The organism is Pseudoxanthomonas sp. OG2, assembly GCF_014192765.1.
Taxonomy (GTDB): domain Bacteria; phylum Pseudomonadota; class Gammaproteobacteria; order Xanthomonadales; family Xanthomonadaceae; genus Pseudoxanthomonas_A; species Pseudoxanthomonas_A beigongshangi.
The window spans coordinates 114,000-229,342 of record NZ_JACHYM010000001.1 but is presented as its reverse complement, the minus strand read 5'-3'; the positions used below and the strand labels follow the sequence as shown (position 1 = coordinate 229,342).

Here is a 115,343-nt window from a genome sequence, read left to right as displayed (position 1 = left end):
GATTACGACGTGCAGAACATCGACCGAGGTGGTGGCGAACGCACCCGCTATTCGACCGGCGTCGAGTTCAGCATCCCGCTGGTCAACACGTTGACCGCGACGCTGGCGGCACGCTACGACCGCTACGGCGACTACAAGTCGTATGCCGATTCGTCGACCAACATCGGTACCCAGAGCGAAACCACCTGGAACGCCGGCCTGCAATGGCGTCCGCTGAGCAACCTGCTGATCCGCGGCAGCTATGCCACCAGCTTCCGCGCTCCGGACATGCACTACCTGCTGGCCGAGCACAGCTCAGCACAGGTGCGCACACTGGACCCCTTCCGCTGCATCGACAGCGGCGCCTACCAAACCAACAATTGCACCTCCGAAAACACCGACGTCACCTATCCGTTCAATATCAACCGCGAGGGAGCCTCGGACCTGAAGTCGGAATTGGGCAAGTCGTGGACGGCGGGTTTCGTGTGGGACATTCTCGACAACCTGTCATTGACCGCCGATTACTGGGCGATCAAGCTGGAAGACGAAATCCGCGATATCGGTGAGGACATCGTCCTGCGTGACGAGGCGGGCTGTCGCACCGGTCTTACCACCACACCGGGACAGAGCTGGTCGAATCCCGGCGGCGCCGACTACTGCGCCTCTATCCTCGACCGCGTCACCCGCGACGCCGACGGTTTCATCACCGACGTTCGTCGCGGCCCGATCAACATCGCTCAGCGTGAAGTGGAAGGCATCGACGTGTCCGCCCGCTACCGTATGACGACCGATCGCTGGGGTGATTTCCAGTTCGGTGTGAACTACACCAACCTGCAGTCGATGAAGGAACAGACCTACCGCACCGATCCGAATCCGGAACGCCGCGATCGCGACGTCCGCAGCAAGATCCGTGGCAGCGTGAGCTGGGCCTACGGCAACTGGAACGCCACTGTCTACGGCGATCGCATCGGCGCGGTGCCGAGCGTGCGCTACCACTGGGATCCCAACGATCTGGCCAACTCGGGTGGCTGCATTCCGTTCGCCGACGGCGGCGTGCCCAGTGACAAGGCCGGGTGCGTCGATACCGATCCGAACAGCCCGACCTTCGGCCAGGCTACGCGCAAGTTCTACGGCCGCGTCGGTCCGGCGATCACCTGGAACTTCAACGTGGGTTATCGCATCACTCCGCGAGCGAAGATCAACCTCTACGTGACCAACGTGTTCAACAGCACCGGCTGGAACCACAAGGACCCGTACAAGCTGGACTACGAGTTCTACAACAGCCGCCTGTTCAGCCCGGTGGGTCGCGAAGTGGCGATGGAGTACGTGTTCAACTTCGAGTGATCCCGAGGTTCTCTCCCCGTCCGCGTGGACGGGCTCGGGACTGTCGGCCCGGCTTCGGCCGGGCCATTTTCCCCGCTCCACCAGTTGCATACGCGTCATACAATCCGGCGGCATCCTCCCCGAGGGATGCCGTCCGGACTCCAGGAAGCTTCAACCCGCGGTCGCGAGACCGCACGCATACAAGGTAATCAGACCGCATGACACCGACGTCCCGAGTACCGGTTTCCACGCGCGCCCGTCCCGTCGCACTGGCCTTGGCCGGCCTGCTGGCGCTGGCCACGCCGATGATCCACGCCGCACCGGCGGTGGATCCGGTGAGCGAAGTGAACACCTTCATCGGCAGCAAGGACGACGGCAATACCTTCCCGGGCGCTTCGGCGCCATTCGGCCTGATCCAGGTCAGCCCCATCGGTGAGCACTACACGGGCTGGCGTTACGACGATCCCAAGATCCGCGGCTTCGGCCATTCGTTCCTGTCCGGCGCCGGTTGCTGGGAGCAGGGCGGCCAGATCTCGGTCCTGCCGGTCACCGGCACGATCGGGCCGGGCGGCGATTTCGACACCAAGGATCCCAAGCGTTTCAACCACAAGACCTATGCCTCCCGCTACAGCCACGACGGCGAGGTGGGGCAGGCCGGTTACTACAAGGTGCGCCTGCTCGATTACGGCGGCATCGACGCCGAGGCGACCGCGCTGACCCGCGCGGCGGCCGAGCGCTATACCTTCTCCGCCGGCGCCAGCGAAGGCCACGTGCTGGTCAACGTGGCGCAGGCCAACGAGCGCCATTCGGTGATCGGCAGCACCATCGACGTGGTCGGCGATCGCGTGGTGGAAGGCAAGCTGGTCACCCGCAGCTTCTGCGGTGGCCACCAGTACACCACCTGGTTCCGCATCGAGTTCGATCGCCCGTTCAAGGCGTTCGGTACCTGGGGCGAGACTGGCGGCCTGCCGGGCGCGCGCCACAGCATGGAAGGCGAAGCCAAGCTCAACGGTGCCTGGCTGAGCTTCGACACGAGCAAGGGCAAGGCGGTCACCGCGATCAGCGCGATCTCCCACGTCGATGCCGAAGGCGCGCGCAACAACCTGCGCAGCGACGGCATGCGCGGCGGCAAGCTGCTCGGCTTCGAGCAGATGCGCAAGCAGGCCCAGGACACCTGGCGCAAGGAACTGGCCAGCATCCGCGTGCAGGGCGGCAACCAGGACGACCGCACGGTGTTCTACACCGCGCTGTACCACGCGCTGCTGCAGCCGCTGACCGGTAGCGACGCCGACGGCCGCTATCGCGGCTACGACGAGCAGATCCACCGCGCCGACGGCTGGACCTACTACGAGTACTTCTCGCTGTGGGACACCTACCGTTCGCAGAACCAGTTGCTGGCGATGCTGCGCCCCGAGCGCACCCGCGACATCGGCCGCTCGCTGCTGGCGATCCACGAGCAGGGCGGCTGGTTGCCGCGCTGGGGCTATGCCAACTTCGAGACCAACGTGATGACCGGTGACCCGGTCACCCCGTTCATGGTCGACCTGTGGCGTTTCGGCGCGCTCAAGGGCGTGGAGAAGCAGGCCTATGCGGCGCTGCGCCAGAACGCCTTCGAGATGCCGCCGACCAATTCGCGCCATGCCGGCCGTTCCGGCAACGCCAGCTATCTGGCCAACGGCTTCGTGCAGTACGACCGCGCCTGGCCGTCCAAGAGCATGGACGTGGATCCGCACCACGGCGGTTCGGCCACGCTGGAGTACGCGCTGGCCGACTGCTCGCTGGCGCAGATGGCCGACGGCCTGGGCCTGGGCGAGGACGTGGCGGTGTTGCGCGAGCGCGGCCGCAACTGGCGCAAGGTGTGGGACGCCGACGTGCGCGACGAGGAAACCGGCTTCACCGGCTTCCCGCGCGCGCGCATGGAGGACGGCGGCTGGTACGTGCCGGCCGACGGCCACTACAGCCCGCGTTCGCACCACGGCTTCCACGAAGGCACCGCCTGGCAGTACCAGTGGCTGGTCCAGCAGGACGTGCCCGGACTGGTCGAGGCGATGCACGGCGCAGAACAGGCGGGCAAGCGCCTGGACACCTTCTTCGCCTACGACGCGCTGGTGAAGGATCCGTTGCACGCGGCCCGCAAGGAGTGGGTGGTCGGCCCGTACAGCTACTACAACCAGTACCGCTACAACCCCAACAACGAGCCGGACCTGCACGCGCCGTGGATGTACACGCTGATCGGCCAGCCGTGGAAGACCACCACCGTGCTGCGCGCGGCCCAGCAGCTGTTCACCAACGCGCCCAACGGCGTCACCGGCAACGATGACCTCGGCACGATGTCGGCCTGGTACCTGTTCAGCGCGATGGGCCTGTATCCGGCCGTGCCCGGCACCGGCCAGTTCCTGCTGCATGCGCCGCGCTTCAGCCGGGTCGAGATGGACCTGGGCCAGGGCCGCACCCTGCGCATCGACGCGCCGGGCGCCAACGGCCGCACGCTGCAGTATGTCGATGGCGTGCGCGTGGACGGGCAGGCGCATGCGCCGGTCTGGCTGGACTGGAATCGCCTGCAGCAGGGCGGCCGGATCGAGTACGCGCTGACCGCCACGCCGCCGACCACCGGCTGGGGCACCCGCGCGGCCGATCTGCCGGCGTCGTTCTGCGCCGCTCCGTCCGCGGGCGGCCAGTGAGTTACCGCCATGTCCGCCGCCGCTCCGGCTCTCTCTCCCACCGGTCCGGCGGCCGGCATGGCATTTTCCCCCGCGCGATCGTTTAGGCTTGCGGCTTCCCGGGACGTTACGAACAGATGAAAGACAAAGCCACCGCGACAGGGAAGGGTGCCCGCGCAGGCGCGGGCCGGAAGGCCGGCAAGCGGGCGGTCACGGTCACCGACATCGCCAATGCCATCGGGGTTTCGCGCGCGACCGTTTCACTGGTGCTGCGCGGCAGTCCGCTGGTGCACGCCGACACCCGCGCGCGGGTGGAAGCCGAACTGCGCCGCCAGCGGTATGTCTACAACCGCGGCGCGGCCAACCTGCGCCGGCAGACGTCCTCCAGCGTCGCGCTGGTGATCAACGATCTGTCCAACCCGTTCTTCGCCGAATTCGCGGCGGGTGTGGACGAGGCGCTGGGCGCGCGTGGTTACGTGACCCTGCTCGGCAGCACCGCCGAATCGCCCGAACGCCAGCAGGCGGTGCTGTCCACGCTGATGGAACACATGCCGGCCGGACTGATCCTGTCGCCCGCCGAGGGCAGCGACAGCGCGCAGTTGCGGCAGGTGCTGGGCGCGCACGGCAACGTGCTGCTGTTCAACCGCGAACTGGATGGCGCCGACTGGGATTTCCTGGCGCTGGACAACCAGCGCGGCGCCTACATGGCGACGCAGCACCTGATCAATCTGGGCCATCGCCGCATCGCCTTCTTCGGCGGCCACGCGGATTCGTCGTCCTGCCGGCAGCGCCGCGCGGGCTACGCGCAGGCGATGCGGGAAGCCGGCCTGGCGGTCGAGGATGGGCGGATGATCGAGTCGGCGCCCAACCGGCTGGAAGCCGCCTCGCGCACCGGCGAACTGTTCGCCAGCGAACCGGCCCCTACCGCGGCGGTCTGCTACAACGACACCGTCGCCCTTGGCCTGATGCTGGGCCTGGCGTCGCGCGGCATTCATCCGGGGCGCGATTTCGCGGTCACCGGATTCGACGATATTTCCGAGGCCGCGGTGACGTCGCCGCCGCTGACCACGCTGGCGGTGAACCCGCGCGAGCGTGGCCGGCAGGCCGCTGAACTGCTGCTGCGCCGTCTGGGCGAACCCGAGGCCCCGCCGCAGCGCACCACCGCATCGGTGGAGCTGCGCATCCGCGAAAGCAGCGGGGCGCCGCGCCCATGATGTCCTTCCGTTTCTCCGTATCCACCGAACCCTGAGGCGAGCCCCCGCATGGCCTTTGCTCCGACACCCCAGCCCCGGACCTCCGCCGCCGCTCCGGCGGTCAACACCCGCGTGGCCCTGGCCGTGGTCACCACGATCTTCTTCATGTGGGGCTTCCTGACCTGCCTCAACGACATCCTCATCCCGCACCTGAAGGCGGTGTTCGAGCTGAACTACGCGCGTGCGATGCTCGTGCAGTTCACTTTCTTCGGCGCCTACTTCCTGATGTCGCTGCCGGCCGGCCGGCTGGTCGCGCACCTGGGCTACAAGAAGGGAATCGTCGCTGGCCTGGTGATCGCCGGCATCGGCGCGCTGGGCTTCTGGCCGGCGGCCGAACTGCGCATCTATGAAGCCTTCCTCGGCGCGCTGTTCGTGCTGGCCACCGGCATCACCGTGCTGCAGGTGGCGGCCAATCCCTATGTCGCGCTGCTGGGACCGGAGCAGACCAGCTCCAGCCGGTTGACCCTGGCGCAGGCGTTGAATTCGCTGGGTACCACGCTGGCGCCGTACTTCGGTGGCGTGTTGATCCTGTCCAGCACGGTCAAGAGCGCAGAACAGATCGCCGTGATGCCGCAAGCCGAGCAGATCGCTTATCGCGTGCAGGAAGCGCAGGCCGTGCAAGGCCCGTATCTGGGGCTGGGCATCGCCCTGTTCCTGCTGGCCGTATTCGTGTTCCTGTTCCGGCTACCGGCCCTGACGGAAACCACCGAGCAGGCCGATCACAGCAAGCACACGCTGCGCGAGGCGCTCAGCCATCGCCATGTCATGTTCGGCGTTCTGGGCATCTTTTTCTACGTTGGTGCGGAAGTTGCCATTGGCAGCCTGATGGTCAACTACTTCTCGCTACCGGAAATCGCTGCCATCACGGAGGAGAAGGCGTCCAAGTACCTGATGGCCTACTGGTTCCTGGCGATGGTCGGACGCTTCGCCGGTTCGGCCATGATGGTCAAGCTCTCGCCGCGCAAGCTGTTGGCGACTTTCGCCGCCGGAAACATCGTGCTGCTGGCGATCACCATGAGTAATACCGGCATGTTGGCGGTCTACAGCCTGATTGGTGTCGGCCTGTTTAATTCGATCATGTTCCCGACCATCTTCGCGCTCAGCATCGAGCGGCTTGGACCACTGACGAACAAGGCCTCGAGCCTGCTGATCATGGCTATCGTCGGCGGCGCGGTCATCCCGCTGCTGCAGGGCATGCTGGCCGATCGCATCGGCCTGCATCATTCCTTCATCCTGCCGCTGCTCTGCTACGGCTACATCATCTTCTATGGCCTCTCGGGTTCGCGCCCGGACGCCTCGGCGGCCAAGGGAGCGTAAGGCCAAAATGTCGAAAATCGTTTGTTTCGGCGAGGTTTTGATCGATCTACTCGCCCAGCCCCCGGCCACGCCGGATACCCCGCGGGCGTTCCTGCAGTACGCCGGCGGCGCGCCCGCCAACGTGGCGGTGGCCGCGGCCCGGCTCGGCGCGGATACCCATTTCGCCGGCATGCTGGGCGAGGACATGTTCGGCGACTTCCTGCGCGAGAGCCTGGAATCGGCCGGCGTGGCGACCGACTGCATCGTGCGCACCGGCGAGGCCAAGACCGCGCTGGCCTTCGTTGCCCTGGACGCGACCGGCGAGCGCAGCTTCAGCTTCTACCGGCCGCCGGCGGCGGACCTGCTGTTCCGCACCGAGCATTTCCAGCCCGCCTGTTTCAACGGTACCGGCAGCTTCCACGTCTGTTCCAACAGCCTGACCGAGCCGACCATCGCCGAGACCACCTTCAACGGCATGCTGCGCGCGCGCGCGGCCGGCGCGGTGGTCAGCCTGGATCTGAACCTGCGCCCGGCCTTGTGGCCTGCGGGCGTGGATCCGGCGCCGCGGCTGTGGGAAGCGCTGGGCAATGCGGACCTGGTGAAGCTGTCGCAGGAAGAACTCGATTATCTCGCGCGTCCGTTCGGCGGTGGCGCGGAAGGCGAAACCCGGGTGCGCGAGCGCCTGTTCGAAGGCCAAGCCCAGTTGCTGATCATCACCGACGGTGCCGCGCCGATCCGCTGGTTCACCCGCCAGGCTGATGGACGCGTGAGCAGTTTCCGGGTCGAGACGCGCGACACCACCGCCGCGGGCGACGCCTTCGTCGGCGGCCTGCTGTTCCGGCTGGGGGAGCGGGGCGGGGACGGCGCCGGTTTCGCCGCGTTCTGCCACGACCGCGCGGCCATCGAGGACACCCTTCGCTTCGGCGCCGCCGTCGGCGCGCTGGCGGTGACCCGCAAGGGCGCCTTCGCCGCCATGCCGACCCTGGCCGAAGTCCAACAACTGCTGCAGGACCAACATGAGCACGCCTGATACCGCGCCGGATTTCCGGTCGCCCGCGTTCCTGCGCGAACACATCGCGCAGACCATGGCCTTCTACCATCCGCGTGCCATCGATCCGGCCGGCGGCTTCTTCCATTACTTCCGCGACGACGGCAGCGTCTACGACGCCGGCCATCGCCATCTGGTCAGCAGCACGCGCTTCGTCTTCAACTACGCGATGGCGTTCCGCGAATTCGGCAACGCCGAATACCTGGACGCGGTGAAGCACGGCCTGCGCTACCTGCGCGATGTGCACCGCAACCCGGCCACCGGTGGCTACGCGTGGACGCTGCGCGACGGCGTGGTCGAGGACGACATGAACCACTGCTACGGCGTGGCCTTCGTCCTGCTGGCCTATTCCTGCGGCGTGAAGGCCGGCGTGGAAGAGGCGCGCGGCTGGATGGACGAAACCTGGAACCTGCTGGAGCAGCGGTTCTGGGAACCGGAATTCGGCCTGTACAAGGATGAGGCCGACGCGCAGTGGAACTTCACCGGCTATCGCGGCCAGAACGCCAACATGCACATGTGCGAGGCGATGCTGGCGGCGTTCGAGGCCACCGGCGAGCGCCGCTATGTCGAGCGTGCCCTGCAACTGGCCGACCACATGACCCGCCGCCAGGCCGCCAAGGCCGACGGACTGGTGTGGGAACACTACGACACCCAGTGGAACATCGACTGGGACTACAACCGCGACAATCCCAAGCACCTGTTCCGCCCGTGGGGATTCCAGCCCGGCCACCAGACCGAGTGGGCCAAGCTGCTGATGATCCTGGATCGCCATGTCGACGCCGACTGGCTGGTGCCGACCGCACGCCACCTGTTCGATGTCGCGGTGGCGCGTTCCTGGGACGAGGCGCGTGGCGGTCTGTACTACGGCTTCGCCCCGGACGGCGCGGTGTGCGACGACGACAAGTATTTCTGGGTGCAGGCCGAATCGCTGGCCGCCGCCGCGCTGCTGGCGCAGGGTACCGGCGATGCGTCCTACTGGCAGTGGTATGACCGCCTGTGGGACTACTCCTGGAAGTACTTCGTCGATCACCGGTACGGCGCGTGGTACCGCATCCTGGATGCGGACAACCGCAAGTACAGCGACGAGAAGAGTCCGGCCGGCAAGACGGACTACCACACCATGGGCGCATGCCATGAGGTACTGAACGTGGTGCGCCCGCGCGGCTGAGCCGGGCCACCACACCGAGCGAGGAGGGAAGGGCTTTGCACGGAACACACGCGTCAAGTTTTGGATCGATGCAACGTTGGCTGGCGGCAGGACTGGTCCTGCTGGCATCGGGATTCGCGCACGCACAGGCATCCGCACAGGCACCGGCGCCTTCGCTGGTGCCGTTGCCGGCATCGGTCAAACCGGAAACCGGAACCTTCGTGCTGTCGCCTGCCACGCGGCTGTGCGCGGAAGGCAAGGACGCGCAGGCGAATGCCGATCTGTTCAATGCCTGGCTGCGCGAGCGGCAAGGCTGGGCGCTGCGCGATTGCGGCAAGGCATCGGCGAAAACCGCCGACGTGATCCGGCTGGCGCCCGCCGGCAAGGACATCGCCGCCGAGGCCTACCAACTGCATGTGCAGCCGCAAGGCGTCAGCCTGCGCGGCGACGCCGCCGGCCAGTTCTATGGTGTGCAGACGCTGATGCAACTGCTGCCCATCGAGCGCGCCCAGCGGCTGGAGCTGCCGGCGCAGCGTATCGATGACGCGCCGCGCTTCGCCTATCGCGGCATGCACCTGGACGTGGGCCGCCACCTGTTCCCGGTTGATTTCATCAAGCGGCTGCTGGACCGGATGGCGCACTACAAGCTCAACCGCTTCCACTGGCATCTCACCGACGATCAGGGCTGGCGCATCGAGATCAAGCGCTATCCGCGCCTGACCGAAGTGGGCGGGCAGCGCAAGGAAACCGACGGCGACGGCAAACCCTACGGCGGCTTCTACACCCAGGACGAGGTGCGCGACGTGGTCGCCTACGCGGCGTCGCTGCACATCACGGTGATTCCGGAAATCGAGATGCCGGGCCATGCGCTGGCCGCCTTGGCCGCCTATCCGGAACTGGGCTGCACGCCGGGACCGTTCGAGACCGGCACCACCTGGGGCGTGTTCGACGACATTTTCTGCCCGACCGAGCCGACCTTCACCTTCCTGGAGAACGTGCTGGACGAGGTCATCCCGCTGTTCCCGGCGCCGTACGTGCACATCGGCGGCGACGAAGCGCCGAAGACGCGCTGGCAGCAGAGCGCGGCGGCGCAGGAAGTCATCCGCCGCGAAGGCCTGAAGGACGAACACGAACTGCAGAGCTGGTTCATCCGCCGGATGGAGCGCTTCCTGCACTCGCGCGGCAAGCGCCTGATCGGCTGGGATGAAATCCTCGAAGGCGGCCTTGCCCCGGATGCGACGGTGATGTCGTGGCGTGGCGAGGCCGGCGGGATCGCCGCCGCGCGCCATGGCAACGACGTGATCATGTCGCCGACGCGCTGCTGCTACCTCGACTATGGCCAGGGTCCGAAGGACACCGAGCTCTGGCAGAAAGGCGGCGAGTTGCCGATCGAGACCGTCTACGCCTACGACCCGGTGCCGGTGGAACTGGAGGCCGACAAGCGCCACCACATCCTCGGCGTGCAGGCGAACGTGTGGACCGAGCGCATGCCGCGCGAGGAAGTGGTCGAATACATGGTGTTCCCGCGTCTGCTGGCGCTGGCCGAGATCGCGTGGACGCCGCAGGCGCGGCGAGATTTCGACGCCTTCGATCGACGCCTGTCCGGCCAGTATCCGCGCCTGGCACAGGCCGGACTGCGTTACCGCATTCCGGCGCCATGGGGCCTGCGCGACGGCCTGGCGGTGGAACAGGATCAGTACACCCTGGACCTGCGGCCACGCGTGCCCGGCAGCCGCATCCACTACACCCTGGACGGCAGCGTCCCGACCACCGCCTCGCCGCGGGCGACCGGACCGGTCAGCGTCACCGTGCCGGCCGACGGCGCGGTCACGGTGCGCACGCTGACGATCACCGCCGATGGGCGCGAGAGCGGCATCCACCGCGCGACCCTGCGCAACCGCCGCTACAAGCCGGCGCAGCCGGAACCGAAGGAAGCGCGCGCCTCCGGCGTGTCCTACCGTTACTACGAAGGCACCTTCGACCGGTTCGCCGAGATGGAAGCGGCCAAGCCGGTGCGCAGCGGCAGCGCGCAGTCGTTCGATTGGCGCGGCTACGGTCGCCACGAGCATTTCGGGCTGGTGTTCGAAGGCTGGCTGCACGTGCCCGAGGACGGCCTGTACCGTTTCCGCGCACAGGCCGACGACGCTTCCGCGCTGTACATCGACGGCGAGGCGGTGGTGCGCAACGAGACCTACGATCAGCCGGTGGAAGGCAGCGTGCCGCTGCGCCGCGGCTGGCACCGGCTGCGGCTGGATTTCTACCAGCGTTCGGGCGATATCGGCCTCGGGCTGAGCTGGGCGAAGGGCGAGGCGTCGCTGAAACCGCTGGACGCGACGCAGTTGCGGCATTGAAGCAGGAGGTCCGGCCGGATCCGGGATGCCGGGTCGCGGACGGACGCACGGGGTCCCGCGACGCGCGTGCGTGGCGGGAACGGCGCAGGATCAGGCCACGCGGGTGCCGTCACGGCACCGAGCCGCGTCGGCCGAGGAGGAGGAGCGAGTTCATGAGAGTCCAACCCATTGCCGCCACGGTTCCCGCCTGGATGCGCGCGATGCTCTGCGTCGCGTGGCTGTTGCTGGCCAGCACCGCGATCGCGCAGCCGGCCGCGCAGTCACAGGCGGTCAGCGCCGACTGGCGCTTCCGCCTGTTGCCCGGCGACGCCCAGCTCGCGGCGCACCCGCAAGCCGCCGGATGGGCGAAGGCCGCGGTGCCGGGCACGGTCCACACCGATCTGTTCGCCAACGGGGTGATTCCGGATCCCTACGTCGGCGCGCCGGAAGCCGGGCTGCAATGGATCGGGCTGGCCGATTGGGAGTACCTGGGCCGCTTCGATGTCGATGCCGCGACCCTGGCGCGTCCGCACGCGGAACTGGTGTTCGAGGGACTGGATACCTTCGCCGAGGTCGAACTCAACGGCCTGCCGTTGCTGAAGGCGGACAACAGCCACCGCACCTGGCGCGCGCGCGTGGACGGGCGGCTGAAGGCCAGCGGGAACGAGCTGCGGGTGGTGTTCCGTTCGCCCATCCGCACGCTGCTGCCGAAGGTGCAGGCGATGCCGCACAAGATCGCCGGCAACTATCCCTCGCCCCATGGCGACGAGCCGAAGGACGCGATGGTCGGCAACTTCGTGCGCAAGCCCGGTTACCACTTCGGCTGGGACTGGGGCCCGCGCTACGTGACCGCCGGCATCTGGCGGCCGATCCGGTTGGAAACCTGGAACGATCTGCGCATCACCGATCTGGCCGTTCGCACCGATGCGCTGGACGAGCGCCAGGCGCGGCTGGCCGTGCTGGTGGAGGTCGATGCCGCGCGTGCCGGTTCCGCGGACGTGGAGGTCGAAGTACTGGACCCGGATGGGCGCCGCGTCGATGTCCTGCGCCGCAAGGCCGCGCTGACCGCCGGTGTCCAGCCGGTCACGGTGGAAATGACCCTGCCCAAGCCGCGTCGCTGGTGGCCGGTGGGCTACGGCGAACAGGCGCGCTATACCTTCCGTGCCACCGTGAAGGCCAAGGGCGGGCAGGCGGGCAGCGAGCGCCGCACCGGCCTGCGCACGATCGAACTCCAGCGTGACGTCGACGCGGACGGGCAGGGCCAGGGCTTCGCCTTCGTGATCAACGGCGTGCCGGTGTTCGCCAAGGGTGCGAACGTCATCCCGTTCGACGCGTTCCCGCCGCGCGCCGACGAGAAGCGCGTGCGCGCGGCGTTGACCGCCGCCCGCGACGCCAACATGAACATGCTGCGCAACTGGGGCGGCGGCTATTACGAAGACGATGTGTTCTTCGAGATCGCCGACGAACTCGGCCTGCTGGTCTGGCAGGACTTCATGTTCGGCGGCGGCATGCAGCCGGGCTACGACCCGGCGTTCCGGGCCAACGTGGTCGCCGAGGCGCGCGACAACATCCGCCGCCTGCGCCACCACCCCAGCATCGTGCTGTGGTGCGGCAACAACGAGGAAGAGACCGCGTGGAAGGACTGGGGCCACCGCAAGCAGCTGGTGGCGGCGGATCCGGTGTTCGCCGACAAGGTCTGGCAGGGCTACGTGGCGCTGTTCGGCCAGGATCTGCGCCAGGTGGTGGGCGAGCAGGGACTGGGCGTGCCGTACTGGTCCAGTTCGCCCAGCAACGATCTGGACGAGAAGGCCAACGATTCGCGCAAGGGCGACAAGCATTACTGGGACGTCTGGGCCGGTTCCAAGCCGGTGCAGGCCTACCTGGACGAAACCCCGCGCTTCATGTCCGAGTTCGGCCTGCAGGCGTGGCCGGACATGCGCACCATCGCCAGCTTCGCCAGGCCGGAAGAGCAGGCGGTCGACAGCCCGGTGATCAAGGCGCACCAGAAGTTCCTGGCCGGCGAGGGCAACACCCGGCTGTCGCTCTACATCGAGCGCGAGTACGGCAAGCCGCGCGACTTCCCCGGCTTCGTCTACCTGAGCCGGGTGATGCAGGCCGACGGCATCGGGCTGGCCGCGCTGCATCACCGCGCCTCGCGGCCGTACACGATGGGTTCGCTGTACTGGCAGCTCAACGACGTATGGCCGGGCGCCTCGTGGTCGAGCGTGGACTTCTACGGACGCTGGAAGCCGCTGAACTTCCACGCGCGCCGGTTCTTCGCGCCGCTGGCGGTCGCGGCGCTGCGCAAGGAGGGCGTGACCCGGTTGTCGCTGCTGTCCGACCTGACCACCGCGACGGAGGCCGAATGGCGCCTGCGGGTGATGGATTTCGACGGCCGCGTGCTGAAGGAACGCCGCCAATCGGCCACGCTCGCGGCGCTGGCGGCCACGCCGGCCGGCGAGTTCGGCGACGCTGAATTGCTGGGCGACGCGGATCCCGCGCGCACGTTCGCGGTGTTCGATCTGGTCCGCGGCGGCAAGACGGTTTCGCGCGGTCTGGTCTACTTCACCGCGCCGAAGGACCTGCGCCTGCCGGCGCCGCGGATCGACACCGAGCTGGCCGCCGACGGTGACGGCTACCGGCTGACCCTGCGTTCGCCGGTGTTCGTGCGTGCGCTGTGGCTGGACTTCGGCGATCTGGACGCGACGCTGTCCGACAACGCGCTGGACCTGCTGCCGGGCGAAGCCGTCAGCCTGCGCGTGTCCTCGAAGACCGACGCGGCGGCGCTGCGCAAGGCGCTGACCCTTCAATCCCTCGCCGACGCGATGTCCGCGCCGGCTCCCTGATCGTTTTCCGCAAAGAGGAACTCCCATGCACGACGTATCGAACCCGACGAATTCCCCCCGTCGCGCCCTGCGTGGCCAGCGCCTGGCCGGCGCGGTGGTGATGGCGTTGACCTTGGTGACGGGCACCGCCTGCAGTCGGAAGCCGGCGGCCGAAACGGCCGCGCCCGCGACCACCGAAACACCGGCGCCGGCCGCCAGGGCCGCGAACGCGGACGTGCCGGCGGTGGACGAGGCCGAGGCCGCACGCCTGGCCGAACAGGTCAAGGCCGAAACCCGCCATGCGTGGCAGGGTTACATGCAATTCGCGAAGGGCCATGACGATCTCAAGCCGATCAGCGGCCAGCCGCGCGACTGGTACGAGAAGTCGCTGCTGATGTCGCCGGTGGACGCGCTGGATACGCTGATCCTGCTGGGCCTGGACAAGGAAGCGACCGAAGCGCGCGAGCTGATCGCCACCCAGCTCTCGTTCGATCACGACATGTACGTGCAGAACTTCGAGATCACCATCCGCCTGCTCGGCGGGCTGATCTCCGGCTACCAGCTCAGCGGCGACGAGCGCCTGCTCAAGCTGGCCGAGGATCTGGGCAAGCGCCTGTTGCCGGTGTTCGAGAGCAAGACCGGGCTGCCGTACACCCACGTCAACCTGCGCACCGGCAAGGTCCGCGGCACCGTCAGCAATCCGGCCGAGACCGGCACCCTGCTGATCGAGTTCGGCGCGCTGAGCAAGCTGACCGGAAATCCGATCTATTACGACAAGGCCAAGCGGGCGCTGACCGAAACCTTCAACCGCCGCTCCAAGATCGGCCTGGTCGGTCTGAACATAAACGTCGAGACCGGCGAGTGGACCAATCCGACCAGCCATATCGCCGGCGGCATCGACTCGTACTACGAGTACCTGTTCAAGTGCTGGAAGCTGTTCGGCGATGCCGACTGCAAGCGCATGTGGGACGAGAGCATCGGTCCGATCAACCAGTACCTGGCCGATGAAGTGCGCGAGGGCGAACTGTGGTACGGCTACGCCGACATGAACACAGGCAAGCGCACGCAGACCACCTACGGCGCGCTGGACGCGTTCATGCCGGGCCTGCTGGCGTTCGGTGGCGATCTCGAGCGCGCCAAGCGCCTGCAGGAATCCAGCCTGAAGATGTGGCGCCTGCACGGCATCGAGCCGGAAGCGATCGACTACGGCAAGATGGAAGTGACCTCGCCGGGCTATCCGCTGCGTCCGGAGATCGTCGAGTCGGCGTACTACCTGCATCACTACACCGGCGATGCGCGCTATCGCGGCATGGGCAAGGAGTTCTTCGAGGACTTCGTCCGCCACACCCGCACCGAGCATGGCTTCGCAGCGCTGAAGGACGTGCGCAGCAAGGAGAAGAACGACTCGATGGAAAGCTTCCTGTTCGCCGAGACCTTCAAGTACTACTACCTGCTGTTCGCGCCCAAGACCGCGCTGGACTTCGACGCGGTGGTGTTCAATACCGAGGCCCACCCGATCCGGAAGACCTGGAAGGACTGAGTCCGGACTTCATCGCCGCGGCACCCGAATGCCCGTCCCCAGGACGGGCATTTTTTTTGCCCGCGGGGCCGTACCCGAGCGGGCATGGGGCCAGTTTCGGAGAGCATGGGAGAGCAGGGGAGAGCATCGGAAAATCAGATGCGGCGGAGGGCACGATCGGTAACCGTTATCACGACGGATCCGATATGCTGAAAGCGTAATGCGAATCACAACACTAGGCATCCAACCTGCTTGACTCCATGCCCGAAGCCCTCCTGACGCCCGCCCGCATCGCGGTGACGGAAGACGACGACGAACTTCGCGAACTGCTCGTGTCGGAACTTGCCGAGCGCGGTTTCCAGGCCGTGGGGTTCGCCAGCGCCGAAGCGCTTTACCGGCACCTGGCCGTGCAGCCCTGCGACATCGTGCTGCTGGACATCGGTCTTCCCGGCGAGGACGGCTACGCGGTTGCCCGCCACCTGCACCAGATCGCTTCGGTCGGCATCGTGATGCTCACCGCGCGCGGGAAGAGCGACGACATGGCGCGGGGGCTCAGCACGGGCGCGGATCTGTATCTGGTCAAGCCCGTGGACATGGATGTACTGGCCGCGGGTATCGCCAGCCTGCGGCGTCGCCTGTCCGCTTCCGACCGGAGCGTGCCGGCGGAGCCCGCGCCACGTTGGGCGCTGGTCGCCGGTGGCTGGAAGCTGCGCACGCCCGACGGCGTGGAGTTGAGCCTGGGCGAAGCGGAACGGGTGTTCCTGCGCATGTTGTTCGAACAGCCTGGCGAACCGGTGGAACGCGAACGCTTGATCGCCGGCATGACCGAGTCGCCTGCTGATTTCGATCCGCATCGGCTCGAAGTACTGCTGCATCGCCTGCGCCAACGCGTACGGGGTGCGAGCGGACACGCGCTGCCACTGCGCGCGGTGCGCGGCATCGGCTATCTGTGGTTGCACGAGGGCGGCTGAGCAGGCCCAGTCCATCGCGTGTTCCTGTTCGTGCGCGGCGTTGCGCGAGAGTGTTCGAGAGCGATTGAAAGTGTGAGTGATGTTCCGTTATTGAGGTGATAAGAATCACAAAATAAGATTCCCCTGCCGTTGCAGCGCACAAAACCTGCGCTTGGCGGCCGCGTCGTTTCCGGCGCGAGAGCCACCGTCTTTCGGGAAGTCCGGTTCCATCGCGGCGACTGCCGCCGGGACCGTTCTTCGCGCCGACGGCTACCAGGACCGCCCGCAAGGCGGTGTACGGAACAGGGGAAAACTGTGGTCCTCCAAGTCGTTGCGGCGCCTGGCGCCGAATGCGCGCGCGCGCCTGTCTCTGGTCATGACGTGGACGAGGCCACCGCCATTCCGCGTGGCGTGCGGCGACGCGGGCAGTGGCTTCGCAGGGCCGCGCTGCTGCTGGCCACGCTGCTGCCGCCGACGCTGGCGAGCGCGGCCGATCTGCAGATCAGCGGCCTGACCGACACCGGCTACGATCCGAGCCCGGTCGGCGCACCGGTCGTGTACCACGTCGTGGTCGAGAATGGCGATGTCGATACGGTCAACGACGCGGTTGTCCTGTTCGACCTGCCGGCGGGGGCCGCTGCGGGCACGTTGCCGATCTTCTGCAGCAACCTGGGCGGTTCCCCGGTCCGGATCCGCTGCGCGTTGCCGCAACCGCTGTCGGCGGGTCAGCCCGCCGCAAGCTTCGACATCCAGATGCTCACCACCGGCATGGCGCCGGGATCGGTGTTCATCCATGGCGCCGTCGGACGCGCCAGCGCCACCGAGCCCGGCGCGGGTGAACCCCTTGCGAACCTGCCGACGAGCCACGGTTTCTTCACCGCCGACGGCGAACCCAGCAACAACCTGCTCAGCCAGCAGACCACGCTGGACCAGTCGGGCGATCTGCGGCTGGAAAAAACCGCCTCGTCGGCTTCGGTGATCGGCGGCGACGAAGTGACCTACACGCTGACCGTCACCAATGACGGCCCGGGCGCGTCGTCGGGTTTCAACGTGCGGGACACGCTGCCGGCGGGCGTCAGCCTGGTGGCCGGCAGCTTCAGCAATCCGGCCTGGAGTTTCAATCCGGCCACGATGACCGCGACCCACGCCGGCACCCTGGCGCCCGGCGCCAGCAGCGCCTTTTCGTTCCGCGCGAAGGTGAATGTCGGTGGCGGCAACATCATCAACTCCGCCGTGGTCAACGCCGGTTCGATGCCTGACCCGAACCCGGCCAACAACACCGACGACGTCACCACCCTGGTCACGCCCGGCGCGGACATGGCGATCAGCAAGAGCGCCAACCCCGCGCCGGCCATCTCCGGCGATCCGATCACCTTCACGGTCAATGTCAGCAACCTGGGGCCCAGCGCGGCCACCAATCCGAGCTGGACGGACGTGCTGCCCGCCGGTTTCACCATCACCGGCGGCAACGAGCCGGCGGGTTGGACGTGCTCGACGACCGCCGGGAACACCACCCGCGGATGCAGCTACGCCGGTGACCTGGCGCCGGGCGCGTCCACCAGCTTCACCATCACCGCGATGGTGCCTTCCAACGGCGCCAACAGCAGTGGCGATGTGACCAACACCGCGACGGTGACGTCGCAGACCCCGGATCCGGTATCCGTCAACAACAGCGGCAGCGTCCAGTTCAGCGTGATGCCGAATGGCGCGGATCTGGGGCTGGCCAAGCGCAAGACGCCGGCACTGGTCGCGATCTGGCCGGGCACCGGCCCAGACGCCGACAGCCTGATGACCTCCACCATCAACGTGCACAACTACGGGCCGCGCGCGGCGACCGGCAACGTACAGGTCGTGGATCGGCTGGCGGCGGGCGAGGAGTACATCAGTGGCGGCAATGCCGGCGAATGGACCTGCTCGGTGGCACCGGCCGCCTGGAACGCGGGCGGTCCGGCGCAGGTCGTCACCTGCGATCTGGATCCTTCGCGCTATGACCTGGCGCGCGATGCCGACACGCCGGCGCTGCGGATCGTCACCCGCGCCCGGACCCCGGATCTGGCGCTGACCAACAATGCCTGCACCGGCGGCTCCGGCGGTTCGCTGGAGCCGAGCACCGGCAGCATCAACGAGGATCGCAATACCACCAACGATTGCGCCGGCGACGGCACCCGTACCACCAACGATCGCGTCGATCTGCAAATCGAGAAGTGGACCCGCGCCAACGACGGCGGCACCGACAACGTCATCCCGCTGGGCACCAACAGCTACAGCTACACGCTGCGGGTGACCAACCTCGCCATCACCGACGCGGTACCGGCCAGCGGCATCGTCGTCAACGACACCATTCCGGGTTTCGTGAACGGCAATACCGCCGGGGTTGACCGCACCAACGTAACCGTGGCCGGGCCGGCGGGCTGGAACTGCGACGTCAACGGGCCTTCGGTGATCTGCCGATCCGGCGACACCGCGCTGGCCGTGGGTGCTTCGGCCGACATCACCATCACGGTGGGCTTCCCGTTCTTCGACAGCATCGGCCAGAGTCCGGGCAGCTGCGGCGCGGGCGCGCCGGCCAGCGGCGCGTTCTGCAACATCGCCGGCGTGGCGGTGGATCCGGATGTCTCCAGTTCCGTGGGCGAAATCAACGGCGCCAACAACCAGGCCAGGGACTGGGTGCGGGTCGAGCGCCGCGCCAACGTCAGAACGACCGCCAAGAACATCACCACGGGCAACGTGGGCCGCGTCGGCGTGGTCAGCAACTATGTGATGAGCTATTACAACGAGGGGCCGTCGGCGGTCCCCGGGGTGATCTTCCAGGACATCTTCACCCTGCCGGCCAACGACACGGGCTTCGTGCTGGTGTCGGCCACCCGTACCCCCGGCACCGTGGCGTGCACGCACAGCGCCGCCGGCGGCACCACCGCCACGGCGACCGCCGGCGGCATGTCCTATGCCAACCCGACCGGCTCGCCGTCCCAGGTGATCGTCACCTGTCCGGCGGTCAACCTGGCGTTCCAGCAGACCGAGAGCCTGCGCGTGCAGATCCGGCCGAACGTCAACAGCAACAACAATCCGGCCGGTCGCCAATTCACCAACGTCGCCAGCTTCGACATCACCGGTGGCGCCAGCGGCAGCGATGCCAATGGTCCGTTCGACTACAACACCAACACCAGCGCTGCCGACGACCAGAAGAACGCCTCGCTGACCTTCGAGCAGGGCGCGGCGGATCTGGTCGTCAACAAGGACGATCTGGGCTTCACCGGCGGCGTGGATCCGCTGGGCTACGACGCGGTCAACACCGCGGCCAACCTCATCACCTACCGCATCACCGTGCTCAACCGCGGCCCGTCGGTGGCCACCAGTGTGCGGATCACCGATACGTTCCGCGCGCCGAACGGGCGCCAGGTCCAATTCGTCGGCATCGCGCCCGGAAACGGCGGCGCCCCCTCGGGTGGCTTCAGCACTGCCGGATGCACCGTCAACAGTGCCAATCCGTTCACCGGCGCGGGCACCACGCCCGCCGACCCCGGGCTGAACATCGAGTGCGACGTGCCCGGCGCCGGTTTCAGCGGCAGCAACGTGCTGGGCACGCTGGGCGTCAATGCGACCAGCTATGTATACGTCCAGTACCGCTACCTGACCGCGCCCGGCGGCGGCGGCGACACCGTGCGCAACCAGGTCCAGGCGACCCTGGCCGAGACCGATACCAACCCGACGAACAACGCGGCCGACGAACCGACCACGATTCGCGCGCGCGCCGATGTGCGCGTCGCCAAGCACGTGTTCACCGACGCCCCCGATCTGGATCCGGATGTCGCCCTGCCGGCGGCCCTGGCGACGACGGTGGCGCTGCGCCAGCCGTTCTATTGGGTGCTGGAAGGCGCGAATGACGGTCCTGGCGCCAGCCTGTCGCGCGATCGCAGTGGCACCAGCCCGCAGAACGGCACCGGCACGGTCATCACCGACACCCTGCCGAACGGGCTGGAGATCACCGGTCCGGTCCAGTGGCAGAAGAAAGGTCCATCGCCGGGCGGTGATGAGCAGCCCAACGGGACCGGCGCGTGCACGGCCGCCGGGCTGGCACTGACCTGCAACCTGGGCGACGTGACCGTCACCGGCAAGGTGCGCGTGATCATCCCGGTGCGCTGGACCTCGTATCCCGGTGCGGCGGCACAGGTCAACACCACCCGCATCGCCACCGAGCAGGTGGATCCGAATCCGGGCAACAACATCGACGACGAGGACATCCTGGTCACGCGTTCGTCGCTGGCAGGCGTGGTGTTCCAGGATCGGGATCGCGCCGGTGCCAACGGCGGCACCCATCAGGGCGTTGCCGGTGAACCCGGCATCGGCGGCGTCAGCATCCGCCTGACCGGTACCGACGCCTACGGAAACGCGGTCAATCTCACCACCACCACCGCCGCCGATGGCAGCTACAGCTTTGGCGATCTGTCGCCCGCGGGCGCGGGTGGCTACACGCTGACCCAGACGCAGCCGGCCGGCTTCGTCGATGGACCGGTCGCCCCGCCGACCAGTGGTGGTGCCGAACCGTCGCTGGGCGGCGCCTACGCCACCGGTTCGCCCGACACCGTGTTCACCGGCATCGCGGTCGGCGCCAGCCAGGCGGGCGTGCGCTACAACTTCCCGGAAGTCCGGCTGCCCTCGCTGTCCGGCTTCGTCTACGTGGACGGCAACTACAACAACACCCGCAACGGCGGCGACGGTGCGATCGCCGGTGCCACGGTGGAACTGCTGAATGCGGCGACCGGCGCGGTGATCGGCACCACCACGACCGATGGTACCGGCGCCTACAGCTTCACCGGACTCGATCCGCTGATCACCTACACGCTGCGCGAGGCGCTGCCGGCGGGCAACTATCGCAACCGGCCCGGCGCGGTGAATCCCGGCCAGATCGGTGGCGCGGCCTGCACGACCGGTTGTACGGCGGCCACCGGCGTGGCCGGTGATGCGGCGACCACCGACCGGATCAGCGACATCGATCTGGGCGCCGGCCTGGATGGCGTGCAGTTCAACTTCGGCGAGGATGCGATCTCGGCGATCTCCGGCAACGTGTACCTGGATCGCAACCGCAACGGCGATTTCGAAGCCGGCGACGCGGGCACGGTCAACTCCCGCCCCAACGGCGGCCTGCAGGACGTCACCGTCACGCTCACCGGTGCGGGTGCGGACGGGGTGTTCGGCAACGGCGACGATCCCGCGCCGGTCATCCTGCAGACCGATGCCAATGGCGCGTACCAGTTCACCGATCTGGTGGTCGGCCAGAGCTATCGCGTCAGTGAAACCCAGCCGGATGGCTACGGCGAAGGCAGCGAGCATCCGACCAATGTCATCGAGATCAACAATCTGACCATCGCCGGTTCGGCTGGCAACGATTTCGGCGAAGTGCTGGGATCGCTGGCGGGCAGCGTGTTCGAGGACTTCTCGGCCACCGCCGGCAACAACAACAACGGCGCTTTCGACAGCGGCGAAAATCCGATCGGCAATGTCACGCTGACCCTGACCGGCACTGACGTGCTGGGGCAGCCGGTGAACATGACCGTGCAGACCGACGGCAGCGGAGCCTACCGCTTCGCCGACCTGCTGCCGCCACAGGCGGGCACCAGCTATACGCTCACCGAAACGCAGCCGGCCGGTTACCTGGATGGCCGGCATACGCCGGGCAACGCGACGACCCCGGGCAATGCGAACACCGCCAACGTGATCGACGGCATCGCGCTGTCCGCCGGGCAGGACGCCACCGGCTACCTGTTCGGCGAACTGGCCAACGCCATCATCAGCGGCACGGTGTACCTGGACCGCAACGACGATGGTGACAACAACGGCGGCGACGCCGGCATTCCCGGCGTCACCGTGGTGATCCAGGGCGCCGGTCCGGACGGCCAGTTCGGCACGGCGGACGATCCGGCGCCGGTCACCCTGACCACCGACGCCAACGGCGACTACAGCTACGGTGGCGCGGTTGCCGGCCAGAACTATCTCATCAGCGAAACCCAGCCGACCGGCCTGGCCGAAGGGCAGGAAAACGGCCTCAACCAGATCCCGGTGACCAACCTGCCGGTGGCCGGTTCGCGCGGCAACGACTTCGGCGAACTGGCCGGCGCGCTGTCCGGCAGCGTGTGGCTGGACGCCAACAACAACGGCGTGCGCGAGCCGGGCGAGAACGGCATCGGCGGCGTGCGGGTGAGCCTGCCCGCGGGCACGCGCGACGCGCTCGGCAATTCGCTGGCCGAGGCGGTCACCGATGCCAACGGCGACTACCGCTTCGGCGACCTGCCGGCCGGCACCTACACCGTGACCGAACAGGCCGCGCAGCCGGTGGTGGGCGGGGCGACGACGATCAACGGCACCACGGTGGCCGGCAATATCGGCGGCACGCCCGCGGGCACCGCCACGCCGATCGCGACCGTGCCCAGCGCCATCGCCGGCATCGCGCTGGGTGCGGGCGAGTCCTCCGTGCGCAACGACTTCGGCGAAACCCTGGGCGTGTCGGTCTCCGGCCGGGTGTTCTTCGACGCCAACAACGACGGCGCGCAGGCCGGCGCCAGCGAGACCGGCATCGAGAGCGTGACCATTCGCCTCACCGGCACCGACGACAGCGGCGCGGCGGTGGATCTGACCACGACCACGGACGCCAACGGCGATTTCCGTTTCGAGGGCCTGCGTCCGGGCACCTACGCCGTGACCGAACCGCAGCAGCCCACCGGCACCAGCAACGGCCAGACCCTGGCCGGCACCGTCGGCGGCACGCCCTCCGGCACCGCCACGCCGATCACCACCGTACCGAGTGCGATCAGCGCGATTGACCTGACCACGCCGGGCGCCGCTTCGGAGAACAACCTGTTCGGCGAGATTCCGCTCAACAGCGCAATCAGCGGCCGCGTCTGGCGCGATCTGGACAACGATGGCGTCATCGATCCGTCGGAGCAGGGCATCGGTTCGGTGGTCGTGCGCCTGACCGGTACCGATCTGGCCGGCAACACCATCACCCGCGAAGTCACCACCCAGCCGGACGGCGGCTACGCGTTCACCGAGCTGCCGCCGGGCACCTACACGGTCACCGAACCCGAGCAGCCGGCCGGCACGCTCAACGGCATCACCGTGCCCGGCACCGGCGGTGGCACCGCCACCGCGCCGACCACCGCGCCGTCGGTGATCGAAGGCATCACGCTGGGCGTGGGCGAGGAAGCGGCCAACAACAACTTCGGCGAGGTTCCCGCCGGCACCATCTCGGGCCGGGTCTACAACGACGGCAACAACAACGGCGTCATCGACACGGGCGAGGGTGGCTTCCCGAACGTGCAGGTCGTGCTGACCGGCACCAACGATCTCGGCGAAACCGTCAACGTCACCGTCACCACCGACAGCGAGGGCCGGTACCGCTTCGAGAACCTGCGTCCGGGCACCTACACGGTGACCGAGCCGACCCAACCGGCCGAGACGCTCAATGGCATCACCACGCCGGGCACCATCGATGGCACTCCGACCGGCACCGCCACGCCGGTGACGACCACGCCGTCTGCGATCAGCGGCATCGTGCTGCCGCCGGGCGGCCAGTCGATCGACAACAACTTCGGCGAGGTCGGCGATTCGCCCGACCTGGTGGTCAGCAAGACCGCCACGCCGGCGACCTTCACCGTCAACAACGTGGGCACCTACACCATCCGCGTGCGCAACATCGGCCAGCAGGCGAGCACGGGCGAATACGTGGTGGAGGATCGCCTGCCTGCCGGCCTGACCCTGGACGCAACGCCGGCCGGGTCCGGCTGGAACTGCACCGGCGCGATCGGCGACAACCGTTTCCGCTGCGCCAGCAGCACGGTCATCGCCGCCGGCGCCACCGCGACCGACACCATCGTGGCGCGCGTGCGTGTCGCGGCGACCGCCGCTGCGGCGTCGCCGGTGAACAACGCGGTACTGGTCGAGGGCGGCGGCGAGAACGAGTTCCGCACGCCAACGCAGGAAGAACGCGCCAACTTCGAGGGCAACGTCGACGACCTGCCGGTATGCGACCCGGCGATCACCCAGAACGCCTGCCGCCTGCCCACGCCGGTGCAACTGGCCGCGTCGGTCTCCGGCACGGTGTGGTTCGACCAGGGCAGCGACTTCGGTCTGATCGACGGTGGCGATCGCCGCCTGGGTGGCTGGACCGTCGAAGTCGTGGACGCCAATGGACAAGTGGTGGGTACGGCCACCACCGGCGTCGACGGTTCCTATTCGATTGCCGACCAGATTCCCGGCGTGCCGCTGGACATCCGCTTCCGCGACCCCGCCACCGGCGTGGTGTGGGGTTGGCCGGTCAGCGGCGAAACCGCTGGCGGTTCGCCCGCGCCGTGTGACGCCACCGGCGCGATCGGCGGTGGGACCGCCAGTTCCTGCCCGAGCAGCACCGACGGCGTCACCCGCCTGTCGGTGGTGCTTGCCCCGGGCGCGAACCTGCCGCAGCAGAGCCTGCCGCTGAATCCGGGCGGCGTGATCTACGACGCGGTGACGCGCAGCCCGGTCCCGGGCTCGCGGGTGACCCTGACGCCGATCGGCAGCTGCCCGGCCTATGCGCCGGAACAGCACGTGCTCAACGCGGCCATGGGCGGCTACACCGTGCAGGGCAACGCGATCTCGATGACGGTCGGCGCCGACGGTTTCTACCAGTTCCTGATGGCGCCGGGCGCGCCGGCGTCGTGCCGGTTCCAGATCGCGGTGACCCCGCCGGCCGGCTATACCTTCGAGTCCGGCATGATTCCGGCGGAAAACTCGCCGCTGACGCCGCCGTCCACGCCGGGCCTGGGTTATCCGGTGCAGACGAACGCGACCGCGCCGACCGGCCCGGCCGGCACCGCGACCACCTACTACCTGGAGGTCAACCTGGGTTCGGGCGTGGCCGCGCCGGTGCACAACCACATCCCGCTGGATCCGCAGGTGGCGCCCGGCCTGGTCATCACCAAGACCGGCGACCGCAAGACCGTGGAAGTGGGCGACAGCCTGGTCTACACGATCACCATCCGCCAGACCGCGGGTGCCGCGCTGGGCACGGTGAACGTCATCGACCGCCTGCCGCATGGCTTCACCTTCATCGCCGGTACCGCGCGGGTGGATGGCAGCGGCATCGCCGACCCGATCGGCAAGCCCGGACCGACCCTGGTGTTCGACGTCGGTTCGCTGGCGGTCGGCGCGCAGAAGGTGCTGAGCTACCGCGTCCGCGTGGGCGTGGGCAGCCAGCAGGGCGACGGCATCAACCGCGCGCGCGCCTGGGGCTGTTCGATCACCGGCGGCTGCGTGGATCCGAACACGCTGGCGCCGTATCCGAACGGCGGCACCGTGCCATCCAATCCGGCCGAGTACCGCGTGATCGTCAGCGGCGGCGTGTTCGCCGACGAGGGCTGCGTGCTGGGCAAGGTGTTCGTTGACTGCAACGTCAACCATGTGCAGGACAGGGAAGAACTGGGCATCCCCGGCGTGCGAATGTACTTCGAGGACGGTACCTGGCTGATCAGCGATTCGGAAGGCAAGTACAGCTACTGCGGCCTGCCGCCGAAGAGCCACACGCTGAAGGTGGACGCGTCCACGCTGCCGGTCGGCTCGCGCCTGACCACCAGCAGCAACCGCAACCTGGGCGACGCCGACAGCCTGTTCATCGACCTCAAGAACGGCGAGCTGCATCGCGCCGACTTCATCGAGGGCAGTTGCTCCAACCCGGTGATCGAACAGGTCAAGGCACGCCGCACCCAGGGCGAGATCCGCGCGCCGGAAACGGAGCCGGGCCAATCGCCGCTGCGTTTCGAAAGCAAGCCGCTGCGCAGCCCGCAGCAGGGCACCGACTCGGCGAACCAGCGCCCGATCGTGGATCCGAGGGCGACCGCCCCGAGTCCCGCCGCCGGCACGGAGGTGCAGCCATGAGCCGCACCCCGCGATCCGCCCGCGTCCGCCAGGCCAGGAAGACCATGCGTCCCCAACCTTTCTCCCGCAAACCGCTGAGCCTGGCGCTGTCGCTGGTGCTGATGCCGGCCATGGCGATGGCCCAGAACGTCTCCGGCGACCAGCGCTTCACCCCGGTGCTGGGACAGGCGACGCCGCTGTTCCCGCAATCGCCGCAAAGCCAGCAGGCCACCTCGCAACCGTTGTATGCGCAACCGGGCAATGTCGATTACCGCGCCAACGCCGGCGTGCAGCGGGTGGTGGTGGAGGTGGATCGCGACGGCGTTCCGGCCGACGGCCAGTCGCCGGTGCACGTGGTGATCCAGTTGTTCGGTGCCGATGGCAAGCCGCTGGCCGGCGAGGCCTTCGCGACCGTCGAGAACTCCGGCGGCCGCATCAAGCTGCCCGATGGCCGTACCGACGAACTCGGCCCCGGCCACCTGGACGCCGACAAGGTCACGCCCGGCGTGCAGGTGCCGGTGCGCGACGGCCGCGCCGAGTTCGACCTGCTGGCGCCGCACGACCCGCAGGACGTGCTGCTGCGGGTGACCTCCGGCGGCGAGACCGCCGAGGGCGTGGTCGGCTTCGTGCCGGAAATGCGCGAGATGATCGCGACCGGCCTCATCGAGGGCGTGATCAACTTCCGCCGCAAGGGCGACAACCTGATCGACGGCAGCACCCGCGGCGATGGTTTCGAGCGGGAAATCCGCCGCTGGGAAAAGCAGTTCAACAACGGCAAGGCCAATGGTGCGGCGCGCGCGGCGTTCTTCGTCAAGGGCCGGATCAAGGGCGAGTACCTGCTGACCGCCGCCTACGACTCGGACAAGGAAGTGCGGGCCCGCCTGCTGCGCGACATCCAGCCGGAGGAGTTCTATCCGGTGTATGGCGACGCGTCGCTGCGCGGTTTCGACGCGCGTTCGGCCGAGCGCCTGTACGTGCGCGTGGACAATGGCCGCAACTACCTGCTGTACGGTGATTTCCAGACCGGCGACAGCATCGCCACCCAGACCGGCGTCGGCTTCGGCGAGCGTGCGCCGCAGCGCGTGCTGGGCACCTACAACCGCACCGCGACCGGACTGGGCTGGCACTTCGAGAACGCGCGCGTGCGCGGCAACGTGTTCGCCATCGAGGACTCGCTGCGCCAGGTCATCGAGGAACTGCCCAGCCAGGGCAGCGGCCCCTACGGCCTGCGCAACAACGCGGTGCTGGAAGGCAGCGAGCGGGTCGAGGTGGTGGTGCGCGATCGCAACCAGCCTTCGCGAATCGTCTCGGTGCGTCCGCTGGCCCGGCTGGTGGACTACAGCTTCGAGCCGTTCTCCGGCCGCATCCTGCTCAACAGCTTCCTGCCCTCGTTCGATGGCGATCTGAATCCGGTATCGCTGCGCATCACCTACGAACTGGATCAGGGCACCGAAAAGTTCTGGGTGGTCGGTGGCGACGCGCAACTGCGGGTCGGCCAGAACGGCGAGATCGGCGGATCCTACGTGGACGACCGCAATCCGTTCGCCAGCTTCGAGATGGGCAGCGCCAACGTCGGCTACCGCCTGGGTGAAAACACCTGGCTGGTGGCCGAGGCGGCGCGCACGCGCAGCGAGGTCAACACCAACTCCATCAACCAATACGGCACGCCCGCGTTGCAGGGGCTGAGCGGGCTGGTGGAAGGCAACGCCTGGCGCGTGGAGCTGGGGCATGCCGGCAAGAGAGCGGACCTGAAACTGTTCGCCGGACAGTCGGATCCGGAGTTCAACAACCAGGCCTCGCCGTTGTACGGCGGGCGGGGCGAGTACAGCCTGACCACGCGTTACCGCTTGAACGAGCGCTTCGAGCTGTACGCGGAGGGATTGCGCAGCGAAGACCGCAATCCCGACGGCGGCGAGCGCAACGCCGGCAGCGTCGGCACGCGCGTCAAGGTGACCGACAAGCTGACCCTGGATTTCGGCTATCGCGCCATCCGCGAAACCGTCGGCGCCTACTACACCTGGGCGACCAACAGCGGCTACGGCAACCTGGGCGGCCTGTCCGGCGGCTACGCCACCGGCGCCGGCGGCGGTGCGCTCGGTTACGGCCAGCAGCCGCTGGACCCGTTGACCGGCCTGCCGATCATCAGCAACGGCAACCCCAACGATGTCGCCAGCGGCCTGCCGGTCGGCACCGAGCTGTCCTCGGACATGCTGCGCTTCGGCGTCGGCTACCGCGCCAGCGATCGCCTGAACCTGGGCGGCGAGGTGGAACAGGACATCCATGGCGAGGATCGCAATCGAATCGCCCTCGGCGTGGACTTCCAGTTGCGGGAGCGCAGCCGCCTGTATGGCCGCTACGAGAAACAGACCGGGATCAGCGGTGTCAACGGCCTGACCCAGGACGGCCGCGAGGCCGATACGGTGGCACTGGGCGTGGATACCAGCTTCCTGCGCGATACCCAGCTATTCTCGGAATATCGACTGCGCGACGCCATCGCCGGTCGCGACATCCAGGCGGCCTCGGGCATGCGCAACCGCTGGGACCTGCGCGAGGGACTGCGCCTGGACACCTCGCTGGAGCATACCAACGTGATCTCCGGCAACGTCGGCGATTCGACCGGGATAGGCATCGCCCTGGACTACAGCGCCAATCCGCTGTGGCGCGGCAACATCCGGCTGGAACACCGGATTTCCGACGACGTCGCCGAAACCCCGACGGACGAGGCCTACAACACCACCCTGTTGCAGTTCCTCGCGGCGCGCAAGCTCAACCGCGACTGGACCGTGCTGGCACGCAACTACCTGCTGCGCACGGTCTACGCGGCGCGCGGCGACGTGCTGCAGGATCGCTTCCAGGTCGGCGTGGCCTACCGCGATACCGACACCAACCGCATCAACGCGCTGGCGCGCTACGAGTACAAGCTGGAGAAGGACGAGAGCGGCATGGACGGTTCCGGTTTCGGTTCCGATACCGGCCAGGACATCCGCACCAGCGCGCACATCGTGTCCGCGCACGCCGACTGGCATCCATCGCGGCCGTGGTGGCTGACCGGGCGGGTGGCGGCGAAGTGGCAGCAGGACAGCTTCTTCTATGCCGACACCGGCCGGGTCAACGACGATTTCCGCGCGGTGCTGCTGTCGGGCCGCGTGGTCTACGACATCACCGAGAACTGGGACATCGGCGTGCTGGCCTCGACCTTCCGTGGCCAGTACGGCGCCAACCAGTACGCGTTCGGCGTGGAAGTCGGGCGCCTGCTGCGGCAGAACCTGTGGCTGTCGGTCGGCTACAACGCCACCGGTTTCCGCGGCGACGAGGACCTGACCGGCTACGAGTACACCCAGCAGGGCGCCTTCATCCGCCTGCGCTTCAAGTTCGACGAAGACCTCTTCCGCAGGGAAGACGCCCGCTACCGCGATCCGGTGCGCTGAGGAACCCCATATGACCATCACCAAGTCCACGCTCATCACCGCCGCCGTCCTGGCCGCCCTGGCCGGCACGGCCGCCGCGCAGCAGACCCAACTGGTTCCGCCGCGCGATCGCATCACCGACGAGGCCATCCATGCCGATCTGTCCGGCTACGAGGCCACCCAGGGGCGTATCCAGGCGCTCAACGACGGCGGCCGCCCGGTGCGCGACTACCACCTGTCCAAGGCCCAGTGCTGGCTGGACGTGTCCTTCCACGAATACACCCGCAACGATCGCAGCGCGTTCCCGCAGGAAGCGCTGACCGAATCGGAGAAGCTGATCGTGGGGATGGAGCAGGGCGTCTCGCCGCTGCCCACCGACACCCCGCTGGTCAACGGCGCGGCCCGCGTGCGCGAGGACCTGTGGAAGCGCCTGGGCGCGATCCACGGCACGCCGGGTTTCGCCTGCGCGCAGCAGGCGGTGGCCTGCGGCGAAGTGGAACTGGTGCATGCCGGCAACGAGTTCAACCAGCAGCAGTGGCGCCATTCCAAGCCCTATATCCAGATAGCCGAGGACATGGTGAGCGACGCCGAGGCGCTGGCGCGCCAGTGCGGTGTGGCCGCCATGCCGGCCGCACCGGCGGTGCTGACCGCCAACGTGTTGTTCGAGTTCGATCGCGACGGTCGCGGCGACATCCGCGCCTACTCGCTGCAGAGCCTGGAGCGGGAGCTGGCGCGGGTGCGCGAGGAAGGCCTGACCCTGGCGTCGGTGGAACTGGTGGGGCATGCCGATCGCCTGCAGGGCCGGGGCTACGACTACAACCAGGGCCTGTCAGAGCGCCGCGCGCGCACGGTGCGGGAATGGCTGATCGAGCGAGGAGTGCCCGCCGAAGCCATCCGCTACACCTTCCGCGGCGATACCGAACAGGTGCAGGCCTGCGATGGCGTGAAGCCGCGCGAGGCGCTGCGCGAATGCCTGATCCCGAACCGCCGGGTCGAAGTCAGGCTGCAAGCGGGCGCGACCGGGGAAAAGCCCGCGCCGGGCCTATAATCCGCCGGTCCGGGGATGTTCGGACGGCGCCGGGGAGGGCGGCCGTCCCAGTCGCCCGGTCGGCGGCTAGGCATCCCTGAGGACCCCCATGATCGAACCCTCTCCATCGGTCGTTTCCACGCGCGACGCGCGTATTCCGCTGATCGGGCCGCTCCTGCGCGGCGTGCTGGACTGGTTCCGCGACGTGCCGATTGCCGATCCGGTGGATCGCCGCAACGCGCCGATGATCCAGGTGATCTCGCTGCTGCTGGCGATGTTGCCGCCGCTGGCCTGGATCTACCGCGCCTCGGTGGACATTCCCTGGCGGCCGGGCGAGATCGCCAGCATGGTGTTCAGCCTTGCGGTGAGCGCCGCGGCCGGCGCCAGCTTCTGGCTGATCCGGCGCGGCAGGTTTGGTGCGGCGTCCTACCTGCTGCTGGCGGTGTTCGCGGTCACCGTGGTGCCCAGCTATCTGTCCACCGGATTCGACGCGCAGGTCTACGAGCAACCGATCCTGGTGATCTGGATGGCCATCGCGGGCCTGGTGATCGGCCGGCGCGCCTTGTGGGTGATGTTCGCCTGCATCGCCGTGGCGTTCTGCGGTGGCATGTGGCTGGAGATCGCGCGCGACGGCGAGGTCTACAACCGGTTGGTCGATCTGGCCGCGCGCTTCGCGATGTTCCTGATGATCGCGGTGGTGCTGGATCGCAGTTCCGTGGCGCTGCGCGAAAGCCTGCGCGAGGCCAACCAGCGTGGCAATGCACTGGCCGAGAGCAACCGCCTGCTGGAGCAGGAGGCGCGCGAACGCGAACGCGCGCAGGAACAGCTTATCCACGCGCAGAAGGTCGAGGCGGTGGGCCGGCTGGCCAGCGGCGTCGCCCACGATTTCGGCAACCTGCTGTCGCTGATCCTCGGTTATGCCGGGCGCGGCAAGCGGCAGGACGATCCGGCCGCGCTCAAGGAAGCCCTGGCCGGGGTGGAATCGGCCGCGCGCCGCGCGACCCTGGTGACCCACAAGCTGCTGGCGTTCGCCCGACAGGACGAGACCCACCTGCAGACGTTCGATGCGGGCGAAAGCCTGCGCGAGTTGCGACCGATGCTGCGCCAGTTATTCGACCCGACGGTCGATGTCCGCCTGGACGTGGCGGAGGGATTGCGACCGATCCGCTTTGATCGCACCCAGTTCGAACTGATGGTGCTGAACATCGCCGCCAACGCCAACCACGCGATGCCGGGCGGCGGCGTGTTCGAGGTCACCGCCGGCACCAGCGCGAGCGGTGTCGCCATCGGCTTCCGCGACACTGGCACCGGCATGACGCCGGAGGTGCAGGCGCGCGCGTTCGACCCGTTCTTCACCACCAAGCCGGCCGGCGAGGGCACCGGCCTGGGCCTGTCGGTGGCGCGCGATCTGATCCAGCGCGCCGGTGGCCGCATCGGTGTGGACAGCGTTGTCGGCGCGGGCACCGTGATCCGGATTGAGTTGCCTGTGGCGGGCTAGGGATCAGGCGCAACTCGCAGTTTCCAAATCGGATGGTCCCTTCCCCCGCCTGCGGGGGAAGGGCGCGCGACCGCGCCGGATGGGGGCGCTCTTCGCGCGGATCCTCGCCCCCATCCGCCTTCGGCACCTTCCCCCGCGTCGCGGGGGAAGGGGAGAGAAAGGGAACGGCGAACTGAGCGTTTTCCAAGCAGAAGAACGGAACCCACGGATGGCATAGATTCCCCCACGCGCCTGGACATGTTCCCTTCCCCCGCTTGCGGGGGAAGGTGGCGCGCCCGCGCCGGATGGGGGCGCTCTTCGCACGGATCCTTGCCCCCATCCGCCTGCGGCACCTTCCCCCGCGTTGCGAGGGAAGGGGACAGGGGCAAGGGAACCGCGAACTGAGCGTTCCCTTCAAACGGGAAAACAGAACCTGCGGACGGCATCCGTTCACCCCACGCGCTTGGATCCGCCATCAAACAGCACCATCTCGGTTCCAGGTTTTCACCGTTTTCCAGGAGATTTCCCGGTATCGTCGCCGCCATGCCGCTGGACTCGTTCCATCCCGCCGTCGCCCGCTGGTTCGGGCGCACGTTTCCCGGGCCCACGCCGGCCCAGCGCGCCGCGTGGCCGGCGATCCGCGCGGGCCGCCATACGCTGGTGGCGGCCCCGACTGGTTCGGGCAAGACCCTGACGGCCTTCCTCGCCGCGCTCGACGACCTGGTCCGGCGCGGGCTGGACGAGGGCGGGTTGCCGGACGAGACCGCCGTGGTCTACGTCTCGCCGCTGAAGGCGCTGTCCAACGACATCCACCTCAACCTCGACGCGCCGCTGGCCGGCATCCGCGCCGAACTCGCGGACATGGGCCTGCCCGATGTCGAGATCCGCACCGCGGTGCGCACCGGCGACACGCCGGCCGGCGAGCGCCAGAAAGTGTTCCGCAAGCCGCCGCATGTGCTGGTGACCACGCCCGAATCACTGTACGTGCTGCTGGGCTCGGCTTCCGGCCGCAGCATGCTGTCCAGCGTGCGCACGGTGATCGTCGACGAAATCCACGCGGTTGCCGCCAGCAAGCGCGGCAGCCACCTGGCGCTGTCGCTGGAACGCCTGCAGGCGCTGTGCGCGCAGCCGCCGGTGCGGGTCGGCCTGTCGGCGACCCAGAAACCCATCGACGCGGTGGCGCGCTTCCTGGTAGGCGCGGGCGAAGGGCCGGAACCGCCGCATTGCGAAATCGTCGACATCGGCTACGGCAAGCAGCGCGACCTGGCACTGGAGCTGCCGCCGACGCCGCTGGGCGCGGTGATGTCCAACGACCAGTGGGAACAGGTCTACGACCGGGTCGCGGCGCTGGTGCGCGAACACCGCACCACGCTGGTGTTCGTCAATACCCGGCGCATGGCCGAACGCGCCGCCCGCCACCTCGGCGAGCGGCTGGGCAAGGAAGGCGTGGCGGCGCACCACGGCAGCCTGGCCAGGGAAGCGCGGCTGGATGCCGAACAGCGGCTCAAGCGCGGCGATCTGAAGGTGCTGGTGGCGACCGCGTCGCTGGAACTGGGCCTGGACATCGGTGACGTGGATCTGGTGTGCCAGTTGGGCTCGCCACGCTCCATCGCCACGTTCCTGCAACGCGCGGGCCGTTCCGGCCATGCGGTGGGCGGGGTGCCGAAGGCGCGCCTGTTCCCGCAGTCGCGCGACGAACTGATCGAATGCGCGGCGCTGCTGGATTGCGTCCGCCGCGGCGAGCTGGATGCGCTGCGGATCCCGGTCGCGCCGCTGGACGTGCTCGCCCAGCAACTGGTGGCCGAAACCGCCAGCCGCGAATGGGACGAGGACGCGCTGTATGCGCTGGTCCGGCGGGCGGCGCCATATGCCATGCTGGCGCGCGAGGATTACGCGGCGGTGGTGCGGATGCTGGCCGAGGGCTTCAGCACCCGGCGCGGCCCACGCGCGGGTTATCTGCACCGCGATGCCGTGCATCACCGCTTGCGTGAGCGCAAGGGCGCGCGGATGACCGCGCTGATGTCCGGCGGCACCATTCCCGACACCGGCGACTACGCGGTGATCCTGGAACCGGAAGCGCACACCATCGGCACCGTCAACGAGGACTTCGCGGTCGAAAGCCTGTCCGGCGACGTGTTCCAACTGGGCAACGCCAGCTACCGCATCCTGCGGGTGGAACCGGGCCGGGTGCGGGTGGAGGATGCGCGCGGCGCACCGCCCAACATCCCGTTCTGGCTGGGTGAGGCACCCGGACGCAGCGATGAACTGTCGTTCGGCGTGTCGCGCCTGCGCGAAGCCGTGGCCGCCGCGATCGTCGCGGACGGCGTGGACGCCGGCATGCGCTGGCTGATGCAGGAGGTGGCGCTGGACGAGGAAGCCGCGCGCCAGATCGCCGACTACCTGGACAAGACCCTGGCCGCGCTGGGCCAGGTGCCCAGCCAGTCGCGGATCGTGCTGGAGCGTTTCTTCGACGAATCCGGCGGTACCCAGCTGATCCTGCATTCGCCGTTCGGCAGCCGGCTCAATCGCGCCTGGGGCCTGGCCCTGCGCAAGCGCTTCTGCCGCCAGTTCAATTTCGAATTGCAGGCCGCCGCGACCGAGGACGCGATCATCCTGTCACTGTCGACCAGCCACAGCTTCCCGCTGATCGAGGTCTCGCGCTACCTGCATTCGTCCTCGGCGCTGGACGTGCTGATCCAGGCGCTGCTGGATGCGCCGCTGTTCGGCGTGCGCTGGCGCTGGAACGCCACCACCGCACTGGCACTTCCGCGCTTCGTCGGCGGCCGCAAGGTGCCGCCGCAGTTGCAGCGGATGAAGTCCGAGGATCTGCTGGCGACGGTGTTCCCGGATCAGGTGGCCTGCCTGGAAAACATCGTCGGCGAGCGCGAGATTCCGGATCATCCGCTGGTCGCGCAGACCCTGGACGACTGCCTGCACGAGGCGATGGACGCCGATGGCTGGCTGCAACTGCTGCGCCGGCTGGAGGCCGGGGAGATCGAAGTCGTCGCGCGGGATCTGCCATTGCCGTCGCCGCTGGCGGCCGAAGTGATCAACGCGCGTCCCTATGCCTTCCTCGACGACGCGCCGCTGGAGGAACGCCGCACCCAGGCGGTGCAGAGCCGGCTCTATCGCGAGGCCGAATCGGCCGATGAACTCGGAAAACTGGATACCGGCGCGATCCAGGCGGTGCGCGAGGAAGCCTGGCCGCAGCCGCGCAATCCCGACGAGATGCATGAAGCACTAACCGGCGTGGGCGCCATCACCGCCGATGAAGCCGCGGACAACGCCGGCTGGCAGGAATGGCTGCGGGCACTGGCGGCGGACGGACGCGCCACCCGCATGCAGGTGGGCGACGGCGGCGCGCGGGCGCTGTGGCTGGCGACTGAGCAGTTGCCGATGCTGCGCGCCTTGTTTCCCGCCGCGCCGATCGAGCCGGTGGTCGAGGCGCCCGACGAATACGCACAGGTCGACTGGCCGCGCGAGACCGCGTTACGCGAGCTGCTGCGCGCGCGCCTGACTGCGCTGGGGCCGGCGCCCGCCACCGCGCTCGCGCATTCGCTGGCATTGCCGGTGAACGAGGTGGATCCGGCATTGCTGGCCCTGCAGAGCGAAGGCTATGTGATGCAGGGTCATTTCACGCCCGGCGCGCACGAGGAGGAGTGGTGCGAGCGTCACCTGCTGGCGCGCATCCATCGCTACACGCTCAAGCAACTGCGGCGCGAAATCGAACCGGTCGAACCGCGCGATTTCCAGCGCTTCCTGTTCGATTGGCAGCATCTGAGCGAGGCGGAGCGGGTCAGTGGACCGGAAGCGCTGGCCGGCGTACTGGGGCAACTGGAAGGATTCGAAGCGCCCGCCGCCAGTTGGGAAGCGGACCTGCTGCCCGCGCGCGTGCGTGGTTACGCGATTCATTGGCTGGATGATCTGTGCACCGCGGGACGCACGCTGTGGACGCGGCTGCGTCCGCCTGCGAGCGAGGGTGGCGGGCGCGGCAATATTTCGTTGCGCGGCACGCCGATCCTGCTGTTGCCGCGTCGCCAGGCGCCGCTGTGGACGCGCCTGGCCCCCGCGCCGGTGGACGATGACGATTTGGGTTCGCGCGCGCGCCGCGTGGTGGATTATCTCGGCGCGCACGGCGCCTCGTTCTTCGATGAAATCGGCGACGGCGCGCATCTGTTGCGCACCGAACTGGAAGACGCGCTGGCCGAACTGGTGGTGCGGGGCCGGGTCCATTGCGACAGTTTCGGCGGCCTGCGGGCGTTGCTGGTCCCCGCGTCCAAGCGCGATGGCGGATCCCGCCATCGCCGCCGCAAGCCGATGTTCGGCATCCAGGACGCCGGCCGCTGGGCGCTGATCCGCGCCGGTGCGCCATCGGGCAGTGGCGAGGCCCGGGCCGAGGCGGTCGAACACGTCGCGCGCATGCTGCTGCGGCGCTACGGTGTGGTCTGCTGGCGGCTGCTCGAACGCGAGGCCGCATGGCTGCCGCCCTGGCGCGAGCTGGTACGGATCTACCAGCGCCTGGAAGCACGCGGTGAAATCCGCGGCGGCCGCTTCATCACCGGCATCCCGGGCGAACAGTTCGCCTTGCCGGAAGCCGTCGCCGCGCTGCGCCAGGTGCGCCGCCGGCCCGCCAATGGCAAGTGGCTGGCGATCGCCGCCACCGATCCGGCCAACCTGCTGGGCACACTGCTGCCGGGCGAGAAGGTCGCGCGCGTGCCCGGCGCGCGCGTGCTCTATCGCGATGGCCTGGCGGTCGCGGTGCTGGTGGCCGGCGAGACGCGTTTCCTGGAACTGCTGTCCCTGCCCGAGCAGCAGGAGGCCAGCCGTGTCCTGCTGCGGGCGGTGCCCACCGAGATGGAATCGCCACCGGTACCGGCGCGCGCAGGATAGGCCCGTCCTCCATTCCGGCGGGGCGTGTCGGCCCGCGATGGGTCGGCTTCCCGGCCACGTCGTCCGGGATTGGGTTTCGCCGGAAGTGCCGGCGTTTCAGTCCACCGGAAGCGGCGTGGGCGCACAGGCCGGCATCTGTCTGGCCTGATAGCGTTGCCAGAAATGGTTGGCCATGCGCAGGGCGGCGGCGTCGGCTTCGCGGCGCATCGCCTCGTTGCCGCAGTCGGCGGTGGTCTGGCGGAACAGTATCAGCCAGCGCAGGAACATGGCTTCGGTCAGCCCCGCCATGCCCAGATGGCAGCTCACCGGTGCGCCATGGAAGCGGCGCGTGCCGCGCAGCAACGACGACCAGAATGCGACCAGCAGCGAATGATGCGCGGCCCAGTCCCGCACGCGCGCTTCGAAGAAGGGACCCAGCAGGTCATCCCGACGCACGCGCAGGTAGAAGGTCTCGACCAGCCTGACGACATCGGCCTCGCTGCACAGCCCGAGTCCCGGGCCGCCGTCTTCGGAAGGATGGATGCGCATGGCGGCTTTCCGGAACTTCGACCCGGGCACCGTATCGCATCGCGAACCGGTTCAAATTGATCGCGATCAAGCCGCGTGCACCATGCCGCGGATCAGCCGCTGCAACCTCCGCAGCACACCGAGGCAATGCGTTCGATCTGGGTCAGGCGCACCGGATGTCCGGCCTGTTCCATGATGAACACCAGTTCGATGTCCATCACCACGGTGGAGATGCGCAGCTTGCCCGCCTTGGCGTCCAGGTCGACCAGGCCGGCGGGATCGAATTCCTGCAACACCCGTTCGATGGTGATTGGATCCACGGACGGGCCGGGGAGGGGAATGTGGTATTCCATGGCGGTACCGACAGTCAGTGTGGGAAAGGAAATGCGACGGTGAAAGCAGGAGCGCCGGCAAACCGGCCCCGGCGCTCCTGTCCCCGGCGAACTACTTGGTCACCACCAACTTGCCCTTCATCAAGGTGGAGTGGCCGGGGAAGCTGCAGAAGAAGTTGTAGTCGCCGCCGGCGGTCAGCTTCTTGCCGGGGAGCGTGATTCTGGTCTTCTGGCCGCCGCCAATCAGGGTGGTGGCGGCGAGCACGCGGGCGTCGCCCTTGGGCACGTAGTGGTTGCCCACGCCGGCCTTGATGGCGTCGCGGGCGATGCCGTCCATGTCCTTGGCGGCGGAGATGACCACGTTATGGCCCATCGCGGCGGCCGGCATCTTGCCGGTGTGGGCCAGCTCGATGGTGATCGTCGGGCAACTGGCCGAGACGGTGGCCGTCTTCAGATCGAACTTCATCGCATCGTCGCCCTTCAGGCTGACGGTGCAGTTGTTGGCGGCCTGGGCCATGCCGGCGGCGGCCATCAGGCCCAGGGCGAGCAGGGAAGCGGAAACGACTTTCATCGGAAACTCCTTGGTGTGGTTGCGGGGATTCAATGGACGGGGGAAGCGGAGGAGGACAGGGCGGTGCGGACGGCGGCGACGAAGGCCGGATCCGGTATCGCGCTGGCCACCTCGGAGCGGGCGAGGACGCGGCCATCGGCATCCACCAGCACCAGCACGCTGGTGTGGTTGATGCTGCCGTCCTCGCGCGGGCGGTAGCGCACGTCGAGCACGCTGGCGATCGCGCGGGCATCGTTGGCGCCGGGTTGCAGGAACCGCCATTGCGCGGGCACGCGGTGCCGTTGCGCGGTCTCGCGCAGGGCCTGCGGGGTGTCGCGGGCGGGATCCAGGCTGATCATCACCAGCTCCACGCGCGCGCGTTCGGCGGGCGTCAGCTGTTTCTGCACCGCCTTGCCGTTCTCGATGATGAGCGGGCACATGAGGTGGCAGTTGGTGTAGAACATCGACACGATGCGTGGCTTGCCGCGCAGATCCCGCCATTGGCCGGTGTTGCCGTCCTGGTCGGTGACCTTCGCGTCCAGTTGGTAGAGGGAATCACCCGGCAGCGTCTGCGCGGCGGCGGGGAGGCCGGGCTGCAGAAGCGCCAGCCCGAGCAGGAGGAAAGAAAGGGGCATCTTCATGGCTGGCTCCTTGCGCAGCGGAATCCGAGGTTGCCGAGGGTGTTGACCGGTTGCAGGGCGGACAGCAGGGCGAAGCGTTTCATCACCCCGTAGTGCTGGCGGTCGTTGAAGGCCAGCGAGGTGGCGCCGCAGTACTTGAGCTTGTCGCCGTCGTCTGCGCCGCGCTTGTCGCTGTCGCCCATCAGGGTGGCGAAGTCGTCCACCCATTCCCACGCCACGCCATGCAGGCCGTGGATGCCGTAGGCGTTGGGCGGCGCGTCGCCGGCATCGAGGGCGCGGGCGGTGGCGTCGTTGAGCAGGAGGGCCTGCCAGCCCTGGTCGGCGCGGGCGTCGCGCCGATCGGCATCGGCGGCGGCGGCGTATTCCCATTCCAGGAAGGTCGGCAGGCGCGCGTCCTGCGCGCGGCAGTAGGCATCGGCGGCGTACCAGCTGACCTGCACCACCGGCGCGTCCGCGCCGACCGCCGCGCCCGGCACGGTGGCGCTTTCCCAGTGCCCGAGGTAACCGGGACCGGCGAACAGCGCCGGCACCCGATCCCGTCGCCATTGCGGCTGCCGTTCGACGAAGCGGGCGAAGTCGGCGTTGCTGACCGCGCGTTCCATCAGGGCGAAGGCCGGGACGGAACGCGCGTCGCTGCTTTCCTCGTAGCGGATGGCCGAGCGGAAGCTTCCGCCCGGCACGTCCACGTAGCCGGGACCGCTCGCCATCGCCGGCGCGACGAGGCTTGCAAGCAGCAGGGCGGGCAGTCTCCGGTACATGGGCATCCTCACGGGGGTTCTTCGCTTACTTGCCGGCAGGTTCGCCCTGTGGGTATTCCTTGCTCGACTGCTGGCCGGTGTAGATGTCGTGCTTGGCCTCGCCATCGACCTTCAGGATGCCCAGCGAGCCCTTGTGGAAGGTGCGGAAGATGCTGTGGTCGACCAGCACGAAGTTGCCCGGCACGTCGGCCTTGAACTCGACGATGGTCGCGCCACCGGCAGGCACCAGCGTGGTCTGCACGTTTTCCTGGTACTTGCTGCCGCCTTCCATGTAGACCTTGTCGAAGATCTCGCCGATGACGTGGAAGCTGGACACCAGGTTGGGGCCGCCATTGCCGACGAACATGCGGATGCTCTCGCCGGCCTTGGCCTGCAGCGCGTTGTCGCCCGTCAGCGATCCTTCCGCGCCGTTGAACACCACGTAGGTCGGATGCTCGTCGATGGCCTTTTCCAGGCTGAAGGGCTGCAGGCCGGGTTCGCCGTACTTGCCCTCGGTGTAGAAGTCGCCCTGCATCACGTAGAACTCCTTGTCCACCTTCGGCAGGCCTTCCGGCGGCTCGACCAGGATCAGGCCGTACATGCCGTTGGCGATGTGCATGCCGACCGGCGGCATCGCGCAGTGGTAGACGTACAGGCCGGGATTCAGCGCCTTGAAGGTGAACTGCGTTTCGTGGCCGGGCAGGGTGAACGTCGCCTCGGCACCGCCGCCCGTGCCGGTGACGGCATGCAGGTCGATGTTGTGCGGCATGTGCGAGCTGTGGTGGTTCTTCAGGTGGAACTCCACCGTGTCGCCCTGGCGAACGCGGATGAAACTGCCCGGCACCGAACCACCGAAGGTCCAGAAGTTGTAGGTCACGCCGTCGGAGATCTTCATCTCCTTCTCGACCACTTCCAGGTCGACGATGACCTTGGCCGGCGTGCTGCGCGTGATCGGCGGCGGCACCATCGGCGGGGCGGTCAGGACCGCCTTGATCGGTTCGCCCAGCGGGGCGGAGGCATCGCCGGCAAGGGCGTTGCCGGCCAGCGTGGCGCCCATCGCGCAGGCGAGGGCGTAATAAAGCAGGGAGTTGCTCTTGCGCTTCATGGCGCGTTCCTTGTCATGGCCTTGGGCCGATGGGGGAACGTTAGTTGTCCGACCTTCGTGGTCGCCTTGATTTGCATCAATCGCCGACCCCGATTCGGCGAAAAAAGCCGGCAAATGCGACCCGCTTGACATGGATCAAGATCGCCCGCGCCTGCGACAACCTGACGCATCCCAACGTTAGAGCGACTCCAGACAATGGCACCGACCTAAACGGAGTGTCGTGTCATGCGTAGAGATTGTCTTGCCGTCGCCCTCTCCCTCGCGCTCGCACCGGTTTCGATGGTGCTCGCCGCCGAGGCGCCGCCCAACGATGCCGGCCAGCATGTGCATGACGTGGGACCCGCTTCGCCCACCGAACTCGATGGCGTGGTCGTGGTCGGCGTGGCGCCGGCGATGGCGACCACCTTCGTCACCGATCCCAAACTGCCGCGCCAGCCGGTGCCGGCGAGCGACGGCGCCGATTACCTGAAGACGATTCCCGGCTTCGCGCTGTTGCGCAGCGGTGGCACCAACGGTGACCCGGTGCTGCGCGGCATGTTCGGATCGCGGTTGAACCTGATGACCAACGACGGTGCATTGAGCGGCGCCTGTCCCTCGCGCATGGACAACGCGATGTCCTACATCGCGCCGGAAACCTACGATCGCCTGGTGGTCATCAAGGGACCGCAGACGGTGCTGTGGGGCGGTGGCGCATCGGCGGGCACGGTGCGCTTCGAACGCGAGATTCCGTACTTCGACCGCCCCGGCGTACGCGTCAACGCCAGCGCGCTGGCCGGCAGCCGAAACCGCAACGACCAGGTGGTGGACGCCACGCTCGGCAACTCCACCGGTTATGTGCGTCTGGGCGGCAACCGTTCGGAAGCGGACGACTACCAGGATGGCAATGGCGACGAGGTGCCGTCGGCATGGCGCAAGTGGAACGCCGATGCCGCGTTGGGCTGGACGCCGGACGCGAACACCGTGCTGGAACTGAGCGCCGGCGCCGGCGACGCGCAGGCGCGCTATGCCGGTCGCGGCATGGACGGTTCGCGTTTCCGTCGCGACAGCCTCGGCGTGCGCTTCGAGAAGAGCGACATCGGCGGCGTGCTGGATGCCTTCAAGGCCAACCTGTATCTCAACGACGTCGATCACGTGATGGACAACTACACGCTGCGGCGGCCGGATCCGTCCAGCAGCATGCCGATGCCGATGGCCAGCAACGTCGGCCACCGCACCTGGGGCGGGCGCGCGGCCGCGACCTGGCAGCAGGGCGAGTGGGAAATCACCGCCGGCGTGGATCTGCGCGACAGTCGCCATCGCCAGCGCAGCGGCATGGGACGCGGCGCCTACCGGCTGCAGCCTTGGACGGTGGATGCGCGCTTCCGCACCTTCGGCGCATTCGCCGAATCGCACTGGCACATCACCGACAAGCACCACCTGATGAGTGGTCTGCGCCTGGACCGCGCGCAGGTGCGGGATCTGCGCCGCAGCACCGGCGGCATGATGCCGATGCCCAATCCGACCGCCGGCCAGGAACGCAGCGAAACCCTGCCCAGCGCGTTCGTCCGCTACGAATACGACATGTCCGGGCGTCTCGGCGCCTATGTGGGTCTGGGCCACACCCAGCGCATGCCCGACTACTGGGAACTGTTTTCGCCCAAGCGCGGACCGGCCGGTGCGGCCAACGCCTTCGCCGGCGTCCAGCCCGAGCGCACCACCCAGCTCGACCTGGGCCTGCAGTACCGCGGCGAACGCGTCGAGGCATGGGTATCGGTCTATGCCGGCCGCATGCAGGACTACATCCTGTTCGACTACCTGCCCGGGATGATGGGCATGGGCGCGACCACCCGCGCGCGCAACATCGATGCCGACATCCGCGGCGGCGAGGCGGGCGTGGAGTGGCGGCCGGCCGATGGCTGGAAACTCGACGGCGCGCTGGCCTACGCCTGGGGCGAGGATCGCGCCAGCGGCAAGTCGCTGCCGCAGATGACCCCGCTGGAACTGCGCCTGTCGGCCAGCCGCGAATACCGGCGCTGGTCGTGGGGCACGCTGCTGCGCATCGTCGACGACCAGGATCGGGTGAGCACGGGGCAGGGCAACGTGGTCGGACGCGATCTCGGCCCGAGCGCGGGCTTCGCGGCGTTCTCGGTCAATGGCGGCTACCGCTTCAGCGACCAGCTGCAACTCACCGCAGGCATCGACAACCTGTTCGACCGCGCCTACAGCGAACACCTCAATCTGGGCGGCAACAGCGCGTTCGGCTATCCGGCCGATCCGGTGCGCATCAACGAACCCGGCCGCACCGCCTGGTTGAAGCTCAACTACCGCTACTGAGCGCGCATCGACGCGCGCCTTCCAAGCACGAAGAAAAAAGGGGAACACACGCATGAGACATCTCATCGGCGGACTGCTGGGCCTGCCTTGCCTGGCCCTCGCGCTTCCGGCCATCGCCGCCTCGCCGGAGGACACCGGCGGCAAACTGATCCTGGATGCCCGCTACCGCTTCGAGCAGGTCGATCAGGACAATGCGCTCGTCACCGCCAAGGCGCATACCCTGCGCACCCGCATCGGCTATCGCACGCCACGCTGGCACGGCCTGTCCGGGCTGGTGGAAATCGACGATGTCCGCCACCTGGGCGCGGAACACTTCAACGACACCCGCAACGGCCACGCCGGCTACGCCACGGTCGGCGACCCGGAAGGCACCGAGGTCAACCAGGCGCTGATCCGCTACGCGGCGGACTGGGGCAACGCGCAGGTCGGCCGCCAGCGCATCAACCTGGGCAACCAGCGCTTCGTCGGCGGCGTGGGCTGGCGGCAGAATGAGCAGACCTACGATGGCGCGATGATCGAATTGACGCCGGGCGCCGGCTGGAAGCTGACCTATGCGTACCTGGACAACATCAACAGCGTGTTCGGCCCGGACGACACCCACCCGGTCAGCCGCACCGCGCCGGCCGACATCGAGGGCCACAGCCATCTGTTGCAGGCGCAGTACGCGTTCTCGCCGAACCTGACCGCCATCGGCTACCACTACCGGCTGGGCCTGGACAACCTCGCGGTGGTCGCGGGGGCGCCGCTGGGCACGCTTTCCAGCCGCACCAGCGGCCTGCGCATGCAGGGCAAGGCCGGCGGGTTCTCCTACGTGCTGGAACACGCGCGGCAGCGCGAGCTGGCGGGAAACCCGTGGCGGCTGGACAGCCGCTACTGGCTGGCCGAAGCCGGCTACCGCTGGCAGGACATCCAGTGGAAGGCCGGCTACGAAGTGCTGGGCGCGGGCGGCGGCACGGGCAACCGCGCGTTCCAGACGCCACTGGCGACCAAGCACGCGTTCCAGGGCTGGGCCGATCAGTTCCTGACCACCCCGACCGACGGACTGCGCGATGCCTACGCCGGCTTCAGCCTGCCGCTGGGCGGTGGCGAATGGCAAACCTGGTACCACGACTTCCGCAGCGATCGCGGCGGCGACCGTTTCGGCCGCGAGCTGGATCTGTCCTGGCGCCGCGCGATACCCGGCGTGAAGGGACTGGAAGGCCTGCTCAAGCTGGCGAGCTACCGCAGCAGTGACACCTCCCGCACGGTGGATACCGACAAGTTCTGGGTGCAGGTGCAGTACACGTACTGAGCCGTTCCGGCTTGACGTGGATCAATGTGTCCCGTGGCGGGGCGTGAGGACAATGCCGCCTCCTTCCCGCCACAGGACGCGGCATGGCTTTCCACGATCTGCGCGAATTCCTGGAACATCTTTCCGGGCACGGACAGTTGCTGGACATCGACGCGCCGGTCAGCCCGGAGCTGGAAAGCACCGCGCTGAGCCTGCGGGCACTGCGCGAATCCGGGCCGGCGCTGCTGATGCACAACGCCGGCTCGAACCATGCGTTGCTGGGCAATCTGTTCGGCCATCGGCGCCGCATCGAGCTGGCGCTGGCCGGCCGGCCGCTGGCCTCGTTGCGTGAACTGGGCGAACTGCTGGCCAGCATCAAGGAACCGCGCTGGCCCGGCAATCTGCGCAGCGCGCTGTCCGACTGGCCGGGGCTGGCGCAACTGGCCTACGTCGCGCCGCGGGTGGTCGACGCCGCCGCGTTCAACGAACAGGTGCTGGAAGGCGGGGACGTCGATCTGGGACGCCTGCCGATCCAGCGTTGCTGGCCGGAAGACGTCGATCGCCTGATCACCTTCGGCCTGGTGATTACCCGCGGCATCCATCAGCAGCGGCAGAACGTGGCGATCTACCGGCAACAGGTGATCGGCCGCAACCGGGTGATCATGCGCTGGCTACCGCATCGCGGCGGCGCGCTCGATTACGCCAGCTGGCAGGCCGCGCATCCGGAGAAGCCCTTTCCGGTGCTGGTCGCGATCGGCGCCGATCCGGCCACGCTGCTGGCGGCGGTGGCGCCGGTGCCGGACACGCTGTCGGAATACGAATTCGCCGGTCTGCTGCGGGCCGCGCGCACGCGGGTCTGGCGCAGCGCGCTGACCGGCCTGGATGCGCCGGCGGGCGCGGAAATCCTGTTGGAGGGTTTCATCCATCCCGGCGACACCGCGCTGGAAGGCCCGTTCGGCGATCACACCGGCTACTACAACGCGCAGGCGCACTTCCCGGTGCTCACCATCGAGCGCATGCGCCTGCGTCGCGACGCCATCTACCACGGCAGCTACATGGGGCGGGCGCCGTTCGACGAGCCCTCGGTGCTGTCGATGGCGCTGAACGACATCTTCGTGCCGATCCTGCGCAAGGTGTTCCCGGAGATCGTGGACTTCTACCTGCCGCCGGAGGCGTGTTCGTACCGGGTGGCGGTGGTCAGCATCCGCAAGCAATACGCCGGGCACGCACGGCGGGTGATGATGGGCATCTGGTCATACCTGCGCCAATTCACCTACACCAAGTTCGTCATCGTCACCGACGAGGACATCGACGTGCGCGACTGGGCGCAGGTGATCTGGGCGGTGTCCACCCGGGTGGATCCGGCGCGCGACAGCATGCTGGTGGAGAACACGCCGATCGACTACCTGGATTTCGCCACGCCGGTTTCGGGCGTGGGCTCCAAGCTCGGCCTGGACGCGACCCGCAAATGGGCGAGCGAGAGCGCGCGCGAATGGGGACGCCCGATCACCCTGGATCCGCAGGTCGAGCAGCGCGTGGATGCATTGTGGCGGCAGGTATGCCGGACCGCCGCCGCCGAGGCCGGCGGTCTCGACGCGAAACCGGCCGAAGCCGGCATTGAAGTGGTCGCCGCCTGGGCGCCGCGCCCCGTGCATTCCGCCGACTGGAGAACTCCCTGATGCAACTGGTATGTCCCGCCGGCAACCTGCCGGCGCTGAAGGCCGCCATCGACGCCGGCGCCGACGCGGTCTACGCGGGCTTCCGCGACCAGACCAACGCGCGCGCCTTCCCTGGCCTGAACTTCGACGACGCCGAGATGCGCGAAGGCATCGCCTATGCGCATGCACGCGGACGCCAGGTGTACCTGGCGCTGAACACGTACCCGGACAGCGCGCGGCTGCCGCAATGGCGGCACGCGGTGGATCAGGCGGCCGCGTTCGGCGCCGACGCCATCATCGCCGCCGAGATGGCGGTGCTGCACTACGCGTCGCGGCAACACCCCGGGCTGGCGAGGCATCTGTCGGTGCAGGGTTCGGCGACCACCGCCGCGGCGTTGCGCTATGCGCACGAGCGCTTCGGCATCGCCCGCGCGGTATTGCCGCGCGTGCTGTCGGTGCAGCAGGTCGAGCGACTGTGCCAGGCCTCGCCGGTGCCGCTGGAGGTGTTCGCGTTCGGCAGCCTGTGCATCATGGTGGAGGGACGCTGCCAGCTGTCCAGCTACGTCACCGGGGTGTCGCCGAATCGCCACGGCGTGTGTTCGCCGGCCAGCTTCGTGCGCTGGGAGGAACATCCGGACCAGGGACGCAGCGTCCGCCTGAACGGCATGCTCATCGATCGTTTCGGCGCGACCGAGCCGGCCGGCTATCCCACCGTGTGCAAGGGGCGCTACGCCGTCGGCGGCGAGATCTTCCATGCACTGGAGGAACCCACCAGCCTCAACACCCTGGAATTGCTGCCGCGCCTGGCCGAGGCTGGCGTGGCGGCGCTGAAGATCGAGGGCCGGCAGCGCGGCGCGGCGTACGTGCGCACCGTGACCCGGGTCTGGCGCGAGGCCATCGACGCGCAGGCGCGCGCGCCGGCCGACTGGCGCCTGCGCGAGGACTGGCAGGCCGATCTTTCCGCCCACGCCGAGGGCCAGCAGACCACCCTCGGCCCCTATCACCGCGCCTGGCATTGACGATGAAACTCAGTCTTGGACCATTGCAGTATTTCTGGCCGCGCGAGCGCGTGCTGGCCTTCTACCGCGAGGCCGCGCGGTGGCCGCTGGACATCCTCTATCTCGGCGAGACCGTGTGCAGCAAGCGCCGCGAACTGCGCACCCGCGACTGGCTGGCGCTGGCCGAGGAACTGGCCGCCAGCGGCAAGCAGATCGTGCTGTCGTCGCTGGCCCTGATCGAGGCCGAGTCCGAACTGTCGACGGTGGTGCGACTGGCGGAGAACGGCGCGTTCCTGCTGGAAGCCAACGATCTGTCCGCCGTGCAGGTCTGCCGCGAGCGCGGCCTGCCGTTCGTGGCCGGACCCACGCTGAATGTCTACAACCACGTCGCCCTGGGCCTGCTGATCGAGGACGGGCTGGTGCGCTGGGTGCCGGGCGTGGAGCAGGGGCGCCGGTTGCTGGAGGAACTGCGCGCGGGGATGGTGGAGCAGGGCACGCCGATGCCGGAGCTGGAAATCATGGCCTGGGGGCGCCTGCCGCTGGCCTGGTCGGCGCGCTGCTTCACCGCCCGCGCCTACGACGTGCCCAAGGACGACTGCGGTTTCCGCTGCATCGAGCACCCCGACGGACTGCCGCTGGGTACCCGCGAAGGCGAGGCGTTCATGGTGATCAACGGCATCCAGGTGCAGGGCATGGAGATCGTCGACATGGCGCCCGAGCGCGACGAGCTGATTGCCTGCGGCGTGGACATCCTGCGGCTGTCGCCCGCGCAGGACGACATGGCGGCGGTGGTGGATCATTTCCACCGGATGCTGCGCGCGCCACTGCCGCCGCCACGGTTGGGGGCGCGCAACGGCTACTGGCATGGAAAGCCCGGACGTGCGTCGCTGGCGGCGCCGGAACCGGCCTGAAGGCGGATGTCGAACGACGCGGCGGGAGTCATCCCGCTGCTTTCGCATGCCACGAATTCGAATGACAGGCGCGGCGCGGTTCAGTCGACCGGCGCGTCGCTCCGGTAATGCGCGCCCAGGCTGCGCGTCCGCGCCAGCGCCGCGTCCAGGATCCGCGTGACCAGTTCGCCCTGCCAGCTGCCGGCAAGGCCGGCATCGCGCGCCAGTTCCTCACGCGCCTCGCGCATCACCGCTCCGTCGCGCACCGGTCCCAGCGCGCGCCAGGTCAGTGCGCGCAGTTCGAGCAGCGCCGCCGTGTCGGCGGAGCGTCCGCGCACCACCCAGCGGCCGTGTTCGGTGGGCAGATGCCGATGGATGCCGGCCAGCGACTGGCCCAGGCGGCGGCCGTAGACCACGCCCTCCAGCAGCGAATTGCTGGCCAGCCGGTTGGCGCCATGCACGCCGTTGCAGGCGGCCTCGCCAACCGCGTACAGGCCTTCCACCGCGGTGCGCCCGTCCAGATCCGCGGCGATGCCGCCCATGTGGAAGTGCGCGGCGGGGGTCACCGGGATGCGCTGCACCCGCGGGTCGATGCCGTGCGCGCGGCACAGCGCGTACACGGTGGGGAACTGCAGCAGCCAAGTCTCGTGCAGGTGGGTGGCATCCAGCCAGATGCGCTGACCGGCCTGTTGCGCTTGCCACACTTGCCGGGCCACCACGTCGCGGGGCGCGAGATCGCCCAGCGGATGGCGCTCGGCCATGATCGGGGCGCCGTCGTCGTCGTACAGGCGCGCGCCGGCGCCGCGCAGCGCTTCGGTGATCAGCGGCAGCGCGCCGTTGACCCGGACCGACAGTGCGGTGGGATGGAACTGGACGAACTCCAGGTCGCGCGCCTGCGCGCCGGCGGCGAGCGCCAGCGCAAGCCCATTGCCGTCGGCGCCGGAGGGATTGGTGCTGGCCGCGAACAGCGCGCCGCAGCCACCGGTGGCGAGCACCAGTTCGGCGCAGTCGATGTCCTCGCTGCGGCCTTCATCCGGCCAGGCGATGCGCAGTCCGCTGACGCCCTGGTCGCCGATCCGCAGCGCGTCCAGCATCGCCGGTGGACGCCAGTCGATATGCGGCGCGTTCTGCGCCGCGCGGATCAGCGCCAGCAGCAGCGAGGCGCCGCTGGCGTCGCCACCGGCATGGACGATGCGGTTGCGCCGATGCCCGCCTTCGCGACCCAGCAGGAAGCGCGTTCCTTCCAGGTCGAAGGGAACCCCCTGCGCCTGCAGCCAGCGCACCGCCATCACCGCGTTGTCGACCAGGTAGCGGACCGCGTCGTAGTCGTTGTGATCGGCGCCGGCGGCCAGGGTGTCGTGCGCATGCGCGTCGGCGCTGTCGCCGCTGTCCAGCGCCGCGGCGATGCCGCCCTGGGCCAGCGCGGTGCAACAGTCGATGCCGGCTGGCGCGCGTCCCAGCAACAGCACCTTGCGCGGCGCGGCCGACAGCGCGGTCGCCAGGCCGGCGACGCCGCAACCCACCACCACCAGTGGCGGCGCGCCGCTCACGGGCGTTCGCCCCGGCCCACGGCAAGCATCCGCGCCAGCGCGGCGCGCGCGCCGGCTGCCACCTGTTCCGGCACTTCCACCACGTGGCGCAGGTCGCGCAGGCAGGCATAGATGTTCGGCAGGGTGATCCGCTTCATGTGCGGGCACAGGTTGCAGGGCTTGATGAACTCGACATCGGGAAAGCGATGGCGCAGGTTGTCGGCCATCGAGCATTCGGTGATCAGGGCGACGCGGCGCGGACGCTCGCGTTCCAGCCACGCGCCCATCGCGGTGGTCGAACCGACGAAATCGGCCTCGCGCTGCACTTCCGGCGGGCACTCCGGATGCGCGACCAGGCGCGCATCGAAGGTCTCGCGGGTATGCCGTGCCTGCTGCGCGGTGAACTGTTCGTGCACTTCGCAGCGGCCGTCCCACAGCACCAGTTCAACGCCGGTCTGGGCGGCGACGTGATGGCCGAGGAAGGCGTCGGGCAGGAAGATGACCTTGTCCGCGCCCATCGCCTCGACCACCTGCACCGCATTGGCGGAGGTGCAGCAGGCATCGGACTCGGCCTTCACCGCCGCACTGGTATTGACGTAGCTGACCACCGGCGCACCGGGATGGCGCGCGCGCAGGGCGCGCACGTCGTCGGCGGTGATGGAGGCCGCCAGCGAACAGCCCGCCTCGGGATCCGGAATCAGCACGGTGCGCCGCGGCGCCAGGATCTTCGCGGTCTCGGCCATGAAATGGACGCCGCACAGCACGATGATCTCCGCGTCGCAGTCGGCGGCCGCCTGCGCCAGCGCCAGCGAGTCGCCGGTGACGTCTGCCACGCCATGGAAGATCTCCGGCGACTGGTAGCTGTGCGCCATGATCACCGCGCCGCGTTCACGCTTGAGTTCGCGGATGGCATCGATCCAGGGCAGGTGCAGCGGCCACTCCAGGCACGGCACGGTATCGCCCACGCGCGCGGTCAGATCCGCGTAGCGATCTTCCAGGTCCGGCGTCCAGCGCGGCGCATGCGTGGCGTTCATGCGGCCCGCCCGGCGTGTGCGCGATGGGTCTGCCGCGCGTCGCGCGCCAGACGCGCGCCGCGTTGCAGGAGGATGCGCGAGGCGAGCGGAAAGGCTTCCCAAGGCAACCGATCCAGCAGGTTGCGCAGGAACAGCCCGAGTTCGGTGTCGCCGGTCAGCATCAGGCGGCGCTGGAAAAACAGGGTATCGGCGTCCTCCAGCCGGCTCGCCAGCAGCAGCAGATCGGTGGCGCTGCCGCTCACCGTGGCTTCCGCGTCGCCCTGCGCCAGATGCAGGCCGTCGGCGCGCAATTCGAACACCCAGCGCTGATCGAGATCGGTGATTTCGATGCCGAGTCGGCGGCCGGCGATCGGCTCCAGGACACGCCGTACCTGCGGAGACGCCAGCGCGGGCGCGAGCAGGCGCAACGCCGCGCGTTGGCGCAACGGTCCCGGTATCCGCGCGAGCCAGGGCCGCAGGCGGCGTGGCGGTGGCAGCCAGCGAAGCAGGGGGGAAGGTGCGGAAGCGGAACGGGTCGATGACGGACCGGAATGGGCCATGGGAAGGGTCGGTTCGGAAAGGGGGGAAGAAGCCCGCGACTGGCGGCGATGGGCTTCTGCGATCAGCAGCCGCATCAGTCGTTCGGCGCTGGACGGAGAAATGCCGGCGCGGCTTGCGAGCCGGCGCGCGCGTTCCCGGACCCGGTGCTCGCGTCGCGCGTCGGTCTGCGCCAGGCCCGCGTCGCGCTTGATCCGGCCGGCCAGTCCGGCCAGCCGCTGGCGTCCGCCCAGCAGGATCACCATCGCGTCGTCGACCCGGTCGATCGCCACACGGGTACCACCCAGGGCCAGGCGGCTCAGCACGGACCCGCCTCCACGACGGATACGGGCGCGGAAACGACAACAGGGCGATGGCCCGAGGGGGCCGGCGCGGTATGCGATTCGAACGGCGGCATGGCGATCACCGGTACGGTGGGCACATCCTAGGCAGCGCCGGGCGGGCTGCCATTGACCCAGATCAAGCGGGCCGGAAGCGCAGCGCTCCGCGCCAGCAGCGCAGGATCACCCCTCCGCTGGCGCCCCACGCGAGCACCAGCGCGGCGCCGGCCGGCCGCGCCAGCGCGGGATCCACGGTCGCCGCCAGCAGCAGCCCGCCCGCCGCCAGGTGGGCGTACAGCAGCCACTGCTTGTGGGTGTCTTCGAGCAGCCGGTCCACACCCGGCACGCGCACGCCGCGCGGGTGGCGCCGGCGCAGTTCGATCCAGGCCAGGAAACCGACGATTTCCAGCAGCATGCCCAGCACCAGCAGCGGCAGGCCGACGGCGATCACCAGCGCGCCGATCGCCAGCATGGCGCGCGGGGACAGCTCCGGCGCCAGGGTGGCGAGGCAAGCCGCCGCCAGCGCGGTGCAGCCGGCCAGCCAGAACCGGCGCAGCACCGGATTGCGCGGATGCGGCGCACGCCATTGCAGGACCGGAACCGCCAGGCAGAACACCAGCGCGGGCAGGGCGAGGACGCGCGCCGGATGAATGGGCACATCGGCCAGCGCGCGCCAACCCGCCGCGCCGAGGCCGGCGACCAGCACGCCCAGCCAGATCAGCAGCCAGCCGGCGGGAATGCGCCGCGTTCCCTGCAGCATCGGCAGGGTGATGCTGGCGACCGCGCCGAGCAGCGCTAGCGTCCAACCCGCGAGTCCGAACGCGGCGTGCAGGTTGGCGATTCGATCCAGCGGAAGCGCGATCCTGCCCGAGAGAATCGCCAGCCCCGCCAGTCCGAGCGAAGCGGTGGCCAGCAGCGACGCCAGCGCGACGCCGATGCCGAACCGCGCCGCGCGCGCGCCGGTTCCACGCGCCACCGCGATCAGGCCGCCGAGCGCGAACAGCAGCAGCGATGGCGCCAGCAACAGCGAGGCCGCGCCGGTGAGCAGCGGGTGCGGAAACATCAGCGCCGGCACCAGCAGGAGCAGTCCGCCATTGAATGCCGCATGCAACCATGGCGCGAGTCCGGGGCGGGGCAATGGACTGCCGGCGGCGACCGGCAGGAACTGGATCAGGCTGCCGAGCATCGCGTTGCCGAGCACGCCCAGGGTAAACAGGTGCACCAGCACCAGCGTGTGCGGCGCCCAGCGCGTCAGCAGCGCGAATTCACCGCTCCACAGCAGCCATGCGCCGGCGGCGACGCCCCAGGCCAAAGACGACAGCAGGAAGCGCAGCGGTTGCCCGGGCGGCGGTGCCTGGGCGAACGCCAGTCCGCTCATGCGATTCGCGGCGGCTCCAGCGCGGCGCGATCGTCGGCATGGCAGATCGCGATGCAGGCGTCACCGGCGGGCAGATCCTGCACGCGGTACGCGTAGCCCCAGGCGTCGAGCAGCGACATCAGCGGCAGCGGCCGGAACGGCGTGAACGCCACCAGCCGCCCGCCGCGCGGCAACGCTTCCAGGCTGGCGAGGATCCGCTGCATCGGTTCCGGCGGCGCGAGTTCGCGCAGATCCAGTCGCATCAGGGACACGGTGTTTCCCCCTCCCTCGCGGCGTCATCCGATTCGGGACAGGCCAGCGTCGCGCCAGCCGCATCAAAGGATTCGCGTATCCAGCCGGCACAGGGCGAGCAGGGATCCGGCGGCAGCAGCGCTTCGTTCATGGCGTTACCCCAGCAGGGCCAGCAGGCCCATCGGATGGTGGGTGCGCGCGATGCCGTAAACCTGCAGGAAACACAGCAACGCGACCGCATACAGCACGGTGCGGGACAGTCTTCCCCGCGCCGGCTGGAAGGCGAGAACGCCCAGCACCACGTACGCAAGGATGAGAGCGACCTTCACGACCAGCCAGCCGTTGGCGAACAGCCCGGCGGGCAGGATCGTCAGCAGCATCATCGCCGCGGTCAGCAGCACGGTGTCGATCGTGTAGCTGAGATAGCGCAGCGGCGCCACGCGCGGCCAGCGCATGCCCAGCGACAGACCCAATCCACGCAATGCGAACAGCGTGCCGCTGGTGAGCGCGGCGGCGACATGGACCTGCTTGATGTCGGGATAGAAGGTGATCATGGCGTCAGCCCGGCCGCCCGTCGGCGCGCGGACTCAGGTAGATGCGGCCGATGCGGACCACCCACGGCAGCAGCGCGAGCAGCCAGCCGATCGCCGAGGCGACCTGCCAGAACAGCGCGTCGGGGGCGACTTCGGCGACCACCCGCATCACCGCCACGATTTGCAGTGCGGCAAACGCGAACCAGGCCAGCGCCGGCATCTTCAACGGCCGCCCGGAATGCCCCTGGGTGACCCGGGTGACCATCGCCACCAATACGCTGCCGAAGAAACCGATGAACATCGCGTGCATCGGCGCGCGCCCCAGCACGAATTCACCCGTGAGCAGGTAGATGACGCTCTGCGCGGTGTACAGCGCGAAGGTGATCGGCAACCACGCGGTACCGACGAACAGCACCGCCAGCAGGCCCGGCATCCGTCCGCGTGGCCACCAGTGCCACAGCGCCACGCCGCTGGCGATCAGCAGCGCCGCATCCGGCAGCCACAGCCACGCGTAGGCGTGCCGCAGCTCCAGCAGCAGGTGAAGCAGCAGGAAGCCCCACATCGCGCCCAGCCACGCCATGGGCCGCCAGGGCTTGTAGCCCGGCACCGTATTGGCGGCGAAGAACGGGAACATGCGGTGGGCGACGGTCAGGTAGATCGGCAGCAGCATCGCCACCCCACCGAGCTTGATGCTGGCGAAGGCATACCACCCATCCCCTGTCAGCACGAACACCAGGAAGCACGCTAGTCCCGCGCAGCCGAGCAGCAGCGCGGCGAAGCAGGAACGCGCGTGCCAGGTGCGCGCGGTGTCGCGCAGCAGCAGCCGGCCGAGCGTGGCCACGCCGGCCAGCCAGCCGGCCAGCGCCATCCACAGGCCGACCGTGAAACCGGCGTCCCAGCCCAGCGTGGAAAGCAGGATCGCCAGTTGTCCGCCCATCAGTCCGGCGCCCACCGGCGCGTAGCGCCAGCGCGGCAGATCCGGCAAGCCCATCCAGCGCGGGAATACCGTCAGCAGGAAACCGAAGATGAAACTCGGCAGCACCAGGTACTGCATCAGGAAGGCATGCAGCCAACCCGGCGGTACCGCGATGTCCGGCATGCGCCAGGCGCCGGTGTACTGCGCGGCCAGCCAGGCCGTCCACCACAGCATCGCCAGCAACACGTTGCCGGCGCCGATGAAGAACATCAGCCGGTGCGGTGCCTGCAGCAGCTGGCGCGCGGACATGCCGGCGGGGGGCGAGGGCGGGTTGGAAACGGGAATCGGTCGCATGGCCGCAGTCTGCGCCGCGGCGCCGGCGCCTTCCTTGACCTGGATCAGGCGGGATGCGGATCGGTGCCGGGGGGATTCCCGCCCGCGTCGCATCTGCCGATGCCCCACCTCGTCATCCCAGCGAACGCGGGGACCCGTTTTGACTTCCGGCCAGCGTTCCTCGGCATCCAAGGATCCCAAGGGATTCCAGCTTGCGCTGGAATGACGGTCGAAAGGGCTGGGTGATGAAGGGAACCCGCATCGTCATCCCAGCGAACGCTGGGACCCATTTTTACTTTCGGCCAGCGTTCCTCGGCGTCCAAGGATCCCAATGGATTCCAGCTCGCGCTGGAATGAGGGGGGGAACTAGCGGCGCCTGGGATGGAGCCGGGCGTGTGGGGAATACGGTCGCGACTGACGTCGCTCCCACAAGGGAAGAGATTCGGCGGGTCCTTGTGGGAGCGACGTCAGTCGCGATATCCGGACGACCACTTGATGCGGGTCAATGCCGGCGCCACCGGAGCTGCTTACCTTGCCCGGCACCGGGGCGATGGCCCCGGCCCACACTCAGCAAGGAAACCCGATGTCCGCTCCCGAACTCACCGACGAACCGCTCCAGCAACGCACCCGCGCCATGACCCATGCCCTGCGCGAATGGGATCCCGACGCGGAGGTCCAGTTCGAATCCGCCAATGGCCGGCTGTCCATCCTGACCACGCTGGCGCCGGCGCGGGTGCGCGAAATCCTCGCCACCGTCGGAGAGCACGTCGAGGACGCGCCGGAGGAACCGCAGCGTGGCGGCGGTTGCGGCTGCGGGGGCTGCGGCTGTTCCACCTGACCGGAACGCGCCGCGCCGGCAACACGCGCGAAACCGACAGGTAAAAAAAGAGCCGCTTGCGCGGCTCTTTTTCATTGCGGTTGGACCATCGGAAGGGTCGCGTATCAGCCCTCCGCCGGCACCACCGCCGGCAGCGCTTCCCGGCGCGGCGCCACCCACAGGCGGAACACGAACCAGGCCAGGGCGAACGCGCCGACGCTGAACAGCGTGTCCGAGGGAACCCGCATCCACACCAGCATGTCGACGATCGGCTGCTGCATGAACTCGGCCGAGCGGGCGTACCAGTAGCCGTGCTTCAGCGCGGCGTTGAGCTGGAGGATGCCCAGCGGCAGCAGGGTGAACAGGGCCATGCCGGCCAGGCCGATGTTGAGCGACCAGAACGCGGTCTTCAGCAGCCTTTCGTTCCACTGCACGTCCGGCTTGAGGCCACGCAGGCAGAACAGCATCAGGCCGATGCCGAGCATGCCGTACACGCCGAACAGCGCGGTGTGGCCGTGGGTCGGGGTCAGGTTCAGGCCCTGCATGTAGTACAGCGGCAGCGGCGGGTTGATCAGGAAGCCGAACAGGCCGGCACCCACCAGGTTCCAGAACGCGACCGCGATGAAGAACAGGATCGGCCAGCGGTAGCGTTGCATCCACGGCGTCGCCTTGCCCATCTTGTAGCTGTGGTAGGCCTCGAAGCCGACGTAGGCCAGCGGCACCACTTCCAGCGCCGAGAAGCTCGCGCCGATGGCGATGACCGCGGTCGGGGTGCCGGTGAAGTACAGGTGGTGCAGGGTACCCAGCACGCCGCCGGCCATGAACACGATGGTCGCGAACAGCACCGCCACCGTGGCCGACTTGACCTGCAGCATGCCCAGGCGGGTGAACAGGAAGGCGATGACCGCCACCGCGAAGACCTCGAAGAAGCCCTCCACCCACAGGTGCACCACCCACCAGCGCCAGTACTCGACCATCGACAGGTGCGTGTGCTCGCCCCACATCAGGCCGGCCGCATAGAACAGGCCGATGGCCACGGTGGACAGGAACAGCAGGGAGACGATGGAACGCGAGTCACCGCCGTTGCGCATCGCCGGCCACAGGGCGCGGCCGACCAGCACCAGCCACAGGGTCAGGCCGATGAACAGGAACCACTGCCAGAAGCGGCCGAGGTCGACGTATTCCCAGCCCTGGTGGCCGAACCAGAAGTTGTGCTTCAGGCCGAGCTTCTGCATCACCGCGAACCACTGCCCGGCGAACGCGCCGACCACGATGATCAGCAGGCAGACCCACAGCAGGTTCACGCCCAGGCGCTGGAACTTCGGCTCGTGTCCGGAAATCGCCGGACCGATGTACAGGCCCATGCCCAGCCAGGCGGTGGCGATCCACAGTACCGCCAGTTGCGTGTGCCAGGTTCTGGTCAGCGAGTACGGCAACACGTCGGCCAGGGCGAAGCCGTAGGCTTCCTGGCCCTCGACCTGGTAGTGCGCGGTGATCGCGCCGAGCAGGATCTGCACCAGGAACAGCGCGATCACCACCCAGAAATACTTGGCGGTGGCGCGCATCGACGGGGTGACCTTGATATCGGCCAGCGGATCCCGCTTGGGCAGCACCGGCGCCAGTTCGTCACCGTGGTTGACCGCGTAGTGCCAGCCCAGCAGGCCGATGCCGGCGATCAGGAACAGCACGCTGAACACCGTCCACAGGAACGCGCTGGGAGGCGGCGTGTTGCCGACCAGTTCGTCGGCGGGCCAGTTGGCGGTGTAGCTGATCTCGGCGCCTGGGCGCTGGGTCACCGACGACCACGCGGCCCACCAGTAGAAGCCGGTGAGCTGGCGCCGGTGCTCGGCGTCGGGCACGGTGTCGTTGCGCATCGCATAGGCTTCGCGCAGCTTCACCATCGCCGGATCCTTGCCGAACAACTGCTCGTAGTGCGCGGCGACCGTGCGGATGGCGGCGGCGCGGTCGACGTCCACGGTCACCGTGCCGGTGGCGGCGTCGTAGCTGTTGGGACGCATCAGCGCCTGCACGCGCTTGGCGTACGCGGCCTGGGTCGGGGCGTCCAGATCCTTGTAGCTGGCGGCGCCGGCCTCGCGCCTGGCCCAGATGTCGAGGATGGCTTCGGCCTCGCGGTGCAGCCAGTCCGCGCCCCAGTCGGGAGCGACGTAGCCGCCGTGGCCCCAGATGGAGCCCAGTTGCTGGCCACCGATCGACTGCCAGACCTGGCGGCCGGTCTCGATGTCCTTGCGGGTGTAAAGCACCTGGCCATCGGCGTCGACCACCTGTTCGGGCAGGGGCGGCGCCTGTCGGTGGACCTCGCTGCCGACCCAGAGCAGGACGGCGAACGAGGCGATGAGCAGGGCGGCCAACCCTACCCACAGCTTGCGTGTCGAATTCATGATGCGGGACTCCGTGGGAACCGCAGGCATGTTCCGCCCGCGTCCGGATCCCCTCCATGACCTACGTCAAGTCGATGGCATTCGCGTGCATGCAGGCGGGTTACGCCTGGCAGGCGTCAGTCGCGCAACACCGTGGATGCCAGTTCGTGCAGGCGATCCATGTCCAGGATCTCCACGTCGCGCTGCTTGATGTGGACCAGCCCATCGCGTTCGAACCGGCGCAGCACCCGGCTCACCGTTTCCGGCGCCTGGCGCAGGTAGTTGGCGATGTCGGTGCGCGACATGGTCAGCTGGAACCGGCGCGAGGAATAGCCGCGCGCGGCCAGCCGCCGCGACAGTCCGATCAGGAACGCCGCCATCCGCTCGTCGGCGCTGTTGTCGCGGGCGAACAGCGAGGCCACGCCGATGTCGTGGCTCATCAGCCGGAACAGGTGCTGCTGCAGGTTCGGCAGGCGCGCGGCCAGCAGGGCGATCTTGGGGAACGAGAACCGGCACAGCATCACCGTGTCCAGCGCGATCGCGTTGCAGGGGTAGCGGTCGCCATGGATCGCGTTGAGGCCGATCACCTCGCCGGGCAGGTGGAAGCCCAGCACCTGCTCGTGGCCGTCGCGATCGACCTGGTAGGTCTTGACCGTGCCGGCGCGCACCGCGGCGATGGCGCTGAAGGAATCCCCCTCGCGGAACACGTGCTCGCCCGGCTGCAGCGGGCCGACGTGTTCGACCAGCACGTGCAGGTCCATCAACGCCCGCTTGTCCATGCCCTCGCTGAGGCAGGCCTGGGAGAACGCGCAGGTCGAGCAGAACGTCAGCGAATCGCCGTCGTCCGAGAGAATGGTGGCGTCGGTACGCGGGAAAACGACCGGCGAGCTCATGCGGACGTCCCGGATGAGGTCAGATGGTTCGCGAGAACCGCGTGGTCGCGGCCTCCGCGGCGGCGGGCAGATATCGGTCGAAGCACATGGCGATGATACGCAACAGCAGGCGTCCACGCGAGGTGGCGCACACTTCGCGCGCCCCCACCTCGACCAGGCCGTCGGCCTGCAGCGGCTCCAGCCGTGCCAGCGCGTCGGCGAAGTAGTCGCGGAAGTCGATCACGTGGCGGCGCTCGATCGCGTCGAAGTCGATGCGGCCGTGGCACATCAGCTGCTGGATGACATCGGCGCGCAGCAGGTCGTCCTCGTCCAGGCGCATGCCGCGCCACACCGGCAGGCGGCCGCTGTCGATCATCTGTTCCCAACTGCCGATGTCGCGCGGGTTCTGGCTGAAGCTGGCGCCGATGTGGCTGATCGCGCTGACCCCCAGGCCGATGAGGTCGCTTTCGGCGTGGGTGGAATAGCCCATGAAGTTGCGATGCAGGTCGCCGCGCTGCTGCGCCCGCGCCAGGTCATCCTCGGGCAGGGCGAAGTGATCCATGCCGATGTAGACGTAGCCGGCTTCGCCCAGCTTGTCGATGGCGCAGCGCAGCAGGTCGAGCTTCTGTTCGGGGGAGGGCAGTTCCTCGGCGTGGATGCGCTGCTGCGGGCGGAACAGGGCCGGCAGGTGCGCGTAACTGTAGATCGCCAGCCGGTCAGGGCGCGCCTTCAGGGTGATGTCGAGCGTGCGCGAGAAACCTGCGAGGGTTTGCCGGGGCAGGCCGTAGATCAGGTCGACATTCACCGAGCGCATGCCGTGGGCGCGGCAGGCATCGATGATCGCCAGGGTGTCGTCGACCCCCTGCACCCGGTTGACCGCCTGCTGCACATCGGGATCGAAGTCCTGCACGCCCAGGCTGGCGCGGTTGAAGCCGGCGCGGGCCAGCTGGCCCACTTCGTCCGGGCTGATGAAGCGCGGATCCAGTTCAATCGAGCAGTCGAAACCGGCACCGGAGGCGAACGAGAAGTGCCGGCGCAGCACATCGACGACCTCGGCGATCTGGTCCGGCGACAGGAAGTTGGGCGTGCCACCGCCGAAGTGCACCTGGTTGACGTCGCGGTCGCGGTCGAACAGCGGCGAGACCAGCGCGATCTCGCGGTACAGGCGGGTCAGGTAGGCGTCGCCGCGGGCCTTCTCCCGGGTGATGATGCGGTTGCAGCCGCAATAGAAGCAGGGGCTGGTGCAGAACGGGATATGCAGGTACAGCGACAGCGGGCGCGGGATCGGGTCGCCGTTGGTGATCGCGGCCACCTCGCGCAGTTCCGCCTCCTGGAATTGCGCCGAGAACTGCGGCGCGGTCGGGTAGGAGGTGTAGCGCGGCCCCGGCTTGTCGTAACGCCGGAGCAGTTCGGGGTCGAAGAGGGCGGAAAGGGCGGCCATGGACAAAGGCTAGGCAATGCCGGCCCCGGGCGCCTTGACCTGAATCAACCCCGCGCGGGTTGGCCGGAAACCTTCAGCTATGTGAGGATGCCGGCCACTCCGGGCCGTCGCCGGGGACTGCTACGCTCGGGACACGCGCGGGTTCGCGTGGCCGCGTGCGGGAACGTTTTGAAGGAGTACGCGTGATCGGATACGAGGAAGCCCTGGCCCTGCTGCTGCGCGATGTCGTGCCGCTGGACACCGAATCGGTGGCGGCCTTCGATGGCGCCGGCCGGGTGCTGGCGGCGGACGTTCGCAGTCCCGGGTTCCTGCCGCGCTTCGACAACGCCGCGATGGACGGCTTCGCGCTGGCGCTGGGCGATGCGACGGGCGAAGCCGGGACGGAATGGCCGGTGCTCGGATCAACGGCCGCCGGCGATGCCGCGGGCCAGCCAGCGGGGCCGGCGCGGCAGGGCGCGTGGGAAATCATGACCGGCGCGGTGATGCCGGATGGCCTGGACTCGGTGGTACCGGTCGAACGCGTCGATGCGTCCGGTGGCACGGACGGCACGCCACCCACGCGCATCCGCCTGCGCGAACCGGTGCGGACGGGTGCCAACGTGCGCCGCCGCGGCGAGGACATCGCCGAGGGCGCGCGGGTACTGGCGAAGTGCGAACGTTTGGGCCCCGCGCAGATCATGCTGCTGGCCGCGCTCGGCATCGAACGCGTGCCGCTGGTACGGCGGCCGCGGGTGGCGTTGATCGCCACCGGTCGCGAACTGGCCGAAGCCGGCGAGGCGGACGAGGGCGCGTGGATCCACGACAGCAACACGCCGTTCCTGCGCCTGCGCCTGCATGCGGCCGGTGCCGAGGTGGTGGCGCGGGAACGGGTCGGCGACGATCCCGTAGGCTTCACCGCTGTGCTGGATCGCGTACTGGCCCAGCGGCCGGATCTGGTAATCAGCACCGGCGCGGTGTCCAGGGGGCGTTTCGATTTCGTACCCGGCAGCCTGCGCGCGCGCGGCGCGGATGTGCGCTTCCACGGCGTGGCGATTCGTCCGGGCAAGCCGCTGCTGTGCGCGCGCCTGCGCGAAGGGCCGCTGCACGTCGGCCTGCCCGGCAATCCTGCCTCCTGCGCGGTGGGCCTGCGCTTTTTCGTGGAACCGCTGCTGCGCGCGATGCTGGGGTTGCCGCGCGAACGGCCCGCGCGCCTGCCGCTGGCCGCGCCGGTGCATGCGCGCGCCAACCTGCGCACGCACCTGCACGCCATGCTGGAGGGCGACGGAGAGGGGCGGCTGACGGTGCATCCGTTGCCCCGGCAGGAGTCCTTCCGGCTCGCGCCGTTCCTGTCATCGCAGGCATGGTTGGTGCTGCCCGAAGCCGGCGATGGCGACACCGTGATCGAACCGGGCCAGGCCGTCGATGTGTATCCGCCCGGCCATCTGGAACCGTTGGCGTGGCAACAGGAATCACCGTGATGGCGGAGCCATGAACACCATGCTTCCCGCCTGGCAGGGCATCGTGCTCGCCGGCGGACGTTCCTCGCGCATGGGCCGCGACAAGGCGCTGCTCGAATGGCGGGGCCGGCCGCTGCTGGAACACATGCGGGACTTGCTGTCCGACGCCGGTGCCGCGCGGGTGGTGATCAGCGGTACGCGTCCCGGTTACGACGCAATTCCTGATGCGATCCCCGACGACATCGGCGACGGCGGTCCGGCCGTGGCGCTCGCGCAACTGGTGCAACGGCTGCCCGATGGCGTCTGGCTGGCGGTGCCGGTGGACATGCCGCTGCTGGCAGCCCCGGCGTTGCACGCGCTGGTGGCCACATCCGCGGACTGTGCGATGTTCGAGCGCCATCCATTGCCGATGAGCATCACCCTCGATTCGCGCACCCGCGCGCTCCTGGCCGGCATCGTCGAGCTGCCGCCGAGCCAGCGTTCGCTGCGCGCGATCCATCACACGCTCGCGGGCGTGGTGCTGGCGCCGGGTGCGTGGAACGCAAGCCTGATCGGTTGCAACACGCCGGAGGAATGGGCCGCGCTGCGCGAACGCGAGTAGATCGCGATCACGTCCGCGCGGTTGGCTTCGACCGGGGCCATCACTGGCCGACCCGCGACACGTTCATGCTGGAAAGTTTGTGCTAGGCTCGCTCCGCGGTTCGCCCAGCCATTCAAATGCCAGGTGAGCATCATGGAGCATCCACCCCGCCAGGACGTCGCGAGCAAGGCCCAGGAGCGCCTCGCATTCCTGTTGCTGACCGTCGTCGTCTTTCCTTTGAGCGCGGTGCTGATCGTCGCCGGCTATGGTTTCCTGGTCTGGATCTACCAGATGTTCGCCGGTCCGCCGACGGGTTGAGCGATGAGCCAGGCACGCCCGATCTCGCGACGCGCATTGCTTTTCGGCCGCAGCGACGGCGAATCGCCGGTGTCGCCACCGCGTACCGGACGGGCCGGCTCCTCACAGGCCCCTTCTGCACAGACCTTGCGTCCTCCCTGGGCATTGCGCGGCGCCGCGTTCGCGAATGCCTGCACCGGCTGCGTCGCCTGCGTGGACGCCTGTCCCGAACAGGTGCTGGTGCTGCGCAAGGGCAAGGCCGTGTTCGAACCGGAGCGCGGTGAATGCACGTTCTGCCATGCCTGCGTCGATGCCTGCGCGCCGGGCGCGCTGCGCGACGATGGCGTGCAGCCGCCCTGGAGCTATCGCGCGTACGTGGACGAAGCCTGCCTGGGTGCGCACGGCGTGGTCTGCGCCAGTTGCCGCGAGATCTGCCCGCAGTCGGCCATCCGGATTCCGCCCGCCGGGCGCGGCGCCGCTCATATCGACAGCGATGGCTGCAACGGTTGCGGCGCCTGCGTGTCGGTCTGCCCGGCCACCGCCATCCACCTGCACGCATCCGTGGAGACCGCCGCATGAGCCAGCCCGGCGACGACGAACTGCACATCGCCAGCTTCGTGATACAGCACCGGATCGACGCGGCGGAGGGCCTGGCCACGGCCATCGCCGCCTCGCCCGAACTGGAACTGGCGATCCCCGGGGAAACCCGCAGCGTGGTCCTGTGCGAATCCGCCGACCGCTACGCGGTGATGGACCGGATCGAACAACTGCGCGCCGTGCCCGGCGTGCTCAACGTATTGCTGGTCTACCACCATGCCGAGCCACGCGACGCGCTGGAGGCGGAAGTGGAGGCGCGTCCCGAAACAAACCTTGCCGGAGTCCATCCATGAGCACACGCCGGGAATTCATCCGCAACAGCGCCGTCGCCACCGCGGCGGCGGCGGCCGGCCTGCCGCTGGCCGGCGACGGCAGCAACCTGGTGACCGAGGGCGATCTGACCACGCTCAAGTGGGACAAGGCGCCGTGCCGCTACTGCGGCACCGGCTGCGGGGTCAACGTGGCGGTCAAGAACGGCCGGGTGGTCGCCACCCACGGCGACGTGCACGCGGAGGTCAACCGCGGCATCAACTGCGTCAAGGGCTATTTCCTGTCCAAGATCCTGTACGGCACGGATCGCCTGGCCATGCCGCTGTTGCGCAAGAAGAACGGCGCCTACGCCAAGGACGGCGAGTTCGAGCAGGTCGGTTGGGACGAGGCCTTCGACGTGATGGCCGCGCAGTTCAAGCGGGTGCTGAAGGAGAAGGGCAGCGACGCCATCGGCATGTTCGGCTCCGGGCAGTGGACCATCTTCGAGGGTTACGCCGCCAACAAGCTGATGAAGGCCGGTTTCCGCAGCAACCACATCGATCCCAACGCCCGCCATTGCATGGCCTCGGCGGTGATGGGCTTCATGCGCACCTTCGGCATGGACGAGCCCATGGGCTGCTATGACGACATCGAGGCGGCCGACGCGTTCGTGCTGTGGGGCTCGAACATGGCCGAGATGCATCCGATCCTGTGGACCCGGGTGACCGATCGACGGCTCTCGCATCCGCACGTGAAGGTGGCGGTGATGTCGACCTTCGAGCACCGCAGCTTCGAACTGGCCGACATCCCGATCGTGTTCAAGCCGCAGACCGATCTGGTCATCCTGAACTACATCGCCAACCACATCATCCGCACCGGCAAGGTCAACCAGGACTTCGTCAACAAGCACACCACCTTCAAGCGCGGCAACGACGACATCGGCTACGGCCTGCGTCCGGACAATCCGCTGGAGCTGAAGGCGAAGAACGCCAAGGATCCCAACGGCGGCGAGCCCATCGATTTCGAGGCCTTCGCCCGTTTCGTCGCTCCGTACACGCTGGACAAGGCGGTGGAGATGACCGGGGTGGAGCGCGGCTGGCTGGAGAAACTGGCCGAGCTGTACGCGGATCCGAAGATCAAGGTCACCTCGTTCTGGACCATGGGCTTCAACCAGCACACCCGCGGCGTGTGGGCCAACAACATGGTCTACAACCTGCACCTGCTGACCGGCAAGATCGCCACCCCGGGCAACAGCCCGTTCTCGCTGACCGGCCAGCCCTCGGCCTGCGGCACCGCGCGCGAGGTCGGCACCTTCAGCCACCGCCTGCCGGCGGACATGGTGGTGACCAACCCCGAGCATCGCAAACACGCCGAGGAAATCTGGAAGGTCCCGTACGGCACCATCAAGCCCAAACCGGGCTATCACGCGGTCGAGCAGAACCGCGCCCTGAAGGACGGCAAGCTCAACGCCTACTGGGTGATGGTCAACAACAACATGCAGGCGGCGGCCAACCTGCGCGAGGAAACCTGGCCCGGTTACCGCAACCCGGACAACTTCATCGTCGTGTCCGACGCCTATCCCACCGTCACCGCGCAGGCCGCGGACCTGATCCTGCCGGCGGCGATGTGGGTGGAGAAGGAGGGCGCGTACGGCAACGCCGAGCGGCGCACCCAGTTCTGGCACCAATTGGTCAAGGCACCGGGACAGGCGCGCTCGGACCTGTGGCAGTTGATGGAATTCTCCAAGCGCTTCACCACCGACGAATGCTGGTCGGCCGAGCTGCTGGCGGCCAATCCCCAGTTCAAGGGCAAGACCCTGTTCGATGTGTTGTATCGCAACGGCAACGTCGATCGGTTCCCGGTCGGCGATATCGAAGCGGGCTATGCCAACGACGAGTCGGCGGCGTTCGGGTTCTACGTGCAGAAGGGCCTGTTCGAGGAATACGCCGCGTTCGGTCGCGGCCACGGCCACGATCTGGCGCCGTTCGACGCCTACCACAAGGCGCGCGGACTGCGCTGGCCGGTGGTCGACGGCAAGGAAACCCGCTGGCGCTATCGCGAAGGCGCGGATCCCTACGTCAAGGCCGGCACCGGCTTCCAGTTCTACGGCAATCCCGACGGCAGGGCGGTGATCTGGGCCTTGCCCTACGAACCGCCGGCCGAGTCGCCGGACGAGGATTACAACCTTTGGCTGGTCACCGGGCGCGTGCTGGAGCACTGGCATTCGGGTTCGATGACCATGCGCGTGCCCGAGCTTTACCGCAGCTTCCCGGCCGCGGTGGTGTTCATGAATCCCGACGACGCGCGCGAGCGTGGGCTCAAGCGCGGCGACGAGGTGAAGGTGGTGTCGCGACGCGGCGAGATGCTGTCGCGGGTGGAAACGCGCGGCCGCAACCGGATGCCGCCCGGGGTCATCTTCGTGCCGTGGTTCGATGCCGGCCAGCTGATCAACAAGGTCACCCTGGACGCGACCGATCCGATTTCCAAGCAGACCGACTACAAGAAGTGCGCCGTCAAGGTGCTGGCCGTCTAGGAGCTTCGCCATGCGCAACAAGCCATTGCTGATCGCCGTGGGCCTGACGGTGGTGCTGGGGATACTGGTGTTCGTCGCCGGCTGGATGTTCGGCAGCCACCGCTCGCCGGAGACGGCGGCGCCGGCCGAAGCCGCCGGCGTCGCGCCTCCCGCGGTCGACGCGCCGCCGCCCGGTGCGCAGATCGACGCCATCCGCCGCGGCGTGCCGATCGATCAGGAGGGCGCGCCACCGCCGATGGCGCGGGTCGAGAACACCGACATCAAGCGGGTACGCGCCTATCCGATGCAGCCGCCGACCATTCCGCACGCCATCGACGGCTACCAGGTCGACAAGAACAGCAACCGCTGCATGCTGTGCCATGCGCGCGCCAACGCCGCCACTTTCCAGGCGCCGCCGGTCAGCGTGACCCACTACATGGACCGGGACGATCAGTTCCTGGCCACGATTTCGCCGCGCCGCTACTTCTGCAACCAGTGCCACGTGGTGCAGACCGATGCCAAGCCGCTGGTGGCGAACAACTTCCAGGACATCGACAGCGTCATCGCGACCACGCCGGCCGCGCCGACGACGCCGGCCAAGCAGGGGAGCGAGTGAGCCATGTGGGAACGGATCAAGCAACGCGTGCTGCCCATCTGGCGCACCCTGCGCTCACCCAGCCGGCACTACAGCCTGGGGTTCCTGACGGTGGCCGGTTTCGTGGTCGGGGTGGTGTTCTGGGGCGGCTTCAACACCGCGCTGGAAGCGACCAACACAGAGACCTTCTGCACCGGCTGCCATGAAATGCGCGACAACGTCTTCCAGGAACTGAAGACGACCATCCACTACACCAATCGTTCCGGCGTGCGCGCGACCTGCCCGGACTGCCACGTGCCGCACAACTGGACCAACAAGATCGCCCGCAAGATGCAGGCGTCCAAGGAAGTCTGGGGCAAGGTGTTCGGCACGATTGATACCCGCGAGAAGTTCCTCGATCACCGGCTGGAACTGGCGATGCACGAGTGGGAGCGCTTGAAGGCCAACGACTCGCTGGAGTGTCGCAACTGCCATGACTATTCGTCGATGGACCTGACCCGGCAGGGATCGCGCGCGGCCCAGACCCACAAGCTGTGGCTGGGCACCCAGAAGAAGACCTGCATCGATTGCCACAAGGGCGTGGCCCACCACCTGCCGGACATGACCGGAGTGCCGCAGGGCTGAACTCCCCAGCCGCTGCGGCTTCCCCAAAAAACGAATCCGGCCACGCCCGGCAGATACGAAGGCCGGTGGCCGGCGCCATGCGTTCCGGCGGCTACTTGCCGCCGCGGCGACGCTCCTCCTCGCGCATTTTCTTGCGCAGGAACAGGCTGACCCAGATGCCGATGCCGAACATCACCAGGCTGCCGCCGATGGCGAGCCAGCCGACCGGCTCCAGCAGGATTTCGCGAAGGATTGGATGCATGTGCGGCGGTTCCCCGGATGGACTGCGGGCAGGTTAGCGCGCTGGCGGTGGGCGGCATTGACCTGAATCAATCGCGGTTCGCGGGGGCGGGGTGCGAAGAGCGCGTGCAGGGATTCAACGGGCCGATATGCGATAAGGGGGCCGGAGGGTCGCATCCATGAGCGGAATCTATTCTTTGCTGATTTCCCCCGAGCACGCCGAACTGGTGCAGGGCGACGTCGGTGCGGATCTGGGGCAGGGATTCCGCCTGGTCCACGAACAGTCGCAGAAGCGTACCGGGGCGCGTTGGTACTTCTACGCCGAGCGCTCGTTGAGCAAGCCGGAGGCGCTGCGCCGCGCCCAGCAGTGGTACGACTCCAGCGGCCACCCCGACTGGCCGGGATTGGCCGAACGCGCCTGAACCCATCGTCCAGCGTCCTCGACATGGCCTTCACCGGACTTGTCACAGCTTGACCGGGATCATCCAGGGACCGGTCCCATGCTGGAAGTTCAGAGTCCCGAAACGGCCAGCCAGTCCGTCCTGCTGGCGCTGGAGGATGGTATCCGGCGGATCCGCGATCCCCGTGAGGTGATGGCGTTCGCCGCCGCGCATCTGGCCCGCCACCTGCGCGTCGATCGCGTCTGCTATGCCGAGATGGACGAGGCCGGGGAGCGATTCGCCCTGCAGGTCGAATCCGGCAACGGGCGTTTGCCGCCGCTGGCGGGACAGCAGCGGCTGGACGATTTCGGCGACTTCGTGGGCGAATCGATGCGCCGCGGCGAGGTGCTTTGCTGCGACGACACCGCGGCGATCCGGGGCCTGTCGGCGCTGCAACGGCGCGCCTACCGCGACAGCGGCATCCGCGCGCACATCAGCGTGTCGCTGGTGCGCGACGGCGATTCCCGGGCAATCCTCGCGGTGCATCACGCCGATCCACGTGTCTGGACTTCCGCCGAACGGGCGCTGGTGCGGGACGTCGGCGAGCGCACCTCGGCATCGGTGCTGCGCACGCGGGTGGCGGCGGAACTGCGCCGCAGCGAGGCGCGGTTCCGCCAGTTGTTCGAGTCCATCGATCAGGGCTTCTGCATCATCGACGTGCTGTTCGACGCCGATGGCCATGCCAGCGACTACCGCTTCGTCGAGGTCAACGGCGCGTTCGCGCGCCACACCGGCCTGGGCGAGGTGGTCGGGCGCACCGCGCGCGAGGTCGTCGCCGATCTGGAAGCCTCCTGGTACGAACTGTACGGCGAGGTCGCGCTCACCGGGCAGCCGCGACGGTTCGAAAAACAGACGGTGGGCATGGGGGGACGCTGGTTCGAGGTTTACGCGTTCCCGCTGGAAGGAGGCGGCCACCAGGTCGGCATCCTCTTCAGCGACATCAGTGATCGCCGCCGGATCACCGACGCCATGCGCGAAAGCCAGTCGCAGCTGGCCGCGGTCATCGAGCACGTGCCGGTGGGCATCGGCCTGTTCGACACCGAGGGCCGCTACCTGATGGCCAACCCCCACCTGCAGGAACTGGTCGGCAACGTGCTGCCGTCGCGCGAGCCGCGCTCCCGCTGGCGCGCCTACGACGCGGAAGGCAACCTGCTGGCGCCGAGCGAGTATCCGAGTGCGCGGGCGCTGCGCGGCGAAACCGTGCCGCCGACCGTGGATTTCCATATCTACCTGGACGGCGGGGAGCGCTGGATCGTCTTTGGCGCGGTGCCGCTGTGGCGCGACGGCAAGGTGGCCGGCGGCATCTCGGTGGCCCAGGACATCACCGAGCGCCGGCGGGTGGAAAGCGCGCTGCGCGAGAGCGAATGGCGGCTTTCCACCCTGATCGAGGGCATCCCGCTGCTGGTGTGGCGATCCTCCGATCGCGGCCACTGGACCTGGGCCAGCCCGCAATGGGAGCAGTTCACCGGCCAGTCCCAGCAGGACGCGGTCGGGCTGGGCTGGCTGGCGTCGATCCATCCTGAGGACCGCGATGCGACCTTGCAAGCGTGGGCGCGCGCGGGCGAACGCGAGGAGATGAGGGTCGAACACCGCGTGCGCCAGGCCGGTACCGGCAGCTACGTCTGGCATTCCACCCGTTCGCGCGCATTGAAGGATCCGCGCGGACGCATCGTCGAGTGGCTGGGCACGACCGCCGATATCCAGCAGTTCAAGAACCTGCACGCGCGCCAGCGCGAGCTGTTGGAACTTCAGGCCGACCAGAGCCGGCGCAAGGATGAGTTCCTGGCAATCCTCGCCCACGAGCTGCGCAATCCGCTGGCGCCGCTGCGGACCACCCTGGAGTTGCTGGTGGAGGCGGGCGATGCGCCGTTCGCGCCCGCGCTCGCGCGGATGCAGCGACAGGTCGATCACATGGTAAGGCTGGTGGAGGATCTGCTGGAGGTTTCGCGGATAACCCACGGCACCATCGAGCTCCGCCGCGAGCAACTGGACGTCAACGAGGTGCTGCAGGTCGCCATCGATACCAGCCGGCCATGGATAGAGCAGGCCGGACACCAACTGGAGGTGGCGCTGTCGCCGCGCGCCTGCATCGTCGACGGCGATCCCGTGCGGCTGGCGCAGGTGTTCTCCAACCTGCTGAACAACGCCGCCAAGTTCACCCATGCGCCGGGCCGCATCGCCCTGGGTTCGCGCCGGGAAGATGGCTGGCTGCGGGTCAGCGTCGCCGACAACGGCGTGGGCATGCCGCCCGAGCGGATTGGCGAGATATTCAACCTGTTCACCCAGATCCGGCAGGAAAAGCAGCAGATGCTGAGCGGACTGGGCATCGGCCTGACCCTGGTTCGCAGCATCGTCGAACTGCACGGCGGGCACGTGCGCGCGCACAGCGACGGCATCGGCCAGGGCAGCCACTTCGAAGTCGAACTGCCGCTGGTCAACACATCGAATCCGGGAGAAGACGACATGGCCACCGACTACACCACGCCTGGAAACCGCCATCGGGTGATGGTGGTGGACGACAACCGCGATGCGGCCGACGCCATCGCCGAGTACCTGGAGTTCGCCGGCCACGACGTCGCGGTGGCCTACGATGGCGAAGCGGCGCTGGCGCGTTTCGCCGGTTTCGCGCCGGAGATGGTGCTGATGGATCTGGGCATGCCCGGCATCAGCGGCTACGACACCGCCACCCGCATGCGTGCCCTGAACAGCGGCGCGGCGCTGACCCTGGTGGCGCTCAGCGGCTGGACCCACGAGGAGGACAAGCGACGCTCGCGCGAAGCCGGATTCGACGCGCACCTGGCCAAGCCGGTGGAAGTGGCGACCCTGCGCCGCCTGATCGAGGAACATCTCGGCCGTGGATGAGCGCGCCGCCCCGCCATCGCGGCGGCTTTCACTTGGCGTGATCATCGTGCCCTGACAATGGAATTCCCGATCAGGAATCCGGTCATGGAATCGCACGCCCATCACGCCGAACCGCCACAGGGAGCGGGCAGGCGGCGCGGACAGATCCTGCGCTTCCTGTTCCGCTACCGGAACTCGGGCCTGTTCTCCGGGCTGGATACCAGCCTGGAGGATGCCGCGCTGCAGGTACCGGAAGGCACGCCCCAGGAGCTGGCCCAGGATCTGGAGGCACTCGGCCCGGCGTTCGTGAAGATCGGGCAGATGCTCTCGACCCGGCCGGACATCGTGCCGCCGGCCTTCGCCAGTTCCTTCGAGCGCATGCAGGAGCGGGTGGAACCGGTGTCGTTCGAGGCCGTGCGCGAAGTGGTGGAAACCGAACTCGGCGTGCGCGTGAGCCATGCCTTCTCCGGGTTCGAACCGGAACCGCTGGGCTCGGCGTCGCTGGCTCAGGTGCATCGCGCCTGGTTGCGCGACGGCACGGCGGTGGCGGTCAAGGTGCAGAAGCCCGGCATCGCCCAGCAACTGCTCGGGGATCTGGAACTGCTGCGCGGCTTCGCCCGCAATGCCGATCGCTTCACCGAAATGGGGCGGCGGGTGCGCTTCGCCGACTGGCTGGAGGAATTCAGCCGTACCCTGTTGGCCGAGTTGGATTACCAGGCCGAGGCCGAGAACCTGCTGCGGTTCCGCCTGCACCTGGCGCCGTTTCCGGAACTATGGGTACCGGCACCCGTCGCCGATCTCAGCCGGCGCCGGGTACTGACCATGGAGCTGGCCGAGGGCATCCGGGTGGATCAGATTCCGGGCGTGCGCCGCACCGAGCAGCCGATGGATCTGCTGGCATCGGCGCTGCTGCGCGGCTATCTGGACCAGATCTTCGTGCATGGCGAAATCCATGCCGATCCGCATCCGGGCAACCTGCGGGTGACCCGTGACGGCCGGCTCGCGGTGTTCGATCTGGGCATGGTGGTGAACGTGCCGCCCAAGCGACGCGACTGCCTGCTCAAACTGCTGTTCGCCGCGGTCGACGGACGCGGTGAACAGGCCGCCGACGAGGCCATCGCCATGGGCACCCGGCTGGAGGATTACGACGAGGAGCGTTTCGTGCGCGAGGTCGGGCACCTGGTCAGTCACTACAACGCGCATTCGGCCTCGGCCTCGGCCGGCAGGGTCGTGCTGGAACTGGTACGGGTCGCCACCACCAGCGGGTTGCGCACGCCGCCGGAACTGAGCCTGCTGGGCAAGGCGCTGTTGAACCTGGACGCGGTCTGCCGCCAGTTGGCACCGAAGATGGATCCGAAAGCGGTCGTCGAACGACACCTGCAGCATGTGATGCGCGCGCGCCTGCGGCAATCGTTCTCCTCGTCCAACGTCGCCAGCGAACTGATCGAGATCCAGACCCTGTTGCGGGAAGGTCCGCGCAAGCTGTCCGACGCGCTGTCGCTGGTGGCGGAAAACAAGCTGCAACTGCGGGTGGCCGGGCTGGAGGAATCGCGGCTGATGGAAAACCTGCAGAAGATCGCCAACCGGATTGCCGCCGGGCTGGTGACCGCCGCGCTGATCGTCGCGTCCTCGCTGATGATGCGGGTGGAAACCCGCAGCACCCTGTGGGGCTATCCAACCGTCGCGCTGCTGCTGTTTCTGCTGGGCGCCGGCCTGGGCGTGGGCATCGTGATCAGCGCCCTGCGGCGCGATCGGACCGCGCGCTCGCGCGAGGAGCGGGCACCGCGCTGAGCCAGGCCATGAGCGCGTTCCTGTACCTGTTTCCCTGCGCCGGCGAGGATCTGGCCAAGCTCGGCATCTCGCGGGATCCGCTGGGCCGCATCCGCGGCCTGGCGCCGCGCTGGTTCGAATTCTTCGACCTCGACCACGCCCTGCTGTTGCAGGCCGACGCATTGGCCGAGGCGCAGGCGTGGGAAACCGCGCTGAAACGCTCGCTGCGTGAGTACAATGCGCCCGCGCCGCTGTTGTCGGTGGCTGCCGCGGGTGGTCATACCGAGTGGTTCCGGGGCGCCCAGCGGGACATCCGCACCCACATGGACGCGATGGCGGAGCAAGGTTTCCACCTGCATCCGGCGCGGCCATGGCTGCGCGACGCCGTGCTTCGCGGCAGTGATGACCCCTATGGCCGGGCCGAGGCGATCTGGCAGGCGATGCTCGACGCGGGCGTCGAACCGGAATCCTCCGCGCGTCATCCGTTCGCGCAGGCGTTGCGGGACCTCTGCGACGAACAGATCGCACTGGACCTGGCGCTCGACGCGCGCGTACCGTCGGCGATCGCGGCGTGGCATCGCCGGCATCGCGCCTGAGCGGTCAATCCGGCGCCTTGGCGGGGACGAACGGCGAAACCGGATCGCTGGCGGGGAAGGTTTCCTCCAGTGATTCGTCCTGGTTCTCGCTTTCACGCTGCTTGCGTTTCTGCCGTTCGTGCGGTGTCTCGGGCGCGTCCCGATGCTCGTCCGGTGCGGGCGGATCCTTGCGGTCGCGGTTCATGGCGTGCTCCATTGGAGGAACGGCTCCAGTCTGGAAGCGCACCGGTGGTACCGGCGTGAACGATCCGCCGAATCCCGATGGAAGCGTGCGGGAATTCAGCGGCGGTTGCGATCGCCGGTGCCGAGCGGATCCGGATAGTCGCGCTCCGGATTGCGCCGGCCGGTTCCGCGTGGCACATCCGGCTGGTCGTGTTCCTTCCAGCGTGCCTTGTCGTTGCGAAGGCGATCGGCGGTATGCGCCTTTTGCTCGTCGCTGTCCGGGTTGTTGCGGGATGGGGCCTCGGGTTTGCTCTTCATGGCATGCGCTCCTCGTTGTCGGGGCAGGGATGCAGGGGAGGGTAACTAGGGAGGGAACGTCGCGCCGGCCACGCGCGCGGCAACCAGGCGAAGATCACGGCGCAGTTCGCGCAACGCCTGGTCACGCGCTTGGCCCTGCATGCGCAGGATGGCGGACGGATGCCAACTGGCGATGGCCTCGGTGCGTTCATCCAATGCACGCCAGCGACCGCGCTCGCGGGTCAGCCGGAACGCATTGCCGAACAGTGTCTGCGCGGCCATCGCGCCCAGCGCCACCACCCAGCGCGGCCGCAGCCGCAGCAGTTCGGCGGCCAGCCACGGCCGGCACGCGGCCTGTTCGCCGGCGTTTGCGCGCTGGTGCAGGCGCACCTTGCCGCGCTGGCGGAACTTGAAGTGCTTGACGGTGTTGGTCAGGTACATCTCCTCCACCGCAAGTCCGCTTTGTTCCAGCAGTTCGCGCAGCAGGCGCCCGGCCGGTCCCACGAACGGCTCGCCCTGGCGATCCTCCTGATCGCCAGGCTGTTCGCCGATGAACATCACCGCCGCGCGTGCCGGACCGCGGCCGAAGACGGTCTGGGTGGCGTCGCGCCAGAGCGGACATGCCCTGCAGTCCGCCGCGCGCAGCCGCAACTGCCGTAGCGAACCGGCGGGAACGGTCTCGACCGGTTTGGCCAGCGGTACCTGCGTGGGCGGTACGCGCGGCATCGCGCTCAGGCGTCGGGGCGCGCGCGCGAATCAGGCATCGGCCAGTTCCTGGATCGAGGGCCTGCGCGGCGCGACGGTCGTGCTCGCCGGGATCGGCAGGGGCATCGGCGCGACCGCGACGGCATGCCGGCGCTCGCCGGCTGCGAGCACACGCAGGCGTGCGATGCGGCTGCGGGCCCAGCGCGCGGCCCAGCGCATGCCCGCCGCCACCGAACGCACGGCGACATTGGCCTGCGGGTTGAGCGGGTCGTGCAGTTGCACGCTCACCAGCCAGCCGTCGCGGCAGGGATGGATTTCCAGCACCCTGCGACCCTCGAGCATGAGTCTTGCCCCGGCCCATGTGTCGTCGGCGGTCGCTTCCACCCAGGTGAAGTCGGCGGGAAGCTTCATCGGCACGGCTTTGGTCATAGGATGCATCCTGATCTGTGGGGGATGCGGTTACTTAGCAGATTGCATGCCACTCGAAAATGACTGGAAACGGCAACGCGAATGCGCATGCGCATTCGCATGGAAGCACTCGTTTCCGGACGCGCGAAAAAATTTCACTTCAAGTGCAGAGCACGTGAAGAGGATGCGTTTGCATTGCGCTCACAGCACCGGTTCTAGCGTACTTGTTCAGTTGCAAAGCCAAAATCGTTCCTGTTTTTCCGTAACCGGGAGTGAACATGAAACGCAGCGAAAAGAAGACGACTAAGAAGGCGGCGAAGAAGGCTTCGCCTGGCAGCGCCGCCAGGAAGACATCATCGGCCGCCAGCGCGGACACCGCGGCGAAGACGGCGCAGAGACAGCGGCGCCTGCAGGAAGAAGCCATGGACAGGAATGCTCGGGCACCTTCGACGAAAAAGCAGCCGGTGCAGGCCGGAAGTCGTAGGCAACCCGAACCGCCGTTGAGCCGGCAGCATCTGCGCAAGCCGGGCAACGAAGCCGAACTCGAGCTCCCGCCACGCTTCCTGGCCCCTGACTATCGCGGCAGCGGCAAGCTCCAGGACCTGCGGGCGCTCATCACCGGCGGAGATTCGGGCATCGGACGCGCGGTCGCGGTGCTGTTCGCGCGCGAAGGGGCCGACGTGGCGATCGTGTACCTGGACGAGCACGAGGATGCACGCGAAACCGCGCGCCATGTGCAAGCCGAAGGACGCCAGTGCCTGCTGATCAGCGGGGATGTGCGCGATGGCCGGTTCTGCGAGCGCGCGGTGGCGGACGTGGTGGCGTCCTTCGGCGGGCTGGACGTCCTGGTCAACAACGCCGCGTTCCAGCAACACGCCAAACGGCTCGAGGACATCAGCGACGCACAGTTGGCCGAGACCCTGCAGACCAACATCGGCGGCTACTTCAACATGACCCGCGCGGCGCTGCCGCACCTGGGGGAGGGGGCGAGCATCATCAACAGCGGATCGGAAACCGGGCTGTTCGGCAGCAAGGAACTGCTCGACTATGCGGCGACCAAGGGCGCCATCCACGCATTCACCAAATCGCTGGCGAGCAACCTGCTGCCACGCGGCATCCGGGTCAACGCGGTGGCGCCGGGACCGGTGTGGACGCCGCTGAACCCGGCGGACCGCGAGGCGGAGAAGGTGGCCACGTTCGGCAAGGACAGCGACATGGGCCGTCCCGCGCAACCGGAGGAGCTTTCGCCGGCCTACGTGTTCCTGGCCTCGCCGATCACCGCCTCCTATATCAGCGGCGCGGTGCTGCCGGTGATGGGCGGACCCTACGGCTAGCGGGACAGGCCTGGCGGGGCGCGACCGTCGTCAGGTGCGGTCGCGCAGCCCGGTTTCGCCGGACTGCTTGGCGCAGTGCGCGCAGCAGTAGATGGTGCCGTCACTCTCCACGCCATGGCCGATGACCGCGCAGCCGCAATGCGCGCAGCGCGGCGCGAAGGCGTGGATCGCGCACTCGAAGGCATCGAAGGTGCCGGTACGTCCCTGCTGGGTCAGGGTGAAGCTCTTGTCGTAATCGTTGCCGCACACATCGCATCGGGCCATGGGATGGCTCCTGTCGTGGAGTGATGGAGACGCGCGCCTGGCGGATGGACGCCACTAGTAGACGCCTTCGGGACTGGGCTGGGGCCGGCCGGGAACATCCGGCGCGACGCGTTCCAGGATTGGCGCGAGGACCTGTTCGGATTCCTCCAGCCACGCCAGCATGCGCAGCGCCCAGTCACGCAGGTCATCGCGGGTGCACCGCTGCGAGGCCTGGTCGAACAGCGGCCAGGCTTCATCCAGCATGGACTGCAGCGCAAGCGCGGCGTGGTGCTCGTACTCCGCGGGCCGGAATCCGGGCAGGCGGGTCGCGCCGTCCTCGCCCGCGGTCGAGGTGTCGAAGCCCGCCCATACCCCGTCCTCGGCCTGGTGCTGGGCCAGGATCATGCGGGCGAGGGTGCGCAGCGATTCATCCTCGGCATGTTCCAGGATGCCGTTGGCCAGGCGGCGTTCGCGCAGTCCCAGCGCGAGTGCCGAGGCGACGAAGGCGTCGTCGTCGAAATCCGCGCCGGCGGTGCCCTCGCGCGGCCGCGCGGCCAGATGGCGGAACAGCACGACCGCGCCGGTGGCCAGGGCCAGCCACGCGATCAGGGATGTCCGATGCTTCATGCGGATTCGCCTCCTCACGGCCGCCCGTGCAGGCGGCCGTGGTCATGGTTGGCGTGGACACGCCTCAGTGGGTGCTGCCCCCGGTGGGCGTGGTGCCGGTGGTGGTGGCAGGACGGCTTGTCGCGCCGCGATTGCGACCGCCGGCTTCGGAGGTCGTCGGGGTTTCGAGCCCGGCGTCTCCGGTCCGTCCCATGCCCGGCGTCACCCGGATCTCGTTGTGGACCTCGCGCACGCCGCCGCATGCATCGGCGATGTCCTCGGCGCGGTGCTTCATCCAGCGTTGTTCCACCGTGCCGCTCAGGGTGGCGACGCCGCCACTCACGCTGATCTGCAGATCGTCCGCGTCCAGGTAAGGGTCGTCGGTAAAGCGTTCATTGAGATCCTCGGTGATGCGCTCGTCGGAACGGGTGTAGCCGCGCGGCCCGCGTCCGCGGAAATTCCGCTGGCCGGATTCCTGGCCATACCCGGAGGCCCCGGCGCGGGTGTCGTCGCGCCAGTCGGACGGGCTGCGACTCATCCCGCCGGAGGACTGGCCGTAGCCGTAGCCGGAACTGCTGCCGTAGCCGACGCCGGGTTCGCGTGGATAGCGCCCGCTGCGCCCATAGCCGCTTCCGGCGAACACGTCGCCCTGCGCGTAGCGCTGGCTGAAATCCTCGGGCCCGTAGATCCGGCCCGGATCGCGCTCGCGTCCCCAGGCCTGGCTGTATTCGCCCGGCGGGTCGTAATAGCCGCTTTCGCGGTCGCCCGTGCGCCCGGCCGGACGATAACCGCCGGCGAAGTCGCTATCGTCGAAGCCCCGTCCGTATTCGCGCTGGCCGGCATCGCCGCGGCCGCTGAATCCGGAGCGTCCGCTTCCACCGCCATATTGCCCGCGTACATCCTCGTCGGACTCGCGGCCACGTCCCCAGCGCTCGTACTCGTCCGCGCCAAACCGGCCTTCTTCCCGGGCCTGTGCGCGCGCTCGCGATGGCTGGATACCGGCGGTGCCATAGCCTTCGCCATAGCCACGCGAGGAACGCTCGTCGTCGGGATGCCTGTCTTCCGGACGCATGCCTTCGTGTTGCCTGCCGTATTGCCGGTTGTACTGGTTCATGTCCTGTCTCCGGTTCTGCCACCATTCGCGGCTGGCGTCTGCCAGCTGCGTTGCCAGTTGCCGCAGTTCGCCTATCGCGGCCTTCAGTTCGACGCCCACGTGCCTGCCGTCGTCGTGTCTGCTCTCGTCGTGTCTGTTCTCGTCCATTGCCTGCTCCTGGAAGAAAGGAGTGGAAAGGAGCGTGGTGCGCCACTCCGTCCGTGGACGGCACGCAAACGGCATGCCATCGCCACAGGCCGGCAGGCGCGGGCGCCGACGGCGCCGGACGGCCTCGGCAGGCAGCTTTTGCGCCGAAAGGAAGTTTGTGCGCGGAGCGGATCGGCACGCGGTTTGCGTGGATAAGCGGCAGACGAATGAAGCGCGACGGCGCGGAGGTGGAACATGAAACGCTGGATGATCGCCGGCCTTGTGTGGGCCATGGCTGTGGCCGTGATGCCGGCCTGCGACCGCCGGGACGATCCTTCGGTTCCCCCGGCCAGCACGGGCAGCAGCACTCCGCCCGGTGAAAGGGTCGATGCGGGTGCCGACGACAAGGCCGCGGTGAAAGACGAGCCGATCCACCTGACCCAGCCGCCGCCCACCGCGACCGAGTGCGACGGCAAGGTCGGCGACGAACTCGCGTCGTGCCTGCAGGACCATGCGGCGCGCAAACGTGCGACGCCTTCACCCTGACGCAGAAATTTCACGGGATGCAGCATGTGCCGCCCGCGCAGCCGCTTGGACGCGCCTGCGCGAGCTCCACCGTTGGCATGGACATTGCGGAGTACGCCACGGCGCCGGTTATCTCCAGTCGCCGCATTTCTCCCAACAGAAGGCGTTCCCATGTCCCGTACCCCACTGTCATTGAATCCTTCCTCGACGAACACCCACGGCACTGCGACCTCCGCCCCGCGCGGACAGGACCAGGGCAGGCGCCGGGAGCCACGCGGATTCGCCGCGATGGATCCGGAACGGCAACGCGAAATCGCACGCAAGGGCGGGCGCGCCGCGCACCGCAGCGGCAACGCGCATCAGTTCGATTCCGAAGAAGCCCGCGAAGCGGGGCGCAAGGGCGGCGAGGTGGTCAGCCAGGATCGCACGCACATGGCCCGGATCGGCGCGCGCGGTGGCGAAGCGCGTGGCGCGAATCGCCGGCAGCAGATGCGCGAGCGTGGCATCGAGGGCGGCGAGGGAAGTACGGAGCCGGAGGATGGCGGGACCCTGCTATCCGGGAGCACGCCGTCCACGCGTCATCACTGAGGTGAGGAAAACGGCAAACCGCGAACCGCGGAATCAATCACCCGCGCGGGGCGGTGCCGGTCTCGCCCTGCCGCGGGGAACCGCCGATGGCCATGCGATCCAGCAACGCGCCACACTGGACGACGGCCATGTCGATCCGGTCCAGGCCGGAGCGGACGTCATCGATCTGGCCCTGCGCGAGCGCTTCCCGCGCGATGGAATTGGCATACAGGATCAGGTTCAACTCGTTGCGCAGATCGTGCTGCCAGTCAGACATCGTCGCGCTTCCTGGCCAGGTGGTTGTGCACGGTGCGCACGCTGATGCCCAGGGCCCGGGCGGTCGCGGTCTTGTCGCCGGCGTGGAAGGCCAGGGTCTTGCGCAGCATTTCCGCCTCCACCTGGGCGAAGGTCATGCCCACCTGGAAACGCACGCTCGCCGGGTCGTCGTCGCCCGGCAATCCGCGCCGGTCCAGTTGCAGCGGAACCGGGCGCACGCTGTCGTCCTGGCTGCGCAGGTAAGCCAGTTCGATCGCGCTGGACAGTTCGCGCACGTTGCCCGGCCAGGCGTGCGCCATCAGGCCCGGCAGGCAGCGTTCCTCCAGCCGCCGGGCGTGCCCGGTGCGCCGGTTGAGCCGATCGACGAAGGCGGTGGCCAGCAGCGGGATGTCCTGCTTGCGCGCACGCAGCGGCGGCACCTCGATGGGATAGCGGACCAGGCGGAAATACAGATCCTGGCGCAGATCGCCGCAGCCGTCCGCCGACAGGCGATGGGTGGCCGCGATGACGCGCACGTCGATCGGCACCTCGCCCTGGCCGCCGATTCGCTGGACCACGCCGGTTTCCAGTGCGCGCAGCAGGTAGACCTGCAGCGCCGGCGGCATGTCGCCTATCTCGTCCAGAAAGAGCGTGCCGCCCTGGGCCTGCTCGAAGAAACCCAGGTGGCGCGCGGCGGCGCCGGTGAAACTGCCACGCTCGTGGCCGAAAAGCTCGCTGGCGAGCAGTTCGCCCGGAAGCGCGCCGCAGTTGACCGCGACGAAACGGCCGCCACGACCGCTCTGCGCATGGATGGCACGCGCCGCCAGTTCCTTGCCGCTGCCGGTCTCGCCGAACAGCAGCACGCTCACGTCGTGGGGCGCCGCGCGGGCGATCTCCTGGCGCAATGCCTGCATCGGCGGACTCTCGCCGAGCAGTCCATCGCCGTCGTCGCGCAGCGCGGCCTCGCGCGCATGGTGCGACTGGCGCACATCGTCGAGCAGGCCCATCAGGCGGGTGGGCGGCAGCGGCTTGGGCAGGTAGGCCGAGGCGGCGGAGGCCACCGCCCGCCGCGCATGCTCGATATCGCTGCTGCCGCTGACGAACACGATCTGTCCCTGATGCTGCACCGGGATGCGCTCGAGCACGTCGAAGCCGGTGCCATCCGGCAGGTGCATGTCCAGCAGGGTCAGCTCGGGGTCGTGGCGCGCCAGCCAGGGCGCGGCATCGGCGACGCGATGGAAGGCATGTGCCGTGAAGCCGCGGCGCCGGGCCATGTCCAGGGTCATCGACGCGAACTCGGTGTCGTCGTCGACGATGGCAAAGCATGGATTCGGCATGTTCACTCTCGTGGATCACCAGCATGTGAGCATCACCCAACGGCTGTTAGGGCAACGCGAAGCGGACACGGCCACATCGGGATGCGATGTGCATGCCGTGTTGATGTTCATGAAGGTGATCGCGCGACCCATGCGCGCATCCTGTCACGCGCGGGTGCGAGGCCGATTCAGCCCAGCCGCTGATCCATCCGGAAACGGTGCGCGGCCAGGTAGCTGATCCGCGTGAACAGCGGATGGCGCGGATTGAGCAGCAGGTTGTGCTCGCACGGACACAATGCGCTGGGCACCTGCGCCGCCAGGGTATTGCCGGTGGCGAGCCAGGCGTCGCCCAGCGCCTGCACTTCGGCCCGGTAGGGACGCTCCCGCCAGAGCAGATCCTCGGCGACCTCGATGACATGCAGCGAACCGGACGGAACGCGCGCCTCGATCAACTTCAGTTGATTGACCGGCGTGCTTTCCAGATGCGCACGATGTTCGAGCATCGCCGCGGCCGCGCTGCAGGCGGCGTAGATCACCGGCAGCTGCCCGCTGGTCCAGCGGCCAGGACGGTCGGAGACGGGGAATACGTGGGTGACGGCGGTGTCCTCGACCATCACGAAAGCGGGCATCGTTTCGTTCGACATGGCGCTGCTCCCTCGAAGGGATGATCGATGATGGGTTCGGAGACGCGAAGACCGTGTGCAACCGTGGCCTTCACATGACGGGTCCGCGTGCTCGGGTAGGGTCGGATTCCTCCGTTTCCGCTTCGACATGCGCGCAATTTCCGGTTTTTTCCATCGCCAGCGCCCCCCCCGCGCCACGCGCTGGCCGGCGCGGGTGCTGGCGATGATCGCCGTAGCCTGCATGGCTGGGGCGTTCGCCACGGCTCCGGCCTCCGCACCGCCTTCCTCATCCTCCGTCGGCACGACGTCGGAATCGGCGCAGACCACCGCGCGCGAAGTGCTGGAGGAAGTGGGCGAGCGCGACAACGCGCCGCCCTACAGCCGGCGGCTGTGGCAGGGCGCCGCTCTGGAATGGACACGTGCCATGCCCGCGATCGAGCGCGATCTCGCCGGCGCATGGCAGGAGCTGCGGCGGCAGGTGGCGGAACGGTTCTGGGGATTGGCGGCGCTGCTGTTGGCCTGGGCCGGGACGCTGTGGCTGGTTCCCTGGTCGATCTCGAAACTGGTTCCGCGCCTGCCCGAAGGACGCATCCGGCGGTCGCTGCCCGCGTTGCTGCGGGTCGCCGGCACCACCCTGTGCAGCGCGGTCCTGCTGATCGCGATTGGCCAGGTGCTCGGATGGGGCGCGCCAGCCGGTTCGCCGCTATCGGCATTGCTGGGGCCGCTGATCGGCGTTCTGGCCTTCGCGGTGTTCATGGCCAGCCTGGGCCGTAACGTGCTGTCCTGCGGCGATGCGGGCCTGCGCCTGCCCGACATTCCGGACGAAGTGGCCGCGCGGATGCGCCACGTTCCGTGGTTGCTGGCGGGGTCCGTCGCCGCCGCGACCTGGCTGGAGATCCTGCTGGTGCGCTGGTTGCCTGGACAGGGCTATGCGTCGCGCCTGACGACCGCGGGACTGGCGGTGTTCCTGGCCGCGGTGCTGGCGAGCGTGTGGTCGCGGCTGGGGCTGGCCCTGCGCACGAACCCCGCCGACGCGCCGACGGGACGCCATCGCGTCCTGCTGCGCGGCGTGGTGGTGGTGGGTTGGGGGCTGATCCTGGGCAGCCTGTTCGCCACGCTGCTGGGCTACTACGCCGCCGGCGGTTTCCTGATCAAACAGACCTTGTGGGGCGGCGTGGTGCTGGTGTTCACCTATCTGCTGGCGGCGGCCAGCGGCGACACCATTGATGCCTACCTGGGCGGCGGTGGCCGCGCCGGGCGGGTGCTGGCGTGGCGACTGGGACTGGAGCCGCGCAAGGTCGATCAGGTCGGCGCGCTGGTCTACGGCGTGGTCCGCCTGCTTCTGTTGCTGTGCGCGCTGGTGCTGCTGGCCGCGCCCTACGGGCTGGGGCCTTCCGAACTGTTCGCACGCCTGCATCCGCGCACGGCGGTGATCGCGATCGGCCAGCTCCGGCTGGGCGCGGGCGATCTGCTGCGGGCGCTGCTGGTGTTCGCGGCGGTGATGCTCGCCACCCGCTTGTTCGGACACTGGTTCAGCAGCCGCTATCTGCCGACCACGCGGCTGGATCCGGGCATGCGCAGTTCGCTGGTGTCGGTGGCGACCTATGCCGCCGTGGTCGTGGCGATATCGATGGCGCTGGCGGCGATGGGCGTGGGCCTGGACAAGATCACCTGGATTGCCAGCGCGCTGACCGTGGGCATCGGCTTTGGCCTGCAGGCGATCGTGCAGAACTTCATTTCCGGCCTGATCCTGCTGGCCGAGCGCCCGGTGCGGGTCGGCGACTGGGTGGTGGTGGGCGACGCCGAGGGCGACGTGCGCCGGATCAACGTGCGCGCCACCGAGATCACCATGGCCGATCGCACCACCGTGCTGGTGCCCAACTCCGAACTGATCACCAAGGTGGTGCGCAACCGCACGCTGACCCGCTCCGAGGGACTGGTGAAGATCCTGCTGCCGCTGCCGGCGGCGACGACCGACGTGGAGAAGGCGGTGACGGTGGCGCGCGAAGTGATCGCCGCCAACCCCGACGTGCTGCCGCGGCCGGAACCGGTGGTGCTGGTCGAGGAGGTCAAGGACAACAAGATCTTCTTCAACCTGTCGGTGTATGTCGAAGGCCCGCGCCGGGTCGCGACGGTGCGCGGCGCGCTGCTATACGAACTGCTGCGGCGCCTGCCGGAAGCCGGCGTGCCGCTGGCCTGAGCGTGATACCTGTGAGCGCGCCCTACTGGCGGATGCAGACCGCCAGCCCGGGCGCGCCTTCGCCCTCGGCGAACACGCTGATGCGTTCGCCGACCTTGCGGAAGGCCAGATCGAACCGGCGCGCGCCCAGCCGCAGGTCGCTGATGGTGACATCCTCGATGCCCGGTGGCAGTTCGGGCTGGTTGATCTCCACCATCTCGCCGCGGCCGTCGATGTCGATGCCCAGGCAAGCTTGCAGCAGCATCAGTGCCGATCCGGCCGCCCATGCCTGTGGCAGGCAGGCCACCGGATAGGCGACCGGCGGCGCGCCCTGGGTGCGCGAGAAACCGCAGAACAGCTCGGGCAGGCGCATGTCGAAGTGCACGGCCGCCTCGAACGCGCCGCGCAGCAGCCTTGGCGCGCCACCACGAAAACCGGTGCGCGCGATGCCGCTGGCGCACAACGCGTTGTCGTGCGGCCACACCGAACCGTTGTGGTAGGAAATCGGGTTGTAGCGCGCCTCGCCGCGCGCGACCGTGCGCACGCCCCAGCCGGTGAAGAACGGCGAGGACAGCAATTGCGCGGCGACCCCGGCGGCGCGCTCGGGCGCGGCCAGGCCGGTATAGAGCAGGTGGCCCGGATTGCTGGTGCGCACCCGGCACAATTGGCCTTCGCCATCGATCGCCAGCCCGTAGAACTTCAGTTCCTCGTCCCAGAAGTGCGTTTCCACCGCCTGGCGGAGCCGAGCGGCGCGCGCCTCCCAGGCGGCGGCGCGCCGGGTGGCGCTTTCCTCGTCCGGGGAAAGCGTCGCCAGCGCCGCCATGCCGCGCAACGCCGCGTAGACATACCCCTGCACCTCGACGAGCGCGATCGGGCCCGGCGCGAGCCGGCCATCGGCATGGAACACCGAATCGCCGCTGTCCTTCCAGCCCTGGTTGCTCAGGCCGCTCCGCTCGCCACGCGCGTAGTCGAGGAAGCCCAGCGGGTTCGCGTCGCAGACGCGCTCCACCCAGCCGATGGCCGCTTCCAGCGATGGCCAGAGTCCGCGGATGAATGCATCGTCGCCAGTGCGACGCCAGTACGCATGCGCGAGCATCACGAACAGCGGGGTGGTGTCGACGCCGCCGTAGTACAGGCCGAACGGCAGTTCGCGCAGGCTGGACATCTCGCCCTTGCGGGTCTCGTGCATGATCTTGCCCGGCGACGCGTCCAGGAACGGCGCGTCCTCCTTGGCCTGGTGTTCGGCGAGGAAGCGCAGCACGCCGCGCGCCAGCCCCGGATCGAGCCAGAGCGTCTGCAGCGCGGTGATCACGGCGTCGCGGCCGAACGGGGTCGAAAACCAGGGAATGCCGGCGTAGGGGTAGGGTCCGGTTTCCAGATCGCTGGTCAGCAGCGCCAGGTCCGAACGCGACTGGCGCATCCACTGATCGAACAGCGGACCGCTGCTGACGATGCGCGCGCCACGCCGCTGGCGCGAACGCATGCGCCGGCGCGCCAGTGCGGCCTGGTAGCGGTAGCGTTCACGCGAGGGCGGTTCGCCGGGGTCGGCGCCGGCCTCGATGTAGAACTCGCGGACCTCGTCCGGTTCCAGCACCAGCGGGAATTCCAGCTCGCCGGCGCCGGCGAACACCGGCGCCATCGAGAAGCGGATGTAGGAGGCGCGTTCGACGTTGTCCAGGCCGACATAGCGGAAGCCGTAGCCGATCTCGCCGGGCTCCGGTTCCATCAGTCGTCCGCGTGCGGAACGGCGGCTGCCCCGCACCTCGAACATGTCCCAGAAGTCCGCCGCCAGGGTGAAGCGCAGCGGCAGGGTGACCCGCTGTTCGCCGTAGTTGACGCAACTGATGCGCTCGTACATCCGCTCCTGGCACAGGAAGCGGTTGCGGCTGATGTGGATCAGCCCCTGCGGCGTACCGGCTTCGTCCAGCGGCGAAAGCGCGCGGTTGGTGAGATGGGCGACGAACAGCACGTTGTCCTGGGTCACCGCGGCGCTGAGCAGGGTCGCCGCCTCGTCGCCCAGCCGCAGCCTGTAACCCGACAGCACGCGGGTGTCGCTGATGAAGAAACCCTCGGCGGGACCGGCGATGTCGCCGTAGCTGTTGGCGACCAGGAAACTGTCGCCGTCCTTCAACACATAGCGGGTGTACAGGGCGGCGTCGGCGGCTGATTCCATCGTTCAACCCTTGGCCATGCGCAGGTCCGGACGCGTCAGCAGGGTCTGGTAGAGCCCCACATATTCGCGCGCCATCGCGGTGACGGAGAAACGCTGCTCGAACACTTCGCGGATGCGGGCGCGGTCGAGCCGTTCCACCTGTTCGACCGCCGCGCTGGCCGCCGCGATCGAATCCACGATATGGCCGGTGACGCCTTCGTCCACCACTTCAGGCACCGAACCGCAGCGCCAGCCAATCACCGGGGTGCCGCAGGCCATCGCCTCGATCATCACCAGCCCGAACGGCTCGGGCCAGTCGATGGGAAACAGCAGGGCGCGGGCGTTACCGAGGAAGGCCGGCTTCTCCTCGTCGTTGATCTCGCCGATGAACTCCACGCCGTCCTGCTCCAGCAGCGGGCGGATGGTTTCGCGGAAGTAGACGCGGTCGTGGGTGTCGACCTTGGCCGCGATGCGCAGCGGCAGGCCGACCCGGCGCGCGATCGCGATCGCCCGATCCAGTCGCTTGTCGCGCGACACCCGGCCCAGGAACGCCAGGTAGTCGCCGGCCGGGTTTTCCGCCGGCTGGTAGAGATCCTCCGGCAGCCCGTGGTAGACCGTGCCCAGCCAGTTGGCCCAGGGAATCGGCCGGCGCTGGCTTTCGGAGATGGAGACCAGCGGGAATTCCGGCCAGCGCCGGTAGAACGCCGGCAGATCCTTCTTGTCCTGGCGCCCGTGCAGGGTGCTGATCGTGTGCGCGGCAACCGGCTCGAACAGCGGGAACGGCAGCAGGTCGATGTGGAAGTGGATGATGTCGAATTCGTTGGCACGCCGGGCCACGTCCGACAGCATCGCCAGGTGCGCGGCCACCGGCGACTTCAGTGGCGACTCGTCCAGCCGGATCGCGCAGTCGCGGCCCGGCACCAGGGTGGCTGAGGTGCGCGAGTCGCCGGAGGCGAACAGGGTCACGTCGTGGCCGGCGGCGACCAGCGCCTCGGTAAGGTAGGAAACCACCCGTTCGGTGCCGCCGTACAGCCGGGGCGGCACCGCTTCCAGCAGCGGGGAGATCTGGGCAATCTTCATCGCGCGGGCACTCCCGCCAATACACCGGGCCGCGTGTCGGGCAGCGCCTTCACCGTGCCTTCGGAACCACCGCCATCGCGCAGCGTCTCGAGGAATCCACGCGCCCAATGGCCGACGTCGTTGCCGCGCAGCTTCGCCATCAATGCGTGCCAGCGATCCTGGCGTTCGCGCAGGGGCATGCGCGCGGCCGCGTCGATGGCGTCGGCAACCGCATCGGCGTCGTGCGGATTGACCAGCAATGCCTCGGTCAGCTCCTCGGCCGCGCCAGCGAAGCGCGACAGCACCAGCACCCCCGGATCCAGCGGCGACTGCGCGGCGAGGTATTCCTTGGCGACCAGGTTCATGCCGTCGCGCAGCGGCGTGATCAGGCCGATCGCGGCGGCACGATGGAAGCCGGCCAGCACGCTCTGCGGGAAACTGTCGTTGACATAGCGGATCGGCGTCCACTCGGGCTTGGCGTGGCGACCGTTGATGTGGCCGGCCAATCCTTCCAGTTCGCGCCGCACCTCCTGGTACTCGGGTACCTGGATGCGGCTGGGCGGGGCGATCTGCAGGTAGGTGAGCTGTCCGGCGGAGGGCGCGCCGCTTTCCAGATGCCGTTCGAACGCGCGGAAGCGTTCCGGCAGGCCCTTGGAGTAGTCGAGCCGATCCACGCCGATCGCCAGCCGCCGGCCCGACAGGCTGGCGCGCAGATCGCGTTCGGCGATGCGGGCTTCGTCGCTCTGCGCGCAGGCCACGATCGCCTCGACATCGATGCCGATCGGGAACGCGCCGCTGCGGCCCTGCGTGCGGATGTCCTGCTGGCGCAACGCATGCCGGTAGTTGTCCAGATCCGTGCGGGTCTGGAAACCGGCCAGGTCGTAACAGGCCAGCGCGGCGAGCAGGCGGCGGTGCACGGGCAGGGCGGACAGCACGTCCGGTGGCGGCATCGGGATGTGCAGGAAGAAACCGATACGGTTGTCGATGCCCAGTTCGCGCAGGCATTGGCCGAGTGGAATCAGGTGATAGTCGTGCACCCACACGGTGTCATCCGGGCGCAGTTGGCCGGCGAGGGCTTCGGCGAACCTGCGATTGACCCGCCACCAGGCCTCGTGATGCTCGCGGTGGTAGTCGACCAAATCGATGCGGTAGTGGAACAGTGGCCACAGCACGCGATTGGCGAAGCCGTGGTAGTAGGCGTCGAATTCGTCCGCGGGCAGATCCAGCAACGCATACTCCAGCCGGCCGGCGCGGGTGCGCGCCAGCGGCAGGCGCGCGTCGCTGGCCATGCGACCGCTCCAGCCCAGCCACAGGCCGGGGCCGTCTTCCATGGCCGCGGCAAGCGCCACCGCCAGGCCCCCGGTCTGGGTTTCGCCGGGCAGGGCGACCCGGTTGGAGACCAGCACCGTGCGTCCCGCGTCCCCCTCGCCGCGAGCCACCGGCCGGTGCCGTGATTCGATGTTCATGCCAATACCTCGTCGTGTAGGGAATCCAGCAGCCAGCGGCGCACCGCGCCGGGATTGGCCAGTCGATGGCGCGCCGCGCTGGTGCGTGCCGCGCCAATCAGCACACTGACGCCGTCCAGCGCATTGACCTGGGCGAAACCCGGCTCGTCGGCGGGATCGTCGCCAATGAAGGCCGGTCGCCGGCCCTGGAACGGCGGCGCCTGCATGAAGGCCGCGATCGCCGCGCCCTTGTCCATTCCGACCGGACGGATCTCGATGCCGTGCGCGCCGGGATGCAGGCGATGGCGCGGCAGCCGCGTCCGCGCGGACTCGGCGAATGCGCCCAGTTCCGGCGCTGCATCAGGCGCGGCGCGCCAGTGCAGGAACAGGCAGCCACCGCGGCATTCGATCAACGCGCCGGGAAAACGCGCGGCGATCGCCTCGGCTTCCGCCGCCAGCGCGAGAAAACCGGCATCCATCTCCGGTGCCGGATTCCATCCGGCGTGCCAGCGTCGTTCCAGTCCGTGCAGGCCGGCGACCGCCGCGATGTGCACGGGATCGAACAGGGCGTCCAGCGCTTCCACCGATCGACCGCTCACCAGCGCCAGCGCGCCGCCGCATTTGCGGGACAGCGCGGGCAGGGCCTGTTTGATCGCGGGATCAATCCGCACCGCATCCGGCGTGGGCGCATGTTCGGCGAGTGAACCGTCGACATCCAGGAACAGCGCCCAGTCATCCTCTATCAGCGGTGGTTCCGCTGCCAGGGTACTTTCGCTTTCCATGGTTTCATCCTAGGTAGCGCGGCGTGAGCGCGATGTGGATGGGTCTTCATCCCGCGCCAACATTTCGCGCACGGCGCGTTGACTGCCGCCGCGCGAGGCTGCGATCTCCCGGGCTGCGAGACGACGGCATGGTTTCCGGATTCGCGGATCAATGGAACGTGCTGCTGGAAGTGGTGTACGCGATGGCGCTGGCGGGCAGCATCGGCGTGGAGCGCGAAATCAAGAACCGGCCGGCGGGTTTCCGCACCCACATGCTGGTCGGTGGCGCGGCCGCCTTCCTGGTTGGCATCGGTGGCCTGGTGATGGCCGAGAGCATGCGCGAGCCAAGCCCCATCCTCACGGTGGACCCGTTCCGGCTGGTGGAGGCGGTGATCGCCGGCGTGTCCTTCATCGGCGCGGGCACCATCTTCGCCCAGCGCGGCGCCGGTACGGTGACGGGCATCACCACCGCGGCTTCGCTGCTGATGGTGGCGGTGATCGGCGTGGCGGTGGGATTCGATTACGACCTGCTGGCGTTCCTGATCACTGCGGCCACGCTGTCCGTGCTGGTCGTGCTGGCCTGGATCGAGCGCCTGATCGCCCGTCGCCGACCGCCGGGCGGCCCCCCGCGGCCACCGGCTTCCGCTTGAGCGCCTACAGGGGTATGGTGGCGCCCGGGGGACATCGACCATTCCGCTACCTGGCTGCTCAGCGTCGCCATGACGGATACGCACAAGGAATTGCCCATAGTTCGCTCCACCCGGACGGTCGCCTGGTCGGGCATCGCGCTGGCGCTCGTGCTCGCGTATCTGCTGGGCTATTTCGTCTACCGCGACCATCAACTGAGGCTGGACGCGGCGCGGCGCCAGAGCATGGCGCTGGCCGAAGGCACGGCCAGGCTGCTGCGGCTGGAACTGCGGAACCTGGAACGGGCCATGGCCGGTATCGCCGGCGATGCCCAGCAGGCGTTCCGCACCGTCCCCGAATCGGCGTCGGCGCTGCTCGGCGAAGCGGTGGCCGGCGTCGTGGGCCGCCACCAGGAACTGCACAGCATCGTCATCGTGGATGCGGCCGGGCGCGCGATCACCCCCGGCCATGGCCTGCGGATTCCGCCGCCGCCGCGCGGGTCGCCGCCGCATGCCCTGCGCTTCGGCGCGCTCCAGCAACTGGATGGCGAATGGCTGTTGCCGCTGCTGACGTCGATGGACGACGGCCGCTGGATCGTGGCGCGCCTGCGGGTGGCGGAAATCCAGCGCCTGGTCGCAGGCCTGGACACCGGGCGGGACGGCGTGGTGACGGTGATGGATCACGGTGGCACGGTGCTGGCGCGCAGCCGCGACGCGGCGCACTACGTGGGACGCCGTTATCCCGAGATCCTGCCGTCCGGACCGCCATACGCGAGCAGCGCGATGATTCGCCGCAGCGGCGTGGACGGGGTGGTGCGGATCACCTCGCGCCTGCACCTGGACGACTATGGCGTGTTCGTCAGCGCGGGGCTGGGACGCAAGGAAATCCTGCACCCCTGGTATCTCCTGCTGTTCGGATCCCTGGCCGTCTACGTGCTGTACTGGACCAGCCTGCTGTATCTCATGCGCCACACCCGCCAGGCGGCGCGTGCGCAGAAGCGCCTGATCTCGGAAGTGCGCCGCGCCGGCGAAGGCCTGCGGCTGGCGCAGCGCATCGGCAAGACCGGCAGTTGGGTCGTGCGCCAGTCGCCGCCGCGGGTGGAATGGTCCGAACAGGTATCGGAGATCTTCGGATTCGGACCCGAGCGCAACAGCGCCGATCGGGAGGAGTTCTATGCGCTCGTGCATCCCGATGATCGCGATGCGCTGCGCGCGCGTTTCGCCCAGGCCTGGCAGAGCCGCGAACCCTTCACCGCCGAGTACCGGATCGTGCGCCCGGACGGGCAGGTACGCTGGCTGCTGACCCGCGGCGGCGCGGTCGAGGGTCAGGAAGGCGGCGCCGCGATGACCGGCACCCTGGTGGACATCACCAACGAACGCAGCGCACAGGCGCGGCTGCTGGAGACCGAACGCCAGTACCGCCTGCTGTTCGAGCGCAATCCGATGCCGTTCTGGGTCTTCGACCTGGAAACCCTGCGCTTCCTGGAGGTCAATGCGGCGGCCGAGCGCCACTACGGCTACAGCCGCGAGGAATTCCTCTCGATGTCCATCATGGACATCCGCCCGCCGCGCAGTTCAGTGGACATGCTGCAGTCGCTGACCGAGCCGGCGCCCTCGCACGAAGGCGAGGTCTGGAAGCACCTGAAGCGCGACGGCAGCGTGATCGACGTGCACGTGCGCACCGACACCATCAGCTACGACGGCCGGCCCGCGCGGCTGGTGCTGGCCGAGGACATCAGCGAAACGCTCGCCTACGAGCGCGAACTGAACTATCGCGCCAGCCATGACACCGCCACCGGCCTGCTCAACCTTCCCGGCCTGAAGGCCGCACTGGCGGCCGAGGGCAAGGGCAGCTATGCGCTGGCGTACGTGCAGCTGCGCGGGCTCGAGCTGGTGATCGACAGCCTGGGCCAGGCGGTCGCGACGCGCCTGCTGGATACCCTGACCAGCCGCCTGGAGACGCTGGCCGATTCTTGGGGGGAGACCGCGTTCGTGCCATCCGAGGCATTCGTGGTCGCGCTGCGCCCCGGCGTGGATGTCGACGAAGCGGTTGCCGCGCTGCATCGCGCGATGACCTTGCCGGTGGAGCAGGGCGGCTCGCGGCGCAGCCTGGAGGCGTGGGTGGGCGTGGCCCGGTTCGACGGCGAATCGTTCGAGAACGCGGTCAGCCATGCCGCGCTGGCCGCGCACGTGGCGCGTACGCAGGACGTGCCCATCCGCATCTTCGACGCGCCGATGGCGCAGGCCGCCAGCGAACGGCTGCGCATGATCGGGCGCATCCACGTGGCGCTGGAACAGCGCGATTTCATGCTCCATTTCCAGCCCATCTACCGGCTCGAGGATCGCCGGCCGGTCTGCCTGGAAGCATTGCTGCGCTGGCCGAAGGCCGATGGCGGATTCGTGCCGCCGTCGCAATTCGTGCCGCTGTCCGAGGATGCCGGGCTGATCACGACGCTGGGCGACTGGGTGATCGAGGAGGCGGCGCTATGCCATCGCAAGCTGGTCGCGGCCGGCTGGTCGGATCTGCCGATCGCGGTGAACGTGTCGCCGGCGCAGCTGCGCCGCCCCGATTTCGCCGAACGCCTGATCCGCCTGCACGAGCGCCAGGGGCTGCCGCGCGGCGCGCTGCACATCGAGGTCACCGAAAGCATGCTGCTGGACAGCCCGGAAGGCACCATGCGAACCCTGCGCACGTTGCAGAAACACGGCATCTGCACTTCGCTGGATGATTTCGGCACCGGCTTCTCCAGCATGTCCTACCTGCACCAGTTGCCGCTGGACGCGCTGAAGATCGACCAGACCTTCGTCCGCAACGTCGCCGATGACGACCGCAGCGCGGCGATCTGCCACGCCATGATCACGCTGGGGCACAGCCTGGGCCTGACCCTGGTCGCCGAAGGCGTGGAAACCCGCGCGCAGCTGGACTGGCTGCATCGTCACCATTGCGATCAGGTGCAGGGATATCTGCTGGCCCGGCCGATGGATCTGGCCGGGACCCTGGAACACCTTGGCCCGGCGCCGCCGCCGGAACTTCCGGCCAGGCCGTGAGCGATCCGGCCATGCGACGGATCATGGTCGACGGACACCTCGCCAGCCGGATCAATGCAGGGTCCAGATATCCGGGATCAGCGCTTCGGCCGATTCGCGGAAGCCATCCTCGAACTGGGGCGGCAGGCCGAGCGGGAAATTCTCGGCCGCGACCTGCAGGCAGGCGATCAGCCGTGTCTGCACGGGTTCGTCCACGGACTGCATGACGGTGGACGCCACGTAGCCCATGACCGCGAGCTGGCCCTGCAGCCTGCCGAAGTGCTCCAGTACGCTTTCGACCACTTGATCCTGACGTTGCATGCGCCGCTCCACCGCCGGCTCCAGGCGGCGGCAGAGGGCTTCCAGTTCGGCGAGGCGGGTTTCGATCGACGTCTTGCCCATGCGCATCTCCTGCTTGGCTTGCAGGACTGCACCTTTCCCGCGACCGCATCAAGAGAACGTGTGCGGGAAGCGGAGAACCGGTTGGCGATCCAGACGAGGTTGACCCGCCATTCCCGGCGACCGTGGTGGCCTCGGGCCGGTTCTCCTGTGGGGCTGCGGGTCAAGGCGAGGCTCCGCGAGGGAGTGCGTCCACTGAATATGCAGCCGGCCGGGATGTTCTCCGGCATCCACGCCCGCGAGTTTCCGCCACGCGGGGGAAATCGCGGGTGCAGGGCGGATCCACGCTTCGTTAAGAAGCGGGCGCCGCAAAGCGCGGGTTCATCCGCCGCGGGCCGGCGACGCCTAGTGGGGCGGGGCGGTGCGCAGCAACGGCGGCTCATGTCCCAGCGGATGGGTCGGCAATCCCCCGCATGCGACGCAGGCATCGTCGAGGGGCGCATGCGGCTGGCGCCAACCCAGCACGTACCATCCTTCCTCATCGTCCGATGCCAGCTCCGCGTGCCATGCGCGGCCATCGTAGCGGCCGCTGAACCAGCCGGTCACGTCGTCGATCGAGCACGCATAGATCGCCAGCGGCACGTTGACCGGGGGCGCGCGTTCGGGCAGGTAGCAGCAGGCGGAATCGGCTGGCGGACTCATCTGGAATTCCGCGTGCCGCGCACGCCGGAGAGGAGGACGATCCGGTTGTACTCCCGAGTCCGGCAAGAGCGTGTGTGCATCGCCGCGTTAAAGGCGGATGCACGCGAAGGCGTCGCGCTGTCACGGCGCGTTTGCACGGCCGAGGCTAGAACATCGGCAAGTTGGCGAGTCGCCACGAATCTTTTGTTTCTCCCACCCGACGGCAAGGAGTATCCAATGGCACGCTCATCCATGACCGACCAGACCCAAGTGAACGAACTGCTGCTGCAGGCGCTGGAAACCGAGCGCGGCGGCATCCAGGTCTACACCGCCGCCCTGGAGGCGGTGCAGAACGAGGACCTGAAGGAAGAGTGGCAAAAGTATCTGGAGGAAACCCGCCAGCACGAACAGATCCTGCTGGACGTGTTCGAACAGCTCGGCAAGGATCCGGAGGCGGCCAGTCCCGGCCGTGAGGTGGTCGCCCATCAGGGTCGTTCGTTGGTGAAGGCCATCCGGATGGCGATGGCCGAAGCGGGGGCCGCCGCCGCCGAACTGGTCGCCGCCGAATGCGTGGTCCTGGCCGAAACCAAGGATCACCAGAACTGGGAGCTGATCGGCCGGGTCGCGGAAAAGGCGGGCAAGCAGGAAGGCAAGATCCTCAAGGCCGCGCACGACCAGGTGGAGAAACAGGAAGATCACCACCTCTACCACACGCGCGGCTGGGCCCGCGAATTGTGGATCCAGTCGCTGGGCCTGCCGGCCGTGTTGCCGCCGCCGGAAGAGGAACGCAATGTCGAAACCGCCATCGGTGCCGCGCGTGCCGAGCAGGCGCGCGACAAGATGATGTAGGCACGCCGCGGCAGGCGCCGTCAGATGCAGTGGAAACCTGCCGCGCCCAAGGGCGCGGCAGGCCCGTTCAGAACTCGTCGACGAATTCCACCGCCATTCCCAGGCTTTCAGCGCTGCGGATGATCAGTTCGCGCACCTCGTCGCCGGTATGCGGTCCCGGCACTTCGATCTCGATGGCATGCACGCCACCGGCGCCCTGATCGTCGACCAGTCCGGCCGAGCTGGAATCCTCGTCGTCCATGTGCGGCATCAGATCCGCCACTTCCTCGACCCGTTCGACACCGTCCACCCCATGCACCACGCTCATCACGGTGGCGGCATCGGCCTCGCTTCCGGTCAGTCGGATTTTCAGCAGGGGCATGGGTGGGCTCTCTCGTGATGGGCAGGGATGGAGATTCGTCGCCCCGGCGGATGCCGGGGCCCATTTGGATTTCCATTCTTGGCGAGATGCCCCGCGCGGACCTCAATGGATTCCAACTGGACTGATGAACCCGGCATGCCGTTCATCTGCCCGCATCCTGCATAGAACGAAAACGCTGACGAGCATGTGAAGAGCGTGCGCATACACGCTCGACACGGCCGCGCTGGCAGGCTGCACCGCATGAACATGATGGCGTCGCGATGTACCAGGTATTGATCGTATGTGTCGGCAACATCTGCCGCAGCCCGATGGCCGAGGCGGTGCTGCGTTCGCACGGGCACGCGGCCGGCCTGCGGGTGCGTTCGGCCGGGCTGGCGGCGCGGGTGGGTGATGGCCTGCATCCGATCGCGGCCGAATTGCTTGCCGAAAATGGTCTTCGATTGGATCACCATGTCGCCCGCCAGATCGATCTGCGCATGCTGGTCGAGGCGGATCTGGTGCTGGCGATGGAGCAGAGGCAATTGCGTGCGCTCGAGGCGATCGCGCCACCGCTGCGCAACCGCATGCACCTGCTGGGCAGATGGAAAGGTCGCCAGGAAATACGCGATCCCTGCGGAAAACCGCGCGACGCCTTCGTTCGCACCTTCGATCTGATCGGAGAGTCGGCGCGCGCCTGGTGCGAGCGGATGCCGATCGGCTCCGATTCACGATTGTTCGCGCTGCCTGCACACAGCTGAGCCGATGCCCTTACGCAGTTCACGCTTTCATGCGCTCATCAAGATGCTGTCCGTAGATTGGAAACGGAACGATCCACTAACGCACACATCACGCGGGACAGTGGTTTTGCCAGGGATGACCGGTTGGACAGGATGGCCATCACGGACTAGTGAGTAGCGAGGATTTCTGGATGGAGCATCCGAGGATCATCGCCGCCAGCGCGATAGCGTTGGCGGTGACATTGTTCGCCATCTTCTCGATGCGCCCGTGGGCGCGCCGGGTCGGTCTGGTGGACAGGCCCGACACCCGCAAGCAGCACAACGGGCGGGTGCCGCTGATCGGCGGCATCTGCTTCTTCATCGGGCTGCTGGTGGGACTGGCCTACCTGGGCTTCATCGACCGCTTCGTCATGAGCGTGATGATGGGCGCCGCCCTGATCGTGGCGATGGGCGTGGCCGACGACGTGGTCCATCTGACCGTGCAATCCCGCCTGCTGATCGAATCGGCGATCGTCGCCCTGGTGATCCTCAGTACCGGTTACTACGTCGATCACATGGGAGGGCTGCTGCCGGGCGACATCCGGCTGGGCATCTGGGGCATCCCGCTGACCATTTTCGCGGTCATCGGGCTGATCAATGCATTCAACATGCTGGACGGCATTGACGGCCTGGCAGCCTCGATCGCGCTGGTCTGCATCGGCTCGGTGCTGCTGTACGACCGCGCGGGCTGGACCGCGGTGGGTGCCATGCTGATGCTGCAGGTGCTTTTCGCGGCGTTGATTCCCTACATCTTCGCCAACCTTGGCTGGCCGGATGGACGCAAGATCTTCATGGGCGACGCCGGCAGCACCGCGATCGGATTCCTGCTTGGCTGGAGCCTGATCTACCTGAGCCACTCGCGGGTCGGCCGGCTGGCGCCGGTGGACGTGCTGTGGTGCGTCGCCTTGCCGGTGATGGACACGCTGGCGGTGATGTACCGGCGCATCCGCGCGGGACGTTCGCCGTTCGGCGCCGACCGCCAGCATCTGCACCATCTGTTGATGGACAGCGGCTTCTCGCCGCGCGTGACCCTGGCGCTGATGGTGTCGATCGGCATCGTCCTGGCCCTGCTGGGTTACGTCCTGCGGGCGGTGCCGGACATCGTCAACCTGTTGTCGTTCATCGCCGCCACCGTGATCTACCTGCTCGGGCTGCCGCGCCTGCTCGAACTGCGCACGCGCGGTTTCAGCTGGCCGTCGCGCGGGCTGGCCCGGTTCGTGCCGTCCCCGCACGCCGGGCGACGCTTCGTGCCGCCTGGCGCCGTCAGCAGCGAGGACCACGAACCCTATCCGGTCGTCCGCGGCGCCGATGGCGATGGCCCGGTGCGCGCCCTGTGCGTGGTCGCGGCCACGCCGGACGCGATGGGCGTGGCGCCGATCGCGCAGCGGCTCGCCGATGACGCCCGTTTCCAGACCAGCGTGTGCCTGTCCGAAGTGCCTGGCACCGACGGCGAGGCGGCGCTGCGCCTGTTCGGCCTGAAGGCCCAGGATCGCCTGTCCGGCGACGACGGCGCCGACGCGCTTGTCACCGGCGCGCGCGAGCTGCTCGACCAGATACGCCCCGACGTGGTCCTGGTGCCCGGCAACGCACCGGCCACGTTCGCGCTCAGCCTGGCCGCGCATGCCGATGACGTCCCGGTGGTGTGCGTGGACGGCGACGCGAGCGCGGCGACCCCTTCGCATTGGCCCAACGAAGCGAGCCGGCGCATCGTCCAGTCGCTGGCGGCGCTGCACGTGGCCGCCAGCGAGGACGCGGGCCGGCGCCTGCGCCTGGAGGGCGTGCCGGAGGAACGGTTGCTGGTGCAGGAGGGCATCGTCGCCGAAACCCTGCGCACGGGACTGGATGTGCTGCGCGCCGAACCCAGGCTGGCCAGTGCGATCGCATGGCGTTTCCCGTTCCTGCGCGATGAGAACCCGTTGCTGATGGTCGCCTGCGCGCCGGACCAGGACGCCGCCGTGCAACTGGCCGAGGCGCTGGAAATGATCGCGCGCCGGCGCCCGGACGTGGACATCGTGTGGCCGCAGGAATCCTCCGGCAATGGCGCCGCCGGCGATGTTTCCGCCGCGCTGCATGCCTTCGCCAACGTGCATATCCTGGAACTGACCGACTACCTGGCCTGGCTGCACCTGCTCGAACGTGCGCAATTGGTACTTGCCGGGCAGGGCGGCGGTTTCCCCGGCCAGTTGCAGGGCAAGCCGGTGCTGCGCGTCTGCGACACGCCCGATGGCGAGGGCAACGGCATCGCCATCGGTACCACCGCGCTGGCCATCGCCGGCCGCGTGCTGACCCTGCTCAGCGAACCTGCCGTATACCAGTCGCTGGCCACGGCGACCACGGGCGACGCCCGTGCGGGGCTTCCCGGCGACGAGGTACCCGACGCGCTGCTGCGCCTTCGTACCGGCGGACATCCGCCCCATCCCCCCGAAGCCCAGGACATCCGCTACGCCTATGGCGTGCGCGAAGCGTCCTGACCGGCTTGCGTGAATCCCATCTGGCAACGAGGTGACTCCCCCATGGCCACTCAACTCATCACGCGGACGTTTCCGCCCGGTCCGGATCTGACCCCGGGCCCCGCGCCCCGCGAGGGCGATGTCGATCTGCCGACCCTGGTGGCGACGCTCAACCAGAACAAGCGCATGATCCTGCTGGGCACGGCGGCGTTCTTCCTCGCCAGCCTGCTGTACGTGCTGGTGGTGACGCCGACGTACGAGGCCAACGCGGTGGTGCAGGTGGAAAACCGGCCGGCGATCCCGCCGGGCGTCAGCACCAACGCCGCCATGCAGGGCCCGCCGCCGATTTCCACCTCGCCGGGCGCGACCGAAGTGCAGTTGCTGACCTCGCGCCGGGTGATCGGCGAGGCGATGACGCGACTGGATCTGGACGTGGACGTGCAGCCCGCGCGTCTGCCGCTGCTGGGTGAATTCATCGCCCGCCGTTACCAGAAGTCCCACCCCGGGGCGCTGTCGTCGCCATGGCTGGGCCTGAGCGGCTATGGCTGGGGCGGCGATGTGCTGGAAGTGGCACACCTTGAAGTCCCGCGCGAACTGACCGGCGCGCAGTTGCGGATCACCGCCGGCGAAGGCGGGCAGTACGTGCTGTCCACTCCGGACGGCCGCGTGCTGTTGCGCGGCAAGGCCGGCGTGCCCGCCCGCGCGGGCGGCACCGAACTGCTGGTGCGCCGCCTGGTCGCCAACCCGGGCATGCGTTTCGACGTGACCCGGCGGGACCCGACCACGGTGATGGCGGCACTCAAGCAGGACATCACCGCGACCGAGCAGGGCCGAAATTCCGGCGTCATCGCGTTGACCTACGCCAACGCCGATCCCGAGCGCGCCCGTCGCGTGCTGGATGAGGTGACCCGCGAGTACGTGCACCAGAACGTGGCCCGCACGTCCGCCGAAGCGGCCAGCCGGCTGAAGTTCGTGACCGAGCAGTTGCCCAACGTGCGCGAGGAACTGGCCAAGGCGCAGGCGGCGCTCAACCAGTTCCAGACCCGGACCCAGACCCTGGACGTGGCGGTGCAGAACCGGGCGTTGCTGGATCGGACCATCGCCCTGGATGCCGGCATCCAGCAATTGCGCATCCAGATGACCGAGGTCGCCAACCGCTTCACCCCCTCGCATCCGACCTACCAGACCCTGCAGCGGCAGATCGAACAGTTCCAGGGCGAACGCGCCGCCCTGCAGGGCCAGATCCGCGACCTGCCGGATACGCAGCAGGGCCTGTTCCGCCTCAACCGCGACGTCGAGGTGACCAACCAGACCTACGCCAACCTGCTGGACCAGGCGCAGCAGCTGAACATCGCCCGCGCCAGCGCGGTCGGCAACGCCCGCGTGATCGATCCGGCCGCGGTCAACCTCAACAGCCCGGCCTGGCCCAAGCCGCTGCCGGTGCTGGCCGCCGGCACCGCGCTCGGCGCCGTGCTGATGATCGCCTTCGTGCTGATGCGCCAGCTGTTCCGCCGCGGGGTGGAGGATCCGGTCGACATCGAGCTGCTGGGCCTGCCGGTATACGCCTCGATTCCCTTCAGCGAGAAGGGCCGCGAGCTCACCCAGCGCACCGGCGGCCGCCGCCGCGAGCGGCGCCAGCGCCTGCTGGCGCTGAGCGCGCCGTCGGACCTGGCGATGGAGGCACTGCGCACGCTGCGCACCAGCCTGCACTTCGCGCGGATGAAGACCCGCAACAACCTGCTGATGATCTCCGCGCCGAGCCCCGGCGTGGGCAAGACCTTCGTCTGCGCCAACCTGGCGGTGACCATCGCCCAGACCGGCCAGCGGGTCCTGCTGATCGACGCCGACATGCGCCGCGGCACCCTGCACGACGCCGTCGGCGTGCGCTGGGAAGGCGGACTGTCGGATCTGATCCTCGGCCGGATCGAACTGGAGGATGCCATCCGCCGGGTCGCCGGGGCCGACAACCTGTCGTTCATCTCGCGCGGCGCGGTGCCGTCCAATCCGTCCGAACTGCTGATGCACGAGAACTTCACCGCGCTGCTCAAGAACGTGGCGCATGACTACGACATCGTGCTGATCGATACCCCGCCGGTACTGGCGGTGACCGATGCGGCCGTGATCGGGCAGCACGCCGGCACCTGTCTGCTGGTGGTGCGCTGGGGTCTCAACCAGCAGCGCGAGATCGCCCTGGCCAAGCAGCGCCTGGAGCAGAACGGCGTGGAGGTGAAGGGCGCCATTTTCAACGGCGTGGAGAAGCGCGGGGCAGGGCAGTACGCCTATACGTACTACGAGTACCTGCCGGCGCCGCGCACCGCCGGGTCGCGCTGAGCACGCGGATCGCAACGACAAGGAGGAACCATGCAGATCACCATGTCCCCGTACTACGGGAAGCCCGACTTCTCCCCGTTGTCGGAGCCCAATGCGCAGCGCATCGACCCGGTGTCGGTGGCGGACCTGCTGCGCAATGCCTTCGTGTATCCGCCGCATTCCATCTACGAGGGCATCAAGCTGGTCACGTTCGGCTTCTCGCCGGACCAGGACATGCACACCGCGCCACGGTTCCGTTTCAAGTTCCGCAATGCCGGCGAAGTGCCGGAGGTGGCGCGCCATCCGCAGGACTGGATCGCGGTCTATCACCGCAAACTGTGCGAGGCGATCGAGCGGTCCTGCGCCGGAATGTCCTCTCCGTGGCTGTTGCAGAGCGGCGGCAAGGATTCGACTACGCTGGCGATCGCGCTGGCGGACGCGCGTCCCGACGCGACCTGCATCACCTACCTGGGCGGACGCGAAGAGAACGAGGTCGAATCGGCGCAGCAGGTCGCGCGGCGACTCGGCTTGCGCCATGAATCGCTGGTCTGCGATCCGGGCCGCGCCTATGACCGCTATCTGGCACTGGTCGGGCGGATGCCCCTGCTGACCGCCGACTTCGCGCTGCTGTCCTATGCGGACCTGGGCACGGAGGTGCGTGCGCGTGGCGGTGACGGCGTGATCGACGGACTGGGCGCGGACAGCTATTTCGGCACCCCGGTCGATCGCCAGCACCACTTGCTGGGCAAGCTGGCGCGCGGCATGCGCCTGCCGGTGGACGTCACCGCCTTGCCCGGCGTGGATCGCAGCTTCGAGGCGTGCTTCCTGCTGGGCACCCTGCAGATGACCCCGATCGAGCGGGTGTTCCCGGGTTCGCGCTTCAGCGACGCCGAGGTGGACGCGCTGTTCGGGCACCCCATATCGCGGCGCTCGCGGGCGCGGGTGACCTTGTTCCAGGAGGAAATCGCCACCGCCACCAGCGCCTGGGAATGGCGCGACATGTCGATGTCGATCGCCGGTTCGGCCGGCGCCTTCGCCAAGGGCCTGTATACGGCGCATGCGCTGGGACTGGATGCGGCCTATCCGTTCTGCGATCACGACCTGCGCGAATGGATCCACCTGGAGGTACCGCGCCGGCAGAAGGTCGATCCGGAAACCGGCGTCAACAAGATGCTGATCCGGCGCCATATCGCGACCCGTTTCGCCGAACTGCCGTACGTGCAGCGCAAGGGCAGTTTCCGATTCGATCTGTGCGGGCTGGCCGCGCAGCGTTTCGACCAGGTGCACGGCTTCGCCCGCGACCTGTCGGAGCTGCTGCCGGGCGCGGTGCCCTGGCTGGAGCGCAACCGGCGCCGGCTCGACAACAAGTACCACGCGTCCAAGTTCTACCTGCTGGCCATCGTGCTGCCCTGGCTGGCCGCGCGCGGGGTGGCGACGGCCGCGCGGGAGAAGGCCGCCTGACGATGGACCTCCAGCGACGCCGCTGCCTGCATGGTCTGGTCGCGGGCGCGGCGCTCGCGGCCTTGCCCGCCGCCGGCACCCTGGCGTCGGCGCGTGGAAGCGTACGCCTGGACGTGCGTGAATTCGGCGCGCGCGGCGATGGACAGGGCGACGATACCCGTGCGTTCCAGGCCGCCATCGACGCGCTGCCGGAAGCCGGTGGTACCGTGGTCGTTCCCGCCGGCAACTACCCGATCGACCCGTTGCGGAGCCTGCGCCTGCGCAGCCGCATGCACTTCTCGATGGCGGCCGACACCCGCCTGGTCGCGATGAGCAATGCCGCGCCGCGCGCCTACGTACTGCTGCTGCAACAACTCGACGACGTGGAGGTGTCGGGCGGACGCATCATCGGCGATCGCGAGCGCCACCTGGGCACCACCGGTGAATGGGGACACGGGATCATGGTGCGCGGGTCCAGCCGGATCCGCCTGCATGACCTGTACATCACCCGGTGCTGGGGCGATGGCATTTCGGTGGGCGGCCTATCCGGTGTTCGCGGCCAGCCGCCGCTGCCCAGCCGCGACGTGCTGATCCAGGACGTGGTCTGCCAGGGCAACCGCCGGCAGGGGCTTACCATCGGCCGCTCCCGCCATGTACGGGTGTTGCGTTCTTCTTTCCTCGACACCGGCGGGGTGCTGCCGGGCTGCGGCATCGACATCGAACCCGACCCGGGAGGCGACGCACGCGACGTGCTGATCGAGGACTGCCTGGTGCAGGGCAACCAGGGCGCGGGCATCCAGCTGTACGAGCGTGTCCACGACGTCACCGTCCGCCGCTGCCGGATCCTGTCCAACCGTGGCGACGGCCTGCACCTGCGCGCCGCCACGGGCGGCCTGATCGAGGGCAACGAAATCCGGGGCAACGGCCTGCGCGGCATCACCGTCCGCGCGCGCAGCAGCGGCTTCCGCCTGCGCGACAACCAACTGCGTGGCAACGCCGCCCAGGTGGCGAAACGCTCCGGCAAGGAAGCCGGCTGGATGAACCTCGACGTCGCCCGCGGCGCCTCGTCCATCCAGATAGACCCCAGCAGCCGCCCAGGCCGCTGAGTCCCAGCCCTTATCCTGTGGGAGCGACGTAAGTCGCGATGTGGATGCCACCACGCTTCGCGACTTACGTCGCTCCCACAAGGTAGTGGTTTATTTCATTCGTCCTGCGAGCAATCGAAACCGCGCGAAAAAAGCGGACTCGACCATGGATTCCGGTAGAGAAAACACCGCGTTTTGCCGCAGAAAATGAATCCTTCCGCAAGCAGTAGTTGAGCCGTTTCACAGATACGAGATCTTCTCGCGCGCGGCGAGGAAAACTTCCCTATATTCCCCATCGGCCACGGTTCTCATCCGGGCCAATTCCTTTGTTTTCCTTTTACCGGGCCATTTGGCCCGCAGGGGTCATGGCTGTGAAAAACAATGCACTCGTGCACGACGTGCGCGAGGCAGGGACGCCTCGGCGCGAATTTTTGCGCAAATCCTTGTTGCTGGCACTGCCGGTAGCGCTCTACACGACGGGGATTCCCAAGGTTCTGGCCGCTGTCTACGCCCCTCCGGTCCGGGCCCGCGGCAGCACCACGCTCAATGTGAAGGACTGGGGCGCCCGCGGCGACGGCGCCACCGACGACACCACCGCTTTCCAGTACGCGATCGACGCGCTTCCCTCGACCGGTGGCACCGTGGTGGTGCCGGCGGGCGACTACGTCATCGACCCGACCCGCAATGTCCGCCTGCGCAGCAACATGCACCTGCTGTTGCAGGATGGCGCCCGCCTGCGCGCCAAGCGCAACGACAAGGAGCGCGCGTACGTGCTGATGGCCTACAAGGTCAGCAACGTGGAGATTTCCGGCGGCCAGATCATCGGCGACCGCGAAACCCATCTGGGTACGACCGGGGAATGGGGCCACGGCATCATGATCCGTGGTTCGTCCAAGGTCACCGTGCGCGACATCCATGTCTCCAAGTGCTGGGGCGACGGCATCTCGATCGGCGGTGCGATGGTCACCAACGCACCGACCATCCCCTGCAGCGACGTGGTCATCGCCAACGTGGTCTGCACCGGCAACCGCCGCCAGGGCCTGACCATCGGCCACGCGCTGGGGGTCAAGGTGTATGACAGTGAATTCAGCGATTGCAACGGCATCGCGCCGGCCTGCGGCATCGACATCGAGCCGGATGTCGGCGACCTGCGCACCACCTCCACCGTGCACATCGAGAACTGCCATATCCACGGCAACGCCGGCAACGGCATCCTGGTGTACAAGCGGGTGAAGGGCGTCACCATCAAGCGTTGCGTCATCGAGTACAACGGCGGGCACGGCATCCTGACCATCGGTCCGGACAGCGGCTACATCTCCCAGAACACCATCCGCCACAACTACCTGGTCGGCATGATGTTCGGCAGCGGGACGCGCAGCTACCAGTACAGCGGCAACATCTCGCGCAACAACAACACCCGCCTGCACGGGGTCCAGAAGACCGTCTATCCGCTGACCTACATGACCGGATTCGTCGACGGCAACAAGGGCAACGGCGCGCACGTGGCGCGGGTCAGCGACGTCTACGACATCCGGGTGACCAGCAACGGCTACGCCAAGTAATCGAACGGGCAAGTGAACTGGCGCTCAGCAGAATGACGAGCGCGTGCAGAGGCGGCCTCCGGGCCGCCTTTTTTCTGCCCGTTTGTTGGGCAACGTGCCGATTTGGTGGTGAGCGCGTGAACGATTTTGCGGGCTCGACTTTCTAGAATTGCGGCGACGCTTCCCCCCCCACGGCGCCTGCATGAAGTTCATCCTGTTCGCGAATACAGACTGGTACCTCTACAACTTCCGACTCTCCACCGCTTTGCAACTGCGCTCCATGGGCATGGAGGTGGTGATGGTGTCGCCACCGGGCGAGTTTGGCCATCGCTTCGAGCAGCACGGCATCCGCTGGCGGCCATTGCCGATGCAGCGCTCCAGCCTCAACCCCTGGCGCGAGGCCGGCACCCTGGCCCGGCTGATCGGCGTGCTGCGCGAAGAGCGGCCGGACCTGCTGCACAGCTTCACCCTCAAGTGCGCCGTTTATGGCGCGCTGGCGGCGCGCGCGGCCGGCGTGCCGGCGGTGGTGAACGCGGTCACCGGCCTGGGTTATGTTTTTTCCAGCGACCGGGCCAAGGCGCGCGTGCTGCGGCCGCTGGTGTCGCTGCTGATGCGCGGTGCGCTGGGGGGCGAGCATTCGCGGGTGATCCTGCAGAATCCGGACGATGCGCAGGCCTTCGCCGACGCGCGCCTGGCACCACCGCACAACATCCGCCTGATCCGAGGCTCCGGCGTGGATCTCAGCCGTTTCCTGCTGCGCGATGCCGACAGCGGCGGGCGGCGCCCGCTGCGGGTGCTGCTGGCCGCGCGCCTGCTGCGCGAGAAGGGCGTGTGCGAATACGCCGCCGCCGCGGAACGCCTCCGCGCGCAGGGCCGCGACGTCCGCTTCCTGCTCGCCGGCATGCCGGATCCGGGCAATCCGCATTCGGTACCCGCGGCCGAAGTCGAGGCCTGGCACGCGCGGGGCACGCTGGAGTGGCTGGGGCATGTCGAGGACATGCCGGCGCTGCTGCGTTCGGTCGATGTCATGGCACTGCCCAGCTATTACCGGGAAGGCGTGCCGAAGAGCCTGATCGAGGCCGGCGCCTGCGGCATCGCGCTGGTGACCACCAACCTGCCGGGTTGCCGCGAGGTGGTGAGCCGCGACGGCGAGGACGGCCTGCACGTGCAGCCGCGCAGCGCGGACTCGCTGGCGCGGGTGATCGCGCGCCTGGACGACGACCGCGATCTGCTGCGACGGCTGGGCGAACGCGCCCGCTCGCGCGCGCTCAGCGATTTCGACGAGAAGGTGGTCATCCGCAAGACCTGCGAGGTCTACGGCGAACTGGTGCCGTTGCAGTTGCAGGGAGCGATGGCGGGATGATGAACCGGATCCTGCCCATGCCGCTGCGTCCCGCCCTGAACGCGCTGTCCCTGTTGTGGCTCGCCACCGCCGCCGGCGCCGTGGCGGTATTCGCCGCGCAGACCCTGCTGGCACGCCGGTTCGGTCCGGCCGAATACGGCCTGTTCGCGTCCTCGCTCGCCACCATCACCCTGATCGCGCCGCTGGCCGGTTTCGGGCTGTCGCAGTTCCGGCTCAAGGTGTTCGGCACCGAGGGCTGGCAGGCCCAGCGCTGGCGACGCGCGTCAGAGCGCTTCATCGTCGCCAGCACCACGCTGGCGCTGATCGGCGTGGCGGCCTGGGCGGAGTGGGGGCCCCCGGTCGATGCCCGTACCCGGCAACTGCTGTGGCTGCTGCTGCCGGTGATCATCGGCCTGCTGGCGGTCGAGCAGATCGGCAGCAAGCTGCGCCTGGAGGAACGTCACGGCGCACTGGCCGCGTGGCAACTGTGGATGCCGCTGGGCCGACTGCTGGTGGCGGCGTATGCGCTGGCCTGGTCCGGCATGCGCATCGAAATGGTCGCGCTGGGCTACAGCGCGGTCGCGGTGCTGGCGGTGTTCGCCGCCATGCCGCAGTGGCGGTCGATGGCGCGCGGCGACTGGGCGCTGCGCGGCCACGGCGCGCAGGATATTTCCGCCTTGCAGGCGCTTCCGCCAGGCGTGCGCCAGCTGTGCGTGCAGGCGTGGCCGTACGGCATGGCGGCGGTGCTGTATCCGGTGTTCTTCCAGATCGGCACGGTGCTGCTGAAGTACCTGGCCGGAGATGCGGCGGCCGGCCACTTCGGCATCGCATTGGCGGTGATGACCGCGATCTACCTGTTCCCGACCACGGTCTACCAGAAGTTCCTGCTGTCCAAGCTGCACCGCTGGGCGGTGCATGACCGCCCCCGGTTCCGCCAGGTCTATCGCTGGGGCACCGTGGCCATGCTGGCCAGCGGCATCGTCGGCGGCATCGTGCTGGCGTTCGCCGCGCCGCTGGCGACGCAGGTCTTCGGCGCCGGCTATCGCACGGTGGTGCCGCTGCTGCAGGTGCTGGCGCTGTGCGTGCCGCTGCGCTTCCTGTCCACCGCGGTCGGCTCGGTGCTGCTCACCGAGGGTCACATGCGCTACCGGGTCTACGCGATGGCGCTGGCGGCGCTGGCGGCGGTGCTGTTGAACCTGGCGCTGATTCCCGCCTTCGCCGAGATGGGCGCGGCAATCGCCACCGTCATCGCCGAGGCGCTGCTGCTGGGCCTGATGTATCGCGGCGCCCGCCGGGTCGACGCACTGGAGCTGGACTGATGGACAAGCCCCGCGTCGCTTTCACCGGTTACTACGGGATGCGCAATTTCGGCGACGACCTGTTCGGCGTGATCTGCACGCGCGCGGCCGAACGCTACTGGAACGCCTCGCCGCGCCTGGTCGGCCCGCCGCTGGCCGGCATGGCCGGCGTCAGCACCGTGCCGGCGTTCTATCCGCTCGACTGGTACGGGGCGGGCGGGGCGCTGGGCAAGGGCAGCCGGCTGCTCAGTTTCGCCAGCGCGACCGTCGGTTCGGATGTGCTGGTGATGGGCGGCGGTTCCGTCATCACCGCGCGCGAATCGTTCCGCAAACCGATGATGCAGGCCGCACGCCGCCATCGCGGCCTGCGACTGTCCGCAATCGGGGTCTCGATCGGGCCCTTCGCGAACACCGAGCAGGAAGCCGCGGCCGCGTCCTTCCTGGATCGCTTCAGCTATCTGTCGGTGCGGGATCGCCGCTCGCACGAATGGATACAGCGCATGGGCCTGTCCGCGCATGCGCACGCCGGCTGCGATCTGGCGGTGCTGTTGCCGCGCCTGGTGTCGATGCCGGTGCGTGCGCAGCCCGAACCCGGCGCGCCCCTGCGCGTGGGCGTGGCGCCGTGCCGCTACACGGAAGGCGGCGCGCACGGCGCGCCGGCGATGCGCGCCTGGGAGGACGCGTTCGTCGAAACCCTCCTGGCCGAATCGCGCGTGCGCCGGCTGGTGGTGGATGTGTTCAGCCTCAACGAGCACCCGCGCCATGGCGACAGCGAACTGGCCGACACGATCGCGCGGCGCCTGCGCGAGGGCGGCGTCGCGGTCGAGCTGCTGCGCTATACCCAGCCGGATCCGCTGGCGATGGTGGCCGCCATCGGGCGTTGCGACGCGATGGTGAGCGCGCGCCTGCACGGCGCCATCGTCTCGTGGCTGTGCGGGGTGCCGTTCGCGATCGTCGACTACCACCGCAAGTGCCGCGATTTCGCCGATGACATCGGGCTGCCGCAGCGGCGGCGCATCACCACCGCGCAGGGGTATCCGTTCAGCGATGTGATCGCCACCTTGCTGCGCGAACGCCAACCGGAGTGCTCTTCACCCGCCCTGTACGCCGACCAGGCCGAGGACATATTCAAATGCGCACCATGGGCGCTGGAGCACGCACACGCATGAAGCCGCATCTTCCGCCGGATCCCTCCACCACCGCGCCGGTCAGCGTGGTGATTCCGTGCTATCGCTGCGCCGGCACGATTGCCGCGTCGGTAGCCTCGGTGGCCGCGCAGACCCGGCGCCCGGCGGAAGTCATCCTGGTCGACGACGCCAGCGGGGACGGCACCCTGGACGCGCTGCACGCGCTGGCCGAACTGCATCCGCCGGGCTGGGTGGTGGTGGTGGCCGCGCCCGCCAACGGCGGGCCGTCGCGCGCGCGCAACCTGGGCTGGGAGCGCGCCAGCCAACCGTACGTGGCCTTCCTCGACGCCGACGACACCTGGGCGCCGCAGAAGATCGCGCTGCAGATGGAGGTGCTGGAGGCGGATCCGGATCTGGCCCTGGTCGCGCATCGGATGGCGGTCCGCGAACGCGGCGCCAGGACCTTGCCGTTGCGCCCGCCGGTGCGCGCGACCGCGATCGGCCGCCGCCGCTTCCTGCTCAACAATCCGTTCCCGACCGCCTCGGTGGTGCTGCGCCGGGATCTGCCGTTCCGCTTCAACGAACGTTTCCGCCGGGTGGAGGATTTCCTGCTGTGGGCGGAGATAGGATTCTCCGGCTACCGCTGCGCCAAGCTCAACCAGGTGCTCGCGTACTGGCACAAGCCGACCTTCGGCGCCGGCGGCCTGAGCGCGGATCTGGACGCGATGCACCGCGCCGGCAAGGAAGTCCGGCGCGAGCTGCTGCGCAAGGGCCTGGTCACGCCCGCCGAACACTGGTTCGCGCGCAGCATCGGGCTGGTCCGGCGCACCCGTCGGCGCCTGCTGCTGGCCATGCGTTCGCGCCAGACCGGAATCGCCTCGTGAACACCGTCCAGGCCCGCTACCTGCAGGCCAGCCGGCGCAGCCAGGGCGAGGCGATGGCGCGCTGGTGGCTGGGCATGATCCTGCTGGGCGGGGTGGCGCTGTTCGCGTGCTGGCTGGTCGGCACCCGTCCGCTGGACATCGGCAGCGACACCGAGACCTATGCGGGCTTCTTCGAGAATCTGGTGCAGGGCATGCCGGAAACCCGGCTGGAACCGGGCTTCGTCTATCTGAGCTACGCCCTGTACAAGCTGGGACTGGGCGTCACCGGCTACCAGTTCGCCCTGTTCGGCCTGCTGCTGGTGATGGTCGCGCTGGCGGTGCGCCGCTACCGGTTCTACCTGGAAACGCCGGTGAGCTGGCAGACCCTGCTGTGCGCCTCGCTGATGCTGCTGTTCATCTCGCCGATGTTCACCAACGCCTCGATCAACGCGATCCGCCAGGGCCTGGCGGCGCCGCTGGTGTTCGTGGCCTTGCTCGGGTTCCATCGGCGGCGGTGGGGCACGTTCGCGCTGGCCGGCGCGCTCGCGGCCAGCCTGCACTTGTCGTCCGCCATGTACCTGGCCTGCGCGCCGGCGCTGTTGTTGAGCACGCGCTGGCTGCGCGTGGTCGCGGCGGGTGCGTTCCTGGCCTACGTTTCCGGACTCTCGATGCTGGCGGTGCGCGCCGGCGCGCCCGGCTTCTACGACGTGGTGATGGAGTACACCGCCAATCCGTTGTACCGATCCGGCGTGCGCATCGACTTCGCGGTATTCACCATCTTCTGGTACCTGCTGCCGCATTTTCTGGCGCCGCTGGTCCAGGCGCAGTGGCGCCAGCGCATCCTCGACAGCACCTCGGTCTATCTGGTGATGTCGCTGCCGTTCTTCCTGATCGGCTGGGGCTTCTTCTCCAACCGTTACCTGCTGCCGGCCTGGCTGGCGGTGTCGATGATCCTGGCGGCGGTGCTCTGCCACGCGCGCATCGCGCCGCTGCGCAACCCGCTGCTGATCCGGGCCGGCCTGCTGGCCTCCTGCGGGGTGTTCTACATCTACGTCAGCCGCGGAATCGTCATATGAGTGGAGGCGCGGCGTCGATGCTCCGGGAGTTCGCGGTTTCACTGACCTATCCACCCACGCTCACCCTGTCGTTGCTGGTGCTGGCGGCGCTGCTGTGGTGGTGGCGCCGTCGCCGGATCGGCGCGGGCGTGGCGATCGCGGCGGTGATGTGGTCGGCGCTGTGGTCATTTCCCTTCGCTTCCGACACCCTGCGCGGGCTGCTGGAATTCCGCTATCCGGTGGTCGAGGATGCGGCCGATCTTCCGCGCGCGGACGCCATCGTGGTGCTCGGCGGCGGCAGCCACTATGCATGGCTGGAAAGGCCCGACGTACGTCCCGAGCAATTGCGCTACAGCCGCCTGGCCGCCGGCGCGCGCGCCTGGCAGGCCGGACGCGCCCCGATCGTGATTCTCAGCGGAGGCGGCGAGGGCGACACCACCGAGGCGCGGCGCATGGCCAAGGCGATCGAGCGCCTCGGCGTGCCGCGCTCGGCGCTGGTGCTGGAAGAACGCAGCCGCAACACCCGCGACAACGCGCGCTACAGCCTGCCACTGGCCGGCCGCGAACATCCGCGCCTGCTGCTGGTGACCTCCACCCTGCACATGCCGCGCGCGGCCCTGCTGTTCGAGCAGGCGGGCGCGCGGGTCATGCCGGTACCCGTGCCCGAGGGCAGGGCGCCGCGCAGCTGGTGGCGCTACTGGCTGCCTTCGCAACGCGCCTTGTGGCGCAGCGGCCGCGCGTTCAAGGAAATCATTGCGCTCACCGCCGCCCATCTGCATTTGTGAAGGCCGCGTCTGAACAGGGCTGTGCGTGACCGTCCGGCGCTTCGCGCACGCGCGTTCATCCGCCATTGTCTTGCCGACGCCGTTCTTTTCACGCCGCGCTTGACACCATGCCCGAGCGGGCACGGCCATGCCGCGCCGCGCATCGTTTCCGCTGACAGAGGTGTGCGAGTGAAATCCCTATCCACTTCCTTGTTGCTGGCAGCGCTGCTGGCCGGTTGCGCGGGCCAGCACATGACCCACCGCGGTTCCGCCAATGGCGGCACCGTCGAGGGCAGCGACGCGCGCATGGTCGCGATCACGCCCGAACTGGTCGCCGCGCCGCGCCAGGCGGTCACGCTGCCGACCGAGCTTGCCGGTTACAAGCCCGAGATTTACCGCATCCAGCCCGGCGACACGATCCTCGTCACCGTCTGGGATCACCCGGAACTGACCACCCCCGCGGGCAACCAGCAGCAGGCCGTCACCAACGGTCGGCTGGTACAGCCCGATGGCACGTTCTTCTATCCGTACGCGGGCAAGATGAACGTCAAGGGCATGACCATCGAGGAACTGCGCAGCGGCCTGTCCACGCGTCTGGGGCAGTACCTGCGTTCCCCGCAGATCGACGTCAACGTGGTCGGCCACGGCGGACGCGTCGCCCTGCAGGGCGCGTTCGTCGACACCTCGCCACAGGAATTCACCACCGTGCCGCTGACGCTGGCGCAGGCGGTCGGCAAGGCGCGCATCAACGTGGAGGAAGCGGATCTCGCCGGCTTCGTGCTGACCCGCGACGGGCACGATTATCCGCTGGATCTGGATGCACTGAACCGGGACGGCAAGGTCGCCGCCGACGTTTACCTCAAGCCCGGTGATCGGCTGTACCTGCCGTTCAACGATCGCAAGGAGGTCTACGTGGTCGGCGAGGTGATGCGCCCGCAGGCGATCAACTTCAAGACCACCGACATGAGCCTGACCCAGGCGCTAGGCCGCACCGGCGGCCTGAACCCGACCACCGCCAAGGGCAGCGCGGTCTACGTGATCCGCGGCATGGAGGATCTGCAGCGCGAACCGGCCACCGTCTATCACCTGGACGCCGGTTCGCCCGCGGCCTTCGCGCTGGCGGATCGCTTCCCGCTGCGCGCCGGCGACGTGGTGTGGGTGGGACCGGCCGGCGTGACCCGCTGGAACCGCTTCCTGACCCAGTTGTTGCCGTTGTCGGGCATCATCAGCAACGCCGCGTCGGCGCAGTACGACTTCGACCGCAATTGATGGGGGGACCGGGTCGCGCCGCGTGACGCGGCCGACCCGGGAAAAGCGGACGACGACGGCGGAACCGCATCAAAAAACAAAGGCGACGGCCGTTTCCGACCGTCGCCTTTGCTCATGTGCCCTGCGAAAGGCTCCTGTGGAGAACCGAAGGGTCATCCAGGCGATCGACCGGCCCTTTGTCCACCGGGCGAGAAGCGGTGTGCCCGGCGTGGGTTCTCCTGTGGCTGCCGATGGTCCGTGGGTCCGGAAACTGCGGAAAACGAACCCCGCTGAATGTCGGCGTGACCGGCGTATCGTCAAAGGAGGGTGTGCCGGTGCCACGCGCCCACCATGCCTTCGGCAATGGCAAGAGCGGGTGGAGCCGGTGTGGCGAAAGCGTTATCGGCCGGCGCTGTTCAGGGCGCATTTGACGATATGAATACAGGCGGCGTGATATTCCTGCCGCTCGTCACGGGAGGCTAGGCACATGGGTTCGATCCATCCCCCAGCGCGCCGCTGGTATCGCTGCGAAGTCGTCGATGTCCAGGCCGAATTGAGGTACTGGAAACTGGAATACGTGTCCCACGACTTCCATGAACCGGGCACGTCGTTCTCACGCTACGAGCCGGTGCTCAGGTTCGCCTACGACGCCTACCTGCGCCATCACGCGCAGCCGCTGGCCGACGTCATCGACGTCCTCCACCACAAGTACGTCGAGACCTTCGACAGCTGGAGCATGCTGCCGTGGCCGCGCGCCGAGGCCGTCCTGCGCGAAGTCTGGCTGCGCATGGGCGCGCCGCTGGAAAGCCTGCGGGTCACGCCGCCGGTCGAACGCGACTCGCGCCTGCGCCTGCATTGATCCGGGAACGCGATCGACGCGTTCCCCGGATCCGCCGCACCTTCACTTCAGCCGTTCGAGCACCGCGTTGGCCACGCCGATCGCGGAGGCCGGATTCTGGCCGGTGACGAGTTCGCGATCGATCACCACGTTGGCGGCCCAGGCTGAAGTGTTGCTGACGTGGCGCGCACCGGCCGTTTCCAGCGCGGTCTGCGGGTAGAACTTCATCTCGCCACCGCCCAGCGCGCCCTTGGCCTGTTCCTCCTCCTGGTTGCTGATCACCGTGAACCGGTAACCGGCATAGATCCAGTCGGCCGGTGCCGCCGGCTTGCCGCCCGCTTCCAGCGCGCCGATGAAGGCCCCGTTGCCCGGCAGGGTCGACAGCAATGCGATCGGGCCGTGGCAGACCAGCGCGGTGGTCTTGCCGCGGCCGTGGAAGTCCGCCAGCAGGCGGCCCATCGCCGGCGAGGCCAGCAGATCCTGCATGGGTGCATGGCCGCCGGGCACGTACACCGCGTCGAACTGGCCGTAGCCCATCTGTTCGATCCGGGCCAGGCTCAGCACCGGCGATTGCGCCGGCCGGGTCAGGGCCAATCGGTCGAGCAGATCCCGGTGCGCCTTCAGCGCGCCGGCGTCGCCGCCGAAGTACATCGGGTCCAGCGAGCCCCGATCGACCGTCGGCGCCACGCCGGACGGGGTGGCGAAGGTCACCTGGTGGCCCGCGTCCAGGAACAGCTTGACCGGCTGCATCAGTTCGTTGAGGTAGAAGCCGGTCGGGAAGACCCGGCCGTCCTTGAGATCCAGGTGGTCCGCATCGGACAGCACGACCAGCACATGGGCCGCGTCGGCATGCGCGGCGGGAAGCGCCAGTGCGACGGCCGCGGCCAGGATTTTGAGTGATTTCATGAAGTGTTCCTTGAGAATTCGCCGGCTCGGCGGAAGTGGCCGCCACTCTATTTCGTGCCCAAACCGGGATAAACTCGCTCACTGGCAATTTATTTTTCCTTTCGAGGCAAAGATGGCGCGCCGGTTCGATCACCTGGGTGACGCGGAGGTCTTCGTGATCGTGGTGGAGCAGGGATCGCTGACCGCCGCAGCGGTCGCCCTGGGCACCACGCCCTCGGTCATCAGCCGCGCCATCGCGCGGCTGGAAACCCGCCTCGGCAATCAGTTGCTGCGGCGAACCACCCGCCGGCTGGGATTGACCGAGGCCGGCCAGCTGTACATGGAGCAGGCGCGTGCGGCGTTCGCGCTGTTCGACGAAGCCGAGCGCACGGTGCAGGGCAGGTCGGGCACTTTGGCCGGACGCGTGCGGCTGAGCGTGCCCACCACCTACGGGCATTACCGGCTGCCGGAAAAGCTGGCGCGTTTCTCGCGCGAGCATCCGCAGGTGCACATCGAACTCAACATCTCCAACCGCAACGTCGATCTGGTGGCCGAAGGCTTCGACCTGGCGGTGCGGCTGGGCGCGTTGCCCGACAGCGGGCTGGCCGCGCGCCGGCTGGAGGATGCCGCGCTGTGCATGGTCGCATCACCCGATTACCTGCGCCGCGTCGGCACGCCGACCCGAAGGGAGCAACTGGCCGAGCACGCCTGCATCCCGTTCGTGATGCCCAGCAGCGGGCGCATCGCGCCCTGGTTGTTCCGCGAAGACGGACGTGACCTGGAATGGACGCCGCCGGATCGGCTGACCGTATCGGACGACGTGCTTGGCGTGGTGTCGCTGGCCGGCGGCGGCGCCGGTATCTGCCAGACCTACGATTTCATCGCCGACGGCCATCTTCGCGAGGGCCGCCTGGTCGAGGTGCTGCCGCAACTGCGTGGACGCTCGCGTCCGTTTTCGCTGATCTACGCACCGCATCGTCGCTTGTCGGCGGCATCGCGCACCCTGATCGACAGCCTGTCGAAGAGCGGCGAAGCGGCCACGGACTGATTCGGCGCGGCCACTCAACGCGCCGCCGGCGCATGGCGCTCCCAGTAACCGTCTTGCGGCGGAATCTGCTGGACCACATCCACGCTTACGCCGGCGGGATCCCGGGTCATGAAGCGCCGCTGGCCCCACGGTTCATCGGTGAGTGGATGCAGAATCGGCGCGCCTTCCCGACGGAGCTTGTCGTACAGCAGCGACGCATCCGCCACCTCGACGGTCAGCAGCATGCCTTCGCCATTGAAGACCTCGGCTCCCGGCGGGCGGGAAGGATGATCCGGGGTCATGAACGCCAGGGTGGCGCCACGACCGTCGCCATCGGCGGGACCGGACAGATAGACGAACCAGTTGGCTTCGAACAGGACTCGGAATCCGAAATGCCGCACATGGAAATCACGCGCGGCGGTCATCGCCGGCGTGGTGATCAGCGGATACAGGTCGCGCACGC

Annotated in this window: 89 protein-coding genes and 3 pseudogenes (2 of these 92 cut by a window edge); 55 read left to right on the top strand and 37 right to left on the bottom strand. The window is 68.4% G+C overall.

Going from position 1 to position 115,343, the window contains the following annotated elements; translation table 11 throughout:
- The 15 genes from FHW78_RS00935 to FHW78_RS00865 all read left to right on the top strand — a co-directional run.
- Positions 1-1,323 carry the 3' end of a TonB-dependent receptor gene (locus FHW78_RS00935; protein ID WP_183641044.1) on the top strand. The gene continues 1,539 nt to the left of window position 1, outside the view, so 1,323 of the gene's 2,862 nt are visible here — the last part of the coding sequence; the start codon falls outside the window, past its left edge; it ends in the stop codon at positions 1,321-1,323.
- A gap of 284 nt (positions 1,324-1,607) precedes the next feature.
- A complete protein-coding gene (locus FHW78_RS00930) occupies positions 1,608-3,983 on the top strand; it encodes a GH92 family glycosyl hydrolase (protein WP_255443223.1) in 2,376 nt (791 codons plus the stop codon).
- Positions 3,984-4,099: 116 nt separating this feature from the next.
- Positions 4,100-5,176 (top strand): LacI family DNA-binding transcriptional regulator, encoded by a 1,077-nt coding sequence (locus FHW78_RS00925; protein WP_183636541.1) that lies wholly within the window; start codon positions 4,100-4,102, stop codon positions 5,174-5,176.
- Between the two features lie 48 nt (positions 5,177-5,224).
- Positions 5,225-6,532: an L-fucose:H+ symporter permease gene (gene fucP, locus FHW78_RS00920; protein ID WP_183636538.1), complete on the top strand. Its 1,308-nt coding sequence runs from the start codon at positions 5,225-5,227 to the stop codon at positions 6,530-6,532.
- 7 nt (positions 6,533-6,539) lie between these two features.
- Complete coding sequence (locus FHW78_RS00915; protein WP_183636537.1) at positions 6,540-7,541, top strand: carbohydrate kinase; 1,002 nt, start codon at positions 6,540-6,542, stop codon at positions 7,539-7,541.
- A complete protein-coding gene (locus FHW78_RS00910; RefSeq protein ID WP_183636534.1) occupies positions 7,528-8,727 on the top strand; it encodes an AGE family epimerase/isomerase in 1,200 nt (399 codons plus the stop codon). The genes FHW78_RS00915 and FHW78_RS00910 overlap by 14 nt, the downstream gene beginning before the upstream one ends.
- Before the next feature lie 68 nt (positions 8,728-8,795).
- Positions 8,796-11,057, top strand: a complete 2,262-nt coding sequence (locus FHW78_RS00905; protein ID WP_183636532.1) for a family 20 glycosylhydrolase — start codon at positions 8,796-8,798, stop codon at positions 11,055-11,057.
- A gap of 152 nt (positions 11,058-11,209) precedes the next feature.
- Entirely contained in the window at positions 11,210-13,882 is a 2,673-nt protein-coding gene (locus FHW78_RS00900; protein WP_255443126.1) for a glycoside hydrolase family 2 protein, read from the top strand.
- A 25-nt stretch (positions 13,883-13,907) separates the two neighbouring features.
- Positions 13,908-15,401 carry a glycoside hydrolase family 47 protein gene (locus FHW78_RS00895; protein WP_255443125.1) on the top strand — a complete coding sequence of 498 codons (1,494 nt, stop codon included), beginning with the start codon at positions 13,908-13,910 and terminating at the stop codon, positions 15,399-15,401.
- Between the two features lie 239 nt (positions 15,402-15,640).
- Positions 15,641-16,351 (top strand): response regulator transcription factor, encoded by a 711-nt coding sequence (locus FHW78_RS00890; RefSeq protein ID WP_183636530.1) that lies wholly within the window; start codon positions 15,641-15,643, stop codon positions 16,349-16,351.
- Between the two features lie 360 nt (positions 16,352-16,711).
- Positions 16,712-26,236 (top strand): SdrD B-like domain-containing protein, encoded by a 9,525-nt coding sequence (locus FHW78_RS00885; RefSeq protein WP_183636528.1) that lies wholly within the window; start codon positions 16,712-16,714, stop codon positions 26,234-26,236.
- Between the two features lie 44 nt (positions 26,237-26,280).
- Positions 26,281-29,643 carry a hypothetical protein gene (locus FHW78_RS00880; RefSeq protein WP_183636526.1) on the top strand — a complete coding sequence of 1,121 codons (3,363 nt, stop codon included), beginning with the start codon at positions 26,281-26,283 and terminating at the stop codon, positions 29,641-29,643.
- A 10-nt stretch (positions 29,644-29,653) separates the two neighbouring features.
- Complete coding sequence (locus FHW78_RS00875) at positions 29,654-30,670, top strand: OmpA family protein (protein WP_183636523.1); 1,017 nt, start codon at positions 29,654-29,656, stop codon at positions 30,668-30,670.
- 88 nt (positions 30,671-30,758) lie between these two features.
- Positions 30,759-32,147: an ATP-binding protein gene (locus tag FHW78_RS00870; protein WP_183636521.1), complete on the top strand. Its 1,389-nt coding sequence runs from the start codon at positions 30,759-30,761 to the stop codon at positions 32,145-32,147.
- Between the two features lie 522 nt (positions 32,148-32,669).
- A complete protein-coding gene (locus tag FHW78_RS00865; protein ID WP_183636519.1) occupies positions 32,670-37,016 on the top strand; it encodes a DEAD/DEAH box helicase in 4,347 nt (1,448 codons plus the stop codon).
- A 96-nt stretch (positions 37,017-37,112) separates the two neighbouring features.
- On the opposite strand, the gene FHW78_RS00860 is transcribed toward FHW78_RS00865, so the two are convergent.
- The 6 genes from FHW78_RS00860 to nirK all read right to left on the bottom strand — a co-directional run bounded on the left by FHW78_RS00860 (position 37,113) and on the right by nirK (position 40,888).
- Positions 37,113-37,544 (bottom strand): group III truncated hemoglobin, encoded by a 432-nt coding sequence (locus tag FHW78_RS00860; protein WP_183636516.1) that lies wholly within the window; start codon positions 37,542-37,544, stop codon positions 37,113-37,115.
- A 92-nt stretch (positions 37,545-37,636) separates the two neighbouring features.
- A complete protein-coding gene (locus FHW78_RS00855) occupies positions 37,637-37,843 on the bottom strand; it encodes a hypothetical protein (protein ID WP_183636514.1) in 207 nt (68 codons plus the stop codon).
- 124 nt (positions 37,844-37,967) lie between these two features.
- Entirely contained in the window at positions 37,968-38,426 is a 459-nt protein-coding gene (azu, locus tag FHW78_RS00850; RefSeq protein WP_183636511.1) for an azurin, read from the bottom strand.
- Positions 38,427-38,455: 29 nt separating this feature from the next.
- The gene (locus FHW78_RS00845) at positions 38,456-39,046 is read right to left on the bottom strand and encodes an SCO family protein (protein WP_183636507.1); all 591 of its coding nucleotides are present in this window, start codon (positions 39,044-39,046) and stop codon (positions 38,456-38,458) included.
- Positions 39,043-39,804, bottom strand: a complete 762-nt coding sequence (locus FHW78_RS00840) for a formylglycine-generating enzyme family protein (protein WP_255443124.1) — start codon at positions 39,802-39,804, stop codon at positions 39,043-39,045. The genes FHW78_RS00845 and FHW78_RS00840 overlap by 4 nt, the downstream gene beginning before the upstream one ends.
- Before the next feature lie 25 nt (positions 39,805-39,829).
- The gene (gene nirK, locus FHW78_RS00835) at positions 39,830-40,888 is read right to left on the bottom strand and encodes a copper-containing nitrite reductase (RefSeq protein WP_235997000.1); all 1,059 of its coding nucleotides are present in this window, start codon (positions 40,886-40,888) and stop codon (positions 39,830-39,832) included.
- A 225-nt stretch (positions 40,889-41,113) separates the two neighbouring features.
- Between nirK and FHW78_RS00830 the strand changes: the two genes are divergently transcribed.
- The 5 genes and pseudogenes from FHW78_RS00830 to FHW78_RS00810 all read left to right on the top strand — a co-directional run bounded on the left by FHW78_RS00830 (position 41,114) and on the right by FHW78_RS00810 (position 48,038).
- On the top strand, positions 41,114-43,201 hold the full coding sequence (locus FHW78_RS00830) for a TonB-dependent copper receptor (protein WP_183636505.1): 2,088 nt from the start codon (positions 41,114-41,116) through the stop codon (positions 43,199-43,201).
- 52 nt (positions 43,202-43,253) lie between these two features.
- A complete protein-coding gene (locus tag FHW78_RS00825; RefSeq protein ID WP_183636502.1) occupies positions 43,254-44,492 on the top strand; it encodes an alginate export family protein in 1,239 nt (412 codons plus the stop codon).
- An 83-nt stretch (positions 44,493-44,575) separates the two neighbouring features.
- Positions 44,576-46,030: pseudogene (locus FHW78_RS00820) on the top strand (UbiD family decarboxylase); the annotation flags it as partial.
- Positions 46,031-46,149: 119 nt separating this feature from the next.
- Positions 46,150-47,148, top strand: a complete 999-nt coding sequence (locus FHW78_RS00815) for a peptidase U32 family protein (protein WP_183636496.1) — start codon at positions 46,150-46,152, stop codon at positions 47,146-47,148.
- Positions 47,149-47,150: 2 nt separating this feature from the next.
- Complete coding sequence (locus FHW78_RS00810) at positions 47,151-48,038, top strand: U32 family peptidase (protein WP_183636492.1); 888 nt, start codon at positions 47,151-47,153, stop codon at positions 48,036-48,038.
- A gap of 80 nt (positions 48,039-48,118) precedes the next feature.
- Here the strand turns inward: FHW78_RS00810 and FHW78_RS00805 are convergent, their stop codons facing one another.
- The 7 genes from FHW78_RS00805 to FHW78_RS00775 form a co-directional block, all read right to left on the bottom strand.
- Positions 48,119-49,567: an FAD-binding protein gene (locus FHW78_RS00805; protein ID WP_183636489.1), complete on the bottom strand. Its 1,449-nt coding sequence runs from the start codon at positions 49,565-49,567 to the stop codon at positions 48,119-48,121.
- Entirely contained in the window at positions 49,564-50,580 is a 1,017-nt protein-coding gene (nadA, locus tag FHW78_RS00800; RefSeq protein ID WP_183636486.1) for a quinolinate synthase NadA, read from the bottom strand. The genes FHW78_RS00805 and nadA overlap by 4 nt, the downstream gene beginning before the upstream one ends.
- Positions 50,577-51,422, bottom strand: a complete 846-nt coding sequence (locus FHW78_RS00795) for an SCP2 sterol-binding domain-containing protein (RefSeq protein WP_343205521.1) — start codon at positions 51,420-51,422, stop codon at positions 50,577-50,579. The genes nadA and FHW78_RS00795 overlap by 4 nt, the downstream gene beginning before the upstream one ends.
- Before the next feature lie 154 nt (positions 51,423-51,576).
- On the bottom strand, positions 51,577-52,815 hold the full coding sequence (locus tag FHW78_RS00790) for a hypothetical protein (protein WP_183636483.1): 1,239 nt from the start codon (positions 52,813-52,815) through the stop codon (positions 51,577-51,579).
- Positions 52,812-53,057, bottom strand: coding sequence for a DUF2249 domain-containing protein (locus FHW78_RS00785; protein ID WP_225562431.1), 246 nt, complete (start codon positions 53,055-53,057; stop codon positions 52,812-52,814). The genes FHW78_RS00790 and FHW78_RS00785 overlap by 4 nt, the downstream gene beginning before the upstream one ends.
- 144 nt (positions 53,058-53,201) lie before the next feature.
- Positions 53,202-53,600 carry a SirB2 family protein gene (locus FHW78_RS00780; protein ID WP_183636478.1) on the bottom strand — a complete coding sequence of 133 codons (399 nt, stop codon included), beginning with the start codon at positions 53,598-53,600 and terminating at the stop codon, positions 53,202-53,204.
- 4 nt (positions 53,601-53,604) lie between these two features.
- Positions 53,605-54,849, bottom strand: coding sequence for an NnrS family protein (locus FHW78_RS00775; protein WP_183636475.1), 1,245 nt, complete (start codon positions 54,847-54,849; stop codon positions 53,605-53,607).
- 562 nt (positions 54,850-55,411) lie between these two features.
- Between FHW78_RS00775 and FHW78_RS00770 the strand changes: the two genes are divergently transcribed.
- Entirely contained in the window at positions 55,412-55,666 is a 255-nt protein-coding gene (locus FHW78_RS00770) for a hypothetical protein (protein ID WP_183636472.1), read from the top strand.
- 104 nt (positions 55,667-55,770) lie between these two features.
- Here FHW78_RS00770 and FHW78_RS00765 read toward each other — a convergent pair whose 3' ends face one another.
- From FHW78_RS00765 to hemN, 3 genes are all read right to left on the bottom strand, one after another.
- Complete coding sequence (locus tag FHW78_RS00765; RefSeq protein ID WP_183636469.1) at positions 55,771-58,044, bottom strand: nitric-oxide reductase large subunit; 2,274 nt, start codon at positions 58,042-58,044, stop codon at positions 55,771-55,773.
- A 116-nt stretch (positions 58,045-58,160) separates the two neighbouring features.
- Positions 58,161-58,916, bottom strand: coding sequence for a helix-turn-helix domain-containing protein (locus tag FHW78_RS00760; RefSeq protein WP_183636466.1), 756 nt, complete (start codon positions 58,914-58,916; stop codon positions 58,161-58,163).
- Between the two features lie 19 nt (positions 58,917-58,935).
- Positions 58,936-60,336 (bottom strand): oxygen-independent coproporphyrinogen III oxidase, encoded by a 1,401-nt coding sequence (gene hemN, locus FHW78_RS00755; protein WP_183636463.1) that lies wholly within the window; start codon positions 60,334-60,336, stop codon positions 58,936-58,938.
- Positions 60,337-60,518: 182 nt separating this feature from the next.
- On the opposite strand from hemN, the gene glp reads away from it, so the two are divergent.
- The 8 genes from glp to FHW78_RS00715 all read left to right on the top strand — a co-directional run bounded on the left by glp (position 60,519) and on the right by FHW78_RS00715 (position 67,226).
- Complete coding sequence (gene glp / locus FHW78_RS00750) at positions 60,519-61,793, top strand: gephyrin-like molybdotransferase Glp (RefSeq protein ID WP_183636461.1); 1,275 nt, start codon at positions 60,519-60,521, stop codon at positions 61,791-61,793.
- 10 nt (positions 61,794-61,803) lie between these two features.
- Entirely contained in the window at positions 61,804-62,373 is a 570-nt protein-coding gene (locus tag FHW78_RS00745) for an NTP transferase domain-containing protein (RefSeq protein WP_255443122.1), read from the top strand.
- A gap of 132 nt (positions 62,374-62,505) precedes the next feature.
- Positions 62,506-62,670 (top strand): periplasmic nitrate reductase, NapE protein, encoded by a 165-nt coding sequence (locus tag FHW78_RS00740; RefSeq protein ID WP_183636459.1) that lies wholly within the window; start codon positions 62,506-62,508, stop codon positions 62,668-62,670.
- 3 nt (positions 62,671-62,673) lie between these two features.
- On the top strand, positions 62,674-63,228 hold the full coding sequence (locus tag FHW78_RS00735) for a ferredoxin-type protein NapF (protein ID WP_183636457.1): 555 nt from the start codon (positions 62,674-62,676) through the stop codon (positions 63,226-63,228).
- Positions 63,225-63,539 (top strand): chaperone NapD, encoded by a 315-nt coding sequence (locus tag FHW78_RS00730; RefSeq protein WP_183636455.1) that lies wholly within the window; start codon positions 63,225-63,227, stop codon positions 63,537-63,539. Before FHW78_RS00735 ends, FHW78_RS00730 begins: the two co-directional genes overlap by 4 nt.
- Complete coding sequence (gene napA / locus FHW78_RS00725; RefSeq protein WP_183636453.1) at positions 63,536-66,028, top strand: periplasmic nitrate reductase subunit alpha; 2,493 nt, start codon at positions 63,536-63,538, stop codon at positions 66,026-66,028. The genes FHW78_RS00730 and napA overlap by 4 nt, the downstream gene beginning before the upstream one ends.
- 10 nt (positions 66,029-66,038) lie before the next feature.
- Positions 66,039-66,623, top strand: coding sequence for a nitrate reductase cytochrome c-type subunit (locus FHW78_RS00720; protein WP_183636450.1), 585 nt, complete (start codon positions 66,039-66,041; stop codon positions 66,621-66,623).
- 3 nt (positions 66,624-66,626) lie between these two features.
- Complete coding sequence (locus FHW78_RS00715; protein WP_183636448.1) at positions 66,627-67,226, top strand: NapC/NirT family cytochrome c; 600 nt, start codon at positions 66,627-66,629, stop codon at positions 67,224-67,226.
- Between the two features lie 91 nt (positions 67,227-67,317).
- Here FHW78_RS00715 and FHW78_RS00710 read toward each other — a convergent pair whose 3' ends face one another.
- Entirely contained in the window at positions 67,318-67,467 is a 150-nt protein-coding gene (locus FHW78_RS00710) for a DUF3149 domain-containing protein (protein WP_141452787.1), read from the bottom strand.
- Positions 67,468-67,624: 157 nt separating this feature from the next.
- Here FHW78_RS00710 and FHW78_RS00705 point away from each other — a divergent pair, with 157 nt between their 5' ends.
- The 4 genes from FHW78_RS00705 to FHW78_RS00690 all read left to right on the top strand — a co-directional run bounded on the left by FHW78_RS00705 (position 67,625) and on the right by FHW78_RS00690 (position 73,092).
- Positions 67,625-67,867: a hypothetical protein gene (locus tag FHW78_RS00705; RefSeq protein WP_183636446.1), complete on the top strand. Its 243-nt coding sequence runs from the start codon at positions 67,625-67,627 to the stop codon at positions 67,865-67,867.
- Positions 67,868-67,945: 78 nt separating this feature from the next.
- Entirely contained in the window at positions 67,946-70,747 is a 2,802-nt protein-coding gene (locus tag FHW78_RS00700) for a PAS domain S-box protein (protein ID WP_183636444.1), read from the top strand.
- 84 nt (positions 70,748-70,831) lie between these two features.
- On the top strand, positions 70,832-72,517 hold the full coding sequence (locus tag FHW78_RS00695) for an AarF/UbiB family protein (RefSeq protein ID WP_225562406.1): 1,686 nt from the start codon (positions 70,832-70,834) through the stop codon (positions 72,515-72,517).
- 8 nt (positions 72,518-72,525) lie between these two features.
- The gene (locus tag FHW78_RS00690) at positions 72,526-73,092 is read left to right on the top strand and encodes a GIY-YIG nuclease family protein (RefSeq protein ID WP_183636438.1); all 567 of its coding nucleotides are present in this window, start codon (positions 72,526-72,528) and stop codon (positions 73,090-73,092) included.
- A 4-nt stretch (positions 73,093-73,096) separates the two neighbouring features.
- Here FHW78_RS00690 and FHW78_RS00685 read toward each other — a convergent pair whose 3' ends face one another.
- The 5 genes from FHW78_RS00685 to FHW78_RS19860 form a co-directional block, all read right to left on the bottom strand.
- Positions 73,097-73,276, bottom strand: a complete 180-nt coding sequence (locus FHW78_RS00685) for a hypothetical protein (protein WP_141452792.1) — start codon at positions 73,274-73,276, stop codon at positions 73,097-73,099.
- A gap of 95 nt (positions 73,277-73,371) precedes the next feature.
- Complete coding sequence (locus tag FHW78_RS00680; RefSeq protein WP_183641423.1) at positions 73,372-73,572, bottom strand: hypothetical protein; 201 nt, start codon at positions 73,570-73,572, stop codon at positions 73,372-73,374.
- Between the two features lie 45 nt (positions 73,573-73,617).
- Positions 73,618-74,277 carry a UdgX family uracil-DNA binding protein gene (locus FHW78_RS00675; RefSeq protein ID WP_183636435.1) on the bottom strand — a complete coding sequence of 220 codons (660 nt, stop codon included), beginning with the start codon at positions 74,275-74,277 and terminating at the stop codon, positions 73,618-73,620.
- A 30-nt stretch (positions 74,278-74,307) separates the two neighbouring features.
- Positions 74,308-74,685 (bottom strand): hypothetical protein, encoded by a 378-nt coding sequence (locus FHW78_RS00670; protein ID WP_183636432.1) that lies wholly within the window; start codon positions 74,683-74,685, stop codon positions 74,308-74,310.
- Between the two features lie 139 nt (positions 74,686-74,824).
- Complete coding sequence (locus FHW78_RS19860) at positions 74,825-75,088, bottom strand: hypothetical protein (protein WP_255443296.1); 264 nt, start codon at positions 75,086-75,088, stop codon at positions 74,825-74,827.
- On the opposite strand from FHW78_RS19860, the gene FHW78_RS00665 reads away from it, so the two are divergent.
- A complete protein-coding gene (locus FHW78_RS00665; RefSeq protein WP_255443220.1) occupies positions 75,072-75,998 on the top strand; it encodes an SDR family oxidoreductase in 927 nt (308 codons plus the stop codon). The genes FHW78_RS19860 and FHW78_RS00665 overlap by 17 nt on opposite strands.
- A gap of 30 nt (positions 75,999-76,028) precedes the next feature.
- On the opposite strand, the gene FHW78_RS00660 is transcribed toward FHW78_RS00665, so the two are convergent.
- From FHW78_RS00660 to FHW78_RS00650, 3 genes are all read right to left on the bottom strand, one after another.
- Positions 76,029-76,262 carry a hypothetical protein gene (locus tag FHW78_RS00660; RefSeq protein ID WP_183636426.1) on the bottom strand — a complete coding sequence of 78 codons (234 nt, stop codon included), beginning with the start codon at positions 76,260-76,262 and terminating at the stop codon, positions 76,029-76,031.
- Positions 76,263-76,316: 54 nt separating this feature from the next.
- Positions 76,317-76,868, bottom strand: coding sequence for a hypothetical protein (locus tag FHW78_RS00655; protein WP_183636423.1), 552 nt, complete (start codon positions 76,866-76,868; stop codon positions 76,317-76,319).
- A 64-nt stretch (positions 76,869-76,932) separates the two neighbouring features.
- Positions 76,933-78,108 (bottom strand): BON domain-containing protein, encoded by a 1,176-nt coding sequence (locus FHW78_RS00650; RefSeq protein ID WP_183636419.1) that lies wholly within the window; start codon positions 78,106-78,108, stop codon positions 76,933-76,935.
- Between the two features lie 234 nt (positions 78,109-78,342).
- Between FHW78_RS00650 and FHW78_RS00645 the strand changes: the two genes are divergently transcribed.
- Positions 78,343-78,633 (top strand): hypothetical protein, encoded by a 291-nt coding sequence (locus FHW78_RS00645; RefSeq protein WP_183636417.1) that lies wholly within the window; start codon positions 78,343-78,345, stop codon positions 78,631-78,633.
- Positions 78,634-78,885: 252 nt separating this feature from the next.
- A pseudogene (locus tag FHW78_RS00640) lies at positions 78,886-79,200 on the top strand (KGG domain-containing protein); the annotation flags it as partial.
- Between the two features lie 37 nt (positions 79,201-79,237).
- Here FHW78_RS00640 and FHW78_RS00635 read toward each other — a convergent pair.
- The 3 genes from FHW78_RS00635 to FHW78_RS00625 all read right to left on the bottom strand — a co-directional run bounded on the left by FHW78_RS00635 (position 79,238) and on the right by FHW78_RS00625 (position 81,394).
- On the bottom strand, positions 79,238-79,456 hold the full coding sequence (locus tag FHW78_RS00635; RefSeq protein ID WP_183636412.1) for a hypothetical protein: 219 nt from the start codon (positions 79,454-79,456) through the stop codon (positions 79,238-79,240).
- Positions 79,449-80,771 (bottom strand): sigma-54 dependent transcriptional regulator, encoded by a 1,323-nt coding sequence (locus tag FHW78_RS00630; RefSeq protein WP_183636410.1) that lies wholly within the window; start codon positions 80,769-80,771, stop codon positions 79,449-79,451. Before FHW78_RS00630 ends, FHW78_RS00635 begins: the two co-directional genes overlap by 8 nt.
- A 167-nt stretch (positions 80,772-80,938) precedes the next feature.
- Entirely contained in the window at positions 80,939-81,394 is a 456-nt protein-coding gene (locus tag FHW78_RS00625) for an RES family NAD+ phosphorylase (RefSeq protein WP_183636408.1), read from the bottom strand.
- Between the two features lie 127 nt (positions 81,395-81,521).
- Between FHW78_RS00625 and FHW78_RS00620 the strand changes: the two genes are divergently transcribed.
- Positions 81,522-83,573: a mechanosensitive ion channel domain-containing protein gene (locus FHW78_RS00620; RefSeq protein WP_183636406.1), complete on the top strand. Its 2,052-nt coding sequence runs from the start codon at positions 81,522-81,524 to the stop codon at positions 83,571-83,573.
- Between the two features lie 22 nt (positions 83,574-83,595).
- On the opposite strand, the gene FHW78_RS00615 is transcribed toward FHW78_RS00620, so the two are convergent.
- The 4 genes and pseudogenes from FHW78_RS00615 to otsB form a co-directional block, all read right to left on the bottom strand.
- Positions 83,596-85,725 carry an amylo-alpha-1,6-glucosidase gene (locus FHW78_RS00615; protein ID WP_183636404.1) on the bottom strand — a complete coding sequence of 710 codons (2,130 nt, stop codon included), beginning with the start codon at positions 85,723-85,725 and terminating at the stop codon, positions 83,596-83,598.
- Positions 85,726-85,728: 3 nt separating this feature from the next.
- A complete protein-coding gene (locus FHW78_RS00610; RefSeq protein WP_183636401.1) occupies positions 85,729-86,784 on the bottom strand; it encodes a glycosyltransferase family 4 protein in 1,056 nt (351 codons plus the stop codon).
- 74 nt (positions 86,785-86,858) lie between these two features.
- A pseudogene (locus FHW78_RS00605) lies at positions 86,859-88,229 on the bottom strand (trehalose-6-phosphate synthase); the annotation flags it as partial.
- Positions 88,226-88,990 (bottom strand): trehalose-phosphatase, encoded by a 765-nt coding sequence (gene otsB / locus FHW78_RS00600; RefSeq protein WP_183636394.1) that lies wholly within the window; start codon positions 88,988-88,990, stop codon positions 88,226-88,228. The pseudogene FHW78_RS00605 and the gene otsB, both read right to left, overlap by 4 nt.
- Positions 88,991-89,118: 128 nt before the next feature.
- Here otsB and FHW78_RS00595 point away from each other — a divergent pair, with 128 nt between their 5' ends.
- Both FHW78_RS00595 and FHW78_RS00590 read left to right on the top strand, forming a co-directional pair.
- Entirely contained in the window at positions 89,119-89,619 is a 501-nt protein-coding gene (locus FHW78_RS00595) for an MgtC/SapB family protein (RefSeq protein WP_183636391.1), read from the top strand.
- Positions 89,620-89,688: 69 nt separating this feature from the next.
- Entirely contained in the window at positions 89,689-92,643 is a 2,955-nt protein-coding gene (locus FHW78_RS00590; RefSeq protein ID WP_183636388.1) for an EAL domain-containing protein, read from the top strand.
- Between the two features lie 51 nt (positions 92,644-92,694).
- Here the strand turns inward: FHW78_RS00590 and FHW78_RS00585 are convergent, their stop codons facing one another.
- Both FHW78_RS00585 and FHW78_RS00580 read right to left on the bottom strand, forming a co-directional pair.
- A complete protein-coding gene (locus FHW78_RS00585) occupies positions 92,695-93,024 on the bottom strand; it encodes a hypothetical protein (protein ID WP_183636385.1) in 330 nt (109 codons plus the stop codon).
- A 342-nt stretch (positions 93,025-93,366) separates the two neighbouring features.
- On the bottom strand, positions 93,367-93,663 hold the full coding sequence (locus FHW78_RS00580; protein ID WP_183636382.1) for a hypothetical protein: 297 nt from the start codon (positions 93,661-93,663) through the stop codon (positions 93,367-93,369).
- A 216-nt stretch (positions 93,664-93,879) separates the two neighbouring features.
- Between FHW78_RS00580 and FHW78_RS00575 the strand changes: the two genes are divergently transcribed.
- Positions 93,880-94,491 (top strand): hypothetical protein, encoded by a 612-nt coding sequence (locus FHW78_RS00575; protein ID WP_183636379.1) that lies wholly within the window; start codon positions 93,880-93,882, stop codon positions 94,489-94,491.
- A 67-nt stretch (positions 94,492-94,558) separates the two neighbouring features.
- On the opposite strand, the gene FHW78_RS00570 is transcribed toward FHW78_RS00575, so the two are convergent.
- Entirely contained in the window at positions 94,559-94,852 is a 294-nt protein-coding gene (locus FHW78_RS00570) for a hypothetical protein (RefSeq protein ID WP_183636376.1), read from the bottom strand.
- Between the two features lie 260 nt (positions 94,853-95,112).
- Between FHW78_RS00570 and FHW78_RS00565 the strand changes: the two genes are divergently transcribed.
- The 14 genes from FHW78_RS00565 (at position 95,113) to FHW78_RS00500 (ending at position 112,989) form a co-directional block, all read left to right on the top strand.
- Positions 95,113-95,589, top strand: coding sequence for a low molecular weight protein-tyrosine-phosphatase (locus FHW78_RS00565; protein ID WP_183636373.1), 477 nt, complete (start codon positions 95,113-95,115; stop codon positions 95,587-95,589).
- Positions 95,590-95,759: 170 nt separating this feature from the next.
- The gene (locus FHW78_RS00560) at positions 95,760-98,078 is read left to right on the top strand and encodes a UDP-N-acetylglucosamine 2-epimerase (RefSeq protein WP_183636371.1); all 2,319 of its coding nucleotides are present in this window, start codon (positions 95,760-95,762) and stop codon (positions 98,076-98,078) included.
- A gap of 42 nt (positions 98,079-98,120) precedes the next feature.
- Complete coding sequence (locus FHW78_RS00555; RefSeq protein ID WP_183636369.1) at positions 98,121-100,388, top strand: polysaccharide biosynthesis tyrosine autokinase; 2,268 nt, start codon at positions 98,121-98,123, stop codon at positions 100,386-100,388.
- A 30-nt stretch (positions 100,389-100,418) separates the two neighbouring features.
- Complete coding sequence (locus FHW78_RS00550) at positions 100,419-101,828, top strand: asparagine synthase-related protein (protein ID WP_183636367.1); 1,410 nt, start codon at positions 100,419-100,421, stop codon at positions 101,826-101,828.
- A gap of 2 nt (positions 101,829-101,830) precedes the next feature.
- Positions 101,831-102,913, top strand: a complete 1,083-nt coding sequence (locus FHW78_RS00545) for a right-handed parallel beta-helix repeat-containing protein (RefSeq protein WP_183636365.1) — start codon at positions 101,831-101,833, stop codon at positions 102,911-102,913.
- A 410-nt stretch (positions 102,914-103,323) separates the two neighbouring features.
- Positions 103,324-104,454, top strand: a complete 1,131-nt coding sequence (locus FHW78_RS00540; protein WP_183636363.1) for a right-handed parallel beta-helix repeat-containing protein — start codon at positions 103,324-103,326, stop codon at positions 104,452-104,454.
- A 181-nt stretch (positions 104,455-104,635) separates the two neighbouring features.
- On the top strand, positions 104,636-105,796 hold the full coding sequence (locus tag FHW78_RS00535; RefSeq protein ID WP_183636361.1) for a glycosyltransferase family 4 protein: 1,161 nt from the start codon (positions 104,636-104,638) through the stop codon (positions 105,794-105,796).
- A gap of 17 nt (positions 105,797-105,813) precedes the next feature.
- Positions 105,814-107,094, top strand: coding sequence for a polysaccharide biosynthesis C-terminal domain-containing protein (locus tag FHW78_RS00530; RefSeq protein WP_183636359.1), 1,281 nt, complete (start codon positions 105,814-105,816; stop codon positions 107,092-107,094).
- Positions 107,094-108,242 (top strand): polysaccharide pyruvyl transferase family protein, encoded by a 1,149-nt coding sequence (locus tag FHW78_RS00525; protein ID WP_183636356.1) that lies wholly within the window; start codon positions 107,094-107,096, stop codon positions 108,240-108,242. The genes FHW78_RS00530 and FHW78_RS00525 overlap by 1 nt, the downstream gene beginning before the upstream one ends.
- Complete coding sequence (locus FHW78_RS00520) at positions 108,239-109,084, top strand: glycosyltransferase family 2 protein (protein WP_183636351.1); 846 nt, start codon at positions 108,239-108,241, stop codon at positions 109,082-109,084. The genes FHW78_RS00525 and FHW78_RS00520 overlap by 4 nt, the downstream gene beginning before the upstream one ends.
- Positions 109,081-110,139 carry an EpsG family protein gene (locus FHW78_RS00515; protein ID WP_183636348.1) on the top strand — a complete coding sequence of 353 codons (1,059 nt, stop codon included), beginning with the start codon at positions 109,081-109,083 and terminating at the stop codon, positions 110,137-110,139. The genes FHW78_RS00520 and FHW78_RS00515 overlap by 4 nt, the downstream gene beginning before the upstream one ends.
- Positions 110,136-110,903: a YdcF family protein gene (locus tag FHW78_RS00510; protein ID WP_183636345.1), complete on the top strand. Its 768-nt coding sequence runs from the start codon at positions 110,136-110,138 to the stop codon at positions 110,901-110,903. Before FHW78_RS00515 ends, FHW78_RS00510 begins: the two co-directional genes overlap by 4 nt.
- 168 nt (positions 110,904-111,071) lie before the next feature.
- Complete coding sequence (locus tag FHW78_RS00505) at positions 111,072-112,151, top strand: polysaccharide biosynthesis/export family protein (protein ID WP_318289099.1); 1,080 nt, start codon at positions 111,072-111,074, stop codon at positions 112,149-112,151.
- 466 nt (positions 112,152-112,617) lie between these two features.
- Complete coding sequence (locus FHW78_RS00500; RefSeq protein ID WP_183636343.1) at positions 112,618-112,989, top strand: hypothetical protein; 372 nt, start codon at positions 112,618-112,620, stop codon at positions 112,987-112,989.
- Between the two features lie 42 nt (positions 112,990-113,031).
- On the opposite strand, the gene FHW78_RS00495 is transcribed toward FHW78_RS00500, so the two are convergent.
- The gene (locus FHW78_RS00495; protein ID WP_183636340.1) at positions 113,032-113,874 is read right to left on the bottom strand and encodes a type 1 glutamine amidotransferase domain-containing protein; all 843 of its coding nucleotides are present in this window, start codon (positions 113,872-113,874) and stop codon (positions 113,032-113,034) included.
- Positions 113,875-113,986: 112 nt separating this feature from the next.
- Here FHW78_RS00495 and FHW78_RS00490 point away from each other — a divergent pair, with 112 nt between their 5' ends.
- Complete coding sequence (locus tag FHW78_RS00490) at positions 113,987-114,901, top strand: LysR family transcriptional regulator (protein WP_183636337.1); 915 nt, start codon at positions 113,987-113,989, stop codon at positions 114,899-114,901.
- A 14-nt stretch (positions 114,902-114,915) separates the two neighbouring features.
- Here the strand turns inward: FHW78_RS00490 and FHW78_RS00485 are convergent, their stop codons facing one another.
- Positions 114,916-115,343 carry the 3' portion of a VOC family protein gene (locus tag FHW78_RS00485; RefSeq protein ID WP_218533726.1) on the bottom strand. It continues 100 nt past the right edge of the window, so the window shows 428 of its 528 coding nt (coding positions 101-528); its start codon lies off the right edge, out of view; its stop codon occupies positions 114,916-114,918.

Coding starts and splice junctions, on each gene's coding strand:
- FHW78_RS00930 (WP_255443223.1), top strand. CDS start 1,608: ATGATCCACGCCGCACCGGCGGTGGATCCGGTGAGCGAAGTGAACACC.
- FHW78_RS00925 (WP_183636541.1), top strand. CDS start 4,100: ATGAAAGACAAAGCCACCGCGACAGGGAAGGGTGCCCGCGCAGGCGCG.
- fucP (WP_183636538.1), top strand. CDS start 5,225: ATGGCCTTTGCTCCGACACCCCAGCCCCGGACCTCCGCCGCCGCTCCG.
- FHW78_RS00915 (WP_183636537.1), top strand. CDS start 6,540: ATGTCGAAAATCGTTTGTTTCGGCGAGGTTTTGATCGATCTACTCGCC.
- FHW78_RS00910 (WP_183636534.1), top strand. CDS start 7,528: ATGAGCACGCCTGATACCGCGCCGGATTTCCGGTCGCCCGCGTTCCTG.
- FHW78_RS00905 (WP_183636532.1), top strand. CDS start 8,796: ATGCAACGTTGGCTGGCGGCAGGACTGGTCCTGCTGGCATCGGGATTC.
- FHW78_RS00900 (WP_255443126.1), top strand. CDS start 11,210: ATGAGAGTCCAACCCATTGCCGCCACGGTTCCCGCCTGGATGCGCGCG.
- FHW78_RS00895 (WP_255443125.1), top strand. CDS start 13,908: ATGCACGACGTATCGAACCCGACGAATTCCCCCCGTCGCGCCCTGCGT.
- FHW78_RS00890 (WP_183636530.1), top strand. CDS start 15,641: ATGCCCGAAGCCCTCCTGACGCCCGCCCGCATCGCGGTGACGGAAGAC.
- FHW78_RS00880 (WP_183636526.1), top strand. CDS start 26,281: ATGCGTCCCCAACCTTTCTCCCGCAAACCGCTGAGCCTGGCGCTGTCG.
- FHW78_RS00875 (WP_183636523.1), top strand. CDS start 29,654: ATGACCATCACCAAGTCCACGCTCATCACCGCCGCCGTCCTGGCCGCC.
- FHW78_RS00870 (WP_183636521.1), top strand. CDS start 30,759: ATGATCGAACCCTCTCCATCGGTCGTTTCCACGCGCGACGCGCGTATT.
- FHW78_RS00865 (WP_183636519.1), top strand. CDS start 32,670: ATGCCGCTGGACTCGTTCCATCCCGCCGTCGCCCGCTGGTTCGGGCGC.
- FHW78_RS00860 (WP_183636516.1), bottom strand. CDS start 37,544: ATGCGCATCCATCCTTCCGAAGACGGCGGCCCGGGACTCGGGCTGTGC.
- azu (WP_183636511.1), bottom strand. CDS start 38,426: ATGAAAGTCGTTTCCGCTTCCCTGCTCGCCCTGGGCCTGATGGCCGCC.
- FHW78_RS00845 (WP_183636507.1), bottom strand. CDS start 39,046: ATGAAGATGCCCCTTTCTTTCCTCCTGCTCGGGCTGGCGCTTCTGCAG.
- FHW78_RS00840 (WP_255443124.1), bottom strand. CDS start 39,804: ATGTACCGGAGACTGCCCGCCCTGCTGCTTGCAAGCCTCGTCGCGCCG.
- nirK (WP_235997000.1), bottom strand. CDS start 40,888: ATGAAGCGCAAGAGCAACTCCCTGCTTTATTACGCCCTCGCCTGCGCG.
- FHW78_RS00830 (WP_183636505.1), top strand. CDS start 41,114: ATGCGTAGAGATTGTCTTGCCGTCGCCCTCTCCCTCGCGCTCGCACCG.
- FHW78_RS00825 (WP_183636502.1), top strand. CDS start 43,254: ATGAGACATCTCATCGGCGGACTGCTGGGCCTGCCTTGCCTGGCCCTC.
- FHW78_RS00815 (WP_183636496.1), top strand. CDS start 46,150: ATGCAACTGGTATGTCCCGCCGGCAACCTGCCGGCGCTGAAGGCCGCC.
- FHW78_RS00810 (WP_183636492.1), top strand. CDS start 47,151: ATGAAACTCAGTCTTGGACCATTGCAGTATTTCTGGCCGCGCGAGCGC.
- nadA (WP_183636486.1), bottom strand. CDS start 50,580: ATGAACGCCACGCATGCGCCGCGCTGGACGCCGGACCTGGAAGATCGC.
- FHW78_RS00790 (WP_183636483.1), bottom strand. CDS start 52,815: ATGAGCGGACTGGCGTTCGCCCAGGCACCGCCGCCCGGGCAACCGCTG.
- FHW78_RS00785 (WP_225562431.1), bottom strand. CDS start 53,057: ATGCGACTGGATCTGCGCGAACTCGCGCCGCCGGAACCGATGCAGCGG.
- FHW78_RS00780 (WP_183636478.1), bottom strand. CDS start 53,600: ATGATCACCTTCTATCCCGACATCAAGCAGGTCCATGTCGCCGCCGCG.
- FHW78_RS00775 (WP_183636475.1), bottom strand. CDS start 54,849: ATGCGACCGATTCCCGTTTCCAACCCGCCCTCGCCCCCCGCCGGCATG.
- FHW78_RS00770 (WP_183636472.1), top strand. CDS start 55,412: ATGTCCGCTCCCGAACTCACCGACGAACCGCTCCAGCAACGCACCCGC.
- FHW78_RS00765 (WP_183636469.1), bottom strand. CDS start 58,044: ATGAATTCGACACGCAAGCTGTGGGTAGGGTTGGCCGCCCTGCTCATC.
- FHW78_RS00760 (WP_183636466.1), bottom strand. CDS start 58,916: ATGAGCTCGCCGGTCGTTTTCCCGCGTACCGACGCCACCATTCTCTCG.
- hemN (WP_183636463.1), bottom strand. CDS start 60,336: ATGGCCGCCCTTTCCGCCCTCTTCGACCCCGAACTGCTCCGGCGTTAC.
- FHW78_RS00745 (WP_255443122.1), top strand. CDS start 61,804: ATGAACACCATGCTTCCCGCCTGGCAGGGCATCGTGCTCGCCGGCGGA.
- FHW78_RS00740 (WP_183636459.1), top strand. CDS start 62,506: ATGGAGCATCCACCCCGCCAGGACGTCGCGAGCAAGGCCCAGGAGCGC.
- FHW78_RS00735 (WP_183636457.1), top strand. CDS start 62,674: ATGAGCCAGGCACGCCCGATCTCGCGACGCGCATTGCTTTTCGGCCGC.
- FHW78_RS00730 (WP_183636455.1), top strand. CDS start 63,225: ATGAGCCAGCCCGGCGACGACGAACTGCACATCGCCAGCTTCGTGATA.
- napA (WP_183636453.1), top strand. CDS start 63,536: ATGAGCACACGCCGGGAATTCATCCGCAACAGCGCCGTCGCCACCGCG.
- FHW78_RS00720 (WP_183636450.1), top strand. CDS start 66,039: ATGCGCAACAAGCCATTGCTGATCGCCGTGGGCCTGACGGTGGTGCTG.
- FHW78_RS00715 (WP_183636448.1), top strand. CDS start 66,627: ATGTGGGAACGGATCAAGCAACGCGTGCTGCCCATCTGGCGCACCCTG.
- FHW78_RS00710 (WP_141452787.1), bottom strand. CDS start 67,467: ATGCATCCAATCCTTCGCGAAATCCTGCTGGAGCCGGTCGGCTGGCTC.
- FHW78_RS00705 (WP_183636446.1), top strand. CDS start 67,625: ATGAGCGGAATCTATTCTTTGCTGATTTCCCCCGAGCACGCCGAACTG.
- FHW78_RS00700 (WP_183636444.1), top strand. CDS start 67,946: ATGCTGGAAGTTCAGAGTCCCGAAACGGCCAGCCAGTCCGTCCTGCTG.
- FHW78_RS00695 (WP_225562406.1), top strand. CDS start 70,832: ATGGAATCGCACGCCCATCACGCCGAACCGCCACAGGGAGCGGGCAGG.
- FHW78_RS00690 (WP_183636438.1), top strand. CDS start 72,526: ATGAGCGCGTTCCTGTACCTGTTTCCCTGCGCCGGCGAGGATCTGGCC.
- FHW78_RS00685 (WP_141452792.1), bottom strand. CDS start 73,276: ATGAACCGCGACCGCAAGGATCCGCCCGCACCGGACGAGCATCGGGAC.
- FHW78_RS00680 (WP_183641423.1), bottom strand. CDS start 73,572: ATGAAGAGCAAACCCGAGGCCCCATCCCGCAACAACCCGGACAGCGAC.
- FHW78_RS00675 (WP_183636435.1), bottom strand. CDS start 74,277: ATGCCGCGCGTACCGCCCACGCAGGTACCGCTGGCCAAACCGGTCGAG.
- FHW78_RS00670 (WP_183636432.1), bottom strand. CDS start 74,685: ATGACCAAAGCCGTGCCGATGAAGCTTCCCGCCGACTTCACCTGGGTG.
- FHW78_RS19860 (WP_255443296.1), bottom strand. CDS start 75,088: ATGGCTTCTTCCTGCAGGCGCCGCTGTCTCTGCGCCGTCTTCGCCGCG.
- FHW78_RS00660 (WP_183636426.1), bottom strand. CDS start 76,262: ATGGCCCGATGCGATGTGTGCGGCAACGATTACGACAAGAGCTTCACC.
- FHW78_RS00655 (WP_183636423.1), bottom strand. CDS start 76,868: ATGAAGCATCGGACATCCCTGATCGCGTGGCTGGCCCTGGCCACCGGC.
- FHW78_RS00650 (WP_183636419.1), bottom strand. CDS start 78,108: ATGGACGAGAACAGACACGACGAGAGCAGACACGACGACGGCAGGCAC.
- FHW78_RS00645 (WP_183636417.1), top strand. CDS start 78,343: ATGAAACGCTGGATGATCGCCGGCCTTGTGTGGGCCATGGCTGTGGCC.
- FHW78_RS00635 (WP_183636412.1), bottom strand. CDS start 79,456: ATGTCTGACTGGCAGCACGATCTGCGCAACGAGTTGAACCTGATCCTG.
- FHW78_RS00630 (WP_183636410.1), bottom strand. CDS start 80,771: ATGCCGAATCCATGCTTTGCCATCGTCGACGACGACACCGAGTTCGCG.
- FHW78_RS00625 (WP_183636408.1), bottom strand. CDS start 81,394: ATGTCGAACGAAACGATGCCCGCTTTCGTGATGGTCGAGGACACCGCC.
- FHW78_RS00620 (WP_183636406.1), top strand. CDS start 81,522: ATGCGCGCAATTTCCGGTTTTTTCCATCGCCAGCGCCCCCCCCGCGCC.
- FHW78_RS00615 (WP_183636404.1), bottom strand. CDS start 85,725: ATGGAATCAGCCGCCGACGCCGCCCTGTACACCCGCTATGTGTTGAAG.
- FHW78_RS00610 (WP_183636401.1), bottom strand. CDS start 86,784: ATGAAGATTGCCCAGATCTCCCCGCTGCTGGAAGCGGTGCCGCCCCGG.
- otsB (WP_183636394.1), bottom strand. CDS start 88,990: ATGGAAAGCGAAAGTACCCTGGCAGCGGAACCACCGCTGATAGAGGAT.
- FHW78_RS00595 (WP_183636391.1), top strand. CDS start 89,119: ATGGTTTCCGGATTCGCGGATCAATGGAACGTGCTGCTGGAAGTGGTG.
- FHW78_RS00590 (WP_183636388.1), top strand. CDS start 89,689: ATGACGGATACGCACAAGGAATTGCCCATAGTTCGCTCCACCCGGACG.
- FHW78_RS00585 (WP_183636385.1), bottom strand. CDS start 93,024: ATGGGCAAGACGTCGATCGAAACCCGCCTCGCCGAACTGGAAGCCCTC.
- FHW78_RS00580 (WP_183636382.1), bottom strand. CDS start 93,663: ATGAGTCCGCCAGCCGATTCCGCCTGCTGCTACCTGCCCGAACGCGCG.
- FHW78_RS00575 (WP_183636379.1), top strand. CDS start 93,880: ATGGCACGCTCATCCATGACCGACCAGACCCAAGTGAACGAACTGCTG.
- FHW78_RS00570 (WP_183636376.1), bottom strand. CDS start 94,852: ATGCCCCTGCTGAAAATCCGACTGACCGGAAGCGAGGCCGATGCCGCC.
- FHW78_RS00565 (WP_183636373.1), top strand. CDS start 95,113: ATGTACCAGGTATTGATCGTATGTGTCGGCAACATCTGCCGCAGCCCG.
- FHW78_RS00560 (WP_183636371.1), top strand. CDS start 95,760: ATGGAGCATCCGAGGATCATCGCCGCCAGCGCGATAGCGTTGGCGGTG.
- FHW78_RS00555 (WP_183636369.1), top strand. CDS start 98,121: ATGGCCACTCAACTCATCACGCGGACGTTTCCGCCCGGTCCGGATCTG.
- FHW78_RS00550 (WP_183636367.1), top strand. CDS start 100,419: ATGCAGATCACCATGTCCCCGTACTACGGGAAGCCCGACTTCTCCCCG.
- FHW78_RS00545 (WP_183636365.1), top strand. CDS start 101,831: ATGGACCTCCAGCGACGCCGCTGCCTGCATGGTCTGGTCGCGGGCGCG.
- FHW78_RS00535 (WP_183636361.1), top strand. CDS start 104,636: ATGAAGTTCATCCTGTTCGCGAATACAGACTGGTACCTCTACAACTTC.
- FHW78_RS00530 (WP_183636359.1), top strand. CDS start 105,814: ATGCCGCTGCGTCCCGCCCTGAACGCGCTGTCCCTGTTGTGGCTCGCC.
- FHW78_RS00525 (WP_183636356.1), top strand. CDS start 107,094: ATGGACAAGCCCCGCGTCGCTTTCACCGGTTACTACGGGATGCGCAAT.
- FHW78_RS00520 (WP_183636351.1), top strand. CDS start 108,239: ATGAAGCCGCATCTTCCGCCGGATCCCTCCACCACCGCGCCGGTCAGC.
- FHW78_RS00510 (WP_183636345.1), top strand. CDS start 110,136: ATGAGTGGAGGCGCGGCGTCGATGCTCCGGGAGTTCGCGGTTTCACTG.
- FHW78_RS00500 (WP_183636343.1), top strand. CDS start 112,618: ATGGGTTCGATCCATCCCCCAGCGCGCCGCTGGTATCGCTGCGAAGTC.
- FHW78_RS00495 (WP_183636340.1), bottom strand. CDS start 113,874: ATGAAATCACTCAAAATCCTGGCCGCGGCCGTCGCACTGGCGCTTCCC.
- FHW78_RS00490 (WP_183636337.1), top strand. CDS start 113,987: ATGGCGCGCCGGTTCGATCACCTGGGTGACGCGGAGGTCTTCGTGATC.